100 protein-coding genes, 11 tRNA genes, 6 rRNA genes, 1 other RNA gene and 3 riboswitches (2 of these 121 cut by a window edge) are annotated in these 115,343 nt (G+C 51.3%); of the genes, 99 read left to right on the forward strand and 19 right to left on the reverse strand.

Annotated elements, in window-relative coordinates; genetic code table 11:
* The 31 genes from PGRAT_RS00275 to PGRAT_RS00425 all read left to right on the forward strand — a co-directional run.
* A protein-coding gene (locus PGRAT_RS00275) for a serine/threonine protein kinase (RefSeq protein WP_025706257.1) crosses the window boundary here: on the forward strand, positions 1–785 show its 3' portion. Its footprint begins 154 nt before the window's first position; only the last 785 of its 939 coding nucleotides appear in the window; the start codon falls outside the window, past its left edge; its stop codon occupies positions 783–785.
* A gap of 74 nt (positions 786–859) precedes the next feature.
* Positions 860–2,314, forward strand: a complete 1,455-nt coding sequence (tilS, locus tag PGRAT_RS00280; RefSeq protein WP_025706258.1) for a tRNA lysidine(34) synthetase TilS — start codon at positions 860–862, stop codon at positions 2,312–2,314.
* A 33-nt stretch (positions 2,315–2,347) separates the two neighbouring features.
* Positions 2,348–2,887: a hypoxanthine phosphoribosyltransferase gene (gene hpt / locus PGRAT_RS00285; protein ID WP_020426056.1), complete on the forward strand. Its 540-nt coding sequence runs from the start codon at positions 2,348–2,350 to the stop codon at positions 2,885–2,887.
* 109 nt (positions 2,888–2,996) lie between these two features.
* Positions 2,997–5,051, forward strand: coding sequence for an ATP-dependent zinc metalloprotease FtsH (gene ftsH / locus PGRAT_RS00290; protein WP_025706259.1), 2,055 nt, complete (start codon positions 2,997–2,999; stop codon positions 5,049–5,051).
* Between the two features lie 273 nt (positions 5,052–5,324).
* Positions 5,325–6,263 (forward strand): quinolinate synthase NadA, encoded by a 939-nt coding sequence (nadA, locus tag PGRAT_RS00295; RefSeq protein WP_020426058.1) that lies wholly within the window; start codon positions 5,325–5,327, stop codon positions 6,261–6,263.
* Between the two features lie 39 nt (positions 6,264–6,302).
* The gene (gene nadB, locus PGRAT_RS00300) at positions 6,303–7,919 is read left to right on the forward strand and encodes an L-aspartate oxidase (RefSeq protein WP_042265814.1); all 1,617 of its coding nucleotides are present in this window, start codon (positions 6,303–6,305) and stop codon (positions 7,917–7,919) included.
* Positions 7,909–8,784, forward strand: a complete 876-nt coding sequence (nadC, locus tag PGRAT_RS00305) for a carboxylating nicotinate-nucleotide diphosphorylase (RefSeq protein ID WP_025709441.1) — start codon at positions 7,909–7,911, stop codon at positions 8,782–8,784. The genes nadB and nadC overlap by 11 nt, the downstream gene beginning before the upstream one ends.
* Entirely contained in the window at positions 8,781–9,548 is a 768-nt protein-coding gene (locus PGRAT_RS00310; RefSeq protein ID WP_025709443.1) for a type III pantothenate kinase, read from the forward strand. Before nadC ends, PGRAT_RS00310 begins: the two co-directional genes overlap by 4 nt.
* A 46-nt stretch (positions 9,549–9,594) precedes the next feature.
* The gene (gene hslO, locus PGRAT_RS00315) at positions 9,595–10,479 is read left to right on the forward strand and encodes an Hsp33 family molecular chaperone HslO (RefSeq protein WP_025709445.1); all 885 of its coding nucleotides are present in this window, start codon (positions 9,595–9,597) and stop codon (positions 10,477–10,479) included.
* A gap of 9 nt (positions 10,480–10,488) precedes the next feature.
* Positions 10,489–11,433 carry a peptidylprolyl isomerase gene (locus PGRAT_RS00320; RefSeq protein ID WP_051424811.1) on the forward strand — a complete coding sequence of 315 codons (945 nt, stop codon included), beginning with the start codon at positions 10,489–10,491 and terminating at the stop codon, positions 11,431–11,433.
* Between the two features lie 214 nt (positions 11,434–11,647).
* Positions 11,648–12,586 (forward strand): cysteine synthase A, encoded by a 939-nt coding sequence (gene cysK, locus PGRAT_RS00325; RefSeq protein ID WP_025709448.1) that lies wholly within the window; start codon positions 11,648–11,650, stop codon positions 12,584–12,586.
* Between the two features lie 252 nt (positions 12,587–12,838).
* On the forward strand, positions 12,839–14,455 hold the full coding sequence (locus PGRAT_RS00330) for an anthranilate synthase component I family protein (RefSeq protein WP_025709451.1): 1,617 nt from the start codon (positions 12,839–12,841) through the stop codon (positions 14,453–14,455).
* Positions 14,452–15,033, forward strand: a complete 582-nt coding sequence (gene pabA, locus PGRAT_RS00335; protein ID WP_025709452.1) for an aminodeoxychorismate/anthranilate synthase component II — start codon at positions 14,452–14,454, stop codon at positions 15,031–15,033. Before PGRAT_RS00330 ends, pabA begins: the two co-directional genes overlap by 4 nt.
* A complete protein-coding gene (locus PGRAT_RS00340) occupies positions 15,030–15,911 on the forward strand; it encodes an aminotransferase class IV (protein ID WP_025709453.1) in 882 nt (293 codons plus the stop codon). The genes pabA and PGRAT_RS00340 overlap by 4 nt, the downstream gene beginning before the upstream one ends.
* On the forward strand, positions 15,908–16,765 hold the full coding sequence (gene folP / locus PGRAT_RS00345) for a dihydropteroate synthase (protein ID WP_025709454.1): 858 nt from the start codon (positions 15,908–15,910) through the stop codon (positions 16,763–16,765). The genes PGRAT_RS00340 and folP overlap by 4 nt, the downstream gene beginning before the upstream one ends.
* 50 nt (positions 16,766–16,815) lie before the next feature.
* Complete coding sequence (gene folB, locus PGRAT_RS00350) at positions 16,816–17,178, forward strand: dihydroneopterin aldolase (RefSeq protein WP_025709455.1); 363 nt, start codon at positions 16,816–16,818, stop codon at positions 17,176–17,178.
* Between the two features lie 10 nt (positions 17,179–17,188).
* Positions 17,189–17,740: a 2-amino-4-hydroxy-6-hydroxymethyldihydropteridine diphosphokinase gene (gene folK / locus PGRAT_RS00355; RefSeq protein ID WP_042265819.1), complete on the forward strand. Its 552-nt coding sequence runs from the start codon at positions 17,189–17,191 to the stop codon at positions 17,738–17,740.
* Positions 17,692–17,901 carry a helix-turn-helix domain-containing protein gene (locus PGRAT_RS32035; RefSeq protein ID WP_025706945.1) on the forward strand — a complete coding sequence of 70 codons (210 nt, stop codon included), beginning with the start codon at positions 17,692–17,694 and terminating at the stop codon, positions 17,899–17,901. The genes folK and PGRAT_RS32035 overlap by 49 nt, the downstream gene beginning before the upstream one ends.
* 49 nt (positions 17,902–17,950) lie before the next feature.
* Positions 17,951–18,967 (forward strand): tRNA dihydrouridine synthase DusB, encoded by a 1,017-nt coding sequence (gene dusB / locus PGRAT_RS00365; protein WP_025706946.1) that lies wholly within the window; start codon positions 17,951–17,953, stop codon positions 18,965–18,967.
* A gap of 201 nt (positions 18,968–19,168) precedes the next feature.
* Positions 19,169–19,648 (forward strand): transcription elongation factor GreA, encoded by a 480-nt coding sequence (gene greA / locus PGRAT_RS00370; protein ID WP_025706947.1) that lies wholly within the window; start codon positions 19,169–19,171, stop codon positions 19,646–19,648.
* Positions 19,649–19,809: 161 nt separating this feature from the next.
* The gene (gene lysS / locus PGRAT_RS00375; RefSeq protein ID WP_154970637.1) at positions 19,810–21,327 is read left to right on the forward strand and encodes a lysine--tRNA ligase; all 1,518 of its coding nucleotides are present in this window, start codon (positions 19,810–19,812) and stop codon (positions 21,325–21,327) included.
* 360 nt (positions 21,328–21,687) lie between these two features.
* Positions 21,688–23,246: ribosomal RNA gene (locus tag PGRAT_RS00380) — 16S ribosomal RNA — on the forward strand.
* 249 nt (positions 23,247–23,495) lie between these two features.
* Positions 23,496–26,422: ribosomal RNA gene (locus tag PGRAT_RS00385) — 23S ribosomal RNA — on the forward strand.
* Positions 26,423–26,498: 76 nt separating this feature from the next.
* Positions 26,499–26,615, forward strand: a 5S ribosomal RNA gene (rrf, locus tag PGRAT_RS00390).
* The 16S, 23S and 5S rRNA genes sit together here, the layout of an rRNA operon.
* Before the next feature lie 793 nt (positions 26,616–27,408).
* Positions 27,409–28,866, forward strand: a complete 1,458-nt coding sequence (gene guaB, locus PGRAT_RS00395; RefSeq protein ID WP_025706010.1) for an IMP dehydrogenase — start codon at positions 27,409–27,411, stop codon at positions 28,864–28,866.
* 124 nt (positions 28,867–28,990) lie between these two features.
* Positions 28,991–30,388, forward strand: coding sequence for a D-alanyl-D-alanine carboxypeptidase family protein (locus PGRAT_RS00400; RefSeq protein WP_025706011.1), 1,398 nt, complete (start codon positions 28,991–28,993; stop codon positions 30,386–30,388).
* A 112-nt stretch (positions 30,389–30,500) separates the two neighbouring features.
* Positions 30,501–31,382: a pyridoxal 5'-phosphate synthase lyase subunit PdxS gene (pdxS, locus tag PGRAT_RS00405; RefSeq protein WP_025706012.1), complete on the forward strand. Its 882-nt coding sequence runs from the start codon at positions 30,501–30,503 to the stop codon at positions 31,380–31,382.
* A 20-nt stretch (positions 31,383–31,402) separates the two neighbouring features.
* Positions 31,403–31,987 (forward strand): pyridoxal 5'-phosphate synthase glutaminase subunit PdxT, encoded by a 585-nt coding sequence (pdxT, locus tag PGRAT_RS00410; RefSeq protein ID WP_025706013.1) that lies wholly within the window; start codon positions 31,403–31,405, stop codon positions 31,985–31,987.
* A gap of 85 nt (positions 31,988–32,072) precedes the next feature.
* A complete protein-coding gene (serS, locus tag PGRAT_RS00415; protein ID WP_025706014.1) occupies positions 32,073–33,362 on the forward strand; it encodes a serine--tRNA ligase in 1,290 nt (429 codons plus the stop codon).
* Positions 33,363–33,426: 64 nt separating this feature from the next.
* Positions 33,427–33,515, forward strand: a tRNA-Ser gene (locus PGRAT_RS00420).
* Between the two features lie 136 nt (positions 33,516–33,651).
* Positions 33,652–33,861, forward strand: a complete 210-nt coding sequence (locus PGRAT_RS00425) for a hypothetical protein (protein ID WP_025706015.1) — start codon at positions 33,652–33,654, stop codon at positions 33,859–33,861.
* Between the two features lie 72 nt (positions 33,862–33,933).
* Here the strand turns inward: PGRAT_RS00425 and PGRAT_RS00430 are convergent, their stop codons facing one another.
* The gene (locus tag PGRAT_RS00430; RefSeq protein ID WP_238326815.1) at positions 33,934–35,022 is read right to left on the reverse strand and encodes a LysR family transcriptional regulator; all 1,089 of its coding nucleotides are present in this window, start codon (positions 35,020–35,022) and stop codon (positions 33,934–33,936) included.
* Between PGRAT_RS00430 and PGRAT_RS00435 the strand changes: the two genes are divergently transcribed.
* The 4 genes from PGRAT_RS00435 to PGRAT_RS00450 all read left to right on the forward strand — a co-directional run bounded on the left by PGRAT_RS00435 (position 35,022) and on the right by PGRAT_RS00450 (position 37,853).
* A complete protein-coding gene (locus PGRAT_RS00435; protein WP_025706017.1) occupies positions 35,022–35,969 on the forward strand; it encodes an NAD(P)-dependent oxidoreductase in 948 nt (315 codons plus the stop codon). The genes PGRAT_RS00430 and PGRAT_RS00435 overlap by 1 nt on opposite strands.
* Positions 35,970–36,144: 175 nt before the next feature.
* Positions 36,145–36,486 (forward strand): hypothetical protein, encoded by a 342-nt coding sequence (locus tag PGRAT_RS00440; protein ID WP_020428196.1) that lies wholly within the window; start codon positions 36,145–36,147, stop codon positions 36,484–36,486.
* Positions 36,487–36,501: 15 nt separating this feature from the next.
* Positions 36,502–36,654: a small acid-soluble spore protein P gene (locus PGRAT_RS00445; protein ID WP_025706018.1), complete on the forward strand. Its 153-nt coding sequence runs from the start codon at positions 36,502–36,504 to the stop codon at positions 36,652–36,654.
* Positions 36,655–36,755: 101 nt separating this feature from the next.
* Entirely contained in the window at positions 36,756–37,853 is a 1,098-nt protein-coding gene (locus PGRAT_RS00450) for a DUF6612 family protein (RefSeq protein ID WP_025706019.1), read from the forward strand.
* Positions 37,854–37,963: 110 nt separating this feature from the next.
* Here the strand turns inward: PGRAT_RS00450 and PGRAT_RS00455 are convergent, their stop codons facing one another.
* Together PGRAT_RS00455 and tadA are read right to left on the reverse strand one after the other, a co-directional pair.
* The gene (locus PGRAT_RS00455) at positions 37,964–38,527 is read right to left on the reverse strand and encodes a GNAT family N-acetyltransferase (protein WP_025706020.1); all 564 of its coding nucleotides are present in this window, start codon (positions 38,525–38,527) and stop codon (positions 37,964–37,966) included.
* A 10-nt stretch (positions 38,528–38,537) separates the two neighbouring features.
* Positions 38,538–39,038 (reverse strand): tRNA adenosine(34) deaminase TadA, encoded by a 501-nt coding sequence (gene tadA / locus PGRAT_RS00460; protein ID WP_411830871.1) that lies wholly within the window; start codon positions 39,036–39,038, stop codon positions 38,538–38,540.
* Positions 39,039–39,346: 308 nt separating this feature from the next.
* On the opposite strand from tadA, the gene PGRAT_RS00465 reads away from it, so the two are divergent.
* Both PGRAT_RS00465 and rluF read left to right on the forward strand, forming a co-directional pair.
* Positions 39,347–41,662, forward strand: a complete 2,316-nt coding sequence (locus PGRAT_RS00465) for an ATP-binding protein (RefSeq protein ID WP_025706022.1) — start codon at positions 39,347–39,349, stop codon at positions 41,660–41,662.
* A 1-nt stretch (position 41,663) separates the two neighbouring features.
* Complete coding sequence (gene rluF / locus PGRAT_RS00470; protein ID WP_025706023.1) at positions 41,664–42,365, forward strand: 23S rRNA pseudouridine(2604) synthase RluF; 702 nt, start codon at positions 41,664–41,666, stop codon at positions 42,363–42,365.
* Positions 42,366–42,464: 99 nt separating this feature from the next.
* Here the strand turns inward: rluF and motB are convergent, their stop codons facing one another.
* Positions 42,465–43,277, reverse strand: a complete 813-nt coding sequence (motB, locus tag PGRAT_RS00475) for a flagellar motor protein MotB (RefSeq protein WP_042265823.1) — start codon at positions 43,275–43,277, stop codon at positions 42,465–42,467.
* Positions 43,261–44,061 carry a flagellar motor stator protein MotA gene (motA, locus tag PGRAT_RS00480; protein ID WP_025706025.1) on the reverse strand — a complete coding sequence of 267 codons (801 nt, stop codon included), beginning with the start codon at positions 44,059–44,061 and terminating at the stop codon, positions 43,261–43,263. The genes motB and motA overlap by 17 nt, the downstream gene beginning before the upstream one ends.
* 201 nt (positions 44,062–44,262) lie before the next feature.
* Between motA and PGRAT_RS00485 the strand changes: the two genes are divergently transcribed.
* Positions 44,263–44,556 (forward strand): hypothetical protein, encoded by a 294-nt coding sequence (locus tag PGRAT_RS00485; RefSeq protein ID WP_025706026.1) that lies wholly within the window; start codon positions 44,263–44,265, stop codon positions 44,554–44,556.
* Positions 44,557–44,789: 233 nt separating this feature from the next.
* Positions 44,790–45,077 (forward strand): 4a-hydroxytetrahydrobiopterin dehydratase, encoded by a 288-nt coding sequence (locus PGRAT_RS00490; RefSeq protein ID WP_025706027.1) that lies wholly within the window; start codon positions 44,790–44,792, stop codon positions 45,075–45,077.
* 129 nt (positions 45,078–45,206) lie between these two features.
* On the opposite strand, the gene PGRAT_RS00495 is transcribed toward PGRAT_RS00490, so the two are convergent.
* The 6 genes from PGRAT_RS00495 to PGRAT_RS00520 all read right to left on the reverse strand — a co-directional run bounded on the left by PGRAT_RS00495 (position 45,207) and on the right by PGRAT_RS00520 (position 51,128).
* Positions 45,207–45,563, reverse strand: a complete 357-nt coding sequence (locus PGRAT_RS00495; RefSeq protein ID WP_025706028.1) for a c-type cytochrome — start codon at positions 45,561–45,563, stop codon at positions 45,207–45,209.
* A gap of 95 nt (positions 45,564–45,658) precedes the next feature.
* Positions 45,659–46,144, reverse strand: a complete 486-nt coding sequence (locus PGRAT_RS00500) for a GNAT family N-acetyltransferase (protein WP_025706029.1) — start codon at positions 46,142–46,144, stop codon at positions 45,659–45,661.
* Positions 46,145–46,408: 264 nt separating this feature from the next.
* The gene (locus tag PGRAT_RS00505) at positions 46,409–46,900 is read right to left on the reverse strand and encodes a C40 family peptidase (RefSeq protein WP_025706030.1); all 492 of its coding nucleotides are present in this window, start codon (positions 46,898–46,900) and stop codon (positions 46,409–46,411) included.
* Between the two features lie 5 nt (positions 46,901–46,905).
* A riboswitch (cyclic di-AMP (ydaO/yuaA leader) is annotated at positions 46,906–47,048 on the reverse strand.
* 385 nt (positions 47,049–47,433) lie between these two features.
* The gene (locus tag PGRAT_RS00510) at positions 47,434–47,862 is read right to left on the reverse strand and encodes a C40 family peptidase (RefSeq protein ID WP_042267719.1); all 429 of its coding nucleotides are present in this window, start codon (positions 47,860–47,862) and stop codon (positions 47,434–47,436) included.
* A gap of 57 nt (positions 47,863–47,919) precedes the next feature.
* Positions 47,920–48,057: riboswitch (cyclic di-AMP (ydaO/yuaA leader) on the reverse strand.
* 216 nt (positions 48,058–48,273) lie between these two features.
* Positions 48,274–49,104, reverse strand: a complete 831-nt coding sequence (locus tag PGRAT_RS00515; RefSeq protein WP_025706032.1) for a hypothetical protein — start codon at positions 49,102–49,104, stop codon at positions 48,274–48,276.
* A gap of 11 nt (positions 49,105–49,115) precedes the next feature.
* Complete coding sequence (locus PGRAT_RS00520) at positions 49,116–51,128, reverse strand: M1 family metallopeptidase (protein ID WP_025706033.1); 2,013 nt, start codon at positions 51,126–51,128, stop codon at positions 49,116–49,118.
* A 104-nt stretch (positions 51,129–51,232) separates the two neighbouring features.
* Between PGRAT_RS00520 and PGRAT_RS00525 the strand changes: the two genes are divergently transcribed.
* The gene (locus tag PGRAT_RS00525) at positions 51,233–51,739 is read left to right on the forward strand and encodes a YwhD family protein (RefSeq protein ID WP_025706034.1); all 507 of its coding nucleotides are present in this window, start codon (positions 51,233–51,235) and stop codon (positions 51,737–51,739) included.
* A gap of 125 nt (positions 51,740–51,864) precedes the next feature.
* Here PGRAT_RS00525 and PGRAT_RS00530 read toward each other — a convergent pair whose 3' ends face one another.
* From PGRAT_RS00530 to PGRAT_RS00540, 3 genes are all read right to left on the reverse strand, one after another.
* On the reverse strand, positions 51,865–52,338 hold the full coding sequence (locus tag PGRAT_RS00530; protein WP_025706035.1) for an AbrB/MazE/SpoVT family DNA-binding domain-containing protein: 474 nt from the start codon (positions 52,336–52,338) through the stop codon (positions 51,865–51,867).
* Positions 52,339–52,575: 237 nt separating this feature from the next.
* Positions 52,576–53,298, reverse strand: a complete 723-nt coding sequence (locus tag PGRAT_RS00535; RefSeq protein WP_425311814.1) for a DNA-3-methyladenine glycosylase — start codon at positions 53,296–53,298, stop codon at positions 52,576–52,578.
* Positions 53,299–53,359: 61 nt separating this feature from the next.
* On the reverse strand, positions 53,360–55,432 hold the full coding sequence (locus tag PGRAT_RS00540; RefSeq protein ID WP_042265826.1) for a transglycosylase domain-containing protein: 2,073 nt from the start codon (positions 55,430–55,432) through the stop codon (positions 53,360–53,362).
* Positions 55,433–55,677: 245 nt separating this feature from the next.
* Between PGRAT_RS00540 and PGRAT_RS00545 the strand changes: the two genes are divergently transcribed.
* The 6 genes from PGRAT_RS00545 to argS all read left to right on the forward strand — a co-directional run bounded on the left by PGRAT_RS00545 (position 55,678) and on the right by argS (position 61,719).
* On the forward strand, positions 55,678–56,862 hold the full coding sequence (locus tag PGRAT_RS00545) for a WD40/YVTN/BNR-like repeat-containing protein (protein ID WP_042265828.1): 1,185 nt from the start codon (positions 55,678–55,680) through the stop codon (positions 56,860–56,862).
* Positions 56,863–57,228: 366 nt separating this feature from the next.
* Positions 57,229–58,086 (forward strand): carbon-nitrogen hydrolase family protein, encoded by an 858-nt coding sequence (locus tag PGRAT_RS00550; RefSeq protein ID WP_025703508.1) that lies wholly within the window; start codon positions 57,229–57,231, stop codon positions 58,084–58,086.
* A 15-nt stretch (positions 58,087–58,101) separates the two neighbouring features.
* Positions 58,102–58,770: a GNAT family N-acetyltransferase gene (locus tag PGRAT_RS00555; protein WP_025703509.1), complete on the forward strand. Its 669-nt coding sequence runs from the start codon at positions 58,102–58,104 to the stop codon at positions 58,768–58,770.
* 40 nt (positions 58,771–58,810) lie between these two features.
* Positions 58,811–59,479, forward strand: coding sequence for a hypothetical protein (locus tag PGRAT_RS00560; RefSeq protein ID WP_025703510.1), 669 nt, complete (start codon positions 58,811–58,813; stop codon positions 59,477–59,479).
* Between the two features lie 114 nt (positions 59,480–59,593).
* On the forward strand, positions 59,594–60,037 hold the full coding sequence (locus tag PGRAT_RS00565) for a YwiB family protein (RefSeq protein WP_051424678.1): 444 nt from the start codon (positions 59,594–59,596) through the stop codon (positions 60,035–60,037).
* Positions 60,034–61,719 carry an arginine--tRNA ligase gene (argS, locus tag PGRAT_RS00570; RefSeq protein ID WP_025703512.1) on the forward strand — a complete coding sequence of 562 codons (1,686 nt, stop codon included), beginning with the start codon at positions 60,034–60,036 and terminating at the stop codon, positions 61,717–61,719. Before PGRAT_RS00565 ends, argS begins: the two co-directional genes overlap by 4 nt.
* Positions 61,720–62,091: 372 nt before the next feature.
* Here argS and PGRAT_RS00575 read toward each other — a convergent pair whose 3' ends face one another.
* Positions 62,092–63,261, reverse strand: a complete 1,170-nt coding sequence (locus tag PGRAT_RS00575) for a S8 family peptidase (RefSeq protein WP_042265830.1) — start codon at positions 63,259–63,261, stop codon at positions 62,092–62,094.
* A 402-nt stretch (positions 63,262–63,663) separates the two neighbouring features.
* Here PGRAT_RS00575 and rpoE point away from each other — a divergent pair, with 402 nt between their 5' ends.
* The 34 genes from rpoE (at position 63,664) to PGRAT_RS00740 (ending at position 90,346) form a co-directional block, all read left to right on the forward strand.
* Positions 63,664–64,227: a DNA-directed RNA polymerase subunit delta gene (gene rpoE, locus PGRAT_RS00580; protein WP_025703877.1), complete on the forward strand. Its 564-nt coding sequence runs from the start codon at positions 63,664–63,666 to the stop codon at positions 64,225–64,227.
* Positions 64,228–64,501: 274 nt separating this feature from the next.
* Complete coding sequence (locus PGRAT_RS00585) at positions 64,502–66,109, forward strand: CTP synthase (RefSeq protein WP_025703876.1); 1,608 nt, start codon at positions 64,502–64,504, stop codon at positions 66,107–66,109.
* A 315-nt stretch (positions 66,110–66,424) separates the two neighbouring features.
* The gene (locus PGRAT_RS00590) at positions 66,425–66,811 is read left to right on the forward strand and encodes a response regulator (protein ID WP_020428183.1); all 387 of its coding nucleotides are present in this window, start codon (positions 66,425–66,427) and stop codon (positions 66,809–66,811) included.
* Between the two features lie 194 nt (positions 66,812–67,005).
* Positions 67,006–67,860 carry a class II fructose-1,6-bisphosphate aldolase gene (gene fba, locus PGRAT_RS00595; RefSeq protein ID WP_025703875.1) on the forward strand — a complete coding sequence of 285 codons (855 nt, stop codon included), beginning with the start codon at positions 67,006–67,008 and terminating at the stop codon, positions 67,858–67,860.
* Positions 67,861–68,177: 317 nt separating this feature from the next.
* Positions 68,178–69,431, forward strand: coding sequence for a UDP-N-acetylglucosamine 1-carboxyvinyltransferase (locus PGRAT_RS00600; protein ID WP_025703874.1), 1,254 nt, complete (start codon positions 68,178–68,180; stop codon positions 69,429–69,431).
* A 168-nt stretch (positions 69,432–69,599) separates the two neighbouring features.
* Positions 69,600–70,958 carry a transcription termination factor Rho gene (rho, locus tag PGRAT_RS00605; RefSeq protein WP_025703873.1) on the forward strand — a complete coding sequence of 453 codons (1,359 nt, stop codon included), beginning with the start codon at positions 69,600–69,602 and terminating at the stop codon, positions 70,956–70,958.
* Between the two features lie 25 nt (positions 70,959–70,983).
* Positions 70,984–72,261: a radical SAM family protein gene (locus PGRAT_RS00610; protein ID WP_025703872.1), complete on the forward strand. Its 1,278-nt coding sequence runs from the start codon at positions 70,984–70,986 to the stop codon at positions 72,259–72,261.
* Between the two features lie 119 nt (positions 72,262–72,380).
* On the forward strand, positions 72,381–72,578 hold the full coding sequence (gene rpmE, locus PGRAT_RS00615; RefSeq protein ID WP_025703871.1) for a 50S ribosomal protein L31: 198 nt from the start codon (positions 72,381–72,383) through the stop codon (positions 72,576–72,578).
* A gap of 112 nt (positions 72,579–72,690) precedes the next feature.
* An RNA gene (ffs, locus tag PGRAT_RS32040) (signal recognition particle sRNA large type) lies at positions 72,691–72,959 on the forward strand.
* A 136-nt stretch (positions 72,960–73,095) separates the two neighbouring features.
* Positions 73,096–74,871: a DNA polymerase III subunit gamma/tau gene (dnaX, locus tag PGRAT_RS00620; protein ID WP_025703870.1), complete on the forward strand. Its 1,776-nt coding sequence runs from the start codon at positions 73,096–73,098 to the stop codon at positions 74,869–74,871.
* 46 nt (positions 74,872–74,917) lie between these two features.
* Positions 74,918–75,229: a YbaB/EbfC family nucleoid-associated protein gene (locus PGRAT_RS00625; RefSeq protein WP_020426415.1), complete on the forward strand. Its 312-nt coding sequence runs from the start codon at positions 74,918–74,920 to the stop codon at positions 75,227–75,229.
* A 36-nt stretch (positions 75,230–75,265) separates the two neighbouring features.
* Positions 75,266–75,865, forward strand: coding sequence for a recombination mediator RecR (gene recR / locus PGRAT_RS00630; protein WP_025703869.1), 600 nt, complete (start codon positions 75,266–75,268; stop codon positions 75,863–75,865).
* Positions 75,866–76,085: 220 nt separating this feature from the next.
* Positions 76,086–76,334, forward strand: coding sequence for a hypothetical protein (locus PGRAT_RS00635; protein ID WP_051424685.1), 249 nt, complete (start codon positions 76,086–76,088; stop codon positions 76,332–76,334).
* Between the two features lie 32 nt (positions 76,335–76,366).
* On the forward strand, positions 76,367–76,633 hold the full coding sequence (locus tag PGRAT_RS00640; protein WP_174469016.1) for a pro-sigmaK processing inhibitor BofA family protein: 267 nt from the start codon (positions 76,367–76,369) through the stop codon (positions 76,631–76,633).
* A 302-nt stretch (positions 76,634–76,935) separates the two neighbouring features.
* Positions 76,936–78,494 (forward strand): 16S ribosomal RNA (locus PGRAT_RS00645).
* Between the two features lie 122 nt (positions 78,495–78,616).
* Positions 78,617–78,733, forward strand: a 5S ribosomal RNA gene (gene rrf / locus PGRAT_RS00650).
* 47 nt (positions 78,734–78,780) lie between these two features.
* Positions 78,781–78,857 (forward strand) — tRNA-Ile (locus PGRAT_RS00655).
* 48 nt (positions 78,858–78,905) lie between these two features.
* Positions 78,906–78,981, forward strand: a tRNA-Ala gene (locus PGRAT_RS00660).
* A gap of 155 nt (positions 78,982–79,136) precedes the next feature.
* A 23S ribosomal RNA gene (locus tag PGRAT_RS00665) occupies positions 79,137–82,063 on the forward strand.
* 79 nt (positions 82,064–82,142) lie between these two features.
* Positions 82,143–82,234: transfer RNA gene (locus tag PGRAT_RS00670), tRNA-Ser, on the forward strand.
* 27 nt (positions 82,235–82,261) lie between these two features.
* A tRNA-Met gene (locus PGRAT_RS00675) sits at positions 82,262–82,338 on the forward strand.
* An 8-nt stretch (positions 82,339–82,346) separates the two neighbouring features.
* Positions 82,347–82,422 (forward strand) — tRNA-Val (locus PGRAT_RS00680).
* Between the two features lie 30 nt (positions 82,423–82,452).
* Positions 82,453–82,528, forward strand: a tRNA-Thr gene (locus PGRAT_RS00685).
* Between the two features lie 15 nt (positions 82,529–82,543).
* Positions 82,544–82,621 (forward strand) — tRNA-Asp (locus tag PGRAT_RS00690).
* A gap of 16 nt (positions 82,622–82,637) precedes the next feature.
* Positions 82,638–82,713, forward strand: a tRNA-Phe gene (locus tag PGRAT_RS00695).
* A 6-nt stretch (positions 82,714–82,719) separates the two neighbouring features.
* Positions 82,720–82,805 (forward strand) — tRNA-Tyr (locus tag PGRAT_RS00700).
* Between the two features lie 7 nt (positions 82,806–82,812).
* Positions 82,813–82,885 (forward strand) — tRNA-Lys (locus PGRAT_RS00705).
* Positions 82,886–83,146: 261 nt separating this feature from the next.
* The gene (locus PGRAT_RS00710; RefSeq protein WP_025709141.1) at positions 83,147–84,241 is read left to right on the forward strand and encodes a PucR family transcriptional regulator; all 1,095 of its coding nucleotides are present in this window, start codon (positions 83,147–83,149) and stop codon (positions 84,239–84,241) included.
* 109 nt (positions 84,242–84,350) lie between these two features.
* Entirely contained in the window at positions 84,351–85,472 is a 1,122-nt protein-coding gene (locus tag PGRAT_RS00715) for an ABC transporter ATP-binding protein (protein WP_025709140.1), read from the forward strand.
* Positions 85,473–85,803: 331 nt separating this feature from the next.
* A complete protein-coding gene (hprK, locus tag PGRAT_RS00720) occupies positions 85,804–86,742 on the forward strand; it encodes an HPr(Ser) kinase/phosphatase (RefSeq protein ID WP_025709139.1) in 939 nt (312 codons plus the stop codon).
* A 12-nt stretch (positions 86,743–86,754) separates the two neighbouring features.
* Positions 86,755–87,786, forward strand: a complete 1,032-nt coding sequence (gene lgt / locus PGRAT_RS00725; protein ID WP_025709138.1) for a prolipoprotein diacylglyceryl transferase — start codon at positions 86,755–86,757, stop codon at positions 87,784–87,786.
* Between the two features lie 8 nt (positions 87,787–87,794).
* Positions 87,795–88,448 carry a pyrophosphatase PpaX gene (gene ppaX, locus PGRAT_RS00730; protein WP_025709137.1) on the forward strand — a complete coding sequence of 218 codons (654 nt, stop codon included), beginning with the start codon at positions 87,795–87,797 and terminating at the stop codon, positions 88,446–88,448.
* Complete coding sequence (locus PGRAT_RS00735) at positions 88,445–88,960, forward strand: acyltransferase (protein WP_025709136.1); 516 nt, start codon at positions 88,445–88,447, stop codon at positions 88,958–88,960. Before ppaX ends, PGRAT_RS00735 begins: the two co-directional genes overlap by 4 nt.
* Positions 88,961–89,188: 228 nt before the next feature.
* Positions 89,189–90,346 carry an acyltransferase gene (locus tag PGRAT_RS00740; protein WP_025709135.1) on the forward strand — a complete coding sequence of 386 codons (1,158 nt, stop codon included), beginning with the start codon at positions 89,189–89,191 and terminating at the stop codon, positions 90,344–90,346.
* 85 nt (positions 90,347–90,431) lie between these two features.
* Here PGRAT_RS00740 and gntK read toward each other — a convergent pair whose 3' ends face one another.
* From gntK to gnd, 4 genes are all read right to left on the reverse strand, one after another.
* The gene (gntK, locus tag PGRAT_RS00745; RefSeq protein WP_042267726.1) at positions 90,432–91,961 is read right to left on the reverse strand and encodes a gluconokinase; all 1,530 of its coding nucleotides are present in this window, start codon (positions 91,959–91,961) and stop codon (positions 90,432–90,434) included.
* 130 nt (positions 91,962–92,091) lie between these two features.
* Complete coding sequence (locus PGRAT_RS00750; protein ID WP_025707075.1) at positions 92,092–93,453, reverse strand: GntT/GntP/DsdX family permease; 1,362 nt, start codon at positions 93,451–93,453, stop codon at positions 92,092–92,094.
* A 150-nt stretch (positions 93,454–93,603) separates the two neighbouring features.
* Positions 93,604–94,275: a GntR family transcriptional regulator gene (locus PGRAT_RS00755; protein ID WP_025707074.1), complete on the reverse strand. Its 672-nt coding sequence runs from the start codon at positions 94,273–94,275 to the stop codon at positions 93,604–93,606.
* Positions 94,276–94,410: 135 nt separating this feature from the next.
* Positions 94,411–95,316: a phosphogluconate dehydrogenase (NAD(+)-dependent, decarboxylating) gene (gnd, locus tag PGRAT_RS00760; RefSeq protein ID WP_025707073.1), complete on the reverse strand. Its 906-nt coding sequence runs from the start codon at positions 95,314–95,316 to the stop codon at positions 94,411–94,413.
* A gap of 319 nt (positions 95,317–95,635) precedes the next feature.
* On the opposite strand from gnd, the gene PGRAT_RS00765 reads away from it, so the two are divergent.
* From PGRAT_RS00765 to whiA, 19 genes are all read left to right on the forward strand, one after another.
* A complete protein-coding gene (locus PGRAT_RS00765; protein ID WP_025707072.1) occupies positions 95,636–96,853 on the forward strand; it encodes an ATP phosphoribosyltransferase regulatory subunit in 1,218 nt (405 codons plus the stop codon).
* Positions 96,854–96,979: 126 nt separating this feature from the next.
* Positions 96,980–97,636 (forward strand): ATP phosphoribosyltransferase, encoded by a 657-nt coding sequence (hisG, locus tag PGRAT_RS00770; protein ID WP_025707071.1) that lies wholly within the window; start codon positions 96,980–96,982, stop codon positions 97,634–97,636.
* Between the two features lie 2 nt (positions 97,637–97,638).
* On the forward strand, positions 97,639–98,967 hold the full coding sequence (hisD, locus tag PGRAT_RS00775) for a histidinol dehydrogenase (protein WP_425311815.1): 1,329 nt from the start codon (positions 97,639–97,641) through the stop codon (positions 98,965–98,967).
* On the forward strand, positions 98,957–99,568 hold the full coding sequence (gene hisB, locus PGRAT_RS00780; RefSeq protein WP_025707069.1) for an imidazoleglycerol-phosphate dehydratase HisB: 612 nt from the start codon (positions 98,957–98,959) through the stop codon (positions 99,566–99,568). Before hisD ends, hisB begins: the two co-directional genes overlap by 11 nt.
* A complete protein-coding gene (gene hisH / locus PGRAT_RS00785) occupies positions 99,569–100,192 on the forward strand; it encodes an imidazole glycerol phosphate synthase subunit HisH (RefSeq protein ID WP_025707068.1) in 624 nt (207 codons plus the stop codon).
* Between the two features lie 40 nt (positions 100,193–100,232).
* Positions 100,233–100,970, forward strand: a complete 738-nt coding sequence (gene hisA, locus PGRAT_RS00790; RefSeq protein WP_025707067.1) for a 1-(5-phosphoribosyl)-5-[(5-phosphoribosylamino)methylideneamino]imidazole-4-carboxamide isomerase — start codon at positions 100,233–100,235, stop codon at positions 100,968–100,970.
* A 619-nt stretch (positions 100,971–101,589) separates the two neighbouring features.
* Complete coding sequence (gene hisF, locus PGRAT_RS00795) at positions 101,590–102,348, forward strand: imidazole glycerol phosphate synthase subunit HisF (protein WP_025707066.1); 759 nt, start codon at positions 101,590–101,592, stop codon at positions 102,346–102,348.
* Positions 102,345–103,073, forward strand: coding sequence for a bifunctional phosphoribosyl-AMP cyclohydrolase/phosphoribosyl-ATP diphosphatase HisIE (gene hisIE / locus PGRAT_RS00800; protein ID WP_025707065.1), 729 nt, complete (start codon positions 102,345–102,347; stop codon positions 103,071–103,073). Before hisF ends, hisIE begins: the two co-directional genes overlap by 4 nt.
* A 15-nt stretch (positions 103,074–103,088) precedes the next feature.
* The gene (hisJ, locus tag PGRAT_RS00805; protein WP_025707064.1) at positions 103,089–103,916 is read left to right on the forward strand and encodes a histidinol-phosphatase HisJ; all 828 of its coding nucleotides are present in this window, start codon (positions 103,089–103,091) and stop codon (positions 103,914–103,916) included.
* 23 nt (positions 103,917–103,939) lie between these two features.
* On the forward strand, positions 103,940–104,890 hold the full coding sequence (locus PGRAT_RS00810; RefSeq protein ID WP_025707063.1) for a ribose-phosphate diphosphokinase: 951 nt from the start codon (positions 103,940–103,942) through the stop codon (positions 104,888–104,890).
* A 259-nt stretch (positions 104,891–105,149) separates the two neighbouring features.
* Positions 105,150–106,883, forward strand: a complete 1,734-nt coding sequence (locus PGRAT_RS00815; protein WP_025707062.1) for a tetratricopeptide repeat protein — start codon at positions 105,150–105,152, stop codon at positions 106,881–106,883.
* A 19-nt stretch (positions 106,884–106,902) separates the two neighbouring features.
* The gene (gene trxB, locus PGRAT_RS00820) at positions 106,903–107,856 is read left to right on the forward strand and encodes a thioredoxin-disulfide reductase (RefSeq protein ID WP_042265835.1); all 954 of its coding nucleotides are present in this window, start codon (positions 106,903–106,905) and stop codon (positions 107,854–107,856) included.
* A gap of 74 nt (positions 107,857–107,930) precedes the next feature.
* Positions 107,931–108,036: riboswitch (TPP riboswitch) on the forward strand.
* A gap of 121 nt (positions 108,037–108,157) precedes the next feature.
* Positions 108,158–109,852: a phosphomethylpyrimidine synthase ThiC gene (gene thiC / locus PGRAT_RS00825; protein ID WP_025704359.1), complete on the forward strand. Its 1,695-nt coding sequence runs from the start codon at positions 108,158–108,160 to the stop codon at positions 109,850–109,852.
* A gap of 229 nt (positions 109,853–110,081) precedes the next feature.
* Positions 110,082–110,309 carry a DUF1858 domain-containing protein gene (locus PGRAT_RS00830; protein WP_025704358.1) on the forward strand — a complete coding sequence of 76 codons (228 nt, stop codon included), beginning with the start codon at positions 110,082–110,084 and terminating at the stop codon, positions 110,307–110,309.
* A gap of 13 nt (positions 110,310–110,322) precedes the next feature.
* Positions 110,323–111,582, forward strand: coding sequence for a DUF438 domain-containing protein (locus tag PGRAT_RS00835; RefSeq protein WP_025704357.1), 1,260 nt, complete (start codon positions 110,323–110,325; stop codon positions 111,580–111,582).
* A 193-nt stretch (positions 111,583–111,775) separates the two neighbouring features.
* Positions 111,776–112,726 (forward strand): ROK family glucokinase, encoded by a 951-nt coding sequence (locus PGRAT_RS00840; RefSeq protein ID WP_025704356.1) that lies wholly within the window; start codon positions 111,776–111,778, stop codon positions 112,724–112,726.
* Between the two features lie 46 nt (positions 112,727–112,772).
* A complete protein-coding gene (rapZ, locus tag PGRAT_RS00845; RefSeq protein ID WP_025704355.1) occupies positions 112,773–113,672 on the forward strand; it encodes an RNase adapter RapZ in 900 nt (299 codons plus the stop codon).
* Positions 113,673–113,728: 56 nt separating this feature from the next.
* Positions 113,729–114,664, forward strand: a complete 936-nt coding sequence (locus tag PGRAT_RS00850) for a gluconeogenesis factor YvcK family protein (RefSeq protein WP_167337245.1) — start codon at positions 113,729–113,731, stop codon at positions 114,662–114,664.
* Positions 114,665–114,699: 35 nt separating this feature from the next.
* Positions 114,700–115,343, forward strand: partial view of a DNA-binding protein WhiA gene (whiA, locus tag PGRAT_RS00855; protein ID WP_020425594.1) — the 5' portion only. 286 nt of this gene lie beyond the right edge of the window; the window shows 644 of its 930 coding nt (coding positions 1–644); its start codon is at positions 114,700–114,702; its stop codon lies off the right edge, out of view.

Raw genomic sequence — 115,343 nt, forward strand, 5'->3', positions numbered from 1 at the left:
TCGGCAACGATACCCTTGAGCTGCAGTCGGAAATCAATGTGCTGACCAGTCTGCAATCCAGCAGGAAGCGAAGAGAGCATAGAGCACACCGTGAATCCGCATTATCCTCCTATTTACTCGAATCGGATGATTTTAAGGAAAACGACAGCGTGCCGTTTTATGTGATGCGTTATGTAGAAGGCCGGCCGCTGCATCATTTTTTGGCCAAAAACGGCGCTTCGTGGCTTGGGCTGGTGGGGCTCAAGCTGCTGGAGAAACTCCGGAACCTCCATGAGTGCGGTTTTGTGTTCGGAGATTTGAAGCCGGAGAATGTACTGGTCTCCAATTACGGAGAGGCCGAGCTGATCGATTACGGCGGTGCCAGCCCGCTGGGCCGAAGTGTGAAGCAATTCACCGAATGGCATGACCGCGGGTACTGGAATGCCGGAAGCCGCACGGGGGATGAGAATTACGACCTTTTTGCTTTTGCTGTGCTGTGTCTGCGGTTGCTTAATGAAGAGGGCTTGAAGGCCGCCGCAGCGCAGCTGCCGCAGACCCGAAGCGCCGACGAGCTGCTGAAGCTGGCCAGAAGTCTGCCTGACAAGAAGCTCTCTTCCTGGCTGTGTCTGGCCCTGAAAGGCGGATTTCCGGGAAGTGCAGCGGCAACGGAGGCCTGGAAGACGCATATTTACAGCACAAGGAAACCGGGGAAGGAACCAATGGCAACACCGGGTTGGCTAAAAAGTGCATTTGCGCTATCCTTATTTGTGCTGGTATTTACGATTTATTACGTATTCCGTTTTTGAAATCATACATACTATAGGTGAAACTGGACAGTTGGTCCGGCACTGGCCTATTGACCGGGTAGAAAGGGAGCCGTATGGAGCAAATGAATGAACTGGTGGAATCCGTATTGGAGTCCGCAGCCGAGCATGGACTGTGGTCGCCCCATGACACCATTGTAGTCGCAGTTTCCGGAGGGCCGGACTCTGTGGCTCTTTTGCATATCCTGCATGAAATTTCCCTGAACCGCATGCCGCTGACCTTAATATGTGCCCATGTGAATCACGGGTTCAGACCCGAGTCGGTGGATGAAGCCGAATCGGTCCGTGCAATGGCTGGGAGGCTTGGCCTGCCCTTTGAGCTGGCGGAGTTTGATATTCCCTCACTCGTCAAAGAGAGCGGCCTTGGGCCGGAGGGGGCAGCACGGGAAAAACGGTACCAGTTTCTCATCGACACTGCGCACCGCTACGCTGCCCGTTCGGTGGCACTAGCGCATCATGCAGACGATCAGGCGGAAACAGTGCTGATGCGCTTACTCCGGGGGAGCGGCCCTTCGGGCCTGGCGGGAATGCGCTGGAAACGCACTGAAAAAAAGGTGGAACTGATCCGGCCCTTCCTGCGTATTAACAAAACAGCTCTTGTCAGCCTGTGCCGTCAGGAGGGCTTGCCATACGCCGAGGACGCCAGTAATTTAATGACAGAATATAGACGCAATGCGGTCCGGCTGAATCTGATTCCGGCGCTTGAAGCGTATAATCCACAAGTAAGGCAATCGCTTCTGCAATTGTCCGAGATTGTCCAGGCAGAAGATGAATATATGGAGGCGGCGGCGGAAAAATACTTTAATGAACTCGTTTTGGTCGAGCCTGGAAAATGCACCATGCAGAGAGCATTATTTACGGGCATACCCTCCGCTTTACAACGGCGTTTGATTAAACTAATATTAAATTATCTGTCGGCGGATTCATCGAGCTTGGATTTCCCCAAGATTGAAGCGGTACGCCGGGGAACGCTGCAGGATTATCCTACTGTATGGAGTTTGAATATGGGAGGAAGCCTGATCTGCATGCGGCAATATGATACTATTGTGTTCTCGTCCAAGCCTCCGCAGCAGCAATTAAGCTATACATATCGGCTGTCTTTGACTAATCCCCGTATTGAAATTAAGGAGATAGGAAAAGTATTGATGATGTCGGTGCTGGAGAGAGAAAATTTTACTGTACTGGGGGAGGACTCTGGGAAAATGTTGGCGTGGTTTGACAGCGGAGAGCTGGTTCTGCCACTCACCATCCGTTCCCGATTGCCTGGAGATACCATAAGGGTTATGGGATTAAACGGAAGCAAAAAGGTAAAAGATATTTACATTGATGATAAAATACCTTCTTCCGAACGCGCTGCGATTCCCCTCGTTTGTGATGATTTGGGCAATATCGTCTGGATTCCGGGCGTAAGGCGCTCGATGCATGCCGCAGTAGGGCGGCACACGGCCTCGGTTCTTCTGTTGTCTCTGGAGGATATGGAGAAGAGCGAAGAAGCGTTATGGCCGAAGTAAGTCTTTCATAGTATAACTTAGGAGGTTCGCAAGTTGCAGAACGATATTCAGGAAATCTTGATCAGCGAAGAGGAAATTCAACAAAGAATCAGGGAGCTCGGCGCCCAGCTGAGTACGGAATATGCAGGACGCACGCCACTCGTCATTTGTGTGCTGAAAGGCGCATTTATTTTTATGGCGGATCTGGTCAAAGTGATTACAGTACCTGTGGAAATGGATTTTATGGCTGTATCCAGCTACGGAGCATCCACCAAATCTTCAGGCGTAGTCAAAATCATCAAGGATTTGGACGCTTCCGTTGAAGGACGCGATGTTCTGATTGTGGAGGACATCATTGACAGCGGGCTTACGCTCAGCTATTTGATTGAAATGCTGCAGGGCCGCAATGCCGCTTCAGTTACTGTGGTTACCCTGTTCGACAAACCCGCAGGACGCACAGTTAATCTGGAAGCCGCCTATACCGGATTTGTCATTCCGGATGAATTTGTCGTAGGTTATGGACTCGATTATGCCGAGCAGTATCGGAACCTCCCCTACGTCGGTGTACTGAAGCCTGAAATTTATTCCAAATGAGCTAATCGACAGCCTTAGATCTACGGATCCGATCCCTGGCCTCTGACAATTTGAGGAGCCCGGGCAGGCTATGGTACAATAACTTGAGCGTTGTGAGAGGAGGTAGGGGATGAATCGGTTCATCCGGAATTCTGGTTTTTATTTGATTTTATTTTTAGTCGTGGTGGGCATTGTCCAGTTTGTAAGCAATGGAAATGAATCCGCCGATTTCCCTAGATACGATGAGTTAAGACAGGAGATCAAGAATAACAATGTGAAGAGCATGACGATTCAGTTCGAAGGCAATGCTTTTGCCGTAACCGGCGAATACAAGCAGCAGCCTTCAGATGCTAAATCGAAGAACTTCTCCACTTTTGTTCCTCCTACAGATGAAGCCCTTAACGAACTCATAGCTGCCAGTGATGATAACGGCATAGAGTTGACGCAGAAGAAAATGGAGGGTGACAGCATTTGGCTGACGTTCCTCTCTTCCATCATTCCGCTCGTTATCATGTTCATCCTGTTCTTCTTCCTGTTCAATCAGGCGCAGGGTGGCGGCGGCAAGGTCATGAATTTCGGCAAGAGCAAGGCACGGTTATATAATGAAGAGAAGAAGAAAATCAGCTTCGAAGATGTGGCAGGAGCCGATGAAGAGAAGCAGGAGCTTGTCGAAGTCGTTGAATTCCTGAAGGATCCGCGCAAGTTCGCAGCCGTAGGCGCCCGTATTCCTAAGGGTGTGCTTCTCGTGGGCCCTCCAGGTACAGGTAAAACCTTGCTGGCCCGTGCGGTAGCCGGTGAAGCCGGTGTTCCGTTCTTCAGCATCTCCGGTTCCGACTTCGTAGAAATGTTCGTCGGTGTCGGCGCATCCCGTGTGCGTGATTTGTTCGAGAATGCGAAGAAGAACGCCCCTTGTATTATCTTTATCGATGAGATCGATGCTGTCGGACGTCAGCGCGGCGCCGGACTTGGCGGCGGACATGACGAACGTGAGCAGACCCTCAACCAGTTGCTCGTCGAAATGGACGGCTTTGGCGGCAATGAAGGTATTATTATCGTCGCGGCTACCAACCGCGCAGATATACTTGACCCGGCGCTGCTTCGTCCGGGACGTTTTGACCGTCAAATCACGGTTGACCGTCCGGATGTCAAAGGCCGTGAAGCTGTGCTGAAAGTTCACTCCCGCAATAAGCCGCTGACGAAGGATGTCAGACTTGATGTTATCGCCAAGCGGACTACCGGTTTCACAGGCGCTGACCTGGAGAACCTGCTGAATGAGGCAGCCCTCCTCGCTGCACGCCGCAACCGGAAGGATATTTCGATGAATGAAGTGGATGAGGCCATTGACCGGGTAATCGTCGGTACCGAGAAACGCAGCCGCGTGATCAGTGACCGCGAGAAGCGCATTGTGGCTTATCACGAAGCGGGCCATACGATTGTCGGTTATTTCCTGGAACATGCAGATATGGTCCACAAGGTTACCATCATCCCGCGCGGCCGTGCAGGCGGATATGTAATTATGCTTCCAAAAGAAGACCGGATGCTTGTCACCAAGCAGGAATTGCTTGATAAAGTAACCGGGCTCCTCGGCGGACGTGTCGCTGAAGAATTATTCATCGGCGAGATCGGTACAGGCGCATACAGTGACTTCCAACAGGCTACACGAATTGTACGCAGCATGATTATGGAATACGGTATGAGTGATAAACTGGGACCTATGCAGTTTGGTACTTCCCAAGGCCAGGTGTTCCTGGGCCGGGATATCGGGCATGAGCAGAATTACAGTGACTCCATCGCTTATGAAATCGATCAGGAAATGCAGAACTTTATCCGCAGCAGTTATGAGCGCTGCAAAGAGCTGCTGACCAAATACTCCAAAGAAATGCACCTGATTGCCAACACGCTGCTTGAGAAGGAAACGCTGGAACTGGATCAGATCAAAGAACTGATTGAGCAAGGCTATCTAACTGAAGACGGCAAACCTGAAGATGCTGCAGGCGTGACTCACGAAGAAGGCGAGCCTGTTATCGATTCCATCGGTGATGTGCGTGTCCGGATTCAAGGCAAAACAGAAGACACTTCATCCACGATCGGGGACTTGTCCAAGGATATTCCGAACAACCCGGACCCAGAGGATGGAAATGATTCTAATAACGGCAATAAAGACGGCGGCGGCAACCTAGTCTAATTGTCAGCTGAACTAAATGTTTCTAAATATGTCCGGAGAACCTTAGGGTTCTCCGGTTTTTTTTGTCCTACTGACGGTCTGTAGTCCCAATAGCATAAGCTTGGTTACATTGACAGTGGGAGTAACGTTGTGTACATTAGTGATTAAATATTAAATAAAATAATGGCTAAGCAATCGCAGCGCCGGGTGGCTGCTGCGTACCCGCACACTCCGGGGGAATATGATTAGAATGAGACGGCTTAGGCCGTAAAGACATAAGGGGGAGAACAGACCGTGGAAGCTCTGGCGCTTGAGCGCAAGCAGGAACAGAATCGTGAACTTCGTGTGCGCCTCGAACAGCTAAAAAAAGAACGGAATGCAATCATTTTGGCTCACTATTATCAGCGCGATGAAATCCAGGAAGTGGCAGATTTTCGGGGGGACTCTTTTTTGCTCGCTCAAAAGGCTGCAGAGACAGATGCCGATGTCATCGTGTTTTGCGGTGTTCACTTCATGGGAGAAAGCGCCAAAATTCTGGCACCGAACAAAACCGTGCTTATTCCGGATGAACGTGCCGGCTGTCCGATGGCAGACATGGTGAACGTGGATGGGCTGCGTAAGCTGAAGGCACAGCACCCCAATGCCAAAGTGGTCACCTACATCAACTCTTCAGCCGAAATCAAAGCGGAAACGGATATCTGCTGTACATCTGCCAATGCGGTGAGAGTGATTGAGTCGCTGGATGCGGAAGAGATTATCTGGGTGCCTGACAAGAACCTGGGCCAATACGTACAGGATCAGACCGGCAAGAAGCTGATCATTTGGGAAGGCTATTGCAATACTCATGATATGCTTACGGTCAAAGATGTGGTTGAAATGAGAGCGAAATATCCGGAAGCTGAATTTGTAGTGCATCCGGAATGCCGTCCTGAGGTAGTTGCCATGGGCGATTATGTAGGCAGCACCACATCCATTATTGATTATTGCAAGAAATCTGACCGCAAGCAGTTTATTGTCGGAACAGAGGACGGTACCGGCTATCAGCTCCGCAAGGACAGTCCGGATAAGGAATTTCATTTTGCCACCAAATTTCTCGTTTGTCCTAATATGAAAGTCAATAATCTAAAAAAACTGGTCAAATGCCTGGAGACGATGAAGCCGCAGATTTATGTTCCGCCCGCAGTCGCCGACAAAGCCAGAACATCCCTAGAGCGCATGCTACAAGTCCGGTAGCATGCGCTACTCTTTCGTTGAAACAGGTGAAAAGCGGTCATGATTCCACAATATTTGGTTGATTTCGACCTTAGCGAGCTTCCAACGGTGCAAACGGATTGTATCGTCATCGGCTCAGGCATTGCCGGTTTGTTCACGGCCATCAAAGCCAGTGAAGACCGGAAAGTCATTATGATAACCAAAAAAACGCTGATGGAGAGCAATACCCGCTATGCCCAGGGCGGCATTGCCGCAGTGTTTGCTGAAGATGATTCTCCGGCGTATCATCGCCAGGATACCCTGATGGCTGGAGCGGGTCTCAACTCTTCGGCGGCTGTAGATGTGCTTGTGAATGAAGGGCCTGAAGGGGTGCGTGAGTTGATCCGTTTAGGTACACTTTTTGATAAGGAAAATGGCGTGATCGCGCTTACCCAGGAAGGTGCGCACAGCCACCGCCGTATTCTGCATGCTAATGGGGATGCTACCGGATACGAGATTGTACGCGCTCTGGCAGAACAGGTAGCGGAGCATAAGAACATCGAGGTATGGGATGAACATTTTGTGATTGACCTCATTACTGACGGTGGGGAATGCGTAGGTGCCTTGGTACAACGCCCAGGCGGTGGCCGCTTGTTCCTTCAGGCGGATGCAACCATACTATGCTCCGGAGGAGCGGGGCAATTGTACCGGTATACCACAAATCCCGAAGTGGCAACCGGAGATGGTGTAGCGATTGCCTACCGGGCCGGGGCGCATATTCGGGATATGGAATTCATTCAATTCCACCCGACAGCACTCAGTTATCCGGGAGCGCCGCGTTTTCTCATCTCCGAGGCTGTACGCGGTGAAGGGGCTGTCCTGCGCAACATCAATGGCGAACGTTTCATGGAGCGCTATCATGAGCTGCTGGAATTGGCACCGCGTGACATCGTTGCCCGGGCCATTGTTAGCGAAATGGAGCAAACCAAATCGACTTTTGTATATCTGGATATTACACACGAATCGGCAGATATGGTCAGACACCGCTTCCCCACGATTTATCAGACCTGCATGAGCTATGGACTGGATATTACAAGTGATTGGATTCCAGTGGCTCCGGCTGCACATTATATGATGGGGGGCATCAAAACCGATCTCAATGGGGAGAGCAATATCGGCCGGCTGTTTGCTTGCGGGGAAGTGTCTTCTACCGGTGTGCAGGGAGCCAATCGGCTGGCCAGTAATTCGTTGTCCGAAGCGGTTGTCTTCGGGCGGCGGATTATCGAACGCATCCGCGAGTTGCCGCCGCTTGAACGCGGCGACATAGCAGCAGGCTGCGACGAAGGACGGGTAGAGTCTCCAACCCAGGCCATTGTTGAGCGCCGCCTGAAGCTGCAGAAGGTAATGGTGCGCTACGCAGGACTGCGCCGGAATGAGGAAATGCTGTCCAAGGGATTGGATGAATTGAAGCGTCAGCTGCCTATTTTCCATTCGGCTCTGACCAAACGCGAGGAATACGAGTTCGCTAATATGCTGACCTGCTGTCTGCTGATTACCGAAGCGGCCTTAACGCGGCATGAGAGCCGTGGTGCGCATTACCGTGAGGATTACCCACAGCGGGATGATGCAGGGTGGCAGAAGCACCTGCTCCTGATCCGCGAACTGGGAATAGTGGAGGAATTAAGTGATGATGTTTAATGGCTACAATGAAGAACTGGTACAAACGATTAAAGGCTGGCTGCATGAGGATGTAGGCTCTGGTGATATCACAACCCGCACAACGATTCCTGCCGGACACGAGTCCAAAGGAATTATCCATGCCAAGGAAGATGGGATCATCTGCGGTATTCCTGTAGCTGAGCTGGTATTTGAGGTGGTTGACCCCTCTCTTGTGTTCACTGCCTTGGTGCAGGAAGGCCAGGCTATCACCAAAGGGACCGTTATCGCCGAAGTGGAAGGCAGCACACATGCAATTCTTACCGGAGAACGTTTGGCTCTTAATTTGATGCAGCGTCTAACGGGTGTGGCTTCCCGTACCCATTCTTTTGTGCAGAAGCTTGAAGGCTTGCCTTCCCGGCTGGTGGATACACGCAAAACGACTCCGGGTCACCGGATGCTGGAGAAATATGCAGTCCGTGTTGGCGGCGGCGCTAATCACCGGTTCGGACTCTATGATGCCGTGATGATTAAGGACAATCATATCAAGGGGGCGGGTGGAATTCGGCAGGCAGTGGCCCGGGCCCGGGCCAATATTCCGCACACGATGACCATTGAAGTCGAGACAGAGAGCCTGGAGCAGGTAGAGGAAGCACTTGCGGCCGGAGCCGATATTATTATGCTGGACAATATGTCTTCTGAACTCATGACAGAAGCCGTGAGACGCATCAAAACCAAAGCGCCGCATGTCAAAACGGAAGCCTCCGGCAACGTATCGCTGGAAACCGTGCGCCGCATTGCAGAAACCGGGGTTGATGTGATCTCTGTCGGCAGGTTGACATACTCCTTCGCCAGTCTGGATATCAGCCTGGATCTGAATGCGAAGAAGGAGGAGCCCTTCTCATGATGCTTGCTGTAGATATAGGCAATACTAATATCGTCCTCGGGGTATACCGGGGGCGTGAGCTGCTTCACCATTTCCGCCTCAGCACTGCCCGTCAATCCACTGCAGATGAATATGGGGTGTTGATTCATAATCTGTTCCATATGTCCAACATTTCGTTCAAAGATGTGGAAGGAGTCATTATCTCCTCGGTTGTTCCACCGCTAGTGCAGGTCATTGTGGAAATGTGCGTGAAATATATCGGCAAGGAGCCGCTGCTTGTAGGCCCGGGGATTAAAACCGGGCTTAATCTGCGGTACGAGAATCCCCGCGAGGTCGGTGCTGACCGGATTGTGAATGCGGTTGCTGCCATTGAGCAATATCAGTGTCCGCTCGTTGTAGTTGATTTCGGAACGGCGACTACATTTGACTGCATAGACGCTGGTGCGAACTATCTTGGCGGAGCGATTGTGCCTGGACTGGGCATTTCTACAGAAGCCTTGTATCAGCGGGCTTCCAAGCTGCCGCGGATTGAACTAGAGAAGCCAAAGAAAGTGATCGGACGCAATACGGTCCATGCCATGCAGGCAGGGATTATTTTTGGCTATGCGGGACAGGTTGAAGGGATTGTAAGACGCATTAAGGCGGAGATGAACGCCCCAGTACTGAAGGTGATTGCTACCGGGGGACTGGCGACACTCATTGCCGGTGAAACCGATTGTATTGATGAGGTTAATCCGATGTTGACGCTGGAAGGCCTGCGTATTATTTACGACCGCAACAAATAAAAATATAGAAGCCTTAAAGGCAGGCGACAGGAGGAGTACGCACCCAATGGATAACAAGAAGGACCGGCTGGTCCGGGGAACCGCAATGAACGGCAAAGTAAGAGCTTTTGCAGTCCGTACCACAGAGCTGGTCGACGAATTGCGGCGCAGGCACGATACGTACCCAACAGCTACGGCAGCACTGGGACGGACCGTTAACGCGGCTGCTATGATGGGAGCAATGCTCAAAGGCGAGGAAAAGCTGGCCATAATGGTCAAAGGAAACGGTCCGCTAGGACAAATTACGGCAGAATCCAATGCCCTCGGAGAAGTCCGCGGGTATGTGCAGAATCCACATGTTCATCTTCCCAGCAATAGTCTTGGCAAGCTGGACGTCGCCGGAGCTGTGGGAACGGAAGGGTTCATCGATATCAGCAAGGATTTGGGCTTGAAGGAGCCCTATCGCGGCAGTGTGCCGATTGTTTCGGGAGAGCTTGGCGAAGATTTTACGTATTACTTTGCTGTTTCCGAACAGACTCCGGCCGCTGTAGGGCTTGGAGTATTGGTGGACACGGATAACTCTGTGAAGGTGGCTGGAGGGTTCATTGTACAGCTTCTTCCGGGTCTTAGCGATGATGAAATTACAGAAATCGAACGGGCCGTAGGTGCAATGCCTTCTGTTACTGCTGTGCTGGACCAGGGACTTGATCCGGAAGAGATGCTCCGCTGGCTCCTTCCCGATGTGGTTATCATGGATGGACTGGATATCAGCTTTGTCTGTCAGTGCTCCCGTGAAAGAGTAGAACAAACACTGGTGAGTCTGGGCCAGCACGAGCTGGAGCGGTTAATTGAAGAAGATGATCAGGTTGAAGTGGTATGCCATTTTTGCAACGAGGCTTATGTATTTAATAAAGATGAATTGCAGGTTATCCTGGATCAAGCGAAATCGTAGGGCTATGAGATGATGACAAGACAGGAGCGCCTGCTGCGCAATGCCGTTATTTTTTTGGCGATCGCAACATTAATGCTCGGGGGTCTATTGTTCTGGAGTCTGCGGGCCATGGCTATTCTCAAAGGAGAAGCCGCTGAAGGGGAGTCCTCGGACATTGCCAGGGCGGGAGATCAGCCGGTGACAGACCAGCAATGGATAGGTGAACTCAAAAAAAAGCATGGCGATGAAGTGCTGCTCACGTTGCTTAACCATATTGTGGTCAGCAAAGAGGCTAAGGCCCTAGGGATTACTGTAACTGAAAATGAGATTGAAAAGGAACTGCAGCGCAGTATAGCCGGCTATGGCTCCGAACAGCAGTATTACGAACAGATGGAGTCCGAACTGGGGCTTTCGCGTGAGGAAGTGCGTGATGAGGCGGCTTACCGTCTTACTCTCCAAGCGATAGCTACAGCGGGGATCACCATTAGTGAGAGCGAAATCGATGATTATTTAGCGCAGAATGCCGAGCGGTTCACTCCCAAGAAGGAAATGCAGCTCTCCATGATTAAGGTATACACCTACGAAGAAGCAGAGAAGGTAATGGACCGCCTGGAGCAGGGTGAAGATTTTGCGGCGCTGGCCACAGAGCTGTCTGTCGACGAGGAAAGCCGGGTGCATGGAGGCAGTATTGGTATGGTGGAAGAGGATGATCCATTCTGGCCGGAGGACCTCTTGCAGACTGCTGCCGGACTGGAGGCGGGTGATATTGCAGGTCCGCTGCAGGCTGGGGATGCTTATGCGGTGATCCGGCTGGAGAAAGCCATCGTGCCCCGGGAGCAGAATCAGGCAGAAATCAGGCAGCAGGTGCGGGAAGAGCTTGCACTGGAGAAGGCCCCGCCACTTCAGCAGGTGGAAAATGATTTGCGCGCTAAATATGATACAGCGATATATATTGACAACAGCCTGCAAGATTGATAATATGATCTTAAATGTAAAACCTACTGATTTAGTCGGAAATAGGTAACGGCGGAGGGTCCAATTCCGCTGTCCAGCGCTATAACTTGGTGCTGCGGTGTTGAATGTCCTGGTGCATACCTAGCCGTTTTTCATACACCCGGAGATCTATGCTGGATACTATTATCACAAGTTACGCACCCATTCATTTATCATTCCAAGGAGGTTTTCACTCATGGCTAAAGTCGTCAACAGTGTAACAGATTTGATCGGAGGCACGCCGCTGGTTCGTCTCAACCGGGTGGTTCCTGAAGGTTCTGCGGAAATCTACCTGAAGCTGGAATATCAAAACCCAGGCTCCAGCGTGAAAGACCGCATCGCCATCAGCATCGTGGAAGAAGCTGAGAAGGAAGGGCTGCTGAAGCCAGGCGGCACCATTGTAGAAGCCACGAGTGGCAACACAGGTATTGGTCTGGCACTTGTTGCTGCAGCCAAAGGTTATAAGGCGGTTATTGTTATGCCTGAAACGATGAGCCTTGAACGCCGCAATCTGCTGCGTGCTTACGGTGCGGAACTGGTGCTTACTCCGGGATCGGAAGGGATGAACGGTGCGGTTAAGAAGGCTGAGCAAATCTTGAGCGAGAACCCTGATTACTTCCTGGCCGAGCAATTCAAGAATAAGGCAAACGTCAAAATCCACCGTGAAACCACGGGTCCGGAAATTGTTGAAGCCATTGAGTCCATTGGCGGACCATTGGATGCCTTTATTGCCGGAGTAGGTACTGGCGGAACCATCACAGGCGCCGGTGAGATTTTGAAGAGTAAATATCCTAATGTAAAGATCTATGCGGTAGAACCTGCGGCATCGCCAATCCTGGCTGGCGGCAAGCCTGGTCCTCACAAGATCCAAGGGATCGGAGCAAACTTCATTCCTGATATTCTGAATCAGAATGTCTATGATGAGATTATCCACGTAGAGAACGACGAAGCATTCGAAACTGCACGCCGCGTAGCGAAGGAAGAGGGCGTTCTGTCCGGTATTTCTTCCGGTGCAGCCGTGTTCGCAGCCCTCAAAGTGGCCAAAGAGCTGGGAGCGGGCAAAAAAATCGTAGTGGTTATCCCAAGCAACGGTGAACGTTACCTGAGCACCCCACTTTACAATTTTGAAGTGTAATTGCTGATAAGCATATCCATAGAGCCTTCCTATCCGCTGTCACAGGGATGGTGAAGGCTCTTTTTTCAGAGAATCGATCATTCAGGCTTTTCAAAGCGGTCCAAAGTACAGTATACTGACAGGCAATAAACCTAAGGATAAGTATAAGGCTTTTACAGATGCAAGGCAGCCCAAAACAAAGCAGATGCTGCGAAGCAAGTTTTGAACGAAGTGAAACTCAAGAAGCGTATGCTGTACAAAACTTTTAGGGGGATGGCTTTGGAAATCATAACAGCGTGGCAGGACTGGGAGCAATGGGCGCAGGAAGAATGGAGCCTACTCCCCCTTATTATACAAACACCGCAGGACAAGGGGGGATTGCCCGCCTCCTGGATGAAGGCCTGGGAGCTGGCCTCTCCCTATTCAGTGGTACTGGAGAGTGGTAAGGGCGGCCGGTACTCATATATTGGCTTACATCCTGTTTCCGTACTGCAAGGGCGGGCAGGTGCAGCCGAAATATACAGCTTCCCGTCAGACGGGGCAGGTAAGGATAAGCCATTGTTAGAATCGGTACAGGCCGGCACCCCCTTGAAAGTGTTGGAGGCCTGGATGAAGGACTTTACCTCACCGCAGCTACAATCCTCTGGGCTCCCTCCGTTTATCGGTGGCTGTCTTGGATTTCTGAGCTATGATGTGGTTCGTTCTCTGGAGAAGCTGCCTGTTTGGGCTAAGGATGATCCGGGGTTTCCCGATTACCTCTTCATGAGACTGGAAGAGCTGTGGATCTATGACCACCAGGAGGACATGCTCTACTGCACAGTCCATGTGCCTGTGCCTGTTGCTGCGCAATCATCTGGTCCCGCCGAACTAAAAGACCTGTACCGGAAGGCTTTCCTGCGGGCTGAGCAGATGCTGGAACAGTGGAGGCTAATCTCTGCTGCACCTGGGACTTCTGAAAGCGGCACTGCCGAGGCCGCCGCAACGGCAGCCCATAGCGATGTTTCCGGCCAATGGCCGGGCATGACTTCCGCCTTCTCGCCAGAGCAATTTCAGCAGGCAGTCCGTGAGGTCCAGGAATACATCCGCCAAGGAGATGTATTCCAGGTGAACCTGTCGCTGCGCCAGGAGGCCCAGCTGAAATCCTCGCCGGAGGATGTGTATGAATGGCTGCGCAAGCTCAACCCGTCCCCGTACATGGGGCTGCTGCGCTCCCCCGGCTTCGCCCTCGCCAGCGCTTCGCCCGAGCTGCTCGTCAAGCTGCACGGGGACAAGGTCAGCGCCCGCCCCATTGCCGGTACCCGGCGCCGGGGCCTGACTCCCGCGGAGGACGCCGCCATGGAGGCGGAGCTGCGCGGGAGCGAGAAGGAGATCGCCGAGCATATTATGCTTGTCGATCTGGAGCGCAACGACATCGGCCGTGTCGCTGCTTATGGGACGGTCAGCGTGCCGGAGCTGCTGACCGTGGAGCGATACTCGCATGTGATGCATCTCGTCTCGCAGGTGGAGGGCACCGTCGCGCCCGGCAAAGGCGCTTACGATGTCATGGCCGCCTTGTTCCCCGGCGGCACCATCACCGGTGCGCCTAAGGTGCGCACCATGGAGATCATCGAGGAGCTTGAGCCCGTGCGGCGCGGACCATATACTGGATCGATGGGCTGGATTGACTATAACGGCAATATGGAATTAAATATTATTATACGGACACTGGCGGTGAAGGACGGAATAGGCTATATCCAGACAGGTGCGGGCATTGTGATTGATTCAGACCCGTACCGGGAATACCGGGAATGCCACAATAAAGCCAAAGCCGTAGTGAAGGCGGTTCTCTGCAGCGAATACCAGCAGGAATCGCGTGCCACCGGCGGCGCCGAAGGAGGAGCAACATTATGATCTTGGTTATCGATAATTACGATTCCTTTACGTACAACCTGGTGCAGTATCTCGGGGAGCTTGGGGAGGAAGTCCAGGTATCCCGCAACGATGAGATTACCATTGAGGAGATTGAGGCGCTTGCACCGGATCATATTCTGATTTCTCCAGGGCCCTGCACACCGAATGAAGCGGGGATAAGCCTTGCGCTGATTCAGCATTTCAAGGGAATTATCCCGATTTTTGGCGTCTGTCTGGGCCATCAAGCCATTGGACAGGCCTTCGGAGGCAATGTCATTCGGGCGGAGCGCCTGATGCATGGCAAAACCTCGCCAATCCACCACAACGGAACCTCTGTATTCGAAGGACTGGAGTCTCCGTTCACCGCGACCCGCTATCATTCACTGATCGTGGAGCGTGAAAGTTTGCCTGACTGCCTGGAGATCACAGCGGAAACGGCTGAAGGCGAAATTATGGCGTTGCGCCATAAGGAATATCCGATTGAAGGCGTGCAGTTCCATCCTGAATCGATTATTACCAATCATGGGCATACCATGCTGCGTAATTTTCTGAAACGGAGAGCCGGAGAACCGGTATGAATTATATTGGATTCAACCACCAGGTAGTTGATGCGAAAGATGCCGTGATTTCCGCTCTGGATCACGGCTTTTTGTACGGTATGGGCCTCTTTGAGACTTTCCGGACGTACAAAGGGGAACCGTTTCTGCTGCAGCGCCACATAGGCAGACTGGCAGAGGGCTGCAGACAGCTTGGGATTCCTTTTACAGAAGACACTTTTCGGCTGCGCGGCTGGATTCAGCATGTAATGGGCAAAAATGAATTACAGGAAGCCTATATCCGTTACACCGTAACAGCCGGTGAAGATATTCTGGGTTTGCCGGCAGGCGAGTACAGCCATCCCAATCATTTGCTCTACATCAAGGAGCTGCCGCGTCTTCCGGGTACTCTCTACCATGAAGGGAAAGGCCTGCAATTGTTGAACCTGCCGCGTAATACACCGGAGGGGCCGGTACGCTTCAAGTCGCTGCATTATATGAACAACATACTCGCGAAGCGTGAATTGGCAGGTTATGCTTCGGCAGCATACGGTGCCGAAGGGCTGATGCTGACTCGGCAAGGCGAGATTGCCGAGGGCATTGTCAGCAATGTGTTTTTTATCAAGAATAACATCCTTTATACGCCAGACGTCGCAACAGGCATCCTGCCGGGAATTACCCGGGAAATGGTACTGGAGCTCGCACATGCAGCCGGATTGCAGACTGAGGAAGGCATGTACAGGTGGGAACAGCTTACAGAAGCGGACGAGATCTTTCTCACCAATTCGGTACAGGAGATTGTGCCGGTTACCGCACTATGGCGTGTAAATGATCGGCAGACTGTAAGCGACGGATGCTGTGGAAGACTTACGGCGCTGCTGCTGGAAGCATATAGGGAAAGGACGGGATTGCCGGAATGAGACCCTTGATATACAAACGGAACTACCGCCTGGGGGCAGCGGAACTGATACTGGGTGAACGAACACTGATTATGGGCATCCTGAACGTCACCCCGGACTCATTTTCCGATGGTGGATTGTGGGCTGAACCGGAAAAGGCTGTAGAACATGCTTTGCAAATGGCGGCGGAGGGTGCCGATATTATTGACATTGGCGGTGAATCAACGCGTCCCGGCCATCAGCCGGTAGGTCTGGAAGACGAACTGGCCCGCGTGCTGCCTGTCATTGAGAGCATTCACCGTGCCGCTCCTCAGCTGCCGTTATCAATCGACACCTATAAGGCGGAGGTGGCCCGTCAGGCTGTTCAGGCAGGTGCTCATATTATTAATGATGTCTGGGGCGCCAAAGCTGATCCCGATATGGCGGCTGTAGCTGCGGAAGCGGGCTGTCCGATTATTTTGATGCACAACCGCCTTGAGCGTAATTACCGGGAGCTGGTCAGTGACATGTGTGCTGATCTTGAAGAAAGCGTGAATCTGGCATTGGCCGCGGGAGTGAAGCCGGAGAACATCATTCTTGATCCCGGAATCGGTTTTGCCAAGGACTATGCAGAGAATCTACAGGCCATGATGAATTTGGACCGGCTGACAGAGCTTGGATATCCTCTCCTGCTCGCTACCTCCCGCAAAAAATTCATTCGTACCGTCCTGGATCTTCCGCCGGATGATGTAGTGGAAGGCACGGCCGCCACCGTGGCATTCGGAATTGCCCAAGGGTGCCAAATTGTGCGGGTACACGATGTCGCCAGGATTAAGCGGACTGTACAGATGTGCGATGCCATGCTTTATGCTGCATCACCATTAGCGCTTGAATAAAAAATGATTTATCAGAGCGAAAATTAGATTTCAGAAGGCAGGGAACCCGCATGGATAGAATGACACTGCACCGTATGGAGTACTATGGTTATCACGGAGTGTTTGAAGAGGAGCGCAAGCTTGGCCAGCGCTTTTACGTTGACTTGGAGCTTGAGCTTGATCTGCAGGCTGCTGGCCGCAGTGATGATCTTACTCTTACCGTAAATTATGCCGAAGTGCACTTCCTCGTTAAAAAAATTGTCGAAACAAAATCATTTAAACTCATAGAAGCTTTGGCTGAATATATTGCATCCTCGTTACTGGACACTTATACTGTTATCAATGCAGTAACGGTGAAGGTGACCAAGCCGCATCCGCCGTTCGACATTCACTTTCAGGGAGTGACCGTAGAACTGCGCAGAACCAGAAAGTGAGAACTCTGTAATGACCATACATTCTACCTCTGAGGCATCAGAGGCTTATATTGCTTTAGGGGCTAATTTGGGTGACCGTGAGGGAACCCTGAAAGAAGCATTGAACAGACTGAATCAGCATGCCGGGATTGAAGTGGTCCGCTGTTCAAGTGTGTACGAAACGGAACCAGTCGGTTATCTGGACCAGCCGCAGTTTTTGAATATGGCGGCAGTCCTCCGCACTACCCTTGCGCCGGAGGCGCTGCTTCACGAGATGCTGGACATCGAAAGTCAACTGGGCCGTGTCCGGGATGTTCGTTATGGGCCTAGAACGGTTGATTTAGATTTGTTGTGGGTGGAGAATCAGAGCTTCGATACGACCGATTTAACACTGCCGCATCCGCGGATGCTGGAGCGGGCATTTGTGCTGATTCCACTGAATGATGTCGTACCACAGAGTGAAGAGTCTCCCGGACTCCGGCAGTTTATAACAGCAGCGCTACAAGACATTGACGGAAGGGAAGGAATTCGCTTGTGGACAACAAACGTATGGGACGGCGGGTCAGGGCATTCCGGAAGCTGAAGGGATACACTCAGCAGGAACTGGCGGATTCTGTCGGAATATCCTTGGCTGTGCTTGGCGCAGTAGAGAGGGGCAACAGACGTTTGGAAGATCAAATTTTAAATAAAATTGCGGACGTTCTTGGAGTTGCTGTCGACGAATTAGCCAACCCCTCAACCTGAGGGAACGTTAGTATAGATTCAATAAATGGGTTAAGGAAGTGAACACAACATGCTGAAGATTGGCGGCATTGAGATGAAGAACCAGGTCGTGCTGGCACCTATGGCCGGCGTGTGCAATCCGGCATTTCGTCTGATTGCCAAAGAATTTGGAACCGGCCTGGTTTGCGCCGAAATGGTCAGCGATAAGGCGATTTTGCACGGCAACCGGCGTACGCGGGAGATGCTGTTTGTGGATGAACGGGAGAAGCCGCTGAGTCTGCAAATATTCGGCGGTGACCGGGAGTCCCTGGTAGAAGCGGCTAAGGTCGTGGATAAAGAGACAAATGCCGATATTATTGACATTAATATGGGCTGTCCTGTTCCTAAAGTGACCAAATGCGACGCGGGAGCGCGCTGGCTGCTGAATCCCGACAAAATCTACGAGATGGTGTCTGCAGTCGTTGACGCCGTAGATAAGCCGGTAACCGTAAAAATGCGGATTGGCTGGGACAGTGAGCATATTTTTGTTGAGGACAATGCGCGTGCCGTCGAGCGTGCCGGGGGCCAGGCCGTGAGTGTTCATGGCCGGACCCGCGAGCAGCTCTACACCGGTCATGCCGATTGGAAGTACATCCGTATGGCCAAAGAGGCAGTTTCAATTCCGGTTATCGGCAATGGGGATGTAAATACGCCGGAGGATGCGCGGGCGATGCTGGACCAGACCGGCTGCGACGGTGTCATGATTGGACGGGGCGCTTTGGGCAATCCATGGATGCTGTACCGTACAATTCAGTACCTGAATACAGGTGAGCTGATCCCTGAGCCTGGTCCGGAGGAAAAGATCAAAGTAGCCATTCTTCATATGGACCGTCTGATTAGCCTGAAGGGTGAAGTGGTGGCTGTCCGGGAAATGCGCAAACATCTGGCCTGGTATTTGAAAGGCATGAAGGCCGCTGCCCGTGTGAAGGATGTCATTATGGAAGAAACCAAGCGTGATGAAATGGTGCGGATATTGAACCAATTTGTCACACAGCTTAAGGACGAGGAAGAGCAGGAAGGCCTTAATTCCTCGCTGACTGCGGTTTAAACACAGAAACTCCTGCCTTTTTGCATAACACACGAACATTATATGGGGCATCATTGACATTTTGTAGCGGTTCCAATATAATTTCACAGTATAAAATCGCCGTTACAGCAGTGGCAATGCAGAAGGAGGGTTCTGATCCCTCCAGATTCGCATATAGTATGGTGTTTTCAATAAATGTATACGACAGGAGAATCGGTTGAGATGAGCGATAAAGAAGTCATTCTTACACCGGACGGACTTAAGCGTCTGGAAGAAGAACTGGAGACCCTCAAATCCGTAAAACGCCGTGAGGTCGCCGAACGGATCAAAGTGGCAATTGGCTACGGAGATATCAGTGAGAACTCGGAATATGAAGACGCGAAGAACGAGCAGGCTTTCATAGAAGGCCGTATTATTACATTGGAAAAAATGCTCCGTAATGCGCGTATCATCAACAGCGACGAAATCGTTACCGATGTGGTGAGCATTGGGGTTACCGTAAGCGTCGAGGACTTGGAATATGGCGACGTGATGGAATATACGATTGTGGGTACCGCCGAATCCGATCCGCTTAATAATAAGATTTCGAACGAAAGTCCGGTAGGCCGGGCCATTATTGGTAAGAAGATTGGCACCATTGTTGATGTTAGTGTTCCTGCAGGCGTCATTCAATATAAAATTCTTGATATTAGAATGAAGTAATAGGTACCAATAAGGAATAAGTCAAGAAAGCTTCCTTAGGGAAGCTTTTTTCACAAACACATACAGCTTCTATTTGTACGGGAACGGGCTGTCCTCTTGCATAGGGACGGAACCGTTTCTTCTTGTGTAGTTGACAGAGTGAGTAAGAGAGGATGAAAGACATGACCGAGGAAATGAACACTGCGGAGAATACGGAAAAAGAGCTTAGTGAGCTTCTGACCATCCGCCGCGGCAAACTGGACGAGCTTCGTGCGCTGGGAATCGATCCATTTGGCAAGAAATATGAGCGTACGGCAGGTGCCGGAGATATTATGGACAAGTATGATGGGCAAACCAAAGAGGAACTGGATGAGCTTAATCTCGAAGTCAGCATTGCTGGCCGTATTATGGCTAAGCGTGTAATGGGTAAAGCCAGCTTTGCGCATATTCAGGATCTCAGCGGTAAGATACAAATCTATGTCCGTCAGGACAGTATTTCCGAAGCACAATATGCTGCGTTTACCGTTCTTGATCTGGGGGATATTATCGGCGTTCGCGGTACAGTGTTCAAAACCAGAACCGGAGAAACCTCTATTAAGGTGCATAACCTTGAGGTGCTATCCAAATCGCTGCTTCCGCTTCCCGAAAAATATCATGGCCTGAAAGATGTAGAACTGCGCTACCGCCAGCGTTATGTGGATCTGATTATCAACCCGGAGGTTCAGCAGACCTTCATTACCCGTTCACGGATCATCCAATCGATGCGCCGTTATCTGGATTCGCTGGGCTACCTTGAGGTGGAAACGCCAACCCTCCATGCCATCGCCGGCGGGGCTGCAGCCCGCCCGTTCATTACCCACCACAATACACTCGATATGCAGCTGTATATGCGTATTGCCATTGAGCTGCATCTGAAGCGCCTGATCGTCGGCGGTTTGGAAAAAGTGTATGAAATTGGCCGCGTATACCGCAATGAAGGTATTTCAACGCGCCACAATCCGGAATTTACAATGATTGAGCTATACGAAGCTTATGCTGACTACAAGGATATTATGCACCTGACCGAAAGCATGATCGCTCATATCGCCCAGGAGGTTCTGGGTACACAGAAGATTAATTATCAAGGCCAGGAAGTAGACCTGACCCCGCAGTGGCGCCGTGTAACCATGGTGGATGCTGTCAAAGAGGTGACAGGTGTCGATTTTGGCGTTCATATGACGGATGAGGAAGCTCAGCGTTTGGCGAAGGAACACCGTGTGCCGGTTGAGAAGCACATGACCTTTGGACATATCCTGAATGCCTTTTTTGAGCAATTTGTAGAAGAAACACTGATTCAGCCGACCTTTGTTACTGGACATCCGGTTGAAATCTCCCCGCTCGCCAAAAAGAATGATCAAGACCCGCGCTTTACAGACCGTTTTGAGCTGTTTATCGTGGCCCGTGAGCATGCGAATGCGTTTAGCGAGCTGAATGATCCAATCGACCAGCGTCAGCGCTTTGAGGCACAGATTCAAGAAAAGGAAAAAGGCAACGATGAAGCGCATGAAATGGATGACGACTTCATTCGTGCTCTTGAATACGGAATGCCGCCTACAGGCGGACTTGGAATCGGTGTGGACCGGCTGATCATGCTGCTTACCAACGCTGCATCGATTCGTGATGTGCTGCTGTTCCCGCATATGCGCAACCGTATGGAGTAATTTCTAGGCTCCCATCAGATCTTGAGGGAACTGCGAGGATGTAGTTCCCTCAAGATTTATGATTTTAAGATTTGAAAAATAATGCTTGCAATGAATCTCTATACATGGTATATTCTTATTCCGGCCAAGAAATCTAAACGCCGAGCTCGATAAGAAGTTAAAAAAAGAGCTTGCATTAATCGGTCGAACATGATATATTATAAGAGTTGCTGGTGACGAGATAATCGACACCGACGACGAGCTTGATCTTTGAAAACTGAACAACGAGTGAGTGGGATTTCACGTAAGTGAGATCCAAATTAGAGAATATTTTATTCTCGTCAGATGTTTCAAAATGAGCAATCGCTCTTTCTAAATACCAATTTGGAGAGTTTGATCCTGGCTCAGGACGAACGCTGGCGGCGTGCCTAATACATGCAAGTCGAGCGGATTTACTGGAGTGCTTGCACTCCAGTAGGTTAGCGGCGGACGGGTGAGTAACACGTAGGCAACCTACCCTCTAGACTGGGATAACTACCGGAAACGGTAGCTAATACCGGATAATTCCCTGACCCCCCTGGGCTAGGGATGAAAGGCGGAGCAATCTGCTGCTAGAGGATGGGCCTGCGGCGCATTAGCTAGTTGGTGGGGTAACGGCCTACCAAGGCGACGATGCGTAGCCGACCTGAGAGGGTGAACGGCCACACTGGGACTGAGACACGGCCCAGACTCCTACGGGAGGCAGCAGTAGGGAATCTTCCGCAATGGGCGAAAGCCTGACGGAGCAACGCCGCGTGAGTGATGAAGGTTTTCGGATCGTAAAGCTCTGTTGCCAGGGAAGAACGTCCGGTAGAGTAACTGCTGCCGGAGTGACGGTACCTGAGAAGAAAGCCCCGGCTAACTACGTGCCAGCAGCCGCGGTAATACGTAGGGGGCAAGCGTTGTCCGGAATTATTGGGCGTAAAGCGCGCGCAGGCGGCTATTTAAGTCTGGTGTTTAAACCTTGGGCTCAACCTGGGGTCGCACTGGAAACTGGGTGGCTTGAGTACAGAAGAGGAAAGTGGAATTCCACGTGTAGCGGTGAAATGCGTAGAGATGTGGAGGAACACCAGTGGCGAAGGCGACTTTCTGGGCTGTAACTGACGCTGAGGCGCGAAAGCGTGGGGAGCAAACAGGATTAGATACCCTGGTAGTCCACGCCGTAAACGATGAGTGCTAGGTGTTAGGGGTTTCGATACCCTTGGTGCCGAAGTTAACACAGTAAGCACTCCGCCTGGGGAGTACGGTCGCAAGACTGAAACTCAAAGGAATTGACGGGGACCCGCACAAGCAGTGGAGTATGTGGTTTAATTCGAAGCAACGCGAAGAACCTTACCAGGTCTTGACATCCAACTAACGAAGCAGAGATGCATTAGGTGCCCTTCGGGGAAAGTTGAGACAGGTGGTGCATGGTTGTCGTCAGCTCGTGTCGTGAGATGTTGGGTTAAGTCCCGCAACGAGCGCAACCCTTGACTTTAGTTGCCAGCAGGTAAGGCTGGGCACTCTAGAGTGACTGCCGGTGACAAACCGGAGGAAGGTGGGGATGACGTCAAATCATCATGCCCCTTATGACCTGGGCTACACACGTACTACAATGGCCGGTACAACGGGAAGCGAAGCCGCGAGGTGGAGCCAATCCCAGCAAAGCCGGTCTCAGTTCGGATTGCAGGCTGCAACTCGCCTGCATGAAGTCGGAATTGCTAGTAATCGCGGATCAGCATGCCGCGGTGAATACGTTCCCGGGTCTTGTACACACCGCCCGTCACACCACGAGAGTTTACAACACCCGAAGTCGGTGGGGTAACCCGCAAGGGGGCCAGCCGCCGAAGGTGGGGTAGATGATTGGGGTGAAGTCGTAACAAGGTAGCCGTATCGGAAGGTGCGGCTGGATCACCTCCTTTCTATGGAGAATCGTTTCCTGCAATGGAAACATTCAAATCGGAAGCTTGACTTCCATTAGAACCCTTGGGTTCGAACACTCACTCGTTGCTCAGTTTTGAGAGTCCAAACTCTCAAGCAAGTCCCTTGATCCTTGAAAACTGGATACCGAAACGAAAATGCGTTTTAGAACATCTTTTAGCTGAAACTTGTGGAAGCAAGTTGAAATAGTTATTAGTTGATACAGCGGTTTCCCCTACGGGAAAACGCATGGTTAAGCTAATAAGAGCACACGGAGGATGCCTAGGCGCCAGGAGCCGACGAAGGACGTGGCGAACAACGAAACTGCCTCGGGGAGCTGTAAGCAAGCTTTGATCCGGGGGTGTCCGAATGGGGAAACCCAGCTGTGGTAATTCGCAGTTACTCATACCTGAATACATAGGGTATGCAGAGGCAGACCAGGGGAACTGAAACATCTAAGTACCCTGAGGAAGAGAAAACAATAGTGATTCCGTCAGTAGCGGCGAGCGAACGCGGAACAGCCTAAACCAAGGGGCTTGCCCCTTGGGGTTGTGGGACGTCTCACATGGAGTTACAAAGGAATAGGGTAGGCGAAGAGGTCTGGAAAGGCCCGCGATAGAGGTAAGAGCCCTGTAACCTAAACCCTGTTCCCTCCGAGACGGATCCCGAGTAGTGCGGGGCACGTGAAACCCCGTATGAATCCGGCAGGACCATCTGCTAAGGCTAAATACTACCTGGCGACCGATAGTGAAACAGTACCGTGAGGGAAAGGTGAAAAGCACCCCGGAAGGGGAGTGAAATAGAACCTGAAACCGTGTGCTTACAAAAAGTCAGAGCCCGATCTATGGGTGATGGCGTGCCTTTTGTAGAATGAACCGGCGAGTTACGTTTAACATGCAAGGTTAAGGTGAGAAGCCGGAGCCGCAGCGAAAGCGAGTCTGAATAGGGCGACTAAGTATGTGGACGTAGACCCGAAACCGTGTGATCTACCCCTGTCCAGGGTGAAGGTGCGGTAACACGCACTGGAGGCCCGAACCCACGTATGTTGAAAAATGCGGGGATGAGGTGGGGGTAGCGGAGAAATTCCAATCGAACTCGGAGATAGCTGGTTCTCCCCGAAATAGCTTTAGGGCTAGCCTCGGTGAATGGAGTCGTGGAGGTAGAGCACTGATTGGGTGCGGGGCCCGCAAGGGTTACCAAGCTCAGTCAAACTCCGAATGCCATGGACTTCTTGCCGGGAGTCAGACAGTGAGTGCTAAGATCCATTGTCAAAAGGGAAACAGCCCAGACCATCAGCTAAGGTCCCCAAGTGTGTGTTAAGTGGGAAAGGATGTGGAGTTGCACAGACAACCAGGATGTTGGCTTAGAAGCAGCCACCATTGAAAGAGTGCGTAATAGCTCACTGGTCGAGTGACTCTGCGCCGAAAATGTAACGGGGCTAAACACACCACCGAAGCTATGGCTAGATACGTATGTATCTGGGGTAGGGGAGCGTTGTGTATACGTTGAAGGTGTACCGTAAGGAGCGCTGGAGAATACACAAGTGAGAATGCCGGTATGAGTAACGAAAAGATCAGTGAGAATCTGATCCGCCGAAAGCCCAAGGTTTCCTGAGGAAGGCTCGTCCGCTCAGGGTAAGTCGGGACCTAAGGCGAGGCCGACAGGCGTAGTCGAAGGACAACAGTTTGAAATTACTGTACCACCGTAATCCGCTATGAGCGATGGGGTGACGCAGGAGGGTAGTGACGCGGACTGATGGATGTCCGTCTAAGCAGTGAGGCTGGTGTGCAGGCAAATCCGCACACCGTAAGGCTGGGCTGTGATGGGGAGCGAAAATTACAGTAGCGAAGGTCATGATCTCACACTGCCAAGAAAAGCCTCTAGCCAGGAGAAGGTGCCCGTACCGCAAACCGACACAGGTAGGCGAGAAGAGAATTCTAAGGCGCGCGGAAGAACTCTCGTTAAGGAACTCGGCAAAATGACCCCGTAACTTCGGGAGAAGGGGTGCCTCGGTAGGGTGAATAGCCCGAGGGGGCCGCAGTGAAAAGGCCCAAGCGACTGTTTAGCAAAAACACAGGTCTGTGCGAAGCCGCAAGGCGAAGTATACGGGCTGACGCCTGCCCGGTGCTGGAAGGTTAAGGGGAGCGGTTAGGGGCAACCCGAAGCTGTGAACCGAAGCCCCAGTAAACGGCGGCCGTAACTATAACGGTCCTAAGGTAGCGAAATTCCTTGTCAGGTAAATTCTGACCCGCACGAATGGCGTAACGACTTGGGCGCTGTCTCAACGAGAGATCCGGTGAAATTTTAATACCTGTGAAGATGCAGGTTACCCGCGACAAGACGGAAAGACCCCATGGAGCTTTACTGCAGCTTGATATTGAATTTGGGTACGATCTGTACAGGATAGGTGGGAGCCGTAGAAGCCGGAGCGCAAGCTTCGGTGGAGGCGCCGTTGGGATACCACCCTGATCGTATCTAGGTTCTAACCTGGTACCCTAAGCGGGTACGGGGACCGTGTCAGGCGGGCAGTTTGACTGGGGCGGTCGCCTCCTAAAGAGTAACGGAGGCGTTCAAAGGTTCCCTCAGAATGGTTGGAAATCATTCGAAGAGTGCAAAGGCAGAAGGGAGCTTGACTGCGAGACCAACAAGTCGAGCAGGGACGAAAGTCGGACTTAGTGATCCGGTGGTACCGCATGGAAGGGCCATCGCTCAACGGATAAAAGCTACCCTGGGGATAACAGGCTTATCTCCCCCAAGAGTCCACATCGACGGGGAGGTTTGGCACCTCGATGTCGGCTCATCGCATCCTGGGGCTGAAGTAGGTCCCAAGGGTTGGGCTGTTCGCCCATTAAAGCGGTACGCGAGCTGGGTTCAGAACGTCGTGAGACAGTTCGGTCCCTATCTGTCGTGGGCGCAGGAAATTTGAGAGGAGCTGTCCTTAGTACGAGAGGACCGGGATGGACGTACCGCTGGTGCACCAGTTGTTCCGCCAGGAGCATGGCTGGGTAGCTACGTACGGACGGGATAAGCGCTGAAAGCATCTAAGCGTGAAGCCCCCCTCAAGATGAGATTTCCCAATTAGTAAGACCCCTTGAAGACGACGAGGTAGATAGGTTGGAGGTGGAAGTGCAGCAATGCATGGAGCTGACCAATACTAATCGGTCGAGGGCTTATCCAAAAAATAAAACGCAGATTCGTTTCGGATTCAGTTTTCAGGAATCAAATTCCTGAAGCATTTACGCTGTAAATGCCCGTTTGGTGGCGATAGCGGAGGGGTTCCACGCGTACCCATCCCGAACACGACCGTTAAGCCCTCCAGCGCCGATGGTACTTGGACCGAAGGGTCCTGGGAGAGTAGGACGCCGCCAAGCACATGAAGCCATTGTTGAGCAATCGACAGTGGCTTTTTTGTTGTTTTTTGAAATTATACAATGTCCAAAAGTGTGGATTCCCTGGAATTTTCAGATAATATAGCCGGTGTAGGAGGAATGGGCTCCACCAGCGGAATGAAGCGGACAGAGGGTCTTATTTTGCGAAAAAGCCTGCGTTTCTGGGGGATACGGACTCAGGAGTCCTTATGTCGTTCGATCGAGCCCGGAATAAGGGGGGAAACAGCGGAATCTCGGTCCGTTAGTCTGCGGAATGGAGAAATTTGACTCCATAAGGGCTTTCCTGTCCGTAACAACCATGGATAGTGCGGATAGATCGTGAAGGGGTTCATAACGTCGGCTGAGGGACCCACCGAAATCGCAGCTCAAGTTGTTATTTAGCTGCCAGGGTGATGTTGTGTATTGTGAATGCTGATAGATAAGACCCTGCTTGCTGCATCATTTGCAGATGCCGTAAAGAGAGCCAGTGAGTTCGGAGATTAATTCCAACTGTCCTCTCCAAACGGACTTTCATCCAAGAATTCGCTTACTCGGCAACTGTTTTTGGAATAACTTCTCCCCTGATGTAATATTCTTGACAGGCTAAAAACCCTTTGCTAAGATGGCAATAATATATTTTTGGACAAGCATCTCAAACCTTAACTGAAGATACGAAAACGTGCAGCGTACAAGTCTTTCCCGGTGTCTGCCGGGTATGGACTTTAACTCTGGTTTCTTCATTTATAAAGTTTGCAGGCGTTTAGAATAAATACAATTTCGAGGAGGAATGACCCAGGTGTGGGAAGATAAGTTTGGCAAAGAAGGATTAACTTTTGACGATGTGCTGCTGGTGCCGCGTAAATCTGAGGTGCTGCCAAAGGAAGTTGATTTGTCTACGGTATTGAGCAAGAATGTGAAGCTGAACATTCCTTTGATGAGCGCGGGTATGGATACGGTCACTGAAGCAGCCATGGCGATCGCCATTGCCCGTGAGGGCGGCATCGGCATTATTCATAAGAATATGTCCGTGGAGCAGCAGGCGGAAGAGGTAGACCGTGTGAAGCGCTCCGAAAGTGGCGTTATCACGAATCCTTTTTCTCTTACTCCAGACCACTGGGTGTCCGACGCAGAAATCCTGATGGGCAAATACCGTATTTCCGGTGTGCCTATCGTAGATGAAGGCAACAAATTGGTTGGAATTTTGACCAATAGGGATTTGCGCTTTATTCATGACTTCAATATCCAGATCAAAGATGTAATGACGCATGAGAATCTGGTAACAGCTGCTGTGGGCACTACGCTTCAGGAAGCTGAAGTTATCCTGCAGCGCCATAAGATTGAGAAACTGCCCCTGGTGGATGAGAACAACATTCTTAAGGGTCTGATTACCATAAAAGATATCGAAAAAGCCATCCAATTCCCGAATGGTGCTAAGGATGCGCAGGGCCGGCTGCTCGTAGGCGCAGCAATTGGCATATCCAAGGATACATTTGAACGGACAGAAGCTTTGATCAAAGCCGGGGTCGATCTTATTACTGTAGACTCTGCCCATGGCCATCATATCAATATCATTGATGCTGTCCGCAAATTGCGCAAGCTGTATCCGGATCTTACCATTGTAGCCGGCAATGTAGCTACTGGGGATGCTACCCGTGAGCTGATTGAAGCCGGAGCTTCAGTGGTCAAGGTTGGGATTGGACCTGGGTCGATCTGTACCACTCGTGTAATTGCCGGTATTGGTGTGCCTCAAATTACAGCCATTTATGATTGTGCGACGGTAGCCCGTGAATACGGTATTCCTATTATTGCAGACGGCGGAATTAAATACTCCGGAGAAATTACCAAGGCTATTGCCGCAGGAGCATCTGCTGTCATGATGGGCAGTCTGTTCGCTGGCACAGAGGAAAGCCCTGGGGAATCCGAAATTTACCAGGGACGTAAATTCAAAGTCTATCGTGGCATGGGCAGTATGAGTGCCATGAAGCAAGGCAGTAAAGACCGTTACTTTCAGGATGATGATAAGAAGCTGGTTCCTGAAGGTATTGAAGGCCGTGTAGCTTTCAAAGGATCGCTTTCGGATACGGTTCATCAGCTTCTAGGCGGACTTCGTTCGGGTATGGGATATTGCGGAACCAAGACACTGACGGAGCTTCGTAATGACACTTCCTTTATCCGGATTACCGGAGCCGGTCTGCGCGAGAGTCATCCGCATGACGTACAAATTACTAAGGAAGCTCCTAACTACTCCCTATAGTACAAGTTGAATGATATTTTAAGGGCAGACAGGACGAATTTCGTCCTGTCTGTCTTTTTTTGCAGGTACCCCTGTGTTAGAATAGAACAAGCAATGGATATGAGGGCAAAAGGAGAGTAAATCATTGAAACACAAGTATAAATTCAGCGGTAAGCAATTTGTAATTAAGACAGCGACAGTAGGTCTGCTTTTAAATATGCTAGCTTCTCCCGTAAATTCGGCGCTGGCTGATGCGGTGAAGACACCAGCAACTACAGAATCAGGCACAGCAGCTGCCAATAAAGCAACGGCCAAAGCAACGGCAGTCAAGATTCCTTCGGTGGAATCGTTGGGATTGAACCTGAAATCTGCAGTTCTGCTGGAACCTACTACCGGGGAGGTGCTCTTGTCGCTAAATGCAGATGTGCCCCTGCCTCCGGCGAGCATGACCAAAATGATGACCGAGTACCTCGTTACAGAAGCCGTTAACAAAGGCCAGTTATCCTGGGATCAGAAAGTCGTGGTGCAGGAGAATGCGTCCAAGCAGATTGGCTCGCGTATTTTTCTGGCACAAGGTGACGAACACACAGTCAAAGAGCTATACATAGCCATGGCAGTAGGCTCTGCAAATGATGCTACGGTAGCTTTGGCAGAAGAGGTTGCTGGATCTGAACAGGAGTTCGTCGCTCTGATGAACGAAACTGCACAGAAGATGGGGATGAAGACGGCTTATTTCATTAATTCCACCGGTCTGAACCGGGCGGATATGCCGGCAAAATTCCAGCCTGACACTGATCGTGAAACGGTAATGTCCGCTATGGATGCAGCAATTCTCGCCAAACATATAGTCACCGACCATCCGGATTTCACAGATTTTACGACCATTCAGTCCTACAAATTCCGCGAGCGCGATAAAGCGCCGATGGTTAACTATAACTGGATGCTGGAATCGAACAAGAATGTTACCAACTTCAAGGCCTATGCTTATCCGGGGCTTGATGGTCTGAAGACCGGGCATACTAATAATGCTGGCAACTGCTTCACCGGTACGGCTGTACGGGATGGCATGCGGCTGATTAGTGTTGTAATGGGGGCAGATTCGGAACCACACCGGTTCACGGAAACGAAGAAGGTACTTGATTTTGGCTTCAATAATTTTGAGGTTAAGCAGGTTGTAGCTCCTAAAGCCGTCATTGCAGGCAACGAAACCGTTCCTGTATTAAAAGGCAAAAACAAAAGTGTCCCCATTGTGACAGATGCTGGCGTTACTTTTATCGTGCCTAAGGGAACTGCATCCCCACAGATCAAAACTGCTGTAGTTATTAATGATCCAGCTACCTTGGTTGCACCGATTGCCGGAGCCAGCAAGGTCGGTAAAGTGACGTATTCCTACCAGGTCGAAGGTATTACTCAAGTTCAAGAGAAGACCGTCAACCTGATTACGGCTGAAGAAGCGGAGAAGGCAGGCTGGTTCAAGCTGCTGATGAGAGCAATTGGAGAGTTTTTTGGCGATCTGTTTAAAGGAATTAAGAACCTGTTCTAACGGCTGAAACATGCCGGTATCAGGAATAAATCCGAGTAAATAGGTTGTATATATAGCCGCCTTGCGGCAAAAGGATAGGTTAAATTTAGTATTTCATTCGGGAGGCTTGGTCATGGAAACAGGAACATCGCGAGTAAAAAGAGGCATGGCAGAAATGCAAAAAGGCGGCGTCATTATGGACGTCATGAATGCAGAACAGGCAAAAATTGCTGAGGCTGCGGGAGCAGTAGCCGTTATGGCGCTGGAGCGCGTCCCTTCTGATATTCGCGCAGCAGGCGGTGTGGCCCGGATGGCCGACCCTACCATTGTGGAAGAGGTTATCAAGGTAGTTAGCATCCCCGTGATGGCCAAAGCCCGTATCGGACATTATGTAGAAGCGAAGGTTCTGGAGTCCCTGGGCGTGGATTATTTGGATGAGAGTGAAGTGCTGACTCCCGCTGATGAGGTGTTCCATATTAACAAGCGTGAATTTACTGTTCCGTTTGTATGTGGAGCCAAAGATCTGGGTGAAGCACTGCGCCGTATCAATGAAGGTGCATCCATGATCCGTACCAAAGGCGAGCCGGGAACCGGCAACATTGTTGAAGCTGTACGCCATATGCGTTATATTAACAGCCAGATCCGTAAAGTAACCAATCTTTCATTGGACGAGCTCTATAATGAAGCCAAGACACTTGGTGTTCCTTACGAACTGCTGCTTGAAGTTCATGAACTGGGTAAACTGCCGGTAGTTAACTTTGCTGCAGGCGGTGTGGCAACTCCGGCTGATGCTGCTTTAATGATGCATCTGGGAGCCGATGGTGTTTTTGTGGGCTCCGGTATTTTCAAATCCGATAATCCAGAGAAGTTTGCCCGCGCAATCGTGGAGGCTACTACTCACTTTACGGACTATAAATTGATTGCTGAAGTATCCAAGAACCTCGGCACCCCGATGAAGGGGATCGATATTGCCTCACTGTCGCCGGCAGAACGCATGTCGGAACGCGGCCGTTAATCAGAGAGAAGGTTGTTCCGATGAAGATAGGGGTGCTGGCGCTTCAAGGCGCAGTAACAGAGCATATTGTTAGTATAGAGAAGACCGGGGCACAAGGTCTGCCAATTAAACGTGTAGAGCAGTTGGAAGAGATCAAGGGACTGATCATTCCGGGCGGTGAGAGCACGACGATTGGCAAGCTCATGCGCAAATATGGCTTTATTGAAGCGATCCGTGATTTTGCTGGCCAGGGCAAGCCTGTTTTTGGGACATGCGCCGGAATGATCGTACTGGCTAAGCGTATTGATGGCGGCGAGCCCGCGCATTTGGAACTGATGGACATTACAGTTGCCCGGAATGCCTTTGGACGCCAGCGTGAAAGCTTTGAATGTGATTTGGAAGTTAAAGGGATCAGTGAGCCGGTTCGTGCTGTCTTTATTCGTGCTCCGCTCATTAAAGAGGTTGGGCCGGAAGTTGATGTACTCACGGTCTATAAGGGTGAGATTGTGACTGCCCGCCAGGGTAATTTGCTCGTATCCTCTTTTCATCCGGAGTTGACAGATGATTATAGGCTGCACCAATACTTTGCCGATATGGTGGAGTATAGCGTAGCAGCCAATCAATAGAACCGTATATAAGAACATTCCGACTCTTTCAAAGCTGTGAACAGCATATTGAAAGAGTTTGGGCTGTTTTCAGGAGGGAAACTTTGTGCTAGATGTAAAAATATTGCGCAGTGATTATGCCAGAGTAGAAGAAGCATTGAATAAAAGAGGTAAATCGCTTGATTTGATTGCCGGATTCCCACAGCTGGATCTGCGCCGCCGTGAGCTGCTGCAAGAGACTGAGGGGCTGAAGAACCGCCGTAATACTGTATCTGGTGAAGTGGCGAAAAAGAAGAAAAACGGCGAACCTGCGGATGATTTAATAGCTGAGATGCGCACCGTGTCTGACCGGATTAAAGAGTTGGATGATGAAGTAAGAGTACTGGAGACCCGGATTGAGGAATTAACCATGAGCATTCCTAATATCCCGCATGAATCGGTACCCGTAGGCAAGTCCGAGGAAGAGAATGTGGAAATCCGCCGGTGGTCGCAGCCGCGTGAATTTGGGTTTACGCCGAAGTCGCATTGGGAGCTGGCGCAGCAGCTGGACATCATTGACTTTGAAGCCGCTGCCAAGGTTACAGGCTCTCGGTTTGCTTTTTACAAAGGACTGGGAGCACGTCTTGAACGTGCAATTATCAACTTCATGATGGATCTTCACAGCGGAGAACATAACTATGAGGAGATGCTGCCGCCTTATATTGTTAATAAGGACAGCCTATACGGTACCGGCCAGCTTCCTAAGTTCGAGGAGGATCTCTTCAAGCTGCGGGATACCGAATATTATCTGATACCTACTGCTGAGGTTCCAGTAACGAATTACTACCGCGAGGAAATTCTGACGGCTGCAGATCTGCCGAAGTATCATGTGGCCTACAGCTCCTGTTTCCGTTCTGAAGCAGGCTCGGCCGGACGTGACACGCGCGGGCTGATTCGCCAGCACCAGTTCAACAAAGTGGAGCTGGTAAAGCTCACCACTCCTGAGACCTCATATGCGGAACTTGAAAAGATGACGGCGGACGCTGAACGTGTGCTGCAGCTCCTGGAACTGCCATATCGCGTACTGGGCCTTTGTACGGGCGATATGGGCTTCACTTCTGCTAAGACTTACGATCTTGAGGTGTGGCTTCCAGAGAGCGGCATGTACCGTGAAATCTCCTCCTGCTCGAATACAGAGGACTTCCAGGCGAGACGGGCCAACATTCGCTTCCGCAAGGAGCCTAAAGCTAAGCCTGAATTTGTCCATACACTGAATGGCTCCGCGCTTGCCGTTGGCCGTACCGTAGCCGCTATTCTGGAGAATTATCAGCAGGAAGATGGCACAGTGCTGATTCCGACAGTACTGCAGCCGTATATGCGGAATGTGAAAGTGATCAGTCCAAAAGCTTCTCAATAATTATACTTGCAAAGGCTTGCTCTGTATGGTATACTTTCTAATGCATGTGAAATTTTGATGCATTGGAGAGGTACCGAAGCGGTCATAACGGGGCGGTCTTGAAAACCGTTAGGGTGCAAGCCCACATGGGTTCGAATCCCATCCTCTCCGCCAGTTTAATAAAAGAACCCTTTCTGTATAAGGATTTGCAGCGAGTATGATTGAAACGCACTTTACCGTTGGATAGCGGTGTGGTGCGTTTTTTTGTGTTCGCGGCCGTTGGATAATCATCTGACGGAGGTATAGGATTATGAATACAAACACGGGTGGCAAACAGCATAAACGCGGGCAGCGGAAGAACAATTTGGTCATTCCCCAGCGGTTTCCCGACCGTCTGAGTCCATCGGTTTTGGAAACGTCCCGGGTTCCGGCAGTTCTTGGCATCGGAGTCCAGCGGCCTGGACAACTTTGTACCGAATCGGGATGTAATTCGAGCGAAAAACGCGATTTTCCCAAGTGATTAAGATGACAAACCGGACGGCCTCGTCGATGGACATCGCGTTTGGTGTACTGAATATCCCGACAGGTCAGATCATTGTATTCCAAATATATCTTGCAGATAGTTATCAAGAATACGAAGGGGTTCGTGTAAAGCTTGGTTTGGAAACTTATGAGTTACCTTATAGCATATTCTTGGAGGCAGCGATACCGATAGTTTCTGAAGAACAAAATCTCCCATGCGCATCATATGTGCGCCAATCGAGGCGGGAACTATCGTCCATTGTCTGGCGTCCTTCAAAAAAGTGGTGATGAGTCCCGCTGTGTCCAGATGAACACGGGACGGGCAAAGAGGGTCCCACCACTGGTCATGTCTGAATTGAAACTCTCTATTCCAATTTATGAGGACTTCGTCTTGCGCCGCCAACTCATCCATTTCAATAGTATCTCCGGCCTGCCGTCCCGGCACAGCCAGGCGCAACAGCACCATTTCTTCAGTAAAAAACGGTTTAACAGTGACACTAGGCGACACGATTTCTCGCACCACAAACGCCACATCCATCTCGCGCCGCTCAATACTATCAAAAGCTTCCTGAGTATGCTGCGTACGAATTTGCAGTCGGATGGACGGGGTATGCTGATTAAGCATTCTATATATAGGAGGCAAAACAAAGTGACTTATACTTTCGGCAGCGCTTATTGCCAGACTTAACTGCGAACCGCTAGCCTGTAAGATTTGTGTTTCCCTCCAGAGAGCATCCCATCTTTCCGCAATGCTAAAAAAGTTTTCCCCTTTTGGGGTCAGACTGATTTTGGGTGCCCCTTTCCTCCGCTCGACCAAAAGGCAACCCATTTCCTGTTCCAATGACTTTAACCGATAGCTCACCGTAGCTTGTGACAGGTGCAGCAATTCGGCCGCTTTGCTTATACTCCCGGTCCGTACAATAGCTAAAAACGCTTCGATCCCAGGAAAATACATAGAATACCTCCTCAATATATAGAAATGATTAATATAGTTCACAAAATATTTGAGTTTTACAACATTATTCTTTATGTTTAAAATTATCCTTAATAAAGGCGAGGGGTCAAATGTTTTTTTCTCTGGAATTAGAAGGATAAAATGACGATCATCAAACGGGTCTTCTTCGAAGAATGGTATAGGTAATGAAAGGTGGTTTAGCAATGAAGGTTCTCATAGTTGGTTATTTTAGCGAAACCTCGAAATCAAATATTGTAAGATATTTTCCTCAAGACTGGAAGGTTGTAATTGTCCCGCCCGGAAAAGAAATGCTGCATCATATTGAAGATTGCCAGGTAATCATCCCTGAACATATTAAAGTGGATCACAGTCTGCTTTCTATCGCAAAGAAATTAAAATTGGTCCAGACGGGTGCAGGATTTGATAATGTAGATGTCCCTGCCTGTACACAGCTCGGCATTTGGGTGGCCAATGCTGCAGGAGTAAATGCACAGGCAGTGGCCGAGCACGTAATGGCACTGATGTTGTCTTATTATAAAAACATACCGTTTCTTGATACTTTCATGAAAAACAGGTTGGATGAAAATCAATTGGACTATACAGGGAGTGAATTAAAAGGCAAAACGGTTGGGATTATCGGTTTGGGAGCTATCGGAAAAAAAGTAGCTGCGTTTTGCAGGGTTTTTGATATGAATGTGCTGGCTTATGCGAGAAATGCTCATGTACCATCGGACGGTTTTGTGAAAATGACGGATTTTGATACTCTTGTAAGCACATCGGACATAATCAGTGTACATGTACCCTTGAATCAGCAAACCAAACAACTGATCAGCAAAGCGACATTCGAGAAAATGAAGAGTACCGCTCTTTTTATCAATACAGCCCGCGGCGGGATTGTCAACGAAAGAGACTTGATTGATGCATTAAAAAATGGGGATATTTCAGGCGCATGCCTGGATGTGTTTGAAACTGAACCGCTTCCTATTGACAGTGAGCTCCGGAATATGGGTAATGTAATACTTACTCCCCATACAGCAGGAATGCCTGATGGCCGAAAATTTCATAAAAAAAGATATGATTTCTTTATAAACAATATAAAACGTGTAGAAAATGGTGAAGAGCCTGAAAGCAGGCTCAATCAGTTATTATAGTTTTGGTGCTGCCTTCCTTGGAAGACAGCTTTTTTTGTTTTGTATGGAACAGACTCTGCAGCAGCGGCAAGGAGGCTCTGCCTCACGGAGGAGAATCAGTCCGGGAACCGGTAGCACCAAGTATAAAAAGCTCCTTTTCTTCGCAATGTAATAGGGAAGGAGGCTGATAATAACAATGAACCGAGAATTACAGCTGGATCAGCAAAGTTTGGTTTCTGCTTGGCAGGAGCGTCTGCCTGCTCTGATGGAGGATGGAGACAGCTTTAGCGTACAGGGTGACGCAGCGGACCCCAGCAGTCTGCTGGTTCATTTTAATGCTGCCGGACGCCAGGCGTATTCCCTTGACTTTCGTTGTACTTATGTCGACAGCCGTGAGGTTGCAGTAAGCCTAATTGATGCTGAAGAAGCTGGGCGCCAGACCGATGAACGCTCCGATGCAGTTCAGCTTTTGGCCCAGCGGTACACCCGACAGATTCATGAATGCGCTCAGGCGCTTCAAGACCTGACCAATCCCTAGGAGGCAAACCTACAAATGAGCAAACCCAAAAGCATGCCTGCACCAGGTTCGGAAGATAACCATCAGGAACGCCGGAAGGAACATAAGTCCTCCGGTCCTGAACCGCTTTCCGGCTCCAAAAAGGTTAAGCAGGCTAACCATGTAGACCATCATAACCGCCAAGGCTGATTTTTTTAGAGTGATATTAAGAAAGAAATGTTTCTCATAATTGCCAAATGGTTTATCATAAGGGAGGGAAGAAATAGTTTACATGGGAGAGGAGATTTTTAATGAAGAGAAAATGGGGGTTGTCCGCTGCCGCACTGCTGCTAACTGCTGCAGTAATTTTACCCGGCTGCGCCAACAAGGAGCAAGCGCCTAAGGAGGCACTGAAATCTGCTGCGATCAAAGCGACTACTCTGAACTCGTATGAGATGAAGAGTAAGCTGGTGATTAATAATCTGGCTATAGATGCGCCAGCAAACGGTGAGTCAGATAGCTCAACAGCGCAGGTGCTCAGTATGCTGAAAAACGCCGATATCACTATTGACGGTGTCTATCAGGCAGATCCAATGCAGACCGAAATGACGATGGTACTCAATCTGAAGGGTGATATGACGATGTCCTTCACGATTCCAATGGTCATGACCACGGAGAAGGTATATATCAAAATACCGTCAATCCCATTCCTGCCGCTTCCGGAAACAGTGGTCGGCAAGTTCGTAGAGCTTGATCTGAAAAAACTGGCTGAGCAGGGAGGAACCGAATGGAACCCTGGCGCTCTTGATACTCAGAAGATGCAGAAGCTTTCCAATGAGGTGCTTAACACATTGATGGGCGAGTATGATGATAAAACATACTTCAAGAACATTAAGCCGAAAGACGCCGCTTTGCCTGAGGGTGTAGAAGCAGAGCAGGTGGTTCAGTTCAACGTAACCAATGATAACGTCAAAGAGGCGCTTACGATTCTTGTGAATAATGCTTTGCCGAAGATTATCGATATCGTGAGCAAGCCGGAATATAAGGATATGCTGAAAATTGACGATGCCGACCTGGCTAAAGCCAAAGAAGAGCTGAAGTCCAGTGAAGCCCGTGCAGAATTCGACAAGGACTTGGCTGATTTAGGAAAATATCTGACCATCAACAAATTCAATGTGAATACAGCGATCAACAAGGACGATTTTCCGGTGTATCAGGATCTCCTGATGGACATTAAGGTGAACAATCCAGACAAGGGCGAGAATGTCAGCTTGTCCTTAACCGCCAGCAATCAATACAGTAAAATCAATGAAAAGCAGACCTTCACCATTGGCATTCCTCAGGGAGACGATGTCATTACCATGGATGAGCTGCAGCAGGAATTTGGAAGCATCGGCAGCTCCTACTAAGTAAAGTTGAAATAAAAATCCCGCATATGTGCGAAGTCTTTCGCGCTAATGCGGGATTTTTCATGATCCCCATAACAGGGGAGAAGAGCTCTCACCGGAGAAGACTGTCATTACTCCTGTGGCTGGACATCATCGGCTAGAATAGCGTAAGTGCGGTGGTCCTGCCATTGTCCATTAATTTTAATAAAACGGCGGGCTATGCCCTCAGCCAGGAACCCGTTCTTCTCCAAGACCCGGCGGGAGCCGTGATTATGAAGCAGAATGGCGGCTTGCACTCTATGCAGGCCAAGGGAACGGAAGGCAAACTTCAGGATAAGGCCTACGGCTGCGCTTGTATATCCTTTTCCCTGCAGTGCGTAATCAATGAAATAGCCTATATCCGCAAACTGTCCAACCCCACGTACTACATTAGAGATCGTGATCTGTCCAATCAGCATGCCATCAAGTAAAAATATACCGAACATGTACGCCCGGTCTTCCAGAGAGTCCTCTACACGCTGAGCAAGGAGCCGCTGCTGGCTCTCCCGTGTAAAGTAATCGTCGTCGCGCAGCGGTTCAAAGGGTTGATGGTGTTCTTTATTGCGCAGACGCAGCTGGAGGAGTACATCAGCATCCTGGATCTGCAGCAGAGAAATATAAATGCCATGTGATGTGTCATATAACTTGTGATTCATGGGATTCTCCTTACTTTGAAGATTTCTTGCGCAGCTGCCGGAAAAAAGTGGTCAACAGTTCAGCGCATTCCTGCTGCAGTATGCCCTGAATGACCTCAGTGCGGTGATTAAAGCGCGGCTCCTCCAGAAGATTCATGAGCGTACCTGCACAGCCGGCTTTGGGATCCGGGGTGCCGAATACGGTAAGCGGCACTCTGGACTGGACCATGGCTCCCGCACACATAGGGCAGGGCTCCAATGTAACATATAGGCAACAGTCCAGGAGGCGCCACGAACCAAGCAGTGCACTGGCTTCGCGAATCGCCACCATCTCTGCATGGGCGGTGGAATCCATCGTTGTCTCCCGCAGGTTATAGCCGCGGCCGATAATTTCCCCATCACGGACAACTACGGCTCCTATGGGAACCTCGCCTAAAGCTTCCGCTTTGCGGGCCTCCTCAATCGCTTTTTTCATCCAATATTCATGAACCGCCAATTCCTCAGAGGACAGTTCATTGTTTATACTATTCAAGCTCATCTTCCCTTCTACATACCCTCTTGTGCAACGAACAAATATTCGTTCTTAACAAATTGTGCATAACTCTGTGGATAAGGCTCGACTTATACACAATATTGTGCACATCGCAATCTGATAAAATGTTTATATGTGCATAACCTGTGGATGGTTTCTTATCCATTGTAGAGAAAGTGTCTACACAATTCAATATTTCCCGAAACATCAGCGAGAGTGAAATGTCTTTTCAAATGGGAAGGCAAAAGGTATGATATGTTTGAATGCTCCGCTAGGATTTACCAGCGGATAAGAGGTGAAAATACAGCTTGTCCATAAAAACTAAGTTATCGGCAATCATTTTCGGATCGGTGCTCTTAATTCTGGCGCTTAATCTAACACTTAATCTTCATGCCGCCCGGAGCAATCTTCGCAATGAAAGTGTGAAGAATATGAAGATGGCCGCCAGACAGATTGCCGTTTCGGTCGAGCAGAGCAGCTATAGCTCTAATTATGTGCAGCATCAAATTGCCCAGAACCTCAGATTGACCGCTATTCTGGCTTCCAAAGAGCTTGATCCCGATATTAAAAATGTGAAGGATGCTCAACTGGTTGCGCTGGCCCATAAGCTGGGAGTGTCTAATATTTCGCTCCTGGTCAAGACTGAGGATGATGTGATTGTAGCCAGATCCTCAGATCCCGGTGAGATTGGTCTGTCTACCAAAGGTATGGGCTATTGGTATGTGGCATTTCTGGAGCTGTTTGCAGGTCAGGAGGTTTCCGTCGAGCAGGGGCAGAGCTTTGAGCATTTTTGGTCAGGCCCCTTTGAGTATTCTACCTCCAATCCGAAGTTTATCGAGAAGTGGGGATACTATTATGATCAAAAAAGCAATTACATTATAGATCCTTACATTCGCAGCACCGCCGTAAGTGATTATGTCAAGATTATGAATCCCGATGAGATTGTCCGCCAGTCCAAGGAGGTTAACCCGGGTATTCTGGAGATCACAGGAATCAATCCCAAAACCTTTGGAGTATCCACAATGCTTCCGGATGGCAGTGATCCTACCAATCAGAAGCTGAGAAGCCGTGCTATTAAGTATGGTACGTACATTTATGGCAATGTGGAAGAGGACAAGACGGCTGTTATGGAAGCTCTTAGCGGCGGCATCCCTCTTACACTGGACACACAGGCGCTGGGTAAAAGAGTGCTGAAAACCTTTATTCCCATTACGCAGCCGGGAGTAGAGGATTACGTCATCAGTGTAGTCATGGATTATTCAGTTATTTCCTCTGTAATCAAAGAGCAGCTGATCAATAATGTGACTACATCGATAATCCTGCTGTTAGTTTTTTTTGCGGCGAGCTATATCCTTGCGGGTCTTGTTACCCGGCCGATTCAGCATATCCTGGCAAAAGTTAATGATGTGGCCCGAGGCAAATTCGAGCCTCCGCTTAAGGTGGATAGCCGTGATGAACTGGGACAACTGGCACACCGTATCAATGCCATGACCTCCCATCTGCTGCAGCATACCAACCGGCTGGGGCAGACGCTGGAAGAGAACCGGGCTGTCAAGGAACGGCTGGAGTCAGTCATTAATGGCACTTCAGATGCCATTCATACTATGGACATGGACGGACGGATTATCAGTACGAACCGGGCTTTCGAAGAATTGTATGGCTGGAGCGCGGACGATGTGTCGGATAAGACGCCATACCTGGTGCCTGCTACGGCGCAGAAGCAGGAGGAAACCAGACTGAGAGAGCTGAAGAACGGAGTGGTTCTGCCACCACTGGAGACGATCAGGCTGAAACGCGACGGTTCGCTCGTTGAAGTCAGCGTCAGCAGCTCGGTCATCCGTGACGAGGAGGGCAACCCGCAGTCTTTCGTCCATGTCTCGCGTGATATGACAGAGCGAAACCGGATGGAGGAGCTGCTGAGACGCTCTGAGAAGCTGACGACGGTCGGCCAGCTTGCCGCCGGAGTTGCCCATGAGATCCGTAATCCGTTAACCACCTTGAGGGGATTTCTGCAGCTTCAGCAGGAGAAGAAGATTCTGGTGCCGCTTCATATTGAACTTATGCTCTCGGAGCTGGAGCGGATCAATATGATCGTGAGTGAATTTTTGATTTTGGCCAAGCCGCAGGCTGTGCATTTTCAGCTGAGGGACGTCCGGCTGATTTTGGGTGATGTGATCTCACTTCTGGACAGCCAGGCGCATCTGTTCGGCATTGAATTCGAGGCCCGGTTTTCCCAGCAGCCGGCAACGGTCCACTGTGAAGAAAACCAGCTGAAGCAGGTGTTTATCAACATTGTCAAAAATGCAATTGAGGCCATGCCTGACGGAGGTACAATCATACTGGAGCAACAAATCATTGACGGTACCGTAGTGATTGTCATCTCTGACGAGGGTGAGGGGGTTCCTGAGGAAATGCTGCCCAAGTTAGGGGAGCCGTTCTTTACCAACAAGGAGACGGGAACGGGCCTTGGGCTGATGGTCAGCCAGCGGATTATCCAATCCCACAAGGGGAGCCTGGAAATACACAGTGAATACGGGAGCGGTGCTCAGGTTACCATTAAACTGCCCGAAGCCGGAGAGCATACTCCCGGGCAGGCTATGAACGAAGAACGGAGTGAAGATTGAAGTGAGAATTAATAAATTCATCAGTGAGACAGGATTCTGCTCACGGCGTGAAGCAGACAAGCTGGTGGAAGGCGGCAGAGTCACCATCAACGGAGAGCGTGCTGTGCTTGGCAGCCAGGCTGAGCCGGGAGATGATGTGCGCATAGACGGTAAACCCCTAGAAACAGGCAGTAAGGTCGTCTACATCGCGTTGAATAAGCCAGTGGGTATTACTTCTACGACAGAAGCACATATTCAGGGGAATATTGTTGATTTTGTCGGACATCATGAGCGGATATTCCCCATAGGCAGACTTGATAAAGATTCCGAAGGGTTAATCCTGCTGACCAATGATGGAGATATCGTCAACAAGATATTAAGGGCTGAAGGCAAGCATGAGAAGGAATATATCGTTACTGTGGACCGTCCGGTTACTCCATCCTTTATCACGGGGATGTCCAGCGGGGTCAAGATACTGGGCAGCCGTACGCTTCCCTGTCAAGTGACGCGGATCAGTGAGCGGGTGTTCCGGATTATTCTGACGGAAGGCAAAAACCGGCAGATCCGCCGGATGTGCGCTGCTTTTGGTTATGAGGTCCGGCGGCTGCAGCGCATCAGGGTGATGAATATCCACCTGGGTTCCCTGCAGACCGGGGAATGGCGTGAGCTGACTGCCCAAGAGAAGGTGGAGCTGGGAGCTATGCTTAATTATCAGCTGCAATAACGGCATCAACGCATACTATAGGCTAAACGTAGAAAGAGCTGTTCTGAAGGTCGATTTAGACCCTTCAGAGCAGCTCTTTATTAGAGTTTTACGTGAATCTTAATTGCTAGGTGTAACTGGCGTAGTTTGGGTTACGTCCTGATATTTGCGAAGGATGGAGACTTCCACACGCCGGTTTTTCGCGCGTCCGGCAGCCGTATCATTATCCGCGATCGGGTGATATTCCCCATAGCCGATAGGGCTGAACTTAACCGGGTCAAGATAGGGGTTCAGCAGCAGAATTTTCATAAATTGCAGCGCACGGGCTACACTGAGGTCCCAGTTGGATGGGTACTCGCTATTGGAGATTGGGATATTATCCGTGTGGCCCTCTACCAGTACTTCATAATTCGGAAATTGCTGCAGCATAGTGGAAATGGATTTGGCCAGCTGCCGGGATTCATCCTTAACTACAGCCTGCCCGGAGGAGAACAAGGCGTTGTCACTTATGGTGATTGTCAGCTGGGATTGATTCAGCTTGGTGCTGAGCAAATCGGTCAGACCGTTGTTCTTGATGTACTGGTCAAATTGTTTCTTCAGCTTCTCAAGCTCCTCCTGTTCCTTCTTACGAAGCTTGGCGATATCTGCGGTACCCGTATTAGGAGCAACGACATTGTTCATTTTATCGGCTTTGCCCTGATCGAGCTGAGTACTTGTAGGAGCATCAGACCGGTATTCCATCACTCCAGACCCGCCATTCAGTGCCGAACTGAAGGCCTGTGCCATTTCTTCAAATTTTTTGGCATCCGTTGCACTCATAGCATACATAACGAGGAACAGAGCGACCAGCAGCGTCATTAAGTCAGAATAGGGCAGCAGCCAGGATTCGTCAGCATGCTCTTCGTGCTCCTCATGTCTAGTCTTTTTGCTCACTGGAAGCCCCCTCCTTGTTACTCAGCTTCGCACGTTCCACTGGAGTGAGGAAGACAGAGAGCTTCTGGTTGATGGCGATTGTGGACACCCCGGACTGAATGGACAGGAGCCCTTCTACCATCATCAGCCTAACCTCAATTTCCCGCTTGGACAGCCGCTTCAGCTTGTTCGAAATAGGATGCCAGAGCACGTAACCTGTAAAGATACCGACCAGTGTAGCGATGAAGGCCGCACCGATGGCGTGAGCCAGTTTTTCCATGGCACTCATATCTGACAGTGCAGCAATCAGCCCGATAACGGCCCCGAGTACCCCCAGCGTCGGAGCGTACATGCCGGCCTGGGAGAAGATAAGCGCTCCGGCCTTATGTCTATCTTCAGTTGCATGGATATCTTCCATTAACACATCACGGACAAATTCCTGATCGTTGCCGTCAATAATCATCCGCATGCCGTTCCGGAGAAAGTTGTCTTCAATTTCATCGACCTTGGATTCCAGGGCAAGCAGACCTTCGCGGCGGGTAATGGAAGCCCACTCCATGAACATGGTAATGAGTTCTGATTTGCTGACCATTTTTTTCTTTACAAATATTAACTTGAACAATGAGGGGATTTTCTTGACTTCCGAGAACGGGAAAGCCATGAATATAGATGCTGCTGTACCCAGGAGGATAATTACATAAGCGGCAGGAGCATTTAAGGCATGCAGTGGAGCACCCTTAAGATACATCCCCCATACTATTGTAACCAGACCAAAAATCAAACCGATTATTGTTGAAATTTCCATTTATGCACCTCGTCCATGAGAATTAAGAAATGGCCTGACTGTACCGCATGTATCATCCATGAACAGCGGTGGGACATCTGCCTGACCAATCACGTATATTCTTATTTATCGACAGCATTCCCTTTTTTGTGAAGTCATTTTTTCGGCTATAATGAGTAGGGTAGGATATTATTCATCTGTGGAGAAAACGGAGTGATTGATGTGGGTGTGAAGCACGGCAGGGATTACAGTGAAATTCTGAGTGAGCTGACGGAAGCGGTAGGAAGAATTTCCGACGGGTATGTTTTTTTTGAAATGGAGCCCGAGGAGTGGCAGGGGCTGCCTCAGGAGTCGAAGCTGGAAGTCTGGGAAGCACTTGCTGAAGATCTGTTCTATGCCCTGGGCAATGAGCCGGTTATTGAGGTGGGCAGTGGAGTTGTGATCTATGACAAGGAGACACACCGGATTAATATTTTGCTTGGCGAAGAGGATCTGGCTTCAGTCCTTCTGGTCTAGGGGACAGGCAGCTGCGGGAGGGCGGTTTGCCCGCAGCCTGCGCAACATGGTAAAATTGATGGAGCCGAGTACTATTTGCTGGGATTTGTGAATACATTAAACCAAAAAAAACCTCATCCTGGCGCATCCCTTGGACTTTTATATAAGCTGAGGGATGTTTTGTTTCAAGCATTAACGCTACTGGTAAAAGAGTGCAGGGCTTTTGCTGTTAATTTAGTAAGGGAGGAAGAACATTGCAATTTATGGAAGAGGAGCTGCGGGAGCAGGTGAGCAAGCTGGAAGGATGGAAACTGGAGCAGGATACTCTGGTGCGCAAATACATGTTCAATGAATATATGAAGGGGATTGCTTTTGTGGACGAGGTGGCGGCTATATCGGAAGCATTCGAGCATCATCCGCATATTACAGTTGATTATAAAACGGTCTTCCTTCGCCTGTCTGCGGCAGAGGAGGAGGGGCTTACCGCACTTGATATCCGGCAGGCTCATGAATTTAACGAAGCCTTTGAGAAGAACCGTTAACCAGCCCCGATCGAACTGGTCCGAATGAGAGTTCATCATAACCCTTATATAAAAAAATGCCCTGCCTAGGATTAACATCATCCTTGCAAGGGCATTTTGTGCTCTTTCTTCTGTGAAGCGTAAGTAAAGCTACTTTTTCTCTGCGAGCCACATGGCTACATTAGCGATCTCCTCCGGGGCCAGCTTATCCTTGAAGGATGGCATTTGTCCGCGGCCTTTAGTCACAATGGTGAAGATCTCCCCGACATCATGCTTGCCGCCTTCCTGCTGCAGGCTGGGTCCTACACCACCCTGGAGCTGATCCCCATGGCAGGTAATGCAATTAGCCTTCACTATGGCCTCCGCACCCGCAGCATCCAGCTGTACTTCCGGCATGGTTGGCTTGTTCTCCTCAGCGACTTCGGCTTTGCCCGGCAAAGTAAACATTAAGACTACCGCAAAGGCACAGGCGGCAAAAAATAAACCGCTCATGATCCATTTCTGCATCTGCATCCGTCCCCTCCATGTAAGCTGCTTTCTACATTATACAAGAAGGTAAAGCGTTATCATAGCTTTTGTAACAAATAATTGACTGATTTGTGCTATTTATCATAGACCATACAGTAAAAAGGCTTGTCACCTGTTGGGGTCCGGCGTTCATAAGTATCAGTAATGGTAAATCCGCTTTTTTGATAAGCGCGAATGGCCCGTTGGTTCCACGTCAGCACCTCCAGATCAATTTCACGGTCGGGATAACGTTCCAGAGCCTCCTTGACGACAGCATTCATGAACAGATGCCCCATGCCATGTCCGCACAGATCCGGCCGCATGCCGATTCCAAGCCGGACTACACCTTCCATGGGGAAGAGCTGCGCGAAGCCGCAGAGCATGCCTTGACCGTTCACCACTGAGACATATTGCTCACTTCGAAGCCGGGGATCACCGAACTCAATGCCCAAAGCCTGCATCTGCTCCCAGGACATCCAGCCGTAAATGTTATACGGTGGCTTATAGACCCATTGGCATATTTCGGCAGCGTGGATAACATCCATAGGAACAGTGTAAAAGGTTGCGGGGGAACTAATCATCAGGTATCGGCCTCCCATCCAAAGTGAAACGTTATATCTTTAATTATATACATAACCTCCTTTTGGGACGCAAAAACTTTAAGAGAAGGTGAAGCCCTTGATCGCAGAATATTATTTTGGAAAATAGCGAAAATTAGGGGTTTTTGTGTTTGGCAAATAATGAGCAGGGTAAATATTTCTTGTAGGCAAAAGGCAAAAAAAAGCCCCCCTCCAGAATTTCGGCAAAAATCCTGGAGAAGAGCCTTTGGGAATTACAAATGCTGTTTATTGTACATCATCGTTGTCTTGGGAATCGGAAGCTACATTCTGATAAGCATCTGTGCTCATAATTCGTTTGGCGCCAACGTAGCGGTTGACGTAGTAGCTGTCATTCAAGGAGCTGACGGTTACACCACGTTTAGAAGATGCATGTGCGAATTTGCCTTCACCGACATAAATACCGACATGGGATACGCCATTGCCGCTTGTATTAAAGAATACGAGATCGCCCGGTCTGATGTTGTCACGCGATATTGCAGTTCCCATTTGGTACTGGGACCCGGACTGGTGAGGAAGGTTGATTCCGATCTTGTCAAAAACATACATCGTAAATCCGGAGCAATCAAACCCGTTAGTCGATATTCCGCCTGATACGTATTTCGTTCCGATAGCTTTGTCGATAACCTGATCCATTTTGGAGTCTGCGAAAGCGCTTCCTGCTCCTATGGTAAGGATAATGGAAAAACTCAGTAATGCTGCGGCCAGCTTCTTCTTCAAAAGTAAATACCCCTTCCAATTGCCTACGAGGTTAGCTTAAGGGTTCGGTTGAAGGTCCCCTATGACCCCTCTGTGAATAGGAGGTCAATTCACCCAAAATCGGTTCCCCCGTTTCCCTAATTATTAGGGAACTCGGCACAACTGTTGATTAGGATTAGCTTGCTGATCAATACATGACAAAATGTTTGTAAATTAAGTTTGAATAATTACAAAAATGTTACTATCAACTCACTGCGATAATTGTAACAAAGACAGAAGCTCTTGGCAATCATTTAAAGCATATTAATGCATATTTTTTCCGTTTGACGAGACAAAAATCTATTCTAAAGGCTCATTTTACGCGCTGCGTAAGCTTTATGGCAGAGTTTTTTGGAATATTTAGCAAAAAGGTGTTTCAAAGAACTCCGAAACGTGTAAAAGGGAGAATAAGGAAAAGAAAAACCCCGGAAATGATTACGGCAATAATCAGCTCCGGGTCCGTATAAGTTACATTTAGTTGTTAGAGGTAGCAATAATGAGGGGAATAACGTTTATCAATCGTAGGCAACAGCCTGATACGCTGTAGTGCTCATCACTCGTTTGGCGCCAACGTAGCGGTTGGCCCAGTAGGCTTGGCTCAGTGAAGTTATGGTCACGCCGCGTGAACTGGAGGATTGTGCGAATTTGCCATTGCCGACATAAATTCCAACATGGGAAACTCCCGATCCAAAAGTGTTAAAGAAGACGAGGTCGCCTGAACGCAAGTTGTTGCGGGATACAGAGGTTCCAACACTGAATTGAGCTTTGGAAGTGCGCGGCAGGGTAAGTCCGACATTTTTGAATACGTACCTGGTGAATCCGGAGCAGTCAAAACCGCTGGTGCTGGTGCCCCCGAATTTATAGGTGGTTCCGATTGTTTTTGCGATAACGGTGTCCATCTTGGAATCGGCGAAAGCGCTTCCGGCTCCCAATGTAAATACCATCACTAATCCAAGTGCTGCTGCGGTGCATTTCTTCTTGAAATTCTGACTTTTCAAATGATGTACTCCTTCCAAGGCCTGCGAGGTTAGCTTAAGGATTCGGTAGAAGGTCCCCTATGACCCCTCTAAAGCGAGATCAATTCACCCAAGATATGGTTCCCCCGCTTCCCGGTGCAGGGAATTTGGCGTTTTATGCACCAGAAGAGCGTGTGTTGACAAGTTTTAATGCTTAAGTTAAGTATGGTTGACAAGCTGTAACTTAAAGATTACAAATTTGTTACTAGTAGTACAGGCATCATTGTACCAGAGGATTTACAGTTTTGCAAATACTCTTCATCACTTTGTAACTCAAAAAAGAGTCCCGCTCCCAAAAAGGAGTAGCGACTCTTTTATTATGCCGGTTAAGCGGCACTATTATTGTGGAAATGTTTTACTGCCCCAGAGGTGGTACTGTGCGGCGATTCCCCACATTTTAAACAATGTAGTGGGAAGCGGGGAGAACTGGCGGAGCAGAAATGCCGGAAGTCCAGGACAGAGCAGCGCAGTTGCTCCGCAAACAAGCATCATCACCAGCCCGCATGCCCCCAGCACTAGGGACAGTCCTACAGATGGGACAATGACCTTCAGGCATACCATCAAGGATGGGAGTATTCCTGTTCCGGCCGTATAACCGAACTGCATGTAAAGCAACAGCTTTCGAATGAAGAATAGATACACAAGCCAAGCCAGAATATAAGGGGCCAGCTTCAGCAGCTGTCTATAGTCCAGAATCCCGCTTAGCAGCAGGTTGTACATTTTGGGAAGAAGCCAGTATAAAGGCAGGACCGCCAGCACCCATTCTATGAGACTGAACAGCATCACTGGAAGCCCGTACAGCCTCATGCCCGGAAAAAAGAACATACCACGCTCCCCTTTGCGCTCCTGATGCAGCTCATGGAGCAGCCCTGCGCGGATAAATGGGGAGAGCAGCAGCCTTGCTGCGCTCAGTGCCAGAAGCATCCAGAGCCAATGCTGAACCGCCGGGTCGTTACCCAGAGCGAATTGCCCCTCCACATAGTACAGCAGCCTGCCCATTCCGCTGCCTCCCGCATGCTGATCCGGGTAGCGCAGCAGCACGGGAACCACGGCGCTTTTGACAAACTTGTACATGATATAGCCCCAGAAAAGCCGGTAGATAAATAACAGGATCAAGATATAAAATTGCTCTTTCATGCTGCGCCAGCCGCGGCTTATCGATCTTTTCACAATCCTTCACCTCACCAGACAAGAGTTCCGAGCAGATTTTCAATCAGGTTGGTCATGCTGAGCGTCCAGCGTGAGAGCGTATCAGGTTCCAGTTCGGCGACTCTGAAATTGTTCAGATGTTTGCTCTCCAGCAGGACGGAGTGCTCCGGATCAATCTCTGCCGATAGGAGCGGCGCTTTGTAGGACAGCTGAAATGTCGTTTGCTTGTTTTCCCCATTCCAATATCTTTGAACGGTATATCCGTCCGCGAAGGTAAACTTTACCGGCACATCCCCGTACTGGCTGCCTCTATTGCTTACTGTAACTGAGGATTCATATCGGAGGCCTTCTTTGTCCGTTCCTGCTTTGCGGATAGTATTTGTAATATGATTTATAGCAAAATCAGGAGCGCCGCCACTGTATACATAATGTTCGAAATACGTTTGCCATGATTTTTTAGTCACCTTTTCCACCGTCCTTTGGAAATCTTGAGTTGACGGGTGACGGAAACGGTATTTGCGGGCATAAGCGGCCAAGATGGCATCCATCGTTTTGGTTCCGACCTGACGTTCAATGTCTTTCAGCACCAGCTTACCCCTAATGTAGATGTTGCGGGTATAGGCATCATCTCCGGTGTATTTCCAGGTCTCCAGGGTAAGCGGCTGCGCGGAGGGCACCAGACTGGCCTGAAGGGGGAGGTTGGACGCCACCCCATATTCCTGCTCCATTAGCCGGTCTTCCGCGTAGGAGGTGAAGCTCTCATCGAGCCAGGCCTCTTCAAATTCATTGCTGGCCACCATTCCATAAAAAAACTGATGCCCGATTTCATGGATAATGGTCCGCTCCAGCTGGGTTCCGGGCATATTTTCGGCTGCGCCGAAGGCGGTTATAAGTGTGGGGTACTCCATCCCGCCTGCGCCGCTTCCCTCCTTGGGAGGGACTACGATAGAAAGTGTGGAGTACGGATAAGGACCATACCATTTGCTGAATGTGTTCAGGGCAGCTTTGGCAGCCTGGAAATACCGTTCCTGCAAGTCCTTATGCAGCGGGTCCAAGTAGAGCTTGATCCTTACCCCGGGCACCTCGGGCGACGAGAAGGCCTCCTCTGCAACCACAAAGTCGGGGGAGGCAGCCCAGGCGAAGTCATGGACATCATCGGCATAGAATTTGTAGATTTTCTGGCCCTGCTTCAATTTGGCGGTCTTAACCGGAAAGCCGGTTGCGGCCACAGTGTAATTGGGGGGCACAGAAAGAGTAACATTATAGATCCCGAAATCGCTGTAGAATTCGGAGGTGCCGTGGTACTGATGCAGATTCCAGCCTTCCTGCTTCACACCCCGGGTGCCTGCAGGCTCATAGACACTAATTTTGGGGAACCATTGTCCAGCCATTACAAAATTACCTGAGACTCCCATACGGGCGAATATTTTAGGCATTTTGACTTCAAACTTCAGCTTGAGTGTGACACTTTCTCCGCCACTTACCGGCTGCGGAAGATGCACCTTAACCAGTGTTTTGTCATTCACGTTGCCATCGTCGGGCTGAACATACTGCAGCCGCTGCATGAGCGAGACGCCGTCACTGGTCCGCAAATCCGTCAGGGTCATGCTCCCGTAGCCATTCGCAGGCATAGTATCGCCGCGCAGCTTTCCCCCGGATTCTTTCATGAAGGTGGTATCTCCGGAGGCAAAGGCATTCGGATACAGGTGGAAGTAGAGGTCTTGTACCGGTTTTTGGCCGGGGTGGGTCCAGGTGACCGCTTCTGAAGCCATCAGCGACCCAGTTGAGGGGAGCAGCTGCGCGTCAAGGTGATATTCGGTCACCCGCTGGCTTAGGGCCTCTGATACGGGGAGCGGCCTGCTCTCAGGGAGAACGGGCTGAGGTGCTTTGATCTGTGCGGCTGCGGGGGACTTGGCCTCTTTGGGAGCAGCCGCAGTCTGAACGGCCGGGTTATGCCCTGAAAGAGCCCAGATTCCACCTCCCAAAAGCGTGAGAGTGGCCAGGGTCGCAAAGATGAGGGTGTACCTTAATGACAATGGCTTCATACTGTGATTCCTCCCGTGACAAGCATCTACGGGATGTATATGTTTGCATTCGCCGCATTATTAGCTAAAATTAAATTATTAGTGAAAGGGAAGGATGTGCACTTGTGGATAACAACCAACCAGAGGGAAAAAAACCGATGGCTCTGAATATCGTGAATGCCAAAAGCAAGCATAAGGGGTTCGGCGCAGGCTCCATCGATTTGAACAATGTATCGCCGGTCATTATTGACGGCGGTGAAGCCGTTATCGATATCGGTGCCATGCATGCCAAGAGTAAAGTGGAGAAGGGCATTAAATTCAGTCCGAACCGTGAAGATGTCCCGGCCGGAAGACAGGTGTGGGTGGTATGGGTAGCTGTGGACCGTACGCCTGAAGGCCAGTCCTATGGCGGAATCACAGCCTGCGAGATGTGGATTGACACCGAAGCCCGCAGAGGCTGGAAGATTCTTGCCGATCACGTGAACAAGCTCGATTCTGCCCTGAAGCGGAGAGTAATTCTGGAGGGGCTTGGTGCAGCGGACAAAGCTGCACTGAGGTCATTGCTGATTGCCCATAATGCGGAGTGGTGGGACGCTTCCGCCGCTGAACTCAAAGCTGCGCTGTCGGATTAAGTGATAACCCGCCATCGTATGGCATAAGACTACTGACTCTGCACTGCAAAAACAGCCAAACTCCCCTTTCAGGAGAGCTTGGCTGTTTGTATGGTGTATGAAACTGCAGATTGCGGGTGTACAGTTTATGATCTGCTGAGCAGGTTAAGTTTGCGCTTGAGCTGGCTTACCCGGGCCTGACTAATGCCAAGAACCTCGGCAAGCTCCTTCTGGTTAGCATAGGGGTGATCCTCTATGGCTTTCTCCAAGCGTTTACTCATTTCTTCTGTTTTGCTTCGCCGCCCTCCACGGCCGGGTTCGGGATTGACTTCAGCGGGACTTTGCAGCTGAACGGTCTCATCGGCCGTCCGTTCTGGATTGCCAAGCTCTTTCAGACAGCTGTTGCAAATGAACTGATCCTTATAGTAGCTGACATGATCAAGGCTTCTGCAGAACGTGCATTCAGTTGAGGTGTACTTTCTGAGTACGATGATTTCATCATTCAAAATGAAAAACTCGATAGGATCCCCAATGTCAATATTTCGTGTCATGCGGATTTCTACGGGAACCACAATTCTGCCAAGACTGTCTAAACTCCGGATCATGCCTGTATCCTTCATCCCATGTCCCTCATTTACATCTTTTTATTTTTTGTGGATATCTATGATTATAGCAGTAATTGTAAGTTATGAGAACGGGGAAAGCGCATTCACCTTTAGAGTTTTTTGCTAAATTCAGGAAAAATATTTCCCGGAATTTAAAAATCTCTCCATTTGGGAAGTCCAAAAGGAGAGATGATTTAGGGTTCGTTTGTTTTTTACCCATTTTTGAGCTGCCGAAACAGCATCATCTAATCTTTAGCTGAGGATAAGGGGCTTCGCCTGTTTATCAATGACAGATACATAAGGATTGCCTCTGAGATAGAAACGCCAGGGAAGCGGAGCATATTCTTCGGCATAGGGAATATTGATTCTCGGTGCTGCGGCAATATCCAGATTTTCCGGTGAATCTCCCTGCTCGAGCCATAGCGGTCCGAAGGGGTCATCCAGCCGGCATCCATTCAGGCTTTTGTCAATGCGCAGCGCCCGGCACAGCTTGCCCGGCCCGCCGGACAGGCTGGCTGGTTTCTTGACCGTGATGCCGCGATAAGCGGCCATCCGCGCGGCGTCCGTACTGGTAAGAGGCTCTACCGCACGAATCAGCACAGCATGAGGATCATGTTCGGCGCCAGTTACCACGTTAACGCAATGGTACATACCGTATATGAGATACACATAGGCCGTACCTCCAGCGCTGAACATGACTTCGGTACGAGCCGTACGGCGCCCGCCGTAGGCGTGGCTGCCTTTGTCTTCTGCGCCGCCATAGCTTTCTGTCTCCACAATCCGGCAGCGGATCTCTCCGTCTTCGGTCCGCCGGACAAGATGCTGTCCCAGAAGAAGCGGTCCAGCCTGGAGCGCTGTGAGCTTATATAAATCAGGGGACAGCATTTTTCTGGACGGCAGCTCTTCGCTGCCATTAGAGTTATTCTTCAAATTATCGATCCATGACACCCCACAACCCTGGACCGGATACTCCATCCGTATCCTCCAGTCGATTAGTCCCATCGTATCGTATGGTCTGCAGCGAAGCAACCTTAGACTAATTCATCCACCAGCGTTTGATATCCTTCCACAGCGAATGCTCTTCCTTGACGTCCTCCGCCGGAGGCGTCACGGCTCCGTCAGGGGGGCTTACGGCACCGCCGGCACCGTGCTGATCGCAGTATTCTTTGGGTTCGGTCCCGCTGATAAAGGTTTCCAGCACCTTCTCGGGACAGGCTGCCGTAGCCAGCTTGCCGGATTGCGGATTTACATATACGCTGACCACTCCGTCAGGAATCGGGAAAATTTTCGGCGGAACGTTTTCCAGCGCTTTTTCTGTAAACTGGGCAAAGATCGGGGCGGCACGCCGTCCATCGGCAGTGGCAATATCCCGCCCTTTGTCATAGCCGACCCAGACCGCTGTGGACAGCTCGGGCGTGAAGCCCACCATCCAGCCGTCGGTATCGGTAGTGCCGGTCTTTCCAGCGACAGGACGCTTGATAATGGAGGCAACGCGGTTGCCTGTACCGCCGCTCTCGAAAACTCCCTCCATCAGCCGGGTCAGCACATACGCCGCCGCCGGCTCTACGACCTTCTCGCCGGCCGTCTGCGGGGCTTCATATAGAAGCTTTCCATTCGCATCGGTGATCTTCAGGATTGCCGTGGCCGGAAGCTTTACTCCGCCTCCGCCGATAACGGCGAATGCAGATGCCATTTCCAGCGGAGTTACCGGCGAAGTGCCCAGAGCCAGCGAAGGTACAGTCTGCAGGGGACTGGCTATCCCCATCTTTGCCGCCATGTCAGCCACCTTATCCGCGCCAACTTTCATAATCGTGTTCACCGCATAAATGTTGTCGGAGGCGGCAATCGCCTGGCGCATGTTGATTTCCCCCAGATATTTGTCCCCGAAGTTTTTCGGCTGATAGGTCTTGCGGTCATTATCATAGTGGAACAGTGTCGGCTGGCTGTTGAAGACGGACAGTCCCGTCATGCTCTTGGAGGACAGCGCCGTTAAGTACATGATGGGCTTAAAAGAAGACCCGGGCTGCCGTGTAGTGGCCAGTGCATGGTTGAACTGGTTGGTGCGGTAGTTTTTACCCCCGACCATGGCTTTGATATAGCCGGTACGGGGGTCTATGGATACAAGCGCGGTCTCCAGATCGCTGGAGGCGTCCATTCCTTTCTCTACAGCGTCTTCGGCCGCCTGTTGCATATCGGGATCGAGTGTTGTGTATACATTCAATCCCCCCTGATCCAGCTCCTCGCTGCTGATATGCAGGGTGTCGGTGGCCAGGCTGCGGACATAGTCACGGAAATAAGGCGCAGCAACAAGGGTATTCTTTTCTCCCTGTGGCTTGAAGCTTAGCGTCTCCAGCCTGGCTGCTGTTGCCTGAGCCTCAGTAATATCACCCACTTCTGTCATAGCTGCCAGAATAATCCGCTGCCGTTTCTTGGCATTGTCCATATGGGTGTAGGGGGAATAGTAGGTCGGGCCTTTGGGGATGCCGGCAAGGATCGCGCTCTCCGCCAGATCGAGGTCTGCCGCCGCTTTACCAAAATACATCTGTGAGGCCGCTTCAATGCCGTAGGCGCCATGGCCATAATAAATTTGATTCAGATACATATTCAGAATTTCGTCTTTGCTGTATTTCATCTCAAGCTGCATCGTATACAGGGCTTCCTTGGCCTTGCGGGTCCAGGTTTTCTCGTGGGAGAGGTAGAGATTGCGCGCAAGCTGCTGGGTTAGGGTGCTGGCGCCCTGCGTGCGGTCGCCTGACTCCAGATTGGCAAGCACCGCCCGCCCCATGCCTTTGACATCAAAGCCGGAGTGTTTGTAGAATTTGCGGTCCTCCACCGCAAGCGTAGCCTGTATAAGCAGCGGTGAAATCTGATTAAGTGTTACGGGTTCCCGGCTGCGGCCATCCGTAGTGAAGGTGGTCAGCACATTACCGCGGGAATCAAGCAGCTTGGAACGGATATCATCAGCAATCGGCGGGAGATCCTTGTGGTACAGGTATCCGAGCAGCCCGCCAGCCGCCAGTACACAAAGCACACTCATCACAGCCAGCAGCCGGGACAGCCGGCGGAGGCGGTGTTTGGGTTTCGGAGGGGTAACAGGTTCGCGCGGCATGACATCAGGCTCCTTTTATTGGTTTGGCTTGTCAATTCTCATTATGGGGAAGGAAGGGCCTGGATATTCATAGCGGCCTGAGGTCTTGCCCGAAAAGGCTGGCGTTTCACCATACCGGTCCAAGTAGTAACCAAATTGTTGTCAGATTGTGACTTTATTCGGGTTGCTAGAGGAAGGGATGGAGCAGTATAACAGAGTAGTGGCTTTAGGAATGGCTAGATCATTAAGGAGGTGGGGATGAAACTATGAATTGGACTAAAAAAATATATCAAGGGCGGTTGGCCCTTCTGTCGGCAGTTCTTTTGGCGGCATCTGCGTGGGGAGTCTCCGCTTCGTCGGTACATGCCGCCCCTTCACAGGCGGCAACAGTGTGCGGCACCGGAGATCATGGATTGCTCCGGAAGCTGCAGGCGGAGCATGCCGCACCAGGGGCATCCCCGCTGAGCTTTTCCGATGTGCAATTTCTGAGTGCTGATACCGGCCGGGCGGCAGGCAACGGATTCATGATTGGAACCTCCGATGGCGGCTGCCACTTTCAGGAGATCTATAAGGGACAGTGGAGTTTCAAGCAGATTGATTTTCCGGACAATGTTCATGGCTGGGCCCTGGCTTCCGTAAAGGATACAGCGGCAGCCTACCTCATTGCCACCGCGGATGGCGGCTCTACCTGGCAACGGTTGACGGATAAGGCAAATGCCTTCGACAGAATTGACTTTAAGGACAGCAAACACGGCTTCGGCTACAGCCTGTCCTCAACCTACTACACGAAGGATGGAGGGCGCACCTGGCGTCTCATCCCGACTCCCGCCAATACACGCGGTGCGGAGTTTACCAGCGCTAGCAGCGGGTATGCGGTTGTAGTTGCCCCTGGGGCCGGCTACCGGATCATGAAAACCTCCGATGGAGGGGCCACTTGGTCTCTTTCGCTAAAATCGGCTTTTGCCTATCCTGAGTCCGGACGGGTATATGCAAACGGTGATCAGGTATACGCTCTGCTGTACGGCGGATCAGGGATGTCGCAGACGTCCTACTCGCTCTATGCCAGCAGCAACAAGGGTAAAAGCTGGAGCCGTGTCATTGCACAGGACACTGCCGGCGGCGGGCCTGCACCGGGCAGTGGCGCTGCTCAACTGACAACGGGTCCGGCTTCCGGCAAGCCGGGCAATATGCAGCTGGTCGGCAACAGCGCCGCTTTTCTGTTCGGCTTCTCTCCGGCAGGCGAGAAGGTAGCCGTTGGACGTACCTATAACGGCGGCAAGAAGTGGACCAATCTTCCGGCGATCCCGGGTTATGACGGGCTCATCTCCTTCACAGGGGCTGCAGAAGGCTGGATGGCCGTCCGGGGACAGGATGCTTCTTCCCTGTATAGTACGGGGGATGGCGGTGCGACCTGGAAGCTGAAATTCGCTTTTGAGGAGACAGAGCAATAGGCTGTGGTTCCACTGTGTAGCAAATGGATGGAGAAATATGCCTATCCTTTGCAAGCAGAAGCGGCTCCATCACTGGAGCTGCTTTTTTGTACATCCGCCTCATTTTTACATTGTACAGATGAAAGGCGAACCTGGAGTCTGCCTGGAAAGTCTTATTTATACCGGCTATACATGGTTATGTAAAACATGTTCATAAGCGGTGAAGACGCCGGGGATAAAGAACTGTTTGAGAATTAGAACCCGATGTCCTTGCGTCAAAGCGGTAAGAGCCATTTCCCTGATGTGTGATTTTGGGGTCCGTTATGGTAAAATTTTAGGTACTTTAACGAATGACCGCCCATCTTACGATTAGGAGGACTGCCGCCCATGGCCTTTCGCGTATCCGCTGTCCAGTACCATTTGCATACTGTCTCCTCCTTCAGGGAGTTTGCCGCCGAGTGCGAGCATTATATCAAAACCGCCGAAGAGTACGGTGCGGAGTTCATCCTGTTCCCCGAATTTTTGACGACACAGCTGATGTCCATTGGCGATGAACAGGGAAACGTTCTCACGATAGAGGATTTGCCGCAGTTTACAGACCGTTACCGGGAGTTGTTTGCCGGGTTTGCCCAAAAATATGCTGTGCATATCATTGGCGGGACCCATGTGCTGCGCCGGAATGGTAAGCTCTATAATGTGGCGCATCTTTTTTATCCGGACGGGAGAATTGCCGAACAGGCTAAGCTGCACATCACGCCAGCTGAAGTAGAGGGCTGGAATATGGGAGCGGGGGAAGGGCTGGAGGTGTTCCAGACAGACAAAGGAACCATCGCCATGCTGACCTGCTACGATATTGAATTTCCGGAGATTGTGCGGATGGCCAGAGCCAAAGGGGCGGATGTGATCTTCTGCCCTTCCTGCACAGATGACCGCCATGGCTTTCACCGGGTAAGATATACCAGTCACGCCCGGGCGATAGAAAATCAAGTCTACGTCGTGCTGACAGGCACCGTAGGCTCACTGCCTACCGTGGACCTGATGCGGGCGAACTTTGGCCAGGCTGCGGTGATCACGCCCAATGATATTCCGTTCCCTCCACAGGGTCTGCTGGCCGAGGGTGAAATTAACGGCGATATGATCATTACCGCTGATCTGGATCTGGATCTGCTGTACCGGGTTCGTGAACGCGGATCTGTAACGACTTGGCGGGACCGCCGGACGGATTTGTACACAGACTGGACGTAAGGGGGAAGAAGAGCGATGTATCACAAGACTTTCTACGCTTTTGACGGCAAAACCCCGGTGCCTGCGTTAATCCGTTCTTATACCGAGGCTGATTTTGCGGAATTGATCACCATTCAGTCCGAAGCTTTTCCGCCCCCCTATCCCGCTGAACTGTGGTGGAACCGGGAGCAGCTGCTGAATCATGTGACTCTTTTCCCGGAAGGTGCTTTATGTGTAGAGGTCAACGGGGAGCTGGCAGGCTCAGTAACGGGTCTGAAAATCCATTTCGACCCTGAGGCTCCGGCTCTTCAGCATACCTGGTCAGAGGTTACCGCCGATGGATATATTACAACACACCAGCCGGACGGAAATACATTGTATATCGCCGATCTGTGCGTCCGCCCCAAACACCGCAAGCTGGGGCTGGGCAAAGAGCTGGTGCAGTCGCTGTACCATGCTGTGGTGGAGCAGAAGCTGGATCGGCTGCTGGGAGCGGGCCGAATGCCCGGCTATCATCTTCAGGCCTCCAGGATGTCAGCGGAGGAGTATTTGGCTGGAGTGGTGGCCGGGAAGTGGTCTGATCCTGTAGTTACTTTCCTGCTGCGCTGCGGGCGGTCACCGGTCGGGGTAGTGGCTGATTATCTGGAAGATGAGGAGTCGGGTAATTATGCTGCACTCATGGAGTGGCGTAATCCTTTTATATAAGTAATGAAACCTGTTTCAGAAGCGGAGGAGATGCTTGAGTATGGAGTATAGCAGAATTACGAGTGTCACGGACCCTTTGTTCAGACAAGTACATAACCTGCTGTCAGAAGTATTCCCACCTGAAGAGGTGCTTGAATACAGTTTATGGAAGGAACCGCTGGAAGATCCGGGTATCCGTGTGTTTGCTGCTGTGCATGAAGGTTCGGTTGTAGGCACCACGGAATACCGTTACTACAGCGACTGGAATGTGGCGATGACCGATTTCACCATTATAGGCCGTGAGGGCCTGGGAGTCGGCCGCTTTCTGGCGCAGCGCCGCCTGAACGACCTGCAGAAGCTGGCGGCTGACAACGGCAAGGAGCTGTTTGGCATGTTTGCCGAGATTTATGATCCGTACCGGGTAGAGTATGCTTTTGGCGGCATTAAGCCCATGGACCCTTTTGTCCGCCGCGAGGTGCTGTCGCATTTGGGCTATAAGCGTCTCGACCTCCCTTACGTTCATCCTTCATGGCAGGGAGATGGTGAAGCGGTATCAGGTCTGGATCTGTGTTTTATGCCCGGGGATGAGAACTTGGAGCAGATAGAGGCGGCTTTGGTTGCCAATTTTCTGACCCGCTATTACGCAGTGCTTGCGGATAAGCCGGAAGTCTGGACGTCCATGGTAGAGCGGCTTAAGAGCAGAGACACGGTGCCATTGCTGCCTTTGTAGGTATTTTTTAGAGACTATAGCCATTGAATTGCCCTCCCGATCTGGATATAGTGTACAATGGGAAAGCGAATATGCCTAAGATGAATATAAGTATGAACAAGCGAGGAACGTGTGATGACTGAATTAGTGTCCGACAAATACAGCGTATCCGTAATACTGGAGAGCGTGCAGGGCGGGGAACGGAATGTGGTGCACGCAGCAGGCGAGGTCATCGCCAGAGGCAACCAGCTCTATCTCCGTTATGAAGAGACGCAGCCGGGACCCAAGGACGAGGCGGTTTCAGTCCGCACCACCGTCAAGATTACGGACAGCGGGCTGAAGCTGATCCGTCATGGCGGCGTCCAGTCGGAGCAATCCTTTGAGCCGGGACAACGTCTGCCGGGATTCTACCGCTCGCCATATACACAATTCAATCTCTCTACAGACACCCGGAAGCTGGATGTGAAGCGCGCTGGAAGATCGCTTGAGGTTTCTTGGGAATATGATCTCTACGTGTACGGGGAATTATCGGGACAGTTCGCTATAAGTTTGCATATACAGGAGGAACCACAATCATGACACAAAGCCAAAACCCGCTTCAGTTAGCCAATGAAAGGTTAAGGGAAGCGATAAGGGAAGCGATTATCACCGCTGGACTGGTCACCAGAGAGGAGCTTCCGGCGATTGTGCTGGAAGTGCCGAAAGACAAAGCCCATGGCGACCTGGCGACCAATGCTGCGATGCAGCTCACCAAGATTGCCAAACGCAATCCGCGGCAGATTGCCGAAGCGATTATAGAGCATCTGGACAAGAGCTCTGCTTCTATTGAAAAGGCTGAGATCGCCGGACCGGGCTTCATCAACTTTACGCTGTCCAAAAGCTACCTCTACCCGGTGATCGCCCTCGCGGCCGAACAGGGTGACAATTATGGCCGCATCCATGCAGGCCAGGGCCTCAAGGTTGAAATGGAGTTTGTCAGCGCCAACCCTACCGGCAGCCTTCACCTGGGGCATGCCCGCGGGGCTGCTGTCGGCGACGCGCTCTGCAACGTGCTGGATTTTGCCGGCTACGAGGTAACCCGCGAGTATTACATCAATGATGCCGGAAACCAGGTCGCCAACTTGTGCAAATCCATCGAAACCCGCTACCTTCAGGAGCTGGGCCAGCCGGCGGAAATGCCGGAGGACGGCTATCATGGCGAGGACATCAAGGGTTTTGCCAAAGAGCTGGTGGCTGAAAAGGGAGACACTCTGCTGTCCATGACACCAGGCGACCGGGCGGCATTCTTCCGCACCTATGGTCTGACCAAGGAGCTGGACAAAATCAAACGGGACCTCACCCGCTTCCGCGTCGGCTTCGATATCTGGTTCAGTGAAACCTCGCTGTACGAGAACGGTGAAGTGCTGCGTTCCCTGGATGAGCTGCGTGACCGCGGTGAAGTCTACGAGCAAGATGGAGCCACCTGGCTGCAAACGACCAAATACGGCGACGACAAGGACCGCGTGTTGATCAAGAACGACGGGACCTACACCTATCTGACGCCGGATATCGCCTATCACAACGACAAATACGGCCGGGGCTACGATAAAATGATCAACATTTGGGGCGCCGACCACCACGGTTATATCCCCCGGATGAAGGCGGCCATGTCGGCACTTGGCAATGATCCGGAGAAGCTGGTTGTGCTGATCGCCCAAATGGTCAGCCTCTTCCAGAACGGCGAAAAGGTCAAAATGTCCAAACGTACGGGCAAAGCGGTGACGATGGAAGACCTGATGGACGAAGTGGGCATCGACGCTATCCGTTATTTCTTCACCATGCGCAGCATGGATTCACATCTGGACTTCGATATGGACCTGGCCATTTCCACGTCCAATGAGAATCCTGTATTCTATGTGCAGTACGCGCATGCACGGATCTGCAGCATTTTCCGCCAGGCGGAGGAGCAGGGGATTGTGCTGCCTGATTTTGCCGAAATCGACTATACCAAGCTGACCGCTGAACATGAATATGATCTCCTGCGCAAAATCGGCGAATTGCCGGCGGAGATCGAGATTGCCGCAAGCAGCTATGCACCACACCGCCTGATCCGCTATGTGTACGATCTGGCTTCGCTGTTCCACAGCTACTACAAAGCGGAGCGCGTCATCACCGAAGATGCCGCCCAGACCGTAGCCCGCCTTGCCCTGCTGGGCGCGGCGCGGACCACAATCGCCAACGTGCTGCGCCTCGTTGGTGTTACCGCACCGGACCGGATGTAACCGTCCGGTTTCACCAAAAGCTCCGCCCCGTGTGATTGGGCGGAGCTTTTGGTTTTGTTTAGGATACTATACAATGCCCCAAAATATAGGGATATCTCGGAAGCACAGAGGATATATGCGGTGCATAGGAGGGTTGGGCTCCATCAGCGTAATGAATCGGAAAAGACGACATGAGCTGAATTAGTGATCCTTTTTCCAACTTAGGCCGTGGAGATCCGTGTGCAGGGCCAATTAATGGTCCTTTTTCCACTTGGAATTGCCGCCGGATTCATGCAGGGTCCTCCAGGCAAACGCCACTCCCGGCAAGCGGTGCGCCCGTGACCCGCCCAAGGCCGCCGGCGGCTCCTTGCGGGCTGCGGGCGGCTGCCGCCGCTATGCCTTCGCGGCGGTCGCCCGCTTCGACCGCGCGCCGGCCCGCAGCAGGCGCAGGGCATCGGCCGCGCCGCCGCCCAAGGCCGCGCGGCGCTGGCCTTTGCGCAGCCGCACCGGCGAGGCCGTGCGGCGCAGAAGCAGCTTCAGCTCCCGTGGCGAAAGCCCCGGGCGCAGCGCGAGCAGCAAGGCTGCGGCTCCCGTGACATGGGAGGTCGCCATGGAGGTGCCGCTCATCTCTTTGTAGCCCTCCTTCAGCCAGCAGGAGGGCACCCCTTCCCCGGGTCCGTATACATCAATATACGGACCCCGGTTGCTGAAGGCCGCGACGCGGTGCCTTCGGTCAAGGGCGCCGACAGCGATCGTCTCGGGGTAGCGGGCGGGATAATCCCCGCCGCGTTTGCCGTCGTTCCCGGAGGAGGCGATGATGGCGATCCCGGCCCGGTAGGCCTTGATCACCACATCGTGAAGGGCTTTGCTTCTGGTCTTCATACCGAAGCTCATATTAATAATATCGATCTTGTTCTGTACGCACCAGTCGATGCCCAGCACAATATCGGACACATAGGCCGAGCCGTTATGGTCAAAGGCTTTGACCGGATACAGCAGCGCCCGTGGCGCTACACCCATCATGCCACGGGTGCCGCCGGCCGCTGCCAGCGTTCCGGCGATATGGGTACCGTGGCCATTATCATCGAGCGGGAGCATCCCGCGGTACAGCAGGTTCACACCGGAGGCCAGTGAATGCTTGAGATCGGGGTGCCGGTAGTCGGCCCCTGTATCAATGACACCGATTTTCACATGCACACCGGTGGATCTGGACCAGGCCTGCGGGGCATGAATCGCTTTTACGCCCCAGGGCATTAAGGAGGTGCCCGATTTTTCAGGAGCCACCGCGTGGACTTGTATCCGGGCATCCTCTTCGATACACAGGGCGTCTTCAAATGTATGGAGCAGCTTCCCCGCTCCGGCAGCGGGCACAAAAAATGCCCGGATCAGCGGGGATACTTGCACTTGCCGCAGTCCCGGTGTTTTCGCCTTCAGCGATCTCCACTCAGACAGCGCTCCGGCATACTGGCGGGCATCATTGAAGGTAACGATGCGCCGGTCGGCATTTTTGGGGGCAGCCGATATCTCATCAAGCAGTATCTGCCAAAATCTGTAGTAATCCATAAGTTACGCCGTCCCCTCCTCGGTGCCGTGCTGACATATTGTATGAAAGGAGGCGGACGTCCGAATGGGAACTTGCCCTTTTTTAGCGAAATGGGCGGCCCATCGTGTCAAAAAGCGGAGCTTTACATAAAATAAACAGAAGAGGGCCGCAAGTTCTCTTTGCAACATCCCGTAAGGAGCCGATCCTTGGCGTGGATACAGTCATGCGCGGAGGGAGTACCTCCGCCTTTTTCATGTTAGGGAAGGAACGGGTTTCTTGGAAAGCCTGAGAATACATAATTCTGCCGGACGGTTTTGACTTGCAATTTGCTGCCAAATAGGTTTTACTTAGTTTTGTTAATGGATATTATGAAATAGAAATTAACGGTAATGTGAACAAAGCGTGAGAGGAAGTGTCCTTTAGTGAGTACGCCACTCAATTTAAAGCTGGACCCCGAGAAAGTAAAAGAAATGCCGATGGTGGACCTGGCTTTCCTGGTGCTCAAAGCAGCCAATACACCCTATTATTACCGTGACCTGATGGTCGAAGTGGCCAAGCTGCGCGGGATGACAGAAGAACAAACGAACGATACTATTGCCCAGTTATATACCGAGATCAACATTGACGGGCGTTTTGCCTGCGTCGGAACCAACCTGTGGGGATTGAAACGCTGGTATCCGCTGGAACGCTCCGATGACCCGGTCGGCAACTCCAAACGTCCGCGTATTATCAACGATGAGGATGATGATCTGGAGGACGATGACTTCGCAGAAGAAGAGGATTTCGACGCAGCAGAAGAAGAGGATTTCGACGCTATTGACGAAGATCGCGACGACCTCTATTCCGACGACGACAGCGAAGAAGAAGTTGACGAAGATGTTGTAATCGATGAAGATGACATCGACGAAGATGACGTGGATGATGAAGATTCCGAAGACGGCGACGATGAAAATGCCGATGATGAGGACGAGAACGATAACTATTAGAATAGATTGTAATCAGGCGCAATTCCTCCCTTGACACGGGTGGGATCGTCAGAGTAAACTATTGCATGGGCTTATAATGAAAGTTAATATTGTTTTCACAAATAAAAAGTGCCCCGGTTCTACGGGTGTCACTTTTTTGTTTTTTTCGGAGGGTTTTTCCGGGATCTATTTAAGATGTAACTTTTGGGTTCCCTGTTTTGATAATGGAAAAAAGGGTACGATAAACACCAAGCGTCGCCTGAATTTTCTGGACTTTATTTAGGAGGGTTATACAGTGACAAAGTATATTTTTGTAACGGGTGGTGTCGTGTCTTCCCTGGGCAAAGGGATTACCGCCGCTTCTCTGGGCAGGCTGCTCAAGAACAGAGGTTTAAAGGTGACGATTCAAAAATTCGATCCTTATATTAATGTAGACCCTGGAACCATGAGTCCTTATCAGCATGGCGAAGTGTTCGTAACCGACGATGGGGCGGAAACGGACCTGGACCTTGGTCACTATGAACGGTTTATTGACATCAATCTCTCGAAGAACAGCAACGTGACTACCGGCAAGATCTATTCCTCGGTCATCAGCAAAGAGCGCCGCGGTGAGTATTTGGGCGGCACGGTTCAAGTTATTCCGCATATCACGAACGAGATCAAGGAACGCGTATTCCGTGCAGGACGTGAAACCGGGTCCGATGTGGTTATTACCGAAATCGGCGGTACCGTGGGCGATATCGAGAGCTTGCCGTTCCTGGAAGCCATCCGCCAGATCAAAAGCGACATTGGCCGTGAGAATGTGATGTACATTCATGTCACTCTGATTCCGTATATCAAGGCTGCTGGAGAAGTTAAAACCAAACCGACACAGCACAGCGTCAAGGAGCTGCGCAGCATCGGGATTCAGCCGAATGTTATTGTATGCCGCACGGAATATGCGTTGTCTGATGATATGAAGGCCAAAATCGCCCTGTTTTGTGATATCGATGCCAATGCAGTGGTGGAATGCCGCGATGCATCGACCTTGTATGAAGTGCCGCTCAACCTTCGGGATGAAGGACTGGACGAAATCGTAGTGAACCATTTGAAGCTGACGACGCCGGCTCCGGATATGCGCGAATGGGAAGATATGCTGGGCCGGATCCAGAAGCTGGAGCGCACCGTTGAAATTGCTATTGTCGGCAAGTATGTAGCACTGCATGATGCTTATTTGAGTGTAGTGGAGTCCCTTTCGCATGCAGGCTTTGCGGCCAATGCCGAGGTGAAGGTCCGCTGGGTGGATGCTGAGCTTGTTACCGACGAGAATGTAGGCGAATTGCTGGGTGGCATCGGGGGCATTCTGGTTCCAGGCGGCTTCGGTGACCGGGGGATCGAAGGCAAGATTTCTGCCATTCGTTATGCCCGTGAACAATCCATTCCATTCTTCGGTATCTGCCTGGGAATGCAGGTTTCCGTTATTGAATACGGCCGTTCCATTCTGGGACTGGCTGGTGCGAACAGCTCGGAGATTGATCCGGCTACACCGCACCCGCTGATTGACCTGCTGCCGGAGCAGAAGGATATCGAAGATATGGGCGGAACCATGCGTCTTGGTCTTTACCCATGTAAGCTTCTTCCTGAATCACTGGCAATGTCCTGCTATGACGATGAATTGGTATATGAACGCCACCGTCACCGGTATGAGTTCAATAATGCCTACCGTGATGAGATTGAAAAAGCCGGCCTGGTGATCTCCGGAACCTCTCCGGATGGCCGTCTGGTGGAGATCGTCGAGCTTCCGGGCCATCCGTGGTTCCTCTCCGTACAGTTCCATCCAGAGTTTACCTCCCGTCCCAACCGTCCGCAGCCTCTTTTCCGTGAATTTGTCAAAGCTTCGCTGGCTCATTCCGAACAATTATAATCCAAAGGCCTGTAAATGGTCCTGCCGAGCCTCCGACCTGGAGGCTTTCTTTACAGGGAACGCATAGGAAAGTGTGCGGAATCATTGTAATTTCCCTGCGGCGGCGCTCCCTCATTTTAAGCAAAAATTGTCTCCTTCCCGCTGGCTGGTTCCAGCCCATAAAATGACATAGATTTACGCATTTTAACCAATTAGCAGGATTTTGACTATAAGGAACGAATAATAGGTTTCGTATAGACTTGTTTTGTTAAGGGGTCGTTAGCTGTGCGTGCGCGCGGTATGGACAATCTGCTTCAAATTCTGGGAGGGTATGGTATGGAAAAGAAAAAAGTATTAATTGTCGATGATCAGAACGGAATCCGGATTCTCCTCATGGAAGTATTTAATAGTGAAGGGTATGCCACATTTCAAGCCGCTAACGGAAAACTGGCATTGGACATTGTCCGCAGCGAATCGCCCGACCTGGTCTTGCTCGATATGAAAATTCCGGGAATGGACGGACTTGAGATCCTGAAGCATTTGAAGGAGATCAATCCGGCTATCAAGGTCATTATGATGACAGCTTACGGTGAACTGGATATGATTAAGGAGGCGACCAAGCTGGGGGCGCTAATGCATTTTACCAAGCCGTTTGACATCGATGAGATGCGGATAGCTGTGAACATGCACCTTAATAATAAGTCTATAGACCAATGCAGCTAAGTAGTTTGGGAAGGTTCCGTTATGGATACGCTAAAGAGGATTAGTCTGCCTGGAGTATAGGTTGGCCGAATATCGTCCCGGCGGGACATTTTTTTGTGTATCCTATTTAGTATTTGACACAGGATGTGCTATAATAGGCCTGTATGTGATGTCGGCTTATATAAGCAACCCAATATTTTAGGAGGATTGAAACCATGCCATTAGTATCGATGACAGACATGTTAAACAAAGCACTACAAGGAAAATACGCAGTTGGCCAGTACAACATCAACAACCTGGAGTGGACTCAAGCGATTCTTGGTGCAGCAGAAGAAGAGAAGTCACCAGTAATCCTTGGCGTATCCGAAGGCGCAGCCCGTCACATGGGCGGATTCTACACCGTTGTTAAGATGGTTGAAGGTCTTATCCATGACATGAAGATCACTGTTCCGGTTGCCATCCACTTGGATCACGGTTCCAGCTTTGACAAATGTAAAGACGCAATTGACGCCGGATTCACATCTGTAATGATCGACGGTTCCCACCACCCAATTGATGAGAATATCGAAATGACCAAAAAAGTTGTAGAATATGCTCATGCAAAAGGCGTTTCTGTAGAAGCTGAAGTGGGTACTGTCGGCGGACAGGAAGACGACGTTATCGGCGGCATTCAATATGCTGACCTGAACGAGTGCGTACGTATCGTCAAAGAAACCGGCATTGATACCCTGGCTCCTGCGCTTGGTTCCGTACATGGTCCTTACCATGGCGAGCCTAACCTTGGGTTCAAAGAAATGGAAGAAATCCGTGATGCGGTTAAACTTCCATTGGTTCTGCACGGCGGAACTGGTATTCCAGAACATGACATCAAGAAATCCATTTCCCTGGGTACTTCCAAAATTAACGTAAACACTGAGAACCAGATCGCATTTGCTAAGGTTGTTCGCGAAGTGCTGGCTGCTAAACCGGATGCTTACGATCCGCGTACATTCATCGCACCAGGCCGCGAAGCTATCAAACAGACCGTTATCGGCAAAATCCGCGAGTTCGGCTCCAGCAACAAAGCCTAATCCATTCATGAGGAAAGCGGACAGGCTTACTTAGAGCTGTCACTGCACCTCTCCACTTGTCTGCAATAACAGATTACTGTAATGTCGTCCAGCTGAATAGATTATATGTGGAGAGCACCGCCTAGCCGGTGTCTTTCCATTTAGTATAAGGAGTTATTCGCTTACGGCGGTAACCTGTCCTTGTATTTGCTTGCGGAAACGGGCGCCGTCCTTGTTGTAAGGGCGGCGCAGCCGTTTCTAATCTTCATTACCAACAAAGCCACAGCAGGTATTGCCAGGGCAAGCTGCAATACACGTAGGGGGAACCGGATAAATTTATGGAAAAATTAATGATTGGCGGTGGACGTCCTTTAGAAGGCGTTGTCACCATCAGTGGAGCGAAGAATAGCGCGATTGCGCTTATTCCTGCGGCGATTTTGGCCGAGTCTGAAGTTGTTCTGGATAACTTGCCGTCCCTTAGTGATGTAGCTGTATACTCCGAAATTCTGGAAGATCTTGGAGCCGCGGTTTCCTGGACAGGCAGCCAGATGAGAATTAATCCCTCCCGTATCGTATCCATTCCAATGCCTAACGGACCGGTGAAGAAACTCCGGGCTTCGTATTATATGATGGGAGCGCTTCTTGGAAGATTTAAGGAGGCAACGATTGGTCTTCCCGGGGGCTGCAATTTTGAACCCCGTCCAATTGACCAGCATATTAAAGGCTTTGAAGCGCTGGGTGCGACTGTAACCAACGATCATGGTTCTATTCACTTGTATGCCAAGGAACTGCGCGGGGCCAAAATCTATTTGGACGTCTCCAGCGTAGGTGCCACTATTAACATTATGCTTGCGGCTTCACGTGCCAAGGGCTCAACAATTATTGAAAATGCGGCTAAAGAGCCTGAGATTATAGATGTAGCAACCCTCTTGAACTCTATGGGCGCCGTTATTAAGGGCGCAGGAACTGAAACGATCCGGATCGAAGGTGTTACGGAAATGCACGGCTGCCGTCACTCCATCATTCCCGACCGTATTCAAGCTGGAACGTATATGATTGCTGCTGCAGCTACGCGCGGCAATGTATTGATAGATAATGTGATCCCGAAGCATTTGGAGGCGCTGACGGCCAAACTCCTGGAGATGGGCGTAAATATTGAAGAACTGGATGAGAGCATCCGGGTCATCGGCCAGGCCAAATACGAGCATGCTGATGTAAAGGCACTGATATACCCCGGGTTTGCCACCGATTTGCAATCTCCCATGACAAGTATGCTTACCCAGGCTGAAGGGGTTAGTGTGCTCAGCGATTTTGTATACAGCAACCGATTCAAACATGTGCCGGAACTGGTGCGTATGGGCGCCAGAATCCGTGTCGAAGGACGTTCCGCCATTATTGAAGGAAGCAAGCTGAATGCTGCGAAGGTCAAGGCTGCCGATTTGCGTGCAGGTGCAGCGCTTGTGATCGCCGGACTCACGGTGGAGGAAGGAATTACCGAGGTTACCGGTGTGGAATTTATAGATCGTGGTTACGACAACCTGGTTAGCAACTTGCGTAATTTGGGAGCCGATGTATGGCGCGAGAACGAATAGTCTAGGATTATCCGTTGGCATGGAAGGGGTGTTTTTTTGCTCCCGAACTGCATATTCCCTTCCAGAATGGGTAATGCTATCCTAATAAGCAATTTAATAGACTCCTATTTTCCCGTCTATCTTGCTAGAAGAACTTATTATTATAAAAATTGAATAGGTGGTTATTACATGGATCTTCAAATTTCCGATTTGGAAGAAATGAAGCTGACCGATTTGTATAAGCTGGCGAAAAAATACCAGATTCCATACTACGGGACGCTAAAAAAACGGGAGCTGATTTTTGCCATCCTCCGGGCCCAGGCGGAACAGAGCGGGCTCATGTTTATGGAGGGTGTGCTCGAAATTTTGCCTGAGGGGTATGGTTTTCTAAGGCCGATTAACTATTTGCCCAGCGCGGAAGATATTTATATCTCGGCTTCCCAGATTCGCAAGTTCGATCTTAGAAGCGGCGATCTGGTATCCGGCAAATGCCGCACTCCCAAAGAGAATGAACGCTACTTCGGATTGCTTCAAGTCAACGCCGTCAACGGCGAGAATCCTGCCAGCGCAGCAGAGCGTTTGCATTTTCCGGCGCTAACACCTCTTTATCCGCAAGATAAGCTGCCGCTTGAAACATCCCCTACACACTTGTCTACCCGAATCATGGATTTACTTGCTCCTGTTGGTCTGGGGCAGCGCGGTTTGATTGTAGCACCTCCCAAAGCAGGGAAAACGCTCCTCCTAAAAGAAATTGCCAACAGCATTTCCACTAATAATCCTGAAATTGCTCTGTTCGTACTGCTGATTGATGAACGCCCCGAGGAAGTAACGGATATGCAGCGTTCTGTAAAGGGCGAAGTTGTGGCATCTACCTTTGATGAGCTTCCGGAGAACCATATCAAAGTAGCTGAGCTTGTATTGCAGCGGGCTTTGCGTTTAGTAGAGCATAAGAAGGATGTTGTCATTTTGCTGGATAGTATTACACGGCTGGCGCGTGCCTACAACTTGGTTGTGCCTCCATCCGGGCGCACACTGAGCGGCGGGATTGATCCGGCGGCTTTCCATCGTCCCAAACGGTTTTTTGGGTCCGCGCGGAATGTAGAGGAAGGCGGAAGTCTGACTATACTCGCAACAGCGCTTATTGATACCGGTTCACGGATGGATGATATTATTTATGAAGAATTTAAAGGCACAGGGAACATGGAGCTTCATCTGGACCGCAAGCTGGCAGAACGCCGCATTTTCCCGGCCATCGATATCCGCCGTTCCGGCACGCGCCGCGAAGAGGTGCTGCTGAGCAAGGAAGAACTGGACACCATTTGGGCGATTCGCAAAAATATGAACGAGTCCTACGATTTTGTGGAAGGCTTCCTCAAAAAGCTGCGTGACAGCAAGACGAATGCCGAATTCCTGGCCTCCTTTGATGTGGCGGGGAATAAAGAATCTTCGTCTCCAAGCGGCACGGCGAGTAATGGAGGAACCTCGAACAGCGGCTCGTCCGCACGCCGGACATCCCGGCCGAAGACGCCTTCTGTGCCTACCACCTGAGAAACGATAATAAGAGGAGATTAACATGTATTTGGTATATGCCGACGAACAAGGAAACGTATATGATCATCCCGAGCTGTATGGTCTGGCCCGCAGCGGGGATATGATTGTTGAGATGCTGGAAGAAGAGCTGATACCGCTGCCTGAAGGGGCCACCCTGGTAGGGTTGCCTAATACGCGCGCAGTGGGCATGAACCCTAATACAGGTGAAATGCTGCCGTTGCCGGAAGGGTCGCAGGCGGTAGGAGCACTGCTGCCGCAGGGCTTTACCCGTCTGTGTCTTCCTGGGTACGTCAAGACAGACAAGTCGTATAAGCTTCCACTTTTCGGCTATTCCGCAGTAGTGTGGAAAGATGGCGGCTTCTATGTGGCCGCAGATCTTACGGATGATCCCGAGCAGTGGAACCCGCTTAACTGTGACCGGGAGGATGTTGAACACGGGGTCGGCAGTTTAACTGCCAAGTATCCGGGGAACCGCCTTTACGGCCACCTTTCCAATTGTGCACTTGGATATGAATGTCTGACCTCTTCCAATACCTTTTTGGGCCGATGGGAGGGAGCGGTACCTGTTTCCTATTCCTGTAATGCCGGATGTTTCGGCTGTATTTCCGAACAGCCGGACGACAGCGGATTTGTTTCTCCGCAGACGAGAATGAATTTTCGTCCTACGGTGAATGAGATTTCCGAGGTTATGCTGGAGCATCTGAAAACACCCCAGTCCATTATCAGCTTCGGGCAGGGCTGCGAAGGCGAACCGTCCACTCAAGCGAAGCTTATTATCGAAGCGATTCGAGAAGTCCGTTCCATTACAGATATGGGCTACATCAACATCAATACGAATGCCGGGCTAAGCGATCATATCCGCGGTATCGTTGATGCCGGACTGGATTTAATGCGTGTCAGCACAATCAGCGCGCTGGATGGCCACTATAATGCTTATTACAAACCGCGTGGCTACACGTTGGCTAATGTGGAGAAGTCCCTGAAATACGCAGCTTCACAGGGTGTGTATACATCGATTAATTACCTGATATTTCCAGGGGTTACGGACCGCGAGGAGGAAATTGAGGCGATGGTGGAATTCGTTAGACGTACCGATCTGAAGCTGATACAAATGCGGAACCTCAATATTGACCCGGAGAGCTACCTTGAATTAATTCCTCCGGCTCAGGGAGAGATTCTGGGAATGAAGACAATGCTGGAGATCTTTCGTGAAGAGCTTCCGGATGTTGTCATAGGATCGTATACCCATGTGCCGCCTGCAGATTTGGCCCGGGCCAAGCAGCGGCGGGTAAAAATATAGCATAAATAAGTGGGATACAGATATATTGCAGAGTCTATCCTTTCGTGTTAAAATACCGCTTAGATATTTTAATAACTCTAGGTCCGCATGAGACTTAGGGCACGAGAGGTGAGGTTTATATGCAATCAGCAATCCAACCCAAGTACAATGTAACCAAGGTAACCTGTGCGTGTGGCAATACCTTCGAGACCGGTTCTGTAAAGCCAGAACTGCGTGTCGAAGTTTGCTCCAGCTGCCACCCATTTTTCACGGGTAAGCAGAAGTTCATGGATGCCGGCGGCCGTGTTGATAAATTCAAGAAAAAATATGGTATCTAATCCATTTACACTCTAGCAGTTGTGGATCATACAGGCCTCCGGACATCGTGCCGGAGGCTTATCCTTTATCTGGAGTTGATTTTTGCCCGCACGTAGGCTATACTTATCTTCGCCGTGCTAGACGGGGAGGTAGCGGTGCCCTGTAACTCGCAATCCGCTGTAGCGAGGTTGAATTCCTGTTAGAGGTGCTGTCGATGTGAGGCCTTGGTTCCTACGGGCTGTGTTGACGGTTGGGTCCTCCGCAATGAGTGCTTGTGAACCTGGTCAGGTCCGGAAGGAAGCAGCCATAAGTAAGTTTACTCTTGTGCCGGAGGGTTGCCTAGCCCGAGCAGTGTTGTAGGGTTGCCGCTTGGATCGCAGCCATCAATAACAGGTGCGCGGTTTTACATATTACCATTACAGTATCTTTGCCACAGGCGGAGATGCTTTTTTGTTTTTGGTCAAAGCCTGGTGTATATAGTATAATAAATTAGCGACAAATTGCCGAAAGCGGCAGCCTAAGAGAGGGTAATGCATAGTGGAACATATCGCGCTGTACCGTGCCTGGCGGCCGCAGTCGTTTCATGACATGGTAGGACAACAGCACATTATTCAGACGCTGCAGAATGCAATTCGTGAACAGCGGGTTTCGCATGCCTACCTGTTCAGTGGACCGCGGGGTACAGGCAAGACAAGTGCCGCCAAAGTGCTCGCCAAAGCAGTCAATTGTGAGCGCAGCGAGGGCGCTGAGCCGTGCAATGAATGCCCATCCTGTCTGCGGATCACCGCAGGGAATGTCATGGATGTGCAGGAGATTGACGCAGCGTCGAACCGGGGCGTTGAAGAGATACGTGATCTCCGGGACAAGGTGAAATATGCGCCTACCGAAGTCCGCCGTAAAGTGTATATCATTGATGAAGTGCATATGCTGACTACAGAAGCTTTTAATGCGCTGCTGAAGACGCTGGAGGAGCCGCCTCCGCATGTAATGTTTATTCTGGCGACCACGGAGCCGCACAAATTGCCGGCAACGATTATTTCCCGCTGCCAGCGTTTTGATTTTCGCCGGGTGTCACTGGAAGAGCAGACAGCTCACTTAACAGCGATCTGCCAGAAGGAAGGGATTTCCGCAGACTCAGATGCGCTGCAGTATATTGCCCGGCTTTCCGATGGTGGGATGCGCGATGCGCTCAGTATACTGGACCAGATTTCTTCCTTTACAGATGGCCAAGTCACCTATCAGCAAGTGCTAGGCATGACCGGAGGGATTCCCTCCGAACAGTTTGCGCGCCTGGCTACGGCCATTCTGGAAGGGGATATGGGACTGCTTCTGGAGCTGGTTGAGCAGCTTATGCATGAAGGCAAAAGTGCTGATAAATGTCTGGAGAACCTGCTGTATTATTTCCGAGATTTACTTATGATCAAGATGGTGCCGGGAGCGGATCAGCTAACGGATCGTGTACTGAATCCGGCGGAATTCCGTGATATGGCGGCGGCATTTACCCGGGACCGGCTGTTTCTGATCGTAGAGACGCTGACCCGTTATCTGGGTGAAATGAAGTACGCGACCCATCCGCAAACCTTGTTTGAAGTAGCGCTGATGAAATTGTGCAGCCTGCAGCAGCAAGAGAGTCCCCAGTATGGGGCCGCTCCGCAAGCGGCTTCTTCCCATGTATTTAGCGGCAACGCTGCAGCTGTGGACTCTGGTGAACTGGAACTTCTCAAACGGCAGATTGCTGCCTTGGAGAAGAAGCTGGAGCAGGCAATGCAGTCCGGGGCTATGTCCGGCGGAGGACGCGGGGAGCAGGGGAATCAAGGCAGACAGCCTGCCCAGGCGCCTGCACCGCGGGTATCCTCTCCTTCCAAGCTTCCGCCGCAGCTGGATAAGTTTATTGCGGGCAAGGACAGCCCCGACTTTGCGGAAGTGTATAAGAAGTGGAGTGTTGTCCTGCAAGGTGTGAAGGAAGAGAAGGTCACGGTTCACGCATGGTTTGTTGACGGAGAGCCTGTTGCAGTTATGGATGACGCTGTGCTGGTTGCCTTTAAGAATACGATTCATCGTGATACCACTGAGAAACCTGCGAACAGACAGGTAATAGAGAACGTATTTGCGGCCCGTCTGGGCAAACCCTACCGGCTTGTGACCATGATGCTCCGAGATTGGAACGAGGCTGCAACGAAGACTGCTGCGCAGACCGGTACTGAGGAGCTTCAATTGGAGCATGAACACGAAACTGGGGATACCCGGACTGAACCATGGATTGACGAGGCGATCCAGCTCTTTGGGGAAGACCTTGTTGTCATAAAAGAGTAGTTAAGCCTATTAGCGCCGAGCGCGCATTCCAAAGGAGAGACGATGTATGAATAATATGAACCAAATGATGAAGCAGGTCAAAAAAATGCAGGAGCAAATGCTTAAAGCCCAAGAGGAACTGGGCAGCAAGACCATTGAAGGATCATCCGGCGGCGGTGTGGTAACAGTTCAAGTCAACGGCCACAAGAAGCTGCTCTCAATCCAGATCAAGCCTGAGGCTGTGGATCCCGATGATATCGAAATGCTGCAGGATCTTGTGATTACTGCGGTAAATGATGCTCTTACCCAAGCGGAAGAGCTGGCCAATAATGATATGGGCAAATTTACTGGAGGAATGAAGATTCCTGGCTTGTTCTAGACCTTACTTCATCCAGTCCAAAGGAGAACCGTTAATTTGTATTATCCAGAACCGCTAGCCAAGCTGATCGAAGCTTTTACGCGTTTGCCCGGAATTGGCCCGAAGTCAGCCGCCCGGCTTGCTTTTCATGTGCTGAATATGAAGGAAGACGAGGTTATTGATTTTGCCAAGGCGCTGGTCAGCGTCAAACGCAATCTTCATTACTGTTCGGTTTGCTGCAATATTACGGATACCGATCCCTGCCGGATCTGTCAGGACAAAACCCGCGATGCATCCGTAATCTGTGTAGTCCAGGATTCCAAGGACCTGGTGGCTATTGAACGAACCAAGGAATTCGACGGCTATTACCATGTGCTGCAAGGGGCAATTTCACCAATGGAGGGCATAGGTCCGGATGATATCCGTCTGAAGGAGCTGTTGACCCGTCTGAGCGATGAAAGAGTGAAGGAGCTTATTATGGCCACCAACCCCAATATTGAGGGTGAAGCCACAGCTATGTATATCTCCCGCCTGGTTCGGCCTTTCGAGATCAAAATCACCAGGATAGCCCATGGGCTGCCTGTAGGCGGCGACTTGGAGTATGCGGATGAGGTTACCCTGTCCAAGGCCCTCGAAGGCCGCCGTGAGCTGTTCTAAGCAGTTCAGGCGCAATATCAGTTCATCAAAGGAGCCCTTGGGCTCCTTTTTTGCTGAATTTCAGATTTTTAAGGGGGAAGATATTCCGAGCAGAAAATTCCAGCCTATTTTCCCGCCGCACTAGTTCTAAGTTTGTCCTTGTTTCGATATGAATGAGAATATACGAGGGTGAAGATTGAGTACTATGCCCAGAACTTATTCATATAAGGAGGAGTCTGGAATGGGATGGTGGAGTATTAGGAGGCAGGCTGATGGGGAGCAAAAAAGATTAGACGACGATCATTGGAACGTATTCCTCGAAGTTCAACAGGCACACTCTGAGTGGGAGAGAGCGCATCTGATGTTTGATGAGGCGAAGGGACAGGATCAGATCGATTATGCCATATATATACTGGAGGCCGCTGAGCGTAAATATCAGATTCATCTGAAGCATGCCAAAAGTCTGGGGCTTAACCGCGCACAGCTCTAGTAACCGTTGAAGGAAAAAAAGGGAGGATTATCATGCTGAGAATGGCCGCGCTGGCGGTTTTGGTTTTATCCGGACTTTTATTACTTCTTATTGTTTTCAGAAAAAAAATGGGCTGGGCTTGGCTCAGCCTCTTCGGTACGCATCTCCTACTGGCCGCGCTGGGTATTTATGTAGTGAATTTTTCGGGCTTGCTAACGGATATATATATTCCCCTGAACCCTGCAACTATAGGCGCAGTAACGGTTCTCGGCCTTCCGGGGGTACTGATGCTTATGGGTTTGAAAATAACTTTGTTTTAAAGGTTGACGCGAGTTCTGAATCTGTGATACATTAAGTTTCGGCCCTTTGGACAGGATATCCTTTGATAACTTGCCGATAAGCCAAGCGAAAAAATAAATTAAAAAAACGCTTGACTAAAACAAAGGCGATGTGATATATTATAAAGGTCGCTGCTGACAAGCAACGATGAAGTATAAAAGACATTGATCTTTGAAAACTGAACAACGAGTGAGTGGGATTTCACGTAAGTGAGATCCAAAATTAGAGAATATTTTATTCTCGTCAGATGTTTCAAAATGAGCAATCGCTCTTTCTAAATACCAATTTGGAGAGTTTGATCCTGGCTCAGGACGAACGCTGGCGGCGTGCCTAATACATGCAAGTCGAGCGGATTTACTGGAGTGCTTGCACTCCAGTAGGTTAGCGGCGGACGGGTGAGTAACACGTAGGCAACCTACCCTCTAGACTGGGATAACTACCGGAAACGGTAGCTAATACCGGATAATTCCCTAGCCCACCTGGGCTAGGGATGAAAGGCGGAGCAATCTGCTGCTAGAGGATGGGCCTGCGGCGCATTAGCTAGTTGGTGGGGTAACGGCCTACCAAGGCGACGATGCGTAGCCGACCTGAGAGGGTGAACGGCCACACTGGGACTGAGACACGGCCCAGACTCCTACGGGAGGCAGCAGTAGGGAATCTTCCGCAATGGGCGAAAGCCTGACGGAGCAACGCCGCGTGAGTGATGAAGGTTTTCGGATCGTAAAGCTCTGTTGCCAGGGAAGAACGTCCGGTAGAGTAACTGCTGCCGGAGTGACGGTACCTGAGAAGAAAGCCCCGGCTAACTACGTGCCAGCAGCCGCGGTAATACGTAGGGGGCAAGCGTTGTCCGGAATTATTGGGCGTAAAGCGCGCGCAGGCGGCTATTTAAGTCTGGTGTTTAAACCTTGGGCTCAACCTGGGGTCGCACTGGAAACTGGGTGGCTTGAGTACAGAAGAGGAAAGTGGAATTCCACGTGTAGCGGTGAAATGCGTAGAGATGTGGAGGAACACCAGTGGCGAAGGCGACTTTCTGGGCTGTAACTGACGCTGAGGCGCGAAAGCGTGGGGAGCAAACAGGATTAGATACCCTGGTAGTCCACGCCGTAAACGATGAGTGCTAGGTGTTAGGGGTTTCGATACCCTTGGTGCCGAAGTTAACACAGTAAGCACTCCGCCTGGGGAGTACGGTCGCAAGACTGAAACTCAAAGGAATTGACGGGGACCCGCACAAGCAGTGGAGTATGTGGTTTAATTCGAAGCAACGCGAAGAACCTTACCAGGTCTTGACATCCAACTAACGAAGCAGAGATGCATTAGGTGCCCTTCGGGGAAAGTTGAGACAGGTGGTGCATGGTTGTCGTCAGCTCGTGTCGTGAGATGTTGGGTTAAGTCCCGCAACGAGCGCAACCCTTGACTTTAGTTGCCAGCAGGTAAGGCTGGGCACTCTAGAGTGACTGCCGGTGACAAACCGGAGGAAGGTGGGGATGACGTCAAATCATCATGCCCCTTATGACCTGGGCTACACACGTACTACAATGGCCGGTACAACGGGAAGCGAAGCCGCGAGGTGGAGCCAATCCCAGCAAAGCCGGTCTCAGTTCGGATTGCAGGCTGCAACTCGCCTGCATGAAGTCGGAATTGCTAGTAATCGCGGATCAGCATGCCGCGGTGAATACGTTCCCGGGTCTTGTACACACCGCCCGTCACACCACGAGAGTTTACAACACCCGAAGTCGGTGGGGTAACCCGCAAGGGGGCCAGCCGCCGAAGGTGGGGTAGATGATTGGGGTGAAGTCGTAACAAGGTAGCCGTATCGGAAGGTGCGGCTGGATCACCTCCTTTCTATGGAGAATCGTTTCCTGCAACGGAAACATTCAAATCGGAAGCTTGACTTCCATTAGAACCCTTGGGTTCGAACACTCACTCGTGTTCAGTTTTGAAAGAGCAAGTCTCTTTCGTATGCGTTTGGTGGCGATAGCGGAGGGGTTCCACACGTACCCATCCCGAACACGACCGTTAAGCCCTCCAGCGCCGATGGTACTTGGACCGAAGGGTCCTGGGAGAGTAGGACGCCGCCAAGCGGACAACCAATCCTTTGGTTGATTCCTAAATGTTATATATGTTATATGGGCTTTTAGCTCAGTTGGTTAGAGCGCACCTCTGATAAGGGTGAGGTCGGTGGTTCGAGTCCACCAAGGCCCACCATATAACAATTAATTTCCAAACGGCATCTCACCTTTGAAATGAATGTATGGGGCCATAGCTCAGCTGGGAGAGCGCCTGCCTTGCAAGCAGGAGGTCAGCGGTTCGATCCCGCTTGGCTCCACCAAATTTGTTTTAAAAGAGTATAGGCAAGACCTTGATCCTTGAAAACTGGATACCGAAACGAAAATGCGTTTTAGAACATCTTTTAGCTGAAACTTGTGTAAGCAAGTTGAAATAGTTATTAGTTGATACAGCGATTTTCCCTACGGGAAAACGCATGGTTAAGCTAATAAGAGCACACGGAGGATGCCTAGGCGCCAGGAGCCGACGAAGGACGTGGCGAACAACGAAACTGCCTCGGGGAGCTGTAAGCAAGCTTTGATCCGGGGGTGTCCGAATGGGGAAACCCAGCTGTGGTAATTCACAGTTACTCATACCTGAATACATAGGGTATGCAGAGGCAGACCAGGGGAACTGAAACATCTAAGTACCCTGAGGAAGAGAAAACAATAGTGATTCCGTCAGTAGCGGCGAGCGAACGCGGAACAGCCTAAACCAAGGGGCTTGCCCCTTGGGGTTGTGGGACGTCTCACATGGAGTTATAAAGGAACCGGGTAGGCGAAGAGGTCTGGAAAGGCCCGCGATAGAGGTAAGAGCCCTGTAACCTAAACCCTGTTCCCTCCGAGACGGATCCCGAGTAGTGCGGGGCACGTGAAACCCCGTATGAATCCGGCAGGACCATCTGCTAAGGCTAAATACTACCTGGCGACCGATAGTGAAACAGTACCGTGAGGGAAAGGTGAAAAGCACCCCGGAAGGGGAGTGAAATAGAACCTGAAACCGTGTGCTTACAAAAAGTCAGAGCCCAATTTAGGGGTGATGGCGTGCCTTTTGTAGAATGAACCGGCGAGTTACGTTTAACATGCAAGGTTAAGGTGAGAAGCCGGAGCCGCAGCGAAAGCGAGTCTGAATAGGGCGACTGAGTATGTGGACGTAGACCCGAAACCGTGTGATCTACCCCTGTCCAGGGTGAAGGTGCGGTAACACGCACTGGAGGCCCGAACCCACGTATGTTGAAAAATGCGGGGATGAGGTGGGGGTAGCGGAGAAATTCCAATCGAACTCGGAGATAGCTGGTTCTCCCCGAAATAGCTTTAGGGCTAGCCTCGGTGAATGGAGTCGTGGAGGTAGAGCACTGATTGGGTGCGGGGCCCGCAAGGGTTACCAAGCTCAGTCAAACTCCGAATGCCATGGACTTCTTGCCGGGAGTCAGACAGTGAGTGCTAAGATCCATTGTCAAAAGGGAAACAGCCCAGACCATCAGCTAAGGTCCCCAAGTGTGTGTTAAGTGGGAAAGGATGTGGAGTTGCACAGACAACCAGGATGTTGGCTTAGAAGCAGCCACCATTGAAAGAGTGCGTAATAGCTCACTGGTCGAGTGACTCTGCGCCGAAAATGTAACGGGGCTAAACACACCACCGAAGCTATGGCTAGATACGTATGTATCTGGGGTAGGGGAGCGTTGTATGTAGATTGAAGGTGTACCGTAAGGAGCGCTGGACCGCATACAAGTGAGAATGCCGGTATGAGTAACGAAAAGATCAGTGAGAATCTGATCCGCCGAAAGCCCAAGGTTTCCTGAGGAAGGCTCGTCCGCTCAGGGTAAGTCGGGACCTAAGGCGAGGCCGACAGGCGTAGTCGAAGGACAACAGTTTGAAATTACTGTACCACCGTAATCCGTTATGAGCGATGGGGTGACGCAGGAGGGTAGTGACGCGGACTGATGGATGTCCGTCTAAGCAGTGAGGCTGGTGTGTAGGCAAATCCGCACATCGTAAGGCTGGGCTGTGATGGGGAGCGAAAATTACAGTAGCGAAGGTCATGATCTCACACTGCCAAGAAAAGCCTCTAGCCAGGAGAAGGTGCCCGTACCGCAAACCGACACAGGTAGGCGAGAAGAGAATTCTAAGGCGCGCGGAAGAACTCTCGTTAAGGAACTCGGCAAAATGACCCCGTAACTTCGGGAGAAGGGGTGCCTCGGTAGGGTGAATAGCCCGAGGGGGCCGCAGTGAAAAGGCCCAAGCGACTGTTTAGCAAAAACACAGGTCTGTGCGAAGCCGCAAGGCGAAGTATACGGGCTGACGCCTGCCCGGTGCTGGAAGGTTAAGGGGAGCGGTTAGGGGCAACCCGAAGCTGTGAACCGAAGCCCCAGTAAACGGCGGCCGTAACTATAACGGTCCTAAGGTAGCGAAATTCCTTGTCAGGTAAATTCTGACCCGCACGAATGGCGTAACGACTTGGGCGCTGTCTCAACGAGAGATCCGGTGAAATTTTAATACCTGTGAAGATGCAGGTTACCCGCGACAAGACGGAAAGACCCCATGGAGCTTTACTGCAGCTTGATATTGAATTTGGGTACGATCTGTACAGGATAGGTGGGAGCCGTAGAAGCCGGAGCGCAAGCTTCGGTGGAGGCGCCGTTGGGATACCACCCTGATCGTATCTAGGTTCTAACCTGGTACCCTAAACGGGTACGGGGACCGTGTCAGGCGGGCAGTTTGACTGGGGCGGTCGCCTCCTAAAGAGTAACGGAGGCGTTCAAAGGTTCCCTCAGAATGGTTGGAAATCATTCGAAGAGTGCAAAGGCAGAAGGGAGCTTGACTGCGAGACCAACAAGTCGAGCAGGGACGAAAGTCGGACTTAGTGATCCGGTGGTACCGCATGGAAGGGCCATCGCTCAACGGATAAAAGCTACCCTGGGGATAACAGGCTTATCTCCCCCAAGAGTCCACATCGACGGGGAGGTTTGGCACCTCGATGTCGGCTCATCGCATCCTGGGGCTGAAGTAGGTCCCAAGGGTTGGGCTGTTCGCCCATTAAAGCGGTACGCGAGCTGGGTTCAGAACGTCGTGAGACAGTTCGGTCCCTATCTGTCGTGGGCGCAGGAAATTTGAGAGGAGCTGTCCTTAGTACGAGAGGACCGGGATGGACGTACCGCTGGTGCACCAGTTGTTCCGCCAGGAGCATGGCTGGGTAGCTACGTACGGACGGGATAAGCGCTGAAAGCATCTAAGCGTGAAGCCCCCCTCAAGATGAGATTTCCCAATTAGTAAGACCCCTTGAAGACGACGAGGTAGATAGGTTGGAGGTGGAAGCACGGCAACGTGTGGAGCTGACCAATACTAATCGGTCGAGGGCTTATCCAAAAAAGTAAAACGCAGATTCGTTTCGGATTCAGTTTTCAGGAATCAAATTCCTGTATGGATTTACATGGCTATATCAATTGGAGAGATACCCAAGTGGCTATAAGGGGACCCTCTGCTAAGGGGTTAGACTGCGTAAGCGGTGCGAGGGTTCGAATCCCTCTCTCTCCGCCATTTTAAATCCATTAATTATGTTATTGTGGCGGCGTAGCTCAGCTGGCTAGAGCGTACGGTTCATACCCGTGAGGTCGGGGGTTCGATCCCCTCTGCCGCTACCATAATACCTGGAGGCTTAGCTCAGCTGGGAGAGCATCTGCCTTACAAGCAGAGGGTCGGGGGTTCGAACCCCTCAGCCTCCACCATTTTTAGATTGTAGATTGACCTTACACCGTGCCGGTGTAGCTCAACTGGTAGAGCAACTGACTTGTAATCAGTAGGTTGGGGGTTCAAGTCCTCTCGCCGGCACCATTGTATTACAAATGCGGAACCGTGGTGTAGTTGGCCTAACATGCCTGCCTGTCACGCAGGAGATCGCGGGTTCGAATCCCGTCGGTTCCGCCATTTTTGTTTCTTTCATGGCTCGGTAGCTCAGTCGGTAGAGCAAAGGACTGAAAATCCTTGTGTCGGCGGTTCGATTCCGTCCCGCGCCACCATATTGTGGAGGCTTAGCGAAGTGGCCAAACGCATCAGACTGTAAATCTGCTCACGTACGTGTTCGGTGGTTCGAATCCATCAGCCTCCACCAGTTTTATGAGCCATTAGCTCAGTTGGTAGAGCACCTGACTTTTAATCAGGGTGTCGAAGGTTCGAGTCCTTCATGGCTCATTCCAATCCGAAAGTCATCACCATTAGGTGATGGCTTTTTTGTATTTCTGTTTTGTGTTTTCGGAATTGTTGAATTATGATTCTGGCAGAGCGTGGGTTTATTGCTTAGGGCAATAATAATGTGCATTCTGAGCTGGCGCGGGATTTAGGGATAACACTTCATAAGAAGGCTGCTCTAACCCTAATACTGTCTAAGGCGCATCTTGTTGAAAAATGTGATAAAATAGGCGAAAAGAGCAAAAGTGGTGGAGTATGGTGACGATGGATAGTGAGGTTTTGCGTCAAAAATTGGAGCAGCTCACCGGAAAGAGAACCGGAATCAAACAGCTCGGGAGGCAGCATTCGGCTTCCCTTTTTGGCATAGGCGCGGAAGAGCAGGACCAGCCCGTGGTGCATGAGGGGCATCTGTGGGTACCTTTATATGAGAACGATGGACGGGTAACAGCAATTTGGCTGGAGCTGGATGGGCTGACTCCAATGGAGATACAGCTGGTTAATTATGCCGCAAGAAATTTCGCAGTCGCCCTTAAGGCAACGGGCCTGAAGGAAGAAGGGGAAATAGAGGCCCGCCAGCTCAGCGGGTGGCTGAATGCCCAATTGGAGCAGGAGAAAAATGAGGCGGAAATCCCCGATGAAATGACTTTGAAGGGACGGCTGGTGGGAGAGATGATTCCCTTCCTGCTGGTCAGCGAAAATGTCCATAACCCGCAGGTGACCTACCGTTCTCTGATGAAGCTGCTGCGCAGTTACTTCGAGAATGAAATTCTGCTTATCCCCCTGCAGGAGAAGGAATGGTTAATTTTAGCCCGCAAGGAACTGCTCACCGGCGGGGATGATAAGGAAGATGAGGAAGAGAGTGCTGATGATCTGCTGGCGCAGACCTGTATGGGACTGCATGAACTGATTGCCAGCGAGTGGGTTGGGGTTTTTCATCTGGCTGTAGCACCTGCCATTATTCCTGTGAAAGGGTTGACCGGATCGGTAGCCCTGTTACGCGAAACCATTATTCTGGGCCGGATCTTTCAAGTTGGGGACTACATTCATCTGCCATGGGAGCTTCATATGGAGCGGCTGGTTAATAGCATACCCGATGACCGCCGCAGGCAGCTGCTTGGACAGATCGGGGATTATACCTCTGTGCTTGCGGATAAGGAAATGCTGCTTACTTTGGAGACTTTTTTTGAGATGGACTGCAATGTCAGCGAAACGGCCAAAAAGCTGTATATTCACCGGAATACGCTGCTTTACAGGCTGGACAAGATCAAACAGGAAACCGGAGCGGATGTCAGAAGCTTTGGGGATGCTGCTATTGTGAAGTTAGCCATGTTATTGTATAAAGTGACGAAAAGAAAATAGGTTTTTTGTGAACGTTACAAATAGCCAGCGCGGCATGTCTGGGGTAAGATAAATATACAAGAAAGCGATTTATTTTTTAATCCAATAATTGACTCGAGGGGGAAATACAATGGCAGGCGTTCGTTTAGAGCATATTTTCAAAAAATACCCGGGTTCCGATAAAGCGACAGTAATCGATATCAATCTCGATATTAAAGATAAGGAATTTCTGGTATTGGTTGGACCATCCGGTTGCGGTAAATCCACAACCCTGCGTATGATTGCCGGTCTGGAAGAAATCTCCGAAGGTAAGATGTACATTGGCGACCGTGTAGTCAATGACGTAGCTCCTAAAGACCGCGATATCGCGATGGTGTTCCAATCCTACGCCTTGTATCCGCACATGAGTGTATATCAGAACATGGCATTCGGTTTGAAACTGCGTAAAGTGAAAAAAGAAGAAATCGACAAAAAAGTTCGCGAAGCTGCGAAAATCCTCGATATCGAACATCTGCTTGACCGTAAACCAAAAGCATTGTCCGGTGGTCAACGCCAACGTGTCGCCCTGGGCCGCGCGATCGTACGTGATCCGCAAGTCTTCCTGATGGATGAACCTCTCTCCAACTTGGATGCTAAACTTCGTGGTCAGATGCGTGCGGAAATTACTAAGCTGGTTAAACGTCTTGAAACCACTTGTATCTATGTAACACATGACCAGACAGAAGCTATGACAATGGGTGACCGTATCGTAGTTATGTATGATGGTATCATTCAACAAGCTGCTTCTCCTGAAGAGTTGTACAATGAGCCAACAAACCTGTTCGTAGCCGGATTTATCGGTTCCCCTACAATGAACTTTATCAATGGTACACTATCTGATGTTGGCGGCGCCGTACGCTTCCGTGCAGAGAACCTTGATGTTGAAGTACCAGGCGGCAAAGCTACACTGCTGCGCAACAAAGGCTACATCGGCAAAGAAGTAATCATGGGTGTTCGTCCGGAAGATATTCACGAAGAACCAGTATTCCTGGAAGCTTCTCCGAACACGATCTTCACTTCTCTGGTTGATGTTACTGAAAACCTGGGTCATGAAATGCTCTTGTACTTGAGCGGCCTTGGTGCCGGCACTGTAATCGCCCGTGTAGATGGACGTTCCACTACCCGTGAAGGCAGCAAGCCAAAATTGGCGATCGACATGAACAAAATCCACATCTTCGACAAGGAATCCGAACTTAACGTTCTGCTCGGATAAGATAGCGTAACCGTTTGAAGAAAGCCGCCTGTGAAGGCGGCTTTTTTAATAAACAGAAGCAGCTATATTTTGGGGGCTTTCTATACAGCGCATGATTTTGGACAGAAAGCCATAGCCCCACAATGTGGGGCTGTTTATTTTTACATATCACAGCTCATAAGAGCCCTGCTTATTTGTTAAGTCAGACAGAAGGAACAAGGCTATTAAGATTGCATTCATAGGCGTTATCCATTAAGATAGCAGGAGAATTACCTGCGGCTGGGATGGGAACTGTTATTAACCAAATGCGGGCGAGCGGTTACCGCCGCTGGTGACGAAAGGACGGACACACATGGCTAAGAAGGTAAAAGTATCCGAGTTGGTGCAGCATTTTCAGTTAGAGGTTGTTTCTGGACATGAGGGTTTGAAGAGACCGATTACAGTGGATGATTTGAATCGTCCTGGTCTGGAAATGGCTGGTTATTTTGAATATTACCCTGAAGAACGTGTTCAATTGCTGGGGAAGACCGAGCTGGCTTTTTTCTCCATGCTGCCGGACGAAGAGCGTAAAAGCCGGATTCGCGGGATCTGTAATGATAATACACCTTGTATCGTGATTACAAGAGCACTTGATGTACCGCAGGAGCTTATTGACATAAGCAACGAAAAAGGATTGCCTGTGCTGCGCAGCTCCATGGCGACCACGATATTTTCCAGCAGACTAACCAGCTTTCTGGAAGGCCGGCTGGCGCCTACAGCCACGATTCATGGCGTTCTCTGTGATGTATACGGTGTGGGTATGCTGATTACAGGCAGCAGCGGCATCGGGAAAAGTGAAACTGCGCTGGAGCTTGTAAAACGTGGACACCGCCTGATTGCCGATGATGCGGTTGAAATCCGCCAAACCTCAGATAACCAACTGCACGGGACAGCTCCGGAGCTTATCCGCCATCTGCTGGAAATCCGCGGTGTCGGTATAATCAATGTAATGACCTTGTTTGGCGCAGGGGCGATCCGCAATCACAAACGCATTACGCTGGTAGTCAGACTGGAGGCTTGGCAGCAGGACAAGCAATATGACCGGCTCGGACTGGATGAGGAAACGACACGGATTATCGATACAGATGTGCCGCTTGTAACGATTCCCGTACGCCCGGGACGTAACCTTGCGGTTATTATTGAAGTAGCGGCAATGAACTATCGGTTGAAGCAGATGGGCTTCAATGCGGCGTTGCAGTTTACCAATAAGCTTACTGCCACCATATCTGAAGACATGGATGATTTGGACTAGGAGTGTGAGAGCATGTTTTTTTCGTTAGCGATTGATCCGATTGTCTTCTCCATCGGTTCACTGCCGGTTCACTGGTATGGTTTGATACTCGGTGTCGGCGCATTGGCCGGGTTATTTTTGGCGATCCAAGAAGGCAAACGTTTCAACATTCCGCAGGAATTTTTCATGGATATGCTGCTGCTCGGCGTGCCGTCTGCGATCATTGGTGCGCGGATTTATTTTGTGGCTTTCAAATGGGAGGATTACAAGGACAACTTTGTTGATGTCTTCAAGATCTGGAACGGCGGAATCGCAATCTATGGCGCGCTAATTGGAGCAATCATTTGCGGTATTATTTATTTCCGTTACAAAGGGTATCCGTTCTGGCGCATTGTGGATATTTGTGCACCTGGGCTGCTTGCAGGCCAGATGATCGGACGCTGGGGAAATTTTGTGAACCAGGAAGCCTATGGTGGGGTTGTGGAAGAATCTTTCCTGCGTGATAAGCTGCATCTTCCTGACTTTATAGTGAACCAGATGTACATAGGAGACGCCTTTCATCATCCAACCTTCCTGTATGAATCGCTCTGGAGCCTGCTGGGTATTTTGCTGCTGATGGTGCTGCGCCGGCAAAAGTTTGTACGTGCAGGTGAGATTTTCCTGTCTTATTTCATTTGGTATTCTATCGGGCGCTTCTTTATCGAAGCACTGCGTACAGATAGCCTGGCTTTCAAGGGGAACAGCGGACTGGCTTCCTTCCTGAACGGATTGTGGTCACCGATGAAATGGCTTGGTTTTGAACAAGGATATCTTGATCCGGCTTATGGAAATATCCGCAGCTCGCAGCTTTTGGCGCTGCTGACTATCGTAGCGGCTATAATACTAATCATTGTCCGGCGGGTAACAGGTCAGCCTAAGGACCATTACTCCGATCCAATTGTCAGCACCAAGCCTGCTGCCGCTGATGCTGTAGTTCCGGAAAGTGCAGCTCATACCCCGCAGAGTGCTCCGCAGGTTAGACAACCGGAGCCGGAGAACACGCCGGATGAATTACCGAAGGAGTAGCTGATCTAATGATAGAATGTGTACTGTTTGATCTGGACGGAACGATTGTAAATACCAACGAGCTGATTATCAACTCGTTCATGCACACGCTGAAGGAGAATAATCTGCCCCCGCTGACCCGGGAGCAGATTATTCCCTATATGGGGACTACGCTGCATCAGCAGTTGAGTGTTTTCTCCGGTCTGGAAGATACCAGCGTGCTGGAGCAGTCCTACCGTTCCTATAATTATGCGCACCATGATGAGCTGGTTGGCTCTTTTCCCTATGTAAATGAGACAATGGAGGAGCTTGCGGGCCGCGGTATCAAGCTGGGTATTGTGACGACGAAGATTCGTCCGACCACAATCAGGGCGCTGGAGATGTTCGATCTGCTGAAGTACATGGAGACCATTGTGACAGTAAACGATGTAGTCCAGCCCAAGCCTCACGCAGAGCCGGTTCTGAAGGCTGTCAGCAACCTGGGCGTTGACCCGCGAAGAACACTGATGGTTGGAGACAGCCCTGTTGATATCCAGTCAGCCAAAGCGGCTGGTGTCCGTGTAGCTGCAGTAGCCTGGTCGCTAAAAGGTGAAGATGTACTGCGCAACTATGAGCCTGATTATATCATCCATGATATGAAGGACATCTTTGGTATCGTAGACCAGGGGACGATGGAACTGTGAGAAGAGTAACCCGCTATCCCGTGGAAGGACATAACTCCCTTTGGTACATCTACCGCACGGTCAGCCCATGGAAAGGTGTGCGTAACTTTATTTTTATACAGATTGCCCGTTATTGCCCAATTCTGCCGCTAAAGAACTGGATATACCGTAACGTCCTGGGCATGAAGGTGGGCAAGCACACTGCGTTTGGGCTCATGGCGATGGTAGATGTTTTTTTTCCGGAAAAGATTACAGTGGGTGAAAATTCTGTGATCGGTTACAATACTACAATTCTGGCCCATGAATACCTGATCAAGGAATACCGGCTCGGTGAAGTCATAATCGGTGAAAATGTGCTGGTCGGTGCCAATACAACGATTCTCCCTGGTGTCACCATCGGGGATGGAGCGATTATAGCGGCAGGCTCTGTAGTGCACAAGGATGTGGCGGCAGGTTCCTTTGTGGGGGGGAACCCGCTCAGGGAGCTGCATTCTTCAGCCGAGAAGAATATTCAAGACTCCGAAGATAAGTGATGGAGAGGTTGCCCTGCAGTATGATGCGTGCACTCACGCAGGAGCTGCGGGGTTTTGTTGTAAACAACAGAAAAAAATCAAAGATTAAGCAACCTTTCAGTATTCAGCAACGTGAACGAGGCGTTATACTTAAGGGTAGACGCGTATTGTGCATACGGCGCGTGCTGAGTATTTGATTGTTTTTGAAAAAAGGCACCTTAGGTGCGCGGTTATACAGGAGGAAATGGAATGGGACAAAAGGAAAGAATTCCACAGCTGGATATATTTCGGGCCATTGCGATTCTTGCGGTGATCGCTATACATGCCACTTCACGCACACTCGCAGAGACACTGGACACCTCGATGTTCCATCCGTTTCTGTTCATTAACAAGTTCAGCCAATTTGCTGTGCCGTCATTTGTCTTTTTGAGCGGCTTTGTGCTGTTCTACAACTATATCGACCGCCCGTTAACGGGGAAAACTCTGGGAAAATTCTATAGCCGCAGACTGATCTATATTATTGTGCCTTATGTTGTATTTTCGCTCATGTACTTTATCCTGAAAATGACCGCAGGGCATACCTGGGGATTGCCTATGGATGAGATGGCCCGCAAGCTCGGCAAATATCTGCTTACCGGAACAGCGTATACGCACCTGTACTATATTATTATTATTATCCAGTTCTATGTGCTGTTCCCGCTTATGTTATGGTGCCTGCAAAAGGTCCGGCGGCTTGCAGTCTGGGCTCCGCTGATCGGGCTGCTGCTGCAATGGGGATTCGTGCTGCTGAACAAATACATGACGAATCATGGCTACTGGCACCTGTCCAAAGGCAGTCTGTCCATTACCTACTTCTCTTACTTTCTGCTCGGGGCGGCCATTGCGGTCTATTATGGAACCTTGAAAAAATGGCTGATTCTCTCAAGTGAGGGCTGGCTTTCGGGTAAAGGACCCGGTTGGATTGCGCTGTGGGTACTATGGGCTGCGGCTGGAATCATTCATGTTGAACTGTGGTTCAATAACTACACGAAGAAAACGGTGATTAACAGTCTGTGGTATGAGGGCTTCTCCAATGTTCATGCGCTGCTCTCCTGCATTGTACTGATGCAACTGTCTTTCCTGCTATATGGGACGGGCCGGCGTGTGGTGAGCCGCATGCTGATCTCTATCGGCGCATGTTCCTTCGGCATCTATCTGCTTCATCCGGCGCTGCTGTTCCTGTACAGAAAAATTCCGTTTCACGGGGGTTCGATTGCGTATACGGCGGCGATTGCCGGGGGTTGGCTAGTAGCATTGCTGGGCTCCTGGGTCGTTGTAGCCTTTGTCTTCCGATATCTGAAGCCAGCTTGGGTTGTGTTTGGTTCAGCACCGCAGAAACCGCAAAAGAAGCAGACCTATAGCTTATGAGCATATGAAATCATATATACTAAAAAGCGCCGACCACCGCATATAGCGTGCTGGTCGGCGTTTTGCATATAGGACAGCCAGACTCTTACTCTCCAGCCTGCTCCCGTTGAAATTCGGCTATGGCCTGATACTGGCTCTCCAAGCTGCGGAATACGGAGATATAGATGGGCAGCAGCTGCTTGTAGACGCGGGCGTGCCCCTCCACCGGTTGATGCTGATGGGTAGAACCGATCATGCTGAATACAATATCAAGGGAGTCTGTGCGTCCAGTCGCATAAAGGCCAAGCACGACCGCGCCCAGACAGGAGCTTTCGAAGCTCTCCGGAATGACAACCTCCTGGTCAAAAATATCGGCCATCATCTGCCGCCACAGGGAGGAGCGGGCGAAGCCGCCGGTGGCATGGATTTTGGCAGGCCGCCCAATCTGCTCCTCCATGGCCAGCAGGACAGTGTACATGTTGAAGATGACTCCCTCCAGCACGGAACGGATCATATGCTCTTTGTGGTGATTCATCGTCAGCCCGAAAAAAGAGCCCCGGGCATCCGGATTCCACAGCGGGGCGCGCTCTCCGGTCAGGTAGGGGTGAAAGAGCAGGCCATTGCTGCCCGGCGGCACCTGATCGGCAATCCGTGTCAGCACCTCGTAGGGGTCAATGCCAAGGCGTTTCGCTGTCTCCACCTCGGAGGCGGCGAACTCATCCCGGACCCAGCGGAAGAGCAGGCCGCCGTTATTCACCGGGCCTCCGATGACCCAGTGCTTCTCGGTCAGGGCATAACAGAAGATCCGTCCCTTGGGATCGGTAAGCGGCCGGTCCACGACCGTGCGGATGGCTCCGCTGGTGCCAATCGTGGCAGCGACGACCCCCGGCTTAATGGCGCCAACGCCAAGATTGGAGAGTACACCGTCGGTGGCTCCCACAATAAAAGGGGTAGACGGCAGCAATCCGAGCTGCTCAGCCATCCCCGGCAGCAGCCCTTGCATGATCTGGGTGGTGGGAACAAGCTTCGAGAGCCGCTCTGCAGTAATGCCGGCAATATGCAGAGCTTCAGCATCCCAGTCCAGCTGCTCCAAATTGAACATGCCTGTGGAAGAGGCAATGGAATAGTCTATGACGTATTCACCGAAAAGCTTGGCGAAGATATATTCTTTGATAGAAATGAATTTGTATGTCTGGCGGAACAGCTCCGGCTGTTCCTCGCCCAGCCACATCAGCTTGGTAAGGGGAGACATGGGGTGGATAGGCGTTCCAGTACGCAGATAGAGCTCATGGCCGCCCAATTCGTCCCGTAGGCGGGCAGCAGCGGCAGCACTGCGGTTATCTGCCCAGGTAATGCAGGGAGTCAGAGGATAGCCTGCATGGTCTACAGCAATTACACTGTGCATGGCGGAGCTGAATGACAGAAAAAGAACGGAATCCGGACGTACGGCACTGTCCTTCATTACCGTTGAAATGGTATGAAATACAGCATTTAGAATTTGCTCCGGGTCCTGTTCCGCTACTGAAGGTGAAGGGGTGTGCAGAGGGTAACCCTGATTCGCTTGTGCTGTGATTTTGCCATTTTCCTCAAAGAGAACAGCCTTTGTGCTTGTAGTTCCAATATCGACGCCGATCATATAGGATGTGCCCAATTCTCAGACCTTCTTTCTGATGAAAATAAGGAAAGCGGGCCGGGTAAACTTGCAGCCGCCCCGTTCCGCTATCCATATGCTTGAGATGTAAAAAGTATAAGGTACTGGCAGTGTTTTAGACAAAGATGCTGAGAATCATGATCAAGGTTAAACCCACTACGGACAGAATAGTCTCCATCACCGTCCATGATTTCAAGGTCTGTACGACAGACATGCCGAAAAATTCTTTGATCATCCAGAAGCCGGCATCATTGACATGGGACAGCACCAGAGATCCGGCACCTGTAGCAAGCACTGCCAGTTCGATGTTCACACCAGGGGTAACGGCAAGGACAGGAGCAACAATGCCGGCGGCAGTTGTCATGGCTACAGTAGCTGAACCGGTAGCCACACGGATCAAAGCAGCAATCAGCCACGCGAAAAATATTATATTTACATGGGTTTGCGTAGCCAGAGCCGCAATGGCTCCGCCGACTCCACTGTCGATCAACACCTGCTTGAACGCTCCGCCGCCTCCGATAATCAGAATAATGGAAGCTGTCGGTGCCAGACATTCACTTGTAAAACGGGAGATTTCTTCTTTCTTGAAGCCGCGTGCAAAACCCAGCGAGAAGAAGGAAAAAACGGCTGCGATAAGCAGGGCAATGATCTCATGTCCGATAAATTTGGCGAAAGGCGTAAAGGCATTAGAGGCCTCAGGATCTATAATATCAGCAACTGACCCCATTAGCATCAATATAACGGGCAATAGGATCGTTAATAGAGTAATTCCGAATCCTGGCAGTTCCCGGACGCTTTTTGCAGCGAATTGTTCAGCCAGCTCCCGGGGAGGCTCCACACGTATCCGTGTACCTATGAATTTACCGAATAACGGGCCGGCAATAATGGCTGTGGGCAGACCTACAATAATGGAATACAGAATCGTTTTACCCAAATTTGCCCCGTAGGCACCAATGGCAATCATAGGCGCCGGATGGGGCGGAACAAGGCCGTGGACCGTGGACAAGCCGGCCAGAATCGGAATTCCGATTTGCAGGAGAGGCATTTTTGTCTTGCGTGCTACCATAAAGACCACGGGGATCAGCAGGATTAAGCCAACTTCGAAAAATACCGGGATTCCGACAACAAAGCCTACCAGCATCATGGCCCAATGGACTCTTTTTTCTCCAAAACGGTCTACTAGCGTATTCGCAATTCGTTCCGCGCCGCCGGATTCAGCCATCATTTTTCCCAGCATCGTACCCAGGCCTATAACAATCGCGATCGTGCCCAGTGTACCGCCAAGCCCGCCGGTAATCGACTTAATCAAAGACGGGTACTCCATCCCTGCAAGCAGGCCAAGGGTCAAGGCAGACAGAAGCAGCGTGACGAACGGGTTCCACTTGTATCTGGCGATAAGCATAACCAGAAAAACAATGACGAGCAACGTCCAGGTGAGCAGTGTCGCATTATGACTAAGTCCGAATAAACTTTCCATAGTGAACGGGTCCTCCTTTGTGGTTTCACGTGTAGACAATAGTTTAGGTTTTAAGATATCCAGATTGAGCGCTTTCAATAAAATGATCTATTGTATACTTGTCGACAACATAATCGGAACAAAGGCAGGCCTTTGCTGAAAGAAGAGTACTTAGGGAAGGCTGCGAATCAGCGTTTCTCCAGAGTCGGCAAAATACTCCTGGACCACCTTGTGAATGGTCTCAGGATCTCCTGAACGAAGAGCCTCTACGACCGTCCGGTGTTTATCTGCCACCCAATTCATACGTGCTTCCCCGAGGGTGAAGCCCTTTTCTGTTGTAATCAGAATGACGGTCATCACAATATAGCGGATGCTGTTCCATAAATGAAGAATCCGGGTATGATTGGCTTCTGTGACAATGGCTTCGTGAAAAGAAAAGTCCTGGTGCGCAAACTCTACATAATCATTATGCTTGACGGCCAGCTTCATCTTGTCGATGGCTTGTTCAAGCTGCTGGATTAGGGCATCCTGTATATTGACGGCCAGTCTTTGCTGGGCAAAACTCTCAATGAGATACCGCACGTCATACAACTCTTTGACGTCCTTGATATTCAGGCCCACCACCACAGCCCCCATTCTTTCCAGACGGATCAACCCTTCGCCGGACAACGATTTAAGCGCTTCCCGTACAGGAGAACGGCTGGTGCCAAAATCGGCAGCAATCCGGTTTTCGGAAAGCACCTCGCCCGGTTTTATGTTTTCATTAATAATTTGCAGCCTGAGTTCACAGGCAATCGATTCTCCAAGGGAGGCTCCTTGCAGCCAGGTAACAGGATAATGCATGAAAAACGACTCCTCTATGTGATTAGTTGTAAGCTAAGACCGGGCATTCCCTTAATTTTAGCATACAATGTCTTCACGGTTCCATCAGTTTAACATGCCTTCTTCCTGCACGGCTCTCGTCTTATAGTTTTGGCTTTATTGTTGTTCTCCCTGCACCACGGCGTGACCGCCGAATTCATTGCGGAGGGCGGCAACAACCTTGCCATGAAAAGTATCGTCCTCCAGGGAACGGTAGCGCATCAGAAGCGACAGGGCAATAACCGGTGTGCTGGCTTCGAGATCAAGAGCGGTTTGAACCGTCCATTTTCCTTCTCCGGAGCTGTGCATCACCCCGCGTATACCGGAAAGCTTCGGATCTTTGGCAAAAGCATTCTGTGCAAGCTCCATCAGCCAGCCGCGGATTACAGAGCCATTTGACCACAACTGTGCGACATTCTCGTAGTTATAGTCAAAGCTGCTTTTCTCCAGCAGCTCAAAGCCCTCGGCAATAGCCTGCATCATCCCGTACTCAATGCCGTTGTGGATCATTTTCAGAAAGTGGCCGCTGCCGCTTTCCCCCGAATAGAGATAACCCCGCTCCACTGCCAGATCGCGGAATAAGGGCTCGATTCCAGTGAATACCTCAGCATTACCGCCAACCATAATACAAGCACCATGCTCCGCGCCTTCTGTTCCCCCGGATGTACCGGCGTCGAACAAATAAATGCCGCGTTCACGCAGCTTCCCGGCGCGCACGATGGATTCTTTATAATGGGAGTTCCCGCCGTCAATGATGATATCGCCTGCTTCAAGCAGTCCGGCAAGAGTGTCAATAACTCCTGCTACGATCTCACCGGCCGGAACCATGACCCAGACAATTCTGGGCGGCTCCAGCTTCGTGACCATTTCCTCCAAGGATGAAGCGGGCAGCGCCCCACGCTCAGCCAATTCCAGCCCCTTTTGCGGATGGATATCGCTTACCACAAGGTCATGCCCATGGTTCAGCAGGTTCAGTGCCAGGTTGAAACCCATCTTGCCCAGGCCGATCATGCCCAATTTCAATGTCGTTCACTCCTTAACAGGATATAGTGAATTACCTGTGTACTTGTATACAACTTAGTTTGTATCTTACTACTGCGGTTAAGACTTTGTAAAGAGTAATTTTGTAAGCGGTTTATACGCAGACGAATGGAGACGCAATATATAGAAATCGCAACTTCACTCTATATGTAAGCATTTATGCTATTCTATATTAAAGGTTCAATTGACGTAGAGGGATGGTCCGTGATACGATATTCCCATTACTTTACCTTACTACCACTTTACCATAGTAAAGCATTTTTCATAATATTGATGATATCTGATGAGGTGACCAATGAAGATGTCCAAACCCAAGGGATTCGAGAAGCCGGCCGGCGTGCGTGACTATCTCCCGCGTGCAGTGGCCAAGCTGCGCAAGATCGAGAATGATGTGCTGCACTGCATGAGCCGCTGGGGATACCGGCAGATGATTACGCCCACTTTGGAATACTACGATACGGTCGGCGTGGCCAGCTCCACATCGGACCAGAAACTCTATAAATTGCTTAACAACCGCGGGCAAGCCCTGGTATTGCGCTCTGAGATGACAGCGCCGGTGGCGCGTGTAGTTTCTTCACTGTTAAAAGACGAACCGCTGCCGCTCCGCCTGTCCTATCATGCCAACGTGTTCCGGGCGATTGAGGAGGAAGCGGGACGGGAGGCGGAATTTTTTCAGACCGGGGTGGAGCTGGTCGGGGACGATTCACCGGAAGCGGATGCCGAGGTTGTGGCGCTGGCAATTTCCTCGCTGCAGGCAGCCGGTGTGAAGTCATTCAAAATCGCCATGGGGCATGTCGGCTTCCTTGACGGGCTGTTTCAAGAGGCGGTAGCCGGTCTTCCTGACGCGCAGGAGGAGCTTAAGAGCCATCTGCTGAACCGTGATTATGTGGCGTTCCGCGAGACGCTGCGGCGTCTGGAGCTGTCCGAGGCGCAGAAAAATGAGCTGGACGGGCTGCTGCGGCTGCGGGGCGGCAAGGAAATCTGCGGTCAGGCACTGGAGCTCAGCAGCCATCCGCTGGCCCGGGCCTCCATTGAGCATCTATGCAAGGTATGGGAAGTGCTGGTGTCATACGGGGTTTCGCAGCATGTGCTGATTGACCTGACGATGATTGGCGACTTCTCCTATTATACAGGCATGACCTTCGAGGGCTACGCCTCAGAGCTCGGATTTCCGGTATGCAGCGGCGGCCGTTATGACAATCTGCTGCAGCAGTTCGGACGCCCTGTCCCATCGACGGGTTTCTCCTTGAAGACAAACCGTATTCTGGACGGTGTATCCGGTGTGCCGGAAGAGGAGGAGCTGCCGATCCTGGTCCAGTATGACGCCCCACGGCGCAAAGAAGGTCTTGCGGAGGCGGCGCGCCTGCGGGCTGAAGGGCATGTGGTAGTTACACGGCTCGCGTCAGAGCCCGGCGATCTCAAAACAGTGAAGCGTCTGGACACGGATATGGTTGAAGCGGAAGGCGACAAGTACGGGGAGATTTATACGTTTGTGTCTTTTGTCAGTGAGCATGGCTGAGAAGAGGATGAATGAAATTAGGGGATGAAGCGTGCCAAGCAGCAGGGTGTCTTAGCATTCTGAAGCGAGAGAATATCAGGTTCGGCCTGTAAATTGGCAAGGATATGGAAACGGAGGTCTATGATCATGTCGCAGATATTGAAGGTGGCCATGCCAAAAGGACGGATTTACAATAAGGCGGCGGAGCTGTTCCGTCAGGCGGGACTGCCGATTCCGCCGGATGGCGAAGAGTCGCGCAAGCTGGTAATCTCATTGCCGGAAGCGGGAATGGAGTTCATCTTGGCCAAGCCGGTGGATGTGCCGACCTATGTGGAATATGGAGTAGCAGATATCGGCATTGTCGGCAAGGATGTGCTGCTGGAGGAGAACCGCGACGTCTATGAGCTGCTGGACTTGGGGATCGCGCGCTGCCGGATGTCCATTATCGGCTTGCCGAACTGGCAGCCGGGCATTCAGCAGCGGGTGGCGACGAAATACCCCAATGTGGCTTCGCGCTACTTCCGCGAACAGGGGCAGCAGGTGGAGGTTGTGAAGTTGAACGGCTCCATTGAGCTTGCGCCGCTGATCGGCCTTGCCGACCGTATCGTCGATATGGTGGAGACCGGACAGACGCTGAAGGACAACGGACTGGTGGAGATGAAGAGCATCTTCGAGATTACGAGCCGGCTGGTGGCCAACCGTGTAAGCTACCGGATGAAGAATGAAGAGATTCAGCAGCTGTGCGACCGCCTGCAGGCGGTTATCACCGGACCGGGACTGGCAACGGACGGAGTACAACGCTAAGGATGCAAAAGGGGGAAGCAGCGGTGAAGGTTCAATCGAGCAAGGAATTTAAGCTTCAGCGTGAAGTGGAATACGGAACGCCGGAGCAGAACAGGGCTGTGAAGGAAATCGTGGCCGATATTAAAAAAGAGGGCGATGCCGCACTGCTCCGCTATACGGAACGTTTTGACGGTGCTGCGCTTACAGCTGCCGGACTGCGTGTGACGGAGGAAGAGCTCCAGGCGGCGTATGGCCGGGTAGAGGAATCCTTCGTGACGGCGATCCGTGCCGCCGCAGCCAATATCCGGGCGTTTCATGCCCGGCAGAAACGCAATTCCTGGATGGATCTGCAACCGGACGGCACGATCCTCGGCCAGATCCTCCGCCCGCTGAAACGCGTGGGCGTCTATGTTCCCGGCGGCAAGGCAGCCTATCCGTCCTCGGTGCTGATGAACGTGATTCCGGCCCAGATCGCCGGCGTGCCGGAGATCGTGATGGTCACTCCGCCGTCGACGGGCGGCACGGAGGGCATCGATCCTTACATTCTCGTCGCCGCCGCCGAAGCCGGCGTGAACGAGATCTACCGCGTGGGCGGCGCACAGGCGATTGCCGCACTGGCGTTCGGCACGGCGTCCATCGCGCCGGTTGATAAGATCTGCGGGCCAGGGAACATCTACGTGGCCCTGGCCAAACGCGAGGTCTACGGCGCTGTCGACATCGACAGCATCGCCGGACCGAGCGAGATCGTCGTGCTCGCCGACGATACCGCCGAGGCCGCCTACGTCGCGGCCGACCTGCTCTCGCAGGCCGAGCACGACGAGATGGCCTCGGCCATCCTGGTCACGCCATCGCAGCGCTTGGCGGAGGCAGTCGCTGCCGAAGTAGAACGGCAGCTGCGGGAGCTTCCGCGCGAAGCCATCGCGCGTGCCTCTGTAGACCACTACGGCGCGATCATCGTCGTGGAGTCGCTGGCCGAGGGAATCTCAGTGGTGAACCGGCTGGCGCCGGAGCATCTGGAGATTGTCACGGAGGACCCGATGGGCCTGCTCGGCAGCATCGAAAATGCCGGAGCCATTTTCCTGGGCCCGTACAGCTCGGAGCCGGTGGGCGATTATTTTGCCGGGCCGAATCATATTATTCCGACCAACGGAACAGCGCGGTTTTCGTCGCCGGTGGATGTGGATGATTTCATTAAGAAATCCAGCCTGATCTATTACAGCAAAGAAGCGCTGCTGCAGGACGGGGCAACGATTATAGAACTGGCCCGCCGCGAGGGGCTGGAAGGCCATGCGCGGGCAATAGAGATCCGACTACAGAACGAAGCGAAAGGTGGAGACGGGAATGGAAAGTAACAACGAGGCTGGAGTTGTGCGTAAGGCCGGACTAAGCCGCAAAACAAACGAAACGGATATTAAGCTTTCCCTGGCCGTGGACGGCAGCGGGGTCTCGGGGCTGGAAACGGATGTGCCGTTTCTGAATCATATGCTGGATTTATTCACGAAGCACGGCCAGTTTGATCTGTCTGTGCAGGCGCGGGGCGACATCGAAATTGATGATCACCACACAGTAGAAGATATCGGTATCTGTCTGGGCCAGGCGTTCCGTGAAGCGCTGGGCGACAAAAAAGGCATCAAACGCTACGCCAATGTCTTCATCCCTATGGATGAAGCGCTGGCTCAGGTAGTCATCGACATCAGCAACCGGCCGCATTTTGAGTACCGGGCAACGTACCCTTCACAACAGGTGGGCAGCTTTTCAACGGAGCTGGTGCATGAATTTCTATGGAAATTCGCGCTGGAGGCGCGGATCACTCTGCACGTAATCGTACATTACGGCTCCAATACCCATCACATGATCGAAGCGATATTCAAGGCACTGGGACGGGCGCTGGATGAGGCCACACTGATTGACCCGCGCGTGAAGGGTGTGCCTTCCACGAAGGGAGTGCTGTAGATGACTGTTGCAATCGTCGATTACGGCATGGGCAATCTGCATAGTGTCAGCAAGGCGGTGGAACGACTCGGGTATAAAAGTCTTGTGACGGGTGAAGCCGGGGAAATTCTGGCTGCCGATAGCGTCATTCTGCCGGGAGTCGGTGCTTTTGGCGATGCGATGGAGCATCTGCGGGAGAGCGGGCTGGATGCTGTGGTCCAAGAGGCCGCAGCTTCAGGCCAGCCGCTTTTGGGGATATGCCTCGGCATGCAGCTGCTGTTCAGCAGCGGCGAAGAGTACGGCACCCACGAAGGCCTGAATCTTCTGCCTGGCTCGGTAGTGCGTTTTGCGCCCCGTGAGGGCTATAAAGTGCCGCATATGGGCTGGAACAAGCTGGACTTTCTGCAGCCGCAGAGTCCTCTGTTCTCAGGGCTTGAAGCAGGACATGTGTATTTTGTCCACTCTTTCCATGCCATCATGGCACAGCAGAGCGATCTGCTTGCTGTCACAGATTACGGGCATCCGGTTACGGCTATTGTAGGCCGGGAGAATGTATTCGGTATGCAGTTTCACCCGGAGAAGAGCGGGGAGCTGGGGATGAAGCTGCTGGGTAATTTTTTGAAGCTGAAGGGCCCGCAGGGGTAAGCCTGCTATAACTATATTGTAACGAAAGTGGGAGCGCCACATGTCTTCTTTTATCGTATATCCGGCAATTGATATCCGGGATGGAAAATGCGTCAGACTGCAGCAGGGGGACTACAATCAGGAAACCATATATAATGACAGTCCGGTGAGCGTGGCCAAATCGTGGGAAGAGCAGGGCGGCAAATTTATTCACCTCGTCGATTTGGACGGTGCCAAAGCCGGACATCCGGTGAATGATGCCATCATCGGGGCGATTGCCAAAAACGCAGGCGTCCCTGTGCAGGTAGGCGGAGGACTCCGTACGCTTGCGGATGTCGAGAAACTGCTGGGTCTCGGCGTCAGCCGGGTCATTATCGGCACTGCGGCTATTAACGATCATGCGTTCACAGAGGCTGTGCTCGCCAAATACGGCGACAAGGTTGCGATCGGGATCGATGCCCGGGGCGGTTATGTAGCCACTCATGGCTGGCTGAACACCTCTGAGGTGCGTGCGGAGGACTTGGCTAAGGAGTTGGCAGCCAAAGGCGCCGAAACGTTCATCTACACCGACATTTCACGCGACGGTATGATGCAGGGACCTAACATCGAGGGCATCCTGTCCATGGCTGCTACCAGCGGCAAAACCGTTATTGCTTCGGGCGGTGTAACAAGTCTGGACGACCTGCTGCGTCTTAGCGTACATAGCGGCAGCGGTATCGGCGGAGCAATTGTTGGCAAAGCGCTCTACACCGGCAATATTGATCTGGCTGAAGCACTGCAGGCGCTGGACAGTAATTAGGCTAGACAGGAGTTCTGGTCAAAAGTGCACTTTTTCGCTTGATTCTGCTGTACAGAGTGCAGTGGTTTGGATTTTTTGGTTGATTTATGTGTCATCTGTTGTACAAAGTGCAATCATGTAGAGGTTGCCGCCCAAGCCGAAAATTGAAGTTGGTTTAATGCTCATACATGTGCAGTCAAGCGTACCTTTACTTTTATCTTTTCGTCAGATAGTGCGAGGAAGCCGTCCCGGCTGAGGCTAAAACGTGGAACACGAAGGTTTGTTTTGGGGATGTACTCTTTTTTTGACTTATATGGATTGAATTAAACAAGCTTATGAACAGAGCAGTCATCCTTAGTGGGAATAAGTATCACTAATTGGGCTCATTCGGCTTATGGAGCAGCCTATGTTGGAAAAAGTACCACTAATCAGACTAAAAGCCGCCGTGAAGGATGAATTTGCATGAATTAGATGTACAAAATCCAACTAAAACCAGCTGTATCCAGAATTTCAGCGAATTAGTTTTACTTTTTCCGCTTAGTTATAGTTCTGCCATCCGGGTGTCCAGAGGGCCGGGGCCCTTGGGGTCCCCTTGGCTAAGGGGATTTAGGGGGATCGAAATTGAAATGGGGGTTATTCCATGTTAGCCAAACGCATCATTCCCTGTCTGGATGTAAAGGACGGGCGGGTAGTCAAAGGCGTGAATTTTGTGAATCTGCGCGATGCCGGCGATCCGGTGGAGCTGGCGGCACTGTATGACCGTGAGGGCGCAGATGAGCTCGTATTTCTCGATATTTCCGCTTCTGTCGAAGGCCGGGCCACGATGGTGGAAGTTGTACGGCAGACCGCCGGTGAAATCGCCATTCCGTTCACGGTAGGCGGAGGGATCTCCACGCCAGAGGATATGAAACGCATCCTGCGTGCCGGTGCGGACAAAATCGGTATCAATACCGCAGCGGTCAACAACCCGCAGCTCATTCTTGAAGGAGCACGGCGTTTCGGCGCCCAGTGTATTGTAGTGGCAATGGATGCCAAATATAATGAGGCTTGGGGCGAATGGGAAGTATACACGCACGGCGGACGCAAGCCTACAGGAATCCGTGCGCTGGCCTGGGCCAAGGAAGCCGAGAAGCTGGGGGCGGGCGAAATTCTGCTGACCAGCATGGATGCGGACGGCACCAAGGACGGCTTTGATCTGAAGCTGACCGCTGCGGTCAGCGATTTGCTCACCATTCCTGTCATTGCCTCCGGGGGAGCGGGGAAGATGGAGCATTTTTATGATGTATTTACTGAAGGCAAAGCCGATGCGGGATTGGCAGCGACAATTTTTCACTATAAAGAGATTGCCATTCATGATTTAAAAGCAGATCTGAAGCAAAAAGGGGTAGAGATCCGATGAGCGAAGCTGAACAAAATAAAGCCCTGGGCCAGCAAGAGGTGCTAGAGGGTATCCGCTGGAATGAAGCCGGACTGCTGCCTGCGGTAGTCCAGGATGCGAACAGTCTGGAAGTCTTGATGTTTGCCTATATGAACAAAGAATCGCTTCAGCTCTCGCTGGAGAGCGGACAGACCTGGTTCTGGAGCCGTTCGCGCGGCGAGCTGTGGCATAAGGGAGGGACCTCGGGCAATACCCAGGCCATTACCTCGATTCATTATGACTGCGACAGCGACACGCTGCTGGTAAAGGTTGTCCCGGAAGGACCGGCATGCCATACGGGAGAAACCTCCTGTTTCTTCCGCGAGCTCCCGCTGAGGAACTCTGCAGCAGGAGAAGCTAAGGAAGGTCAAGGCGCTGGCTCTGCACGGCAAGGGCTGAACGACAATGAACGGTTTGCGGTTCTGGGCGAACTGGAACGGGTAATTGCCGAGCGGGAGGCCGAGCGGCCGGAGGGCGCCTATACGACCTATCTGTTCGACAAGGGCGTTGACAAGATTCTTAAAAAGGTAGGCGAAGAAGCCTCGGAAACGATCATTGCAGCCAAAAATAAAGATAATGCCGAGCTGCGCCTCGAAGTCAGCGATCTGATCTACCATCTGCTGGTGCTTCTTCAGGAACGCAAGCTTCCGCTGGATGACATTATGGATGAGCTGAGCGCCCGCCATGAACGGCCCCGCCGCGATTAGGAAGGAGCCTTCAGCATGCGTATTGATTATCATACCCACCATGAACGCTGCGGCCACGCGGTAGGAACACTGGAAGAATACGTACAGCGGGGGATTGAACTGGGGCTGGAGCAGCTCGGATTGTCGGACCACCTGCCGCTTATCCATGTGGACCCGGAGAGCTACTATCCGGAGATGGCTATGCCGCTGTCGGAGCTTCCCCGTTACGTCGAAGAATGTTTGAACCTGAAAGAGCGTTATCGCGGAAGGATCGAGCTGCGTGTCGGGCTGGAAGCCGATTATATCGAAGGGTATGAGGAGCAGATCCGTGAGCTGTTATCACCGTATCCGTGGGATTATCTGATCGGATCGGTGCATTTTCTCGGAGAATGGGACATCACAGACTTTCGCCAGACCGGGGGCTGGGAAGGCCGGGATGTGATGGAGGTCTACCGCCGGTATTATGATGCGGTGCGGAAGTCGGCGTTATCGGGATTATATGATATTATAGGACATATGGATGTAATCAAACGGTTTGGCTACGGTCCACAGACACCGGAGGGCAAGGCCGAGGTGCAGGCGATGGAGCTGGAAGCGCTGAAGGCAATAGCCGGCAGCGGCATAGCGATGGAGCTTAATGCTTCCGGGCTTACCAAGCCCTGCGCGGAGATGTTCCCCTCGGAGCATGTGCTCCAGCAGGCGCTGGAGCTGGGCATCCCGCTCACCCTTGGCTCTGACGCCCATGATCCCTTGAAGCTGGGAGACGGCTTGCAGGAAGCGCGCAGCCTGCTGTGGCGCACAGGTTTCCGCAAATTGGCTGTGTTTGAAGGACGTGTCCGTACGCTCGTTCCGTTTGAACTATAAATTTTGATCCCCAGGAGGGTACTATGCATCATCATCAATTGCGTATTTTTTCCGGTTCGTCGAATCCGAAGCTGGCCGCAGATATTGCGGAGCGTCTGGGTGCCCCTCTGGGCCAGATTAAGCTGACCCGCTTCAAGAGCGGCGAGATTTATGTGCATTATGAAGAGAGCATCCGGAACTGTGACGTATTTTTGGTGCAATCCCTCGCGCATCCCATTAATGAACTGTTTGTAGAGCTGCTGGTCATGATCGATGCCGCCAAGCGCGCATCAGCCAGAACGGTTAATATTATTGTGCCTTATTACGGCTACGCACGGCAGGAGCGGAAATCTGCGCCGCGCGAGCCGATTTCGGCCAAGATGGTGGCGGATGTGCTTACAACCGCAGGAGCCACCCGTGTGATTACGATTGATCTGCATGCGGCTGCGATTCAAGGCTTCTTCAACATTCCGGTAGATCACTTGACGGCACTTGATCTAATCAGTGGGTATCTGAAGGTGAAGGGCTTATCCGACCTGGTGGTCGTATCACCGGATGCGGGCCGTGCCTCAATGGCCGAGAAGCTGGCCAGCCGTCTGGATTCACCGTTTGCCATCATGATCAAGAAGCGTCCGGCTCACAACGAATCGGTGATTACGCATGTGATTGGTGATGTAGAAGGACGGACGCCAATCATTATCGAGGATCTGATTGATACGGGAACGACGATTGTGAATGTGGTAGAGGGCCTGAAGGATCGGGGAGCCAAGAACAGCATTGTTTGTGCCACCCATGGTCTTTTTTCCGGAGACGCCTTGAGCCGTATGGTCCACCCTAATATAGATGAAATTGTTGTTACCGACTCTATTGCGCTGCCGGACGATCATTCCAGCCGTTTCACTGTGCTCTCCGTAGCACCTATGCTGGCTGAAGCCACACGTATTATTATCGAAGGCGGTTCCATTGACAAGCTGTTCAGAGATGCGGGAATTTAGCCTGCGTCTTTTTTTATGGAAAGCGGGCTGGTGAATCAATCATGCCGGGGTGCAAAGATGGATTTTTCAAGCTTTTACCTTCTGGAGACTCCCTTCTAAGCTTGAGAATCCCCCTGTCACATGTGGTATACTGTGTGAAGACAGTCGGGACCATAAATGGTAACGGCGGCACTTAAATGGGAGCCAGCGCAGGGATTACCGCCGCTCTCCTATTTTTCGTGAGGATAAGGAAGCTTACAAAGGGAGGTGCCTTGCTTCCATGATTGAGAGAACTTCAGAGAATGACGTGGAGAATGGTAATGTGATTCCCGTTACTCTGGATGCCAATTTTTTCTTTGAAAGAGCCGTACGGTCACTCGACCGCTTTCAATATGATAAGGCATTGAAGAATTTTCGCAAAGCTGTTGAATATGAACCGGAGAACCCGGTGAATCATTGCAATATGGCGGGTATATTATCCGAGATGGGGAAATATGAGGCGTCCAACGACATCCTAACCCATGTTCTGGAGGAAATTGATCCCTCTATGACGGAATGCCACTTCTATATGGCTAATAACTATGCAAATATGGAAAGCTTTGAAGAGGCCGAGCGCAGTCTGGTTACCTATCTTCAGGAGGATGCGAGCGGAGAGTTCATGGCCGAGTCCGAAGAACTGATGGAGCTGCTGCAATATGAGCTGAACCGTCCGGCTCCGCTGGTCCGGATCCGCAGCCGGGAGGGTGTAGTGGAGCATGACAGAGCCCGCAGCCTGCTCGAGGAAGGAAAGTTTCCGCAAGCGGTCGCACTGCTTGAAGAAATTGTACAGAACATCCCCGATTTCCTGGCGGCGCATAACAATCTGGCTCTTGCCTATTTCTACATGGGCCGCTTTGCCAAAGCCAAGGAATGCCTTGGCGAAGTGCTCGCGCAGGACCCGGGGAACCTGCATGCATTGTGCAACATGGCTATTTTCTTGCAGTATGCCGGCGATCGGGAGCAGCTGGAGGGGCTGGTGCGCATGCTGGAAGCCACAGTGCCTTTTCACCAGGAGCATGTATTCAAAATGGCTACGACGATGGGGATTCTGGGGAAGCACAGAACAGCCTACGGGCACTTCCGCCGCCTGCTGAAGGACGAGGAGGTTGGCGGCGATGCCAGCTTGTACCATTACTGTGCGGCTGCGGCAAGCAACAGCGGACTTGAGAGCGAGGCGGTACGCTGCTGGCAGCTGGCCGCGAAGCTGGACCCGGAATCCGCAGTACCGAAGTTTTTCCTGTCCCAGCTTCAGCTGGCACAGGCTGAAGGCCGTCCGCTGCCTCCGGTAAGCTATAATTATCAGCTGCCTTTCCAGGAGCAGCTCAAGCAGTGGAAGAACAACATGGGCAGCTTCTCTGAGGAGGTGCGGAATAATCCGCTGCTGCGCGCTTCGTTCTTTTGGGCACTGCGCTACGGTGATTCAAGTACGAAGCTTCAGGTGACAGAGGCGCTCCGCTGGATCGGGGACGATGAAATGTCCGAGGTGCTGAAGGGGATTTCTGAGCAGGAGCCGCTGCAGGAGACTGCACTTCTCGGGCTGCAGCGCCTGATCGGTGGCGCACCGGAGGAGAACACAATCCAGAGGGCGGTACAAGAGCCGGTCGTGCCAATCCATAAAGGGCCACCGGAATGGAAAGAGGACTGGCAGCGGGTTATTGATCATACGGCTGCCGTGATGGACCGGCGGTATGATGCCGTTCTGAAGAAGGATGCTGAGCTCCTCTGGAAGCAGTTTATAAGCCGTCTCTACCCGGATGTTCCCTTGTTTAGGCATACTGCGGGCTGGTGTGCGGCTCTGGAATATTTGACCGCCAAGCTGCATGGCCATCCGCTTACCTATCGTGAGGCTGCCCAGCGCTACGGCGTTTCGGTCTCTATGGTAAGCCGGTACGCGCGGCGTATTCATCAAGTATGCGGGTTCCCGCAGGACGGGGCGGCAGCGGACATTTTGCCGCCTTTTACGGAAAATATCTGACCCTAAGGAGGATATACTCATGTACAAAACAATTGTAATCGGAACAGGCCCGGCAGGACTGACTGCTGCGATTTACCTGGCGCGTGCCAATCTCAGCCCCCTCGTCATTGAAGGCTTGCAGCCGGGAGGACAATTGACTACAACGACAGAGGTAGAGAACTTCCCCGGTTTTCCTGATGGCATCCTGGGTCCAGATCTGATGGATAACATGCGCAAGCAGGCAGAGCGCTTTGGGGCTCAATTTAAGAATGGCTGGGTGGAGGCTGTGGACTTCTCGCAGCGCCCATTTAAGATAACCGTGGATGGCTTGGGTGTGCTGGAAGCAGAGTCGGTAATTATTTCGACCGGGGCTTCGGCGAGGTACCTGGGCATCCCGGGAGAGCAGGATAATGTCGGGCGCGGGGTCAGCACCTGTGCAACCTGCGACGGGTTCTTCTTCCGCGGCAAAAAGATTGTAGTGGTTGGCGGCGGCGACTCCGCAATGGAGGAAGCGAGCTTCCTGACGCGGTTCGCTTCCAGCGTGACCCTGGTCCACCGCCGTCCGGAGCTGCGCGCTTCGAAGATCATGCAGGACCGCGCGCGGGAGAACAGCAAGGTGGCCTGGGCACTGAACCGCACGCCGCTTGAAGTCGCCATCGGGGATACCGGGGTGAAGGGACTGAAGGTCCGCAACAATGAGACGGGTGCTGAAGAGCTTGTGGAAGCGGACGGCGTATTTATCGCTATCGGCCACACACCCAACACGGCCTTCCTGGGCGGCCAGATCACTACCGATGCCAACGGCTATATCGTGGTTAATCCGGGCACAACCGAAACCAACATTCCGGGCGTGTTTGCTTGCGGGGACGTGCAGGATACCCGTTACCGCCAGGCGATCTCAGCTGCCGGGACCGGCTGCATGGCCGCCATGGATGCCGAGAAATATCTGGAGGGCTCGATGGTGCATGACTGGAGCGAAACGCTGGATAAGTAACGGAGGCGCTCAATCAGCAAAATTTTTTATTGACACAAAATACCACTCCATGTAAATTGTATTTAATTAGATAAGATACCCACTAGGGGAGCCTGAATAGGCTGAGACGGGATAAGTGATTCCCGGACCCTTGAACCTGATCTGGATCATACCAGCGTAGGAAAGTGGAGTCGGACCTTTTTTAGCGCAGCCTTCTTTGGCTGTTCCTGAATAAAGCCGCTCCAGGTGGAGCGGCTTTTTGAATTGCTGCGTGATTATCTTATCTGCAAATTGCTCATAGAGCACAGAGGAGGAGATAAGAATGTCAGATTCAGTAAAAAAGGAAGAGGTTAATCTTTCCGGATTCCCCGCGAGCCGCAAGGTGTATGTAGAGGGCTCACGCCCGGACATTCAGGTTCCGATGCGTGAAATCTGTCTCAGCCGGACTGAAGGCGTGGCGGGAGAAGCGGACAATGCGCCGCTGCGTGTCTATGATACCAGCGGGATTTATACGGACGCCGGACAAGAGACCGATATCCGCAAGGGTCTTCCGCCGCACCGATTGTGCTGGATTGCGGAACGCGGAGATTCGGAAGAATACGCCGGGAGAGCTGTGCAGCCCGGAGATAACGGAAGGACAGCGGACGGATCGCTGGAAGGAGGCTTTTCCGGCTTGCACCGGTGCCCGTTAAGAGCGCGTGAGGGCCGCAATGTCACCCAGCTGCACTATGCGCGGCAGGGGATTATCACACCGGAGATGGAGTATATCGCCATTCGTGAGAACACCCGGCCTGAATTCGTAAGGGATGAGGTCGCGGCAGGCCGGGCCATTATCCCGTCGAATCTCAACCATCCCGAGAGTGAGCCGATGATCATCGGGCGGAATTTTCTGGTTAAGATCAATGCGAACATTGGGAATTCCGCTGTGTCTTCATCGATCGAAGAAGAAGTGGAGAAGATGAGGTGGGCAACGCGCTGGGGGGCCGATACGATTATGGACCTTTCCACCGGGGCAAAAATCCATGCCACCCGCGAATGGATTATCCGCAACTCGCCGGTTCCAATCGGCACAGTGCCCATCTATCAGGCGCTGGAAAAGGTCAAAGGAATAGCTGAGGATTTGACCTGGGAGCTGTACCGCGATACGCTCATTGAACAGGCGGAGCAAGGTGTAGACTACTTCACCATTCATGCCGGTGTGCTGAAGCGTTACATTCCGCTTACCGCTGGCAGAATGACCGGAATTGTCTCACGGGGCGGTTCCATTATGGCGGCCTGGTGCCTTGCCCATGATCAGGAGAACTTTTTATATACGCATTTTGAGGATATTTGCGAGATTATGAAAACCTATGATGTCGCCTTTTCCCTGGGAGACGGGCTACGCCCCGGCTCCATCGCCGATGCCAATGACGAGGCTCAATTTGCTGAGCTAGAAACACTTGGTGAGTTGACTGCTTTGGCCTGGAAGCATGATGTCCAAGTGATGGTGGAAGGTCCGGGTCATGTGCCGATGCACAAGATTAAGGAGAATATGGATAAGCAGCTGGAGCTTTGCCAGGAGGCCCCTTTTTACACACTCGGTCCGCTGACCACGGATATTGCTCCCGGCTATGACCATATTACATCAGCAATTGGTGCAGCAATGATCGGCTGGTTCGGGACAGCGATGCTCTGTTACGTTACCCCGAAGGAGCATTTGGGCCTGCCGAACAAGAATGATGTGCGTGAAGGTGTGATTACTTACAAAATTGCTGCACATGCCGCTGACTTGGCCAAGGGGCATCCGGGCGCGCAGGACCGGGACAACGCACTATCCAAGGCGCGGTTCGAGTTCCGGTGGCGTGACCAGTTCCACTTGTCGCTGGACCCGGAACGCGCGCTGGAGTACCATGATGAGACGCTTCCAGCGGAAGGCGCCAAAACAGCGCATTTCTGCTCGATGTGCGGCCCCAAATTCTGCAGCATGCGGATCTCGCACGATATCCGCAATTCGTCCAGATTGAGCAGAATGCTATAACCTGCAACCTTTCCGAGAGGCTGTTTCCGACGCTATGAAATGCGGAGGAGGCAGCTTTTTTCTATATACGTTTCATTCCGTATCCACATGGTTAAACCAATTGGTTGTCAGCTTAATTAAGTTTGTGATTTTGTGATTGCAATCACAATCCGGCCCTGTACCCTATGCTAAGCTGGTGTTGAGAAAGGTTATCAATTAGCCGGAGGTTAAGCTGCAGGAGGAGAGCGCAATGAGCAAAAGCCTTAACATGGATGAGTCCATATTCGAGCTGGTCAGCCGTTATCCGGAGGTCGTAGATATTATGGTGGAGCTGGGGTTCCGCGATATCGCCAAGCCAGGCATGCTGCAGACGGCAGGCAGGTTCATGACCCTGTCCAAAGGAATCACAGTGAAAAAAATGGATCGCGAAACCGTCCGGCAAGCTTTTGAGCGCCATGGCTTCGAGATTATTCAATAGAGGAGAGAGTACAATGAGCGAACTGATTAACAACCGGGAAGTGGATGTTCCCGAGCAGACACGCCGCCAAGCCATGCTTAGGGAAATCATCAAGGAGCTGCATGCCGGAAAAAGCGTGGAGGAAGTCAAAGCACGTTTTGCAGAAGCGGTAGGCGATGTTACGGTAGCAGAAATTTCGGCCATGGAGCATTCATTGATGACAGAAGAGGGGATTCCTGTAGAGGAGGTGCAGCGACTGTGCTCTGTGCACACGGCCATCTTCAAAGGGTCGATCCAGGAGATTCACCGTTCCAATAAACCGGAGGAACAGCCGGGACATCCCGTGCACACCTTCAAGCTGGAGAACCGTGAGATTGAACGTCTTGTCAATTTCCGCCTGCAGCTCCACACCGATAAATTTCTAAGAAGCGGCACGGAAGAGATGAGGTTCAAGCTGTTGGAGGATCTGAGCCTGCTGCTCGATCTCGACAAGCATTACAGCCGCAAAGAGAATCTGCTGTTTCCCTACCTTGAGAAATACGGCATCTATGGACCTACCAAGGTGATGTGGGGGGTGGATGACGGTATCCGCAGTATGATCAAGCAGGCTAAGGCCGCACTCAGTGCATACAATGGGGAAGCCGGGGAACTTAGCAGTCTGCTGGCGGACATTATTCAGGAAGTTAATGAAATGATCTTTAAAGAAGAGAATATTCTGCTGCCGATGGCACTCGATAAGCTGACTGAGGATGAATGGGTCAAAATCGCCCGGGAAAGCGAGGAAATCGGCTTCTGCCTGGCTGCACCAGAGCGGGAATGGATTCCTGAGCGTGTTTCAGAGCCTGAGGGTGCCGCAGCGCCAGCGCAAGAGGGAGGAGTGGCTCCTCAAGGCTTTATCCGCTTCGAAACGGGCCTGTTGTCACTGCATCAGCTGGAAACGGTGCTGAACCATTTGCCGGTCGACCTGACGTTTATTGACGAAAATGACGTAGTCCGCTACTTCTCACATGGCAAAGAGCGTATTTTTGCCCGCACCAAGGCGGTCATTGGACGCACAGTGCAGAACTGCCACCCGCCGCAAAGCGTACATGTAGTAGAGAAGCTATTGGCGGATTTCAAGGCAGGCCGCAAGGATGCTGAGGACTTCTGGATTGCCATCAAAGATAAATTTATCTACATCCGTTATTTCGCTGTCCGCGATGAAGCGGGACAATACATGGGCACCCTTGAATTCACCCAGAATATCGCACCGATCCGCGCATTGGAGGGGCAAAAACGGATTTTGTCGGAATAGCGCATAATTTAAACGTCTGGAGAAACGGAAGCCGCCTCTTGGGAGGACGGCCCAGCCGTTTCTTTTTGCATGAAAAAATACCAGCTGCCTTATATGGCCGGGTGTGCCGCCTTTCCTTGACCGCAGGGATACCTTCTATTATAGTGGGTACGTGGGATTAACTATTTTAGCATAGAAAAAGGTGGCTTGTTACATGTCTGAAAGTATCTACGTTGGCGTTGACTTAGGTGGAACCACGATTAAGGTTGGAATCTGCAATGCCGAGGGGAACCTGCTGCATACCTATGAGGGGCCTACGGGGACTGCGGATGGCGTCGATGCCGTCATCGATAATATCGAAAAGTATGTGCGTCAGATTGTGGAGGACTCCCCGTACTCTTGGGATCAGCTTGCCGGTGTAGGAGCGGGCCTGGCCGGGTTTACGAATATTCGTGAAGGAATTATCATCCTTGCGCCTAACATAGGTTTTAGAGATGTGCCGATCCGTTCCATTCTGGAAGGTCGTCTGAACAAGCCAGTCAAAATAGACAATGACGCCAATGTGGCTGCGCTGGGCGAGGCTTGGAGCGGCGCAGGACGCGGTGTGGAGAACTGTGTATGCTACACGCTGGGCACCGGTGTCGGCGGCGGAATCATTATTAACGGCAAGGTGTATCAAGGGTTTGCAGGACTTGCCGGCGAGCTTGGGCATATTTCTGTAGTGCCTGACCTGGAGGCAATTCAATGCGGCTGCGGCAATATGGGCTGTTTGGAAACGGTTTCCTCTGCTACGGGTATTATCCGCATGGCTAATGATGCTGTAAGCCGCGGCGACCGCACATCATTGTCCATGGTAGAGAAGATCGCAGCCAAAGAGGTATTTGATGCGGCCAAGGCCGGGGACGAAGTGGCTCTGCGGATTGTAAACCGTGCTGCCTTCTATTTGGGTAAATCCATGGCTGCTGTTGCAGCGGTGCTGAATCCGGAAGTGTTTATCATTGGCGGCGGTGTCTCCAAAGCCGGAGACATTCTCTTTGACGAGGTCCGCCGCGTGTTCGCCAAGCTGGCTCCGGCCCCATTGCAGACCGGTGTGACCATCGTTCCTGCCGAGCTGGGAAATGATGCGGGTATTATTGGTGCCGCAGGTCTTTTGCTGCGTTCTTAAGCAGCGGAAATTATTCATATACTATGGATAGGGAGGGGGCGCTTCGATGACCGAATTGGAACAATCACCGCCCGGTGGAGCCACCCTGATTATTATTACGGGCATGTCAGGTGCAGGTAAGACAATTGCTGTGCAGAGCCTGGAAGACCTCGGATTCTTCTGTGTGGATAATTTGCCGCCGGTGCTGATTCCCAAATTCGCCGAGCTGATTGAGCAGTCGAAAGGGAAAATTGCCAAAGTGGCGCTGGTTATCGATTTGCGCGGCAGGGAGTTTTTCACAGCTTTGTCGGAATCGCTATCCTATATCAAGGATGAATCTACGATCGGCTTCGAAATTCTGTTCCTGGATGCAACAGATTCCGTACTGGTACAGCGATACAAGGAGAGCCGGCGGCATCATCCGCTGGCACCCAAAGGCATGCCGCTTGACGGCATCCGTCTGGAACGCCAAATGCTGGAGGAGCTGAAGAATTCAGCCACCTTGTGTTTGGATACCAGCAGCATGAAGCCGGTTCAGTTGAAGGAGAGAATCGTATCACGCTTTTCTCATTTGGGCAGAAGCACGCTTTCCGTCAACATTACCTCGTTTGGCTTCAAATATGGAATTCCGATCGATGCAGACCTCGTGTTTGATGTCCGCTTTTTGCCTAATCCGCATTATGTGGACCAGCTGCGGCCTAAGACGGGCCAGGACAGCGAGGTTTACGATTATGTAATGAAATGGCCGGAAACCCAGATATTTCTGACCAAACTGCTGGATATGCTTCATTTCCTAATTCCGCAATACCGGAAAGAAGGCAAGTCCCAGATTATTATCGGCATTGGCTGCACAGGCGGCAAACACCGCTCTGTAGCCATATCCGAGTATTTGGGCAAGATGCTGGGGGTTAGCGAGACGGAATCGGTAGCGGTCAGCCACCGGGATTCCGAGCGTGATCGGCATTAAGAGAGAAGGGATCAATAGTGGCTGAAGAACAAGGACAGCGCCCGCGTATCGTCGTCATGGGTGGGGGTACGGGGTTGTCTGTTATGCTTCGCGGTTTGAAGGAAAAGCCGCTTGATATTACAGCGATAGTTACTGTGGCGGATGACGGGGGAAGTTCCGGCATACTGCGCAGTGAACTGCAAATGCCGCCCCCCGGCGATATCCGCAATGTACTGACAGCAATGGCTGATGTAGAACCGCTCATGGCCCAGATCATGAGATACCGCTTCAGCAGTGGTGAAGGGTTAGCCGGGCATAGTCTGGGGAATCTGATCCTGGCGGCGCTTACAGATATTTCGGGGGATTTCGTTACTGCAGTCCGTGAGCTTAGCCGGTTATTCGCCGTGCGCGGCCGGGTGCTGCCTGCTGCTGGTGAAGCTGTAGTGCTGCATGCCGAGATGGCCGACGGCTCCATTATCACCGGTGAATCCAAAATTCCGGAAGCCCGCGGTGTCATCAAACGGGTCTTCCTGGAGCCGGAGGATGTTGAGCCTCTGCCAGAGGCCTTGGAAGCGATCCGCAATGCCGACGCCATCCTATGCGGCCCGGGCAGCCTGTATACGAGTATTCTGCCCAATCTGCTTGTACCTAAGCTGGCGGAGGCCATTGTAGCCTCGGATGCGATCAAAATTTTTGTCTGCAACGTGATGACCCAGCCCGGAGAAACGGACAACTATACAGTAAGTGACCACCTTCAGGCCGTTTATGATCATGTTGGATTGCATTTATTCGATTATGTCATCGTGAACGACGGGGAAATCCCCGAACAGGTTCAGGTCAAATATGCTGAAAAAGGTGCCCGTCCGGTACAGCTTGACCGTGACATCGTGGATGGCAACGGGTATAAGGTCATTGCTGACAAGCTGGTATTATTCAAGACCTATCTGAGGCATGATACAGATAAGCTCAGTCATCATATTTACCAGCTTGTACAGGACTGGACTTCCAGATAAGTTTATTCTTTAGGAACATGAAAGAGGTGAGCCCCTTGTCTTTTGCGGCCCTTACCAAAAAAGAGCTGACGATGGTGGAGAGCCAGCCTTGCTGCGAGAAAGCGGAGATGTCCGCGCTGATCCGGATGAACGGTTCAGTGCAGCTTTCAAGCAAAAAGGTAGTTCTCGACATTTCGACGGAGAACGCCGCGATTGCAAGGCGGGTATATTCTTTACTTAAGAAATATTACCAGGTCCATATCGAGCTGCTCGTGCGTAAAAAAATGCGTTTGAAGAAGAATAACGTTTATATTGTCCGGATTCCAAGCCGTGTCCAGGAGATTCTTAAGGACTTGCGGATCGTCTCCGAGGGCTTCATCTTCACCGATGGGATCGATCCGGAGATTATCGGCAAGAACTGCTGCAAACGCGCTTATCTGCGCGGGGCATTTATGGCTGGAGGGTCGGTCAACAATCCGGAAGGGTCTTCCTACCATCTGGAGATCGCTTCGATGTATGAGGAGCATTGCAAGGCTCTGGTGGAGCTGGCAGGTGAGTTTCATCTGAATGCCCGCTGCATCGAGCGTAAAAAGGGCTTCATTCTGTACATCAAGGAAGGCGAGAAGATCATCGAGTTCCTGAGTCTGATCGGCGCCCATCAAGCGCTGTTCAAGTTCGAGGATGTGCGGATTATGCGCGA

The organism is Paenibacillus graminis, assembly GCF_000758705.1.
Lineage (GTDB): Bacteria > Bacillota > Bacilli > Paenibacillales > Paenibacillaceae > Paenibacillus_AQ > Paenibacillus_AQ graminis.

What these genes read in the sequence shown, in the direction of transcription:
- tilS (WP_025706258.1), top strand. Translation starts at nt 860, where the DNA reads ATGGAGCAAATGAATGAACTGGTGGAATCCGTATTGGAGTCCGCAGCC.
- ftsH (WP_025706259.1), top strand. Translation starts at nt 2,997, where the DNA reads ATGAATCGGTTCATCCGGAATTCTGGTTTTTATTTGATTTTATTTTTA.
- nadB (WP_042265814.1), top strand. Translation starts at nt 6,303, where the DNA reads ATGATTCCACAATATTTGGTTGATTTCGACCTTAGCGAGCTTCCAACG.
- nadC (WP_025709441.1), top strand. Translation starts at nt 7,909, where the DNA reads ATGATGTTTAATGGCTACAATGAAGAACTGGTACAAACGATTAAAGGC.
- PGRAT_RS00310 (WP_025709443.1), top strand. Translation starts at nt 8,781, where the DNA reads ATGATGCTTGCTGTAGATATAGGCAATACTAATATCGTCCTCGGGGTA.
- hslO (WP_025709445.1), top strand. Translation starts at nt 9,595, where the DNA reads ATGGATAACAAGAAGGACCGGCTGGTCCGGGGAACCGCAATGAACGGC.
- PGRAT_RS00320 (WP_051424811.1), top strand. Translation starts at nt 10,489, where the DNA reads ATGATGACAAGACAGGAGCGCCTGCTGCGCAATGCCGTTATTTTTTTG.
- cysK (WP_025709448.1), top strand. Translation starts at nt 11,648, where the DNA reads ATGGCTAAAGTCGTCAACAGTGTAACAGATTTGATCGGAGGCACGCCG.
- PGRAT_RS00330 (WP_025709451.1), top strand. Translation starts at nt 12,839, where the DNA reads ATGGCTTTGGAAATCATAACAGCGTGGCAGGACTGGGAGCAATGGGCG.
- pabA (WP_025709452.1), top strand. Translation starts at nt 14,452, where the DNA reads ATGATCTTGGTTATCGATAATTACGATTCCTTTACGTACAACCTGGTG.
- PGRAT_RS00340 (WP_025709453.1), top strand. Translation starts at nt 15,030, where the DNA reads ATGAATTATATTGGATTCAACCACCAGGTAGTTGATGCGAAAGATGCC.
- folP (WP_025709454.1), top strand. Translation starts at nt 15,908, where the DNA reads ATGAGACCCTTGATATACAAACGGAACTACCGCCTGGGGGCAGCGGAA.
- folB (WP_025709455.1), top strand. Translation starts at nt 16,816, where the DNA reads ATGGATAGAATGACACTGCACCGTATGGAGTACTATGGTTATCACGGA.
- folK (WP_042265819.1), top strand. Translation starts at nt 17,189, where the DNA reads ATGACCATACATTCTACCTCTGAGGCATCAGAGGCTTATATTGCTTTA.
- dusB (WP_025706946.1), top strand. Translation starts at nt 17,951, where the DNA reads ATGCTGAAGATTGGCGGCATTGAGATGAAGAACCAGGTCGTGCTGGCA.
- greA (WP_025706947.1), top strand. Translation starts at nt 19,169, where the DNA reads ATGAGCGATAAAGAAGTCATTCTTACACCGGACGGACTTAAGCGTCTG.
- lysS (WP_154970637.1), top strand. Translation starts at nt 19,810, where the DNA reads ATGACCGAGGAAATGAACACTGCGGAGAATACGGAAAAAGAGCTTAGT.
- pdxS (WP_025706012.1), top strand. Translation starts at nt 30,501, where the DNA reads ATGGAAACAGGAACATCGCGAGTAAAAAGAGGCATGGCAGAAATGCAA.
- pdxT (WP_025706013.1), top strand. Translation starts at nt 31,403, where the DNA reads ATGAAGATAGGGGTGCTGGCGCTTCAAGGCGCAGTAACAGAGCATATT.
- PGRAT_RS00425 (WP_025706015.1), top strand. Translation starts at nt 33,652, where the DNA reads ATGAATACAAACACGGGTGGCAAACAGCATAAACGCGGGCAGCGGAAG.
- PGRAT_RS00435 (WP_025706017.1), top strand. Translation starts at nt 35,022, where the DNA reads ATGAAGGTTCTCATAGTTGGTTATTTTAGCGAAACCTCGAAATCAAAT.
- PGRAT_RS00440 (WP_020428196.1), top strand. Translation starts at nt 36,145, where the DNA reads ATGAACCGAGAATTACAGCTGGATCAGCAAAGTTTGGTTTCTGCTTGG.
- PGRAT_RS00445 (WP_025706018.1), top strand. Translation starts at nt 36,502, where the DNA reads ATGAGCAAACCCAAAAGCATGCCTGCACCAGGTTCGGAAGATAACCAT.
- PGRAT_RS00450 (WP_025706019.1), top strand. Translation starts at nt 36,756, where the DNA reads ATGAAGAGAAAATGGGGGTTGTCCGCTGCCGCACTGCTGCTAACTGCT.
- PGRAT_RS00455 (WP_025706020.1), bottom strand. Translation starts at nt 38,527, where the DNA reads ATGAATCACAAGTTATATGACACATCACATGGCATTTATATTTCTCTG.
- motA (WP_025706025.1), bottom strand. Translation starts at nt 44,061, where the DNA reads ATGGAAATTTCAACAATAATCGGTTTGATTTTTGGTCTGGTTACAATA.
- PGRAT_RS00495 (WP_025706028.1), bottom strand. Translation starts at nt 45,563, where the DNA reads ATGCAGAAATGGATCATGAGCGGTTTATTTTTTGCCGCCTGTGCCTTT.
- PGRAT_RS00500 (WP_025706029.1), bottom strand. Translation starts at nt 46,144, where the DNA reads ATGATTAGTTCCCCCGCAACCTTTTACACTGTTCCTATGGATGTTATC.
- PGRAT_RS00510 (WP_042267719.1), bottom strand. Translation starts at nt 47,862, where the DNA reads ATGGTATTTACATTGGGAGCCGGAAGCGCTTTCGCCGATTCCAAGATG.
- PGRAT_RS00520 (WP_025706033.1), bottom strand. Translation starts at nt 51,128, where the DNA reads ATGAAGCCATTGTCATTAAGGTACACCCTCATCTTTGCGACCCTGGCC.
- PGRAT_RS00530 (WP_025706035.1), bottom strand. Translation starts at nt 52,338, where the DNA reads ATGAAGGATACAGGCATGATCCGGAGTTTAGACAGTCTTGGCAGAATT.
- PGRAT_RS00535 (WP_425311814.1), bottom strand. Translation starts at nt 53,298, where the DNA reads ATGGAGTATCCGGTCCAGGGTTGTGGGGTGTCATGGATCGATAATTTG.
- PGRAT_RS00540 (WP_042265826.1), bottom strand. Translation starts at nt 55,432, where the DNA reads ATGCCGCGCGAACCTGTTACCCCTCCGAAACCCAAACACCGCCTCCGC.
- PGRAT_RS00545 (WP_042265828.1), top strand. Translation starts at nt 55,678, where the DNA reads ATGAATTGGACTAAAAAAATATATCAAGGGCGGTTGGCCCTTCTGTCG.
- PGRAT_RS00550 (WP_025703508.1), top strand. Translation starts at nt 57,229, where the DNA reads ATGGCCTTTCGCGTATCCGCTGTCCAGTACCATTTGCATACTGTCTCC.
- PGRAT_RS00555 (WP_025703509.1), top strand. Translation starts at nt 58,102, where the DNA reads ATGTATCACAAGACTTTCTACGCTTTTGACGGCAAAACCCCGGTGCCT.
- PGRAT_RS00560 (WP_025703510.1), top strand. Translation starts at nt 58,811, where the DNA reads ATGGAGTATAGCAGAATTACGAGTGTCACGGACCCTTTGTTCAGACAA.
- PGRAT_RS00565 (WP_051424678.1), top strand. Translation starts at nt 59,594, where the DNA reads ATGACTGAATTAGTGTCCGACAAATACAGCGTATCCGTAATACTGGAG.
- argS (WP_025703512.1), top strand. Translation starts at nt 60,034, where the DNA reads ATGACACAAAGCCAAAACCCGCTTCAGTTAGCCAATGAAAGGTTAAGG.
- PGRAT_RS00575 (WP_042265830.1), bottom strand. Translation starts at nt 63,261, where the DNA reads ATGGATTACTACAGATTTTGGCAGATACTGCTTGATGAGATATCGGCT.
- PGRAT_RS00590 (WP_020428183.1), top strand. Translation starts at nt 66,425, where the DNA reads ATGGAAAAGAAAAAAGTATTAATTGTCGATGATCAGAACGGAATCCGG.
- fba (WP_025703875.1), top strand. Translation starts at nt 67,006, where the DNA reads ATGCCATTAGTATCGATGACAGACATGTTAAACAAAGCACTACAAGGA.
- PGRAT_RS00600 (WP_025703874.1), top strand. Translation starts at nt 68,178, where the DNA reads ATGGAAAAATTAATGATTGGCGGTGGACGTCCTTTAGAAGGCGTTGTC.
- rho (WP_025703873.1), top strand. Translation starts at nt 69,600, where the DNA reads ATGGATCTTCAAATTTCCGATTTGGAAGAAATGAAGCTGACCGATTTG.
- PGRAT_RS00610 (WP_025703872.1), top strand. Translation starts at nt 70,984, where the DNA reads ATGTATTTGGTATATGCCGACGAACAAGGAAACGTATATGATCATCCC.
- rpmE (WP_025703871.1), top strand. Translation starts at nt 72,381, where the DNA reads ATGCAATCAGCAATCCAACCCAAGTACAATGTAACCAAGGTAACCTGT.
- PGRAT_RS00625 (WP_020426415.1), top strand. Translation starts at nt 74,918, where the DNA reads ATGAATAATATGAACCAAATGATGAAGCAGGTCAAAAAAATGCAGGAG.
- PGRAT_RS00635 (WP_051424685.1), top strand. Translation starts at nt 76,086, where the DNA reads ATGGGATGGTGGAGTATTAGGAGGCAGGCTGATGGGGAGCAAAAAAGA.
- PGRAT_RS00640 (WP_174469016.1), top strand. Translation starts at nt 76,367, where the DNA reads ATGCTGAGAATGGCCGCGCTGGCGGTTTTGGTTTTATCCGGACTTTTA.
- PGRAT_RS00710 (WP_025709141.1), top strand. Translation starts at nt 83,147, where the DNA reads ATGGATAGTGAGGTTTTGCGTCAAAAATTGGAGCAGCTCACCGGAAAG.
- PGRAT_RS00715 (WP_025709140.1), top strand. Translation starts at nt 84,351, where the DNA reads ATGGCAGGCGTTCGTTTAGAGCATATTTTCAAAAAATACCCGGGTTCC.
- hprK (WP_025709139.1), top strand. Translation starts at nt 85,804, where the DNA reads ATGGCTAAGAAGGTAAAAGTATCCGAGTTGGTGCAGCATTTTCAGTTA.
- lgt (WP_025709138.1), top strand. Translation starts at nt 86,755, where the DNA reads ATGTTTTTTTCGTTAGCGATTGATCCGATTGTCTTCTCCATCGGTTCA.
- ppaX (WP_025709137.1), top strand. Translation starts at nt 87,795, where the DNA reads ATGATAGAATGTGTACTGTTTGATCTGGACGGAACGATTGTAAATACC.
- PGRAT_RS00740 (WP_025709135.1), top strand. Translation starts at nt 89,189, where the DNA reads ATGGGACAAAAGGAAAGAATTCCACAGCTGGATATATTTCGGGCCATT.
- gntK (WP_042267726.1), bottom strand. Translation starts at nt 91,961, where the DNA reads ATGATCGGCGTCGATATTGGAACTACAAGCACAAAGGCTGTTCTCTTT.
- PGRAT_RS00750 (WP_025707075.1), bottom strand. Translation starts at nt 93,453, where the DNA reads ATGGAAAGTTTATTCGGACTTAGTCATAATGCGACACTGCTCACCTGG.
- PGRAT_RS00755 (WP_025707074.1), bottom strand. Translation starts at nt 94,275, where the DNA reads ATGCATTATCCTGTTACCTGGCTGCAAGGAGCCTCCCTTGGAGAATCG.
- PGRAT_RS00765 (WP_025707072.1), top strand. Translation starts at nt 95,636, where the DNA reads ATGTCCAAACCCAAGGGATTCGAGAAGCCGGCCGGCGTGCGTGACTAT.
- hisG (WP_025707071.1), top strand. Translation starts at nt 96,980, where the DNA reads ATGTCGCAGATATTGAAGGTGGCCATGCCAAAAGGACGGATTTACAAT.
- hisD (WP_425311815.1), top strand. Translation starts at nt 97,639, where the DNA reads ATGCAAAAGGGGGAAGCAGCGGTGAAGGTTCAATCGAGCAAGGAATTT.
- hisB (WP_025707069.1), top strand. Translation starts at nt 98,957, where the DNA reads ATGGAAAGTAACAACGAGGCTGGAGTTGTGCGTAAGGCCGGACTAAGC.
- hisH (WP_025707068.1), top strand. Translation starts at nt 99,569, where the DNA reads ATGACTGTTGCAATCGTCGATTACGGCATGGGCAATCTGCATAGTGTC.
- hisA (WP_025707067.1), top strand. Translation starts at nt 100,233, where the DNA reads ATGTCTTCTTTTATCGTATATCCGGCAATTGATATCCGGGATGGAAAA.
- hisF (WP_025707066.1), top strand. Translation starts at nt 101,590, where the DNA reads ATGTTAGCCAAACGCATCATTCCCTGTCTGGATGTAAAGGACGGGCGG.
- hisIE (WP_025707065.1), top strand. Translation starts at nt 102,345, where the DNA reads ATGAGCGAAGCTGAACAAAATAAAGCCCTGGGCCAGCAAGAGGTGCTA.
- hisJ (WP_025707064.1), top strand. Translation starts at nt 103,089, where the DNA reads ATGCGTATTGATTATCATACCCACCATGAACGCTGCGGCCACGCGGTA.
- PGRAT_RS00810 (WP_025707063.1), top strand. Translation starts at nt 103,940, where the DNA reads ATGCATCATCATCAATTGCGTATTTTTTCCGGTTCGTCGAATCCGAAG.
- PGRAT_RS00815 (WP_025707062.1), top strand. Translation starts at nt 105,150, where the DNA reads ATGATTGAGAGAACTTCAGAGAATGACGTGGAGAATGGTAATGTGATT.
- trxB (WP_042265835.1), top strand. Translation starts at nt 106,903, where the DNA reads ATGTACAAAACAATTGTAATCGGAACAGGCCCGGCAGGACTGACTGCT.
- thiC (WP_025704359.1), top strand. Translation starts at nt 108,158, where the DNA reads ATGTCAGATTCAGTAAAAAAGGAAGAGGTTAATCTTTCCGGATTCCCC.
- PGRAT_RS00830 (WP_025704358.1), top strand. Translation starts at nt 110,082, where the DNA reads ATGAGCAAAAGCCTTAACATGGATGAGTCCATATTCGAGCTGGTCAGC.
- PGRAT_RS00835 (WP_025704357.1), top strand. Translation starts at nt 110,323, where the DNA reads ATGAGCGAACTGATTAACAACCGGGAAGTGGATGTTCCCGAGCAGACA.
- PGRAT_RS00840 (WP_025704356.1), top strand. Translation starts at nt 111,776, where the DNA reads ATGTCTGAAAGTATCTACGTTGGCGTTGACTTAGGTGGAACCACGATT.
- rapZ (WP_025704355.1), top strand. Translation starts at nt 112,773, where the DNA reads ATGACCGAATTGGAACAATCACCGCCCGGTGGAGCCACCCTGATTATT.
- PGRAT_RS00850 (WP_167337245.1), top strand. Translation starts at nt 113,729, where the DNA reads ATGGGTGGGGGTACGGGGTTGTCTGTTATGCTTCGCGGTTTGAAGGAA.